We start from the raw sequence: 114,521 nt of genomic DNA, 5'->3' as shown, positions 1-114,521 counted from the left end.
CTGGCAGCGCGGTATCGATATATTTTCACCCCTGCGATACCCGGCGCCGTATCCCGACCTATCGCTAAAACCTCATAACGCCTGTCAATCGCCGCCAGCACCACATGACGGAACTGGCCCGGAAAGTTTTGGTGAATTACAAGAAGCTTCATAGCGGCATCGTCCTTTTATTCGCCGCTGTTGAACTGAGTATTGCTCACCTCGATCGGCAGGAACAAACGCTAACAAATACAAGGAAATGAAACTGTAGGAAGCGTCTGGGAATGCCCTAGGAGATGGCTAACGGGACGACTTTTCGACGGTTGCGTAGTAACGCGGGGCGGCATCCGTTGGCGGATTTGACGGGTTACTGAGCCAGACGCAGGGTCGGACCGGACGCAAATCTACATCCTGTCCGACCGCCAACACGGCGTTTAACTGGACACAAGAACTCGCACTTGATTTATGGAATGTGTTCACCGCGTGTTTTTACACTCGTGAACGCTGGAAGCGCCTAACCGCGCTTTCCCAAGGACGACTCTTTGACTATGGACAGTCTCATGACGGGCAACACCCTAGAACGCACACCTTCGCTGACACAACCGCTCCCCCCCGATGAACCTGAAGGCATCGAAGCGCTGCCGGCTGTCACTGACAGCACGATTGAGCCCCCCTTAGGCAATTGGGGTGGGGCGTTGTCCTGGCCGATTCCACTGAATCCAGACGAACAACGGCGCTTGCGCCTGATTACGATGAATCATGCGCACCACTTGGGCGACCAGCCGTTGGTGATGCAGACCCAGGGTGGTGCGCTGGAGTTTCTGCGTTATCGCTGCCCACTCCCGGATAACATCGCGAACGATCCTGCCCGGATACTCGAAATCCTGATCGGCTCCGCGCAAGGGCAACTGATGGGCAATGCGCTGCAACGAAGAATGCAGGGTATCGACAGCGAAAGCAGTGCGATGGATTACCTGCTGGCAGGCATCACACTGCAACTGGACCCCGAATCGATCACTGCCCCTGATCGGCGCAAAACAGCCGATTTTGATCTGGCCAGTGATCAGCATTGGGGCCGGCGCGCCTCTGAAGTCGCAGATAACCTGGCTGATCACTTGAGCCGGGAAGGTAGAACCAGCGCTGCCCTGGCGAAAGCCGGTGCGTACCTTTTGCTGGGCAGGTCGGCACCGCAATTTCTGATTGAGGACATACCCGGGAATGTAAAAGTTGGCAGTCTGGCATGGGCGAACCTGACCATTGCGGCAATGACCATCGAGGCTCAAACACCGGGCAAAGTCCCCGGCATGTCGTTTGCCCAGATCATGAGTCAGTCTGAAAGTGCTCGCCTGGTTGACCCTGCATCCAGCCAACGCATTCAGGCAGCCGTATTACTCGATTGGGCTGTCGCCAACCAAATCATTCTGAAACGGCACGCTGATAACTACCCCGCCGGACAACTTGAAACGATAAGGGCGGCATTTAACCAGGAGCTTGATGAGCGGCTTGTTGCCGCCAGAATACTGGACAAAGAATTACCGACACGAAAAGACATTGCCCTGGCCGTATTGATAGAGCGATTTGGCGATCTGGGCACGCTTTTCGAGGTCAAGGCACTCCACACGGATACGTATCGCGGCGAGAGTGGGCAGTCGGGTTTCAGTGGCATTCATTCGCTACAGGATTACGCGATGATGGATTTGCCCAATCCGCGGCCGCTGGCATCCATTGATGCCCGCATCCCGTTGGAGGCATTGAATAACAACCCGGCGTTTGGAGTGCGGGAAGCTTTCGAGCAGCAGTTCACGCGCGCCATCGAGGATAAAAAAGCCGCCGTCAATACAACGGTCAGGCACATGATCTGCCTGCTCCCACTGGAGGACAAAAAGAACTTCGAGTTTGGAAAAATCAGTTTCTTCCAACAAGGTTCATATGTGTCAGATGGTTTCTTTAATCATACTCCTTGCCCGAACGAGCCCGGACTGCTCATCAGAACGGAGCTGAGCGGCAACCTTCGGGCGTATGAAATCAATATCAATAAAGACACGATTGAACGAACAGCCCTGCACAGGGCAAAGCACCGGGAATCAAGGGAAGCCAACAAATATTTTACGACCAGAGAGCTTATCCCCCGTGAGGCGGCAAGTGAGCTGGGGCGTGAGCGCGCGTTGAGCGAATCACTTTTTAACAGTTTCAGCAGCGCTCGGTCCCGTGCGATTGCCGACGCCTTTGTGCAACATCTCGATCTGGATGATCCCGCAATCAGAGCGCTGGCCCGCGGGCAGACACCCATGGACGAGTACTACCAGCCCAAACCGCTGGGTGAGTTTTTGTTGAACCTGATCCCCTTCCGATCAGCCATTGTCAATTTTCAGCAGGGCAACTATGGCGCGGCGGTGTTTGATCTCACCGTGGATATATTCGGTTTTCTCACGGCGGGCGCCGCCACTGCAGGAAAACTGATCAGGATCGGCAGCACTGCGCTCTCCACTGGAGCCAAGGCCTTGAAGACCGTCCATGTCATCGGCGTCGCCACAATCGATGTGCTCAACCCGGTGGGCGGCTTGGGTGATCTGGCCAGACTGGTGGGGACCGGTGGCCTTTATCTACTGTCCAAAGGCGCCAAAACCGTCAACCGGCTCAGGGGCGCTGCCGACAGTTACGAAGTATCGAAAGCTGTCAGCAAACAGTATGACGCAGCGGCAACGGGCACCGTAAAAGTCGCCGGCCAGACTGTGGAAGGCGCAGCTGTATTGAAGAACGGTCAATGGTATTCATTTGATGCCGACACGATGCGACCTTACGGCAGTCCGATCGAGGAGTTTGCAGTCACCACCCAGGCGGTCGCCGGTAAAGTGGTCACTTCATACCTCGATGAGTTGCACGAGCTGAGCCATGCTCTGTTCAGTCACTTCAGTGTGCCCGAATCCAGCATTGCCGGGCTCTCGCGCAACGGCCAAGGGATATATGTTGCCGCCGACGGGCATCTCTCCCACATACGCCATACCGATAGCAGCGGTAAAACAGCGGTGTACGAGGTCAGGCAAGTCACTCGCAGTGAAGATGGCGTCGTGCAGGCGCGGGTCTATCACCGCAACCGGCAAACCGAATTGCTGATCCAGCATCTCCGCGGTGACCAGTGGCAACGACTGGGCGCGCAAGGGGGGGGACGGGAGATTAGTGCATTGCATTTACGGATGTGGGAAGCATTGTCCCCGGCGCAACAGCATCAAGTTACCCGCGGCGGCTTTGCCCGACAGTATCTACTGCCGCGAAATACATTTGAGTACTACGTCAAGCCTGGCGGTGAATTGAGCGCTGCCGGCCTGCTGGTGCGTGACCGACCCGCAGATACAGCCTTCAATCTGCCGAACGTAGCGCATGTCCGTGAATGGCAGAACATGACGCAGAAAGCCCGTGACGAAATGACCATGGGGGGATTTGCCGGTCTGCATCACTTCAACCCGGCAACCTTCAGAAGTTACGCAAGAGCCGACGGTCGCTTGGGGCCGGCCGGCGAAGCGCTGCTGCACAGCGCGGCCGGTGGTGCCTATAACAAATTCGGTTATGACCATTTACACCAGTGGAATGTGCTCTTCAGGCAACCGGGCAACACGGTGACAGAAGCGCAGTTCATGCATCAACATCAGCTCAACCCCAACATATGGCGAAAACATGTCAGGCAGGATGGGTCGCTGACAGAGGAGGCGATCAAACGTCTGGACAAGGTGAAAAAAAACACCGATCAACCTGTCCCGGATCAGCAACCTGATACGCAGAGAGTTCCGGAAATCGACTGGCCCGGCCGGGTTCCGAAGGGCAAGACTCGAAGGGTCACTGCCGAGCACCTGCGGCAATGGGAGGCGCTGCCTCAAGCAGAGCAGCAGAAGCTGACGCGTGACGGCTTTGCGCTGCAGAACAATCTGCCGCGAAAAACATTTGAGTACTACGTGAAGCCTGACGGCCAATTGAGTGAAACCGGCGTACTCGTGCGTGACCGTCCGACAGACAAAGCCTTCAACAGGACCAGCGAAACGCATGTCCGTGCCTGGCAAAACTTGACCCAGCAAGAACGTGACACCATCACAACTCAAGGATTTTCCGGTCTTCATTTTCTTCACCCGGAGACTTTTGCGGGCTATGTACATGCCGATGGAAGCCTGAAACCAACCGGACAATCCTTGATGCACCGAGCGGCCGGTGGCACCTACAAGACTTTGACCGATGAACATTTACGTCAGTGGTGGGTGCTTTCCGGGCAGCGCGATAACACCCTCACGGCAGAGGAATTCATCCGTCAACACGCATTCAATCCTGCTACATGGCAGGCGAACGTCAAAGTCGATGGATCCCTCAGAACCGCAGCCTTGCACCGTATCAAAAATGCCTTGCCTCCTGAAATGTCCACCCAACTGACAGGCCGGACTTCGAGAGTGCGTAAGCAAAGGGTCATTGCCGAACATTTGCGGGACTGGGAGGCATTACCGCAAGCGGAGCGACAGAGGCTCACACGCAAGGGGTTTGCCCGAGAGAACAACCTGCCTCGGAAAACATTCGAGTACTACGTGAAGCCCGACGGCGAGTTGAGCGCGACTGGCGTATTAGTGCGTGACCGTCCTGACGACTTACCGTTTAACCAGCCGGAAGAAACACATGTTCTTGCGTGGCAAAACATGTCTCAGCAAGAGCGAGACACAATGACCATCGAAGGATTTGCCGGTCATCATCATCTTTATCCGAACACTTTTTACAATTATGTCCGGGTCGATGGCAGTCTTGGGCCAAGGGGGCAGTCCATGATTCGCAAGGTTGCAGGCCATTCGGGGCAAAGCTCCATGCCACGCCTTGAAGGCCAACAAGCTGAAACGAGTACGCCACAAAAGCGTCCGGCGCCGGCCTCACTGGAGTCACCGCCGCCGAAAAGACCCGCCGACACGCCAGACCGTGTCGCAGAAGTTCCGGGTCCCTCTTCGGACATCTTGCCTGTCGCTATCAAAGTTGAACCAGGGATCTCCTCGTCGTTGCCTCATCAGGTCGACAACAACCTGCCGATTCTGCAGGACCCGCGAAACCCGACAATCAGCCGGACTTTATCCCTCGAAGGGCCGATAGATGACATCCGTATCGCCCACTGGAATGGCCTGCTTGACGGTCTCGATAACGCAAGCAAAAAAAACGTTTCAAGCCAGATCAAGGAATCGATCAAAGACTGGTTGCGTACCGAAGGACGGCATCAATCACGGTTTGATCAAACTCTGGAAGTGTTCACGGCACTGGATGACGGTGGGCCCAATCGCGGCGCGTCAGTGTGGGCACGACGCGATATTGCCAAATTTGAAGTGCTAGGACCGTACGCAGGCAAATTCCATGAATCAGAAGCGTCGTTGTTTCAGGAAATACGCAAACAAGGTTCAAGGGCTGTACTGACCTACTTGTTCGGCACACGGTCGGGCAATCGCTCGGTGAGTGCGCTGCACACGGGCAACAACCTGAGCCTGATCAATACCTCGCAATTGGGCGGTGGGCCGGCGTGGCGCTCGAATAACGTCATTTCCATCGCAGTGGGGAAAAACCTGACGTTTTACGTGGCGCTGAATGACATCAGGAAGGGTGAAGAATTGCTGGTTGATTACGGCCTTTCCTATAAGCCAGTGCCTGATATAGCGATTAAACCGGACCCTAGTCGATGAGTATTCAGTTCCGGCGCCGAGCCTGCTATGGCCATTAATCCTGCGTTTACCGTTGCGGCTGCATCCTGACGATATTCCGGGCACAAAAAAGCGGCGCTTTATGCGCCGCTTTTTGTTGGCGGGTGATTACCATCGGTTGCCACGCCCGTTATGGTCACCACGCCCGCTGTGTCGGTCATAGTTACCGCGACCGCGGTGATCGTTATCCCAACCGCCGCGACGATGGCCATCCCAACGCCCGCGATCGTTGTCGTGCCAGCGACGGCTTTCGTAATAACGTGGAGCCGGCTGGTAGTAACGCGGCGCCGATTGGTAATAGCGCGGTTGCTGGTAATACCGCGGGGCCGGCTGGTAGTAGCGAGGCTGCGCGTAATACGTGCTGCCACCGTTGTAATACGTGCCGCCCGTGTTGTAGTAGGCCGGTGCGGGTGATGTGTAGACCTCTGAGCTGTAATACGAGTCCGCGTAGGAGTACGGGACGCAACCGGCAACGGAAAACATCATCGCAGCAAGTAGAAGAATTCGTCTATACATGGCGGCCTCCTGGACCGCGGGTTGGCCACACCAGCGACGCTGGCAGGCGACAGTCATTTAATCGGTGACTGTCGAAAAATCAGACAGCGTTTTCGGCATCTGGTGCGTTCCTGCAACAAGTTGAAACAAGTGATTGATGAAATCCTGTTCATTTGGAAAACGCTGTCATTCAGCCGCTGATTAATGGTGGCCACCGTGATATCCGCCGCCGTGATAACCCCGTCCGTAACCGCCTCGATAGCCGTAGCCACCGTGGTAATAACGCGCGCCGCCGTAGTAGCGCGGAGCGTAATAACCACCGTAGGAATAAGGTGAGTAATAGCCGGGATAGTAGTAGGTAGACGGATAAGCATCGTAGGGCCCGGCGTAGTAGTAACAACCGGACAGACCCAAACCGAGCACCGCTCCCAGCAGCACCCTTCGCAATGTTTTTTGAATAAGCATGGCGGCCTCCTGAAAGACCCGCGACAGCAGTCGGCACAGACCGGCTGACATCTGTTTTGACTGGCAAACCCAGACCGAGTGCCAACAGCGCAAAATCATCGGATCAGCGGCAAACACGCTGCATCACGGTGCAGCCGCGCACCAACTCAAAGCGCCTCAGCAGCCTCGCCACCAACACTAGGTAAGCCGCGCGCCCGTGCCAGAGCGCCTGACGCGACTTGGCACGCGTCTCGCTTTAGCAAACCCGTGCAGGAGTCATCACAGGTTCGCGGCACCACAATTTGCAATGGCTGACTAGGGTTCCGGCTCGCAATCGCGAGTGACTGGTCCGAGAGTTGGCGACCTCCAGTTGAGGTTACACGGCGGGACAAAAGCCCGGGAGACAAGCCACCGTTCGCGGTGCCGCGTTGCCTTCCTGTCCGCCCTTGATCAACTGGAGAATCCACCATGTCACGACTACGCCTACCCGCCCTGCTCGCCGCCGTCTTCGCCGCGCTTGTCAGCACCCAATCCCCCGCCGCCCAGAAAGACCATTTCAGCGTCTGTTGGACAATCTATGCCGGCTGGATGCCATGGGAGTACGCCGGCAGCCAGGGCATTGTCGACAAGTGGGCGAAGAAATACGGGATCAAGATCGACGTCGTGCAACTCAACGACTATGTCGAATCGATCAACCAGTACACCGCCGGTCAGTTCGACGGCTGCACCATGACCAACATGGACGCACTGACCATTCCCGCCGCTGGCGGCGTCGACAGCACCGCACTGATCGTCAGCGACTTCTCCAACGGCAACGACGGTATCGTGCTCAAGGGTGAAGGCAGGAAAGTCGCCGACCTCAAGGGCATGGACGTCAATCTGGTTGAACTGTCGGTGTCGCACTACCTGCTGGCGCGGGCGCTGGACTCGGTGGACCTGACCGAGAAAGACCTGAAAGTGGTCAACACTTCCGACGCCGATATCTCCGCCGCTTTCAACACCGAACAGGTCAACGCCGTCACTACCTGGAACCCGATGCTCTCGGACATCAAGGCCAAACCGGGGGTGACCGAAGTGTTCAATTCCAGCCAGATTCCCGGCGAGATCATGGACATGATGGTGGTCAACAGCGCCACCCTCAAAGACAACCCGGCGCTGGGCAAAGCGCTGACTGGCGCGTGGTTCGAAGTGGTCGAGTTGATGAACGCCAAAAACGCCGCGAGCAAGACTGCGCTGGAGCACATGGCCAAGGCCTCGGGCACGGATCTGGCCGGATTCCAGGCGCAACTCGACACCACCAAACTGTTCGCCACCCCGAGCGAAGCACTGAGTTTCGCCACCAGCAAACAACTGCCGGCAACCATGCGCAAAGTCGCCGAGTTTTCGTTCGAGCACGGTTTGCTCGGTGAAGGCGCCAAAGACACCAGCGCCGTCGGCATGTCGTTCGCCAACGGTGTGACCAGCGGCGACACCAGCAACCTCAAGCTGCGTTTCGATCCGACCTACGTGCAGATGGCCGCCGACGCCAAGCTGTAAGCCACGGAGGATTTGGCCATGCGCCTGATCAATCGCCACCCGGATCGTCCGAGCCGCTTGTTGCTGGTGATCCTGCCGTTCGCGTTGCTGCTGTTCGCCTACTTCATGGGTTCGGCCGAGCGACTGGCAGACAACCCCAACGACAAACTGCTGCCCAGCGCAGTGCAAATGAGCGACGCGGTAACACGCCTGGCCTTCAATGCCGACAAACGTACCGGTGACTACCTGTTGTGGCAGGACACCGCTTCGAGCCTGCGGCGCCTGGCCATCGGCCTCGGTATCGCTGCGCTGGCCGGGCTGTGTCTGGGCATCGCTGCCGGGACTTTACCGTTATTCGGTGCGCCGTTGTCACCGCTGCTGACGGTGCTGTCGATGGTGCCGCCGCTCGCGATCCTGCCGATTCTGTTCATCGTCTTCGGCTTGGGCGAATTGTCCAAAGTGATGCTGATCGTGATCGGCATCACACCGGCACTCGCTCGGGATCTGGAACAGCGCGCCCGGGAAATCCCCGTCGAGTTGCTGATCAAGGCGCAGACCCTCGGCGCCTCGACCTGGACGCTGATGCTGCGCGTGGTGCTGCCGCAACTACTGCCACGTTTGCTGATATCGCTGCGGCTGATGCTCGGTTCAGCGTGGTTGTTCCTGATTGCCGCCGAGGCGATCGCCTCCACCGACGGGCTCGGCTACCGGATTTTTCTGGTGCGCCGCTATCTGGCGATGGACGTCATCCTGCCTTACGTCGTGTGGATCACCCTCCTCGCCTGGCTGATGGATTGGGGTTTGAAACACCTGACGCGGCGCGCATTTCCCTGGTACGAAGGGGCCGCCAAATGAGCTTCATCCGTGTGAAAAACGTCTGGCAGCAATACGCCGATCAGGTCGTGCTCGAAGGCCTGAACCTGAACGTCAACGAGGGCGAGTTCTGCACGCTGGTCGGTGCGTCCGGTTGCGGTAAATCGACCTTCCTGCGTTTGCTGCTCGGCCAGGAAACCGCCAGTCGCGGCGAGATTCTGCTCGACGGTCAAGCGCTGGCCAGCGAGCCCGATGCCAGCCGTGGCGTGGTGTTCCAGCGCTACTCGGTGTTCCCGCACCTGAGCGTGCTGGACAACGTCGTCATCGGCCTTGAGCTACCGCACTCGCCGTTGCTGGGGCGTCTGTTCGGCAGCGCCAGGCGCCAGGCACGCGAACACGCTTCGGCGCTGTTGCACAAAGTTGGCCTCGGTCATGCGCTGGACAAATATCCGGCGCAACTGTCCGGTGGCATGCAGCAACGGCTGGCGATTGCTCAGGCGCTGATCATGAAACCGCGAGTATTGCTGCTCGACGAACCGTTCGGCGCACTCGATCCAGGCATCCGCAAAGACATGCATGCCCTGCTGCTGGACCTGTGGCGCGAGACGCCGTTGACGGTGTTCATGGTCACCCATGACCTGTCCGAAGGTTTCAGCCTGGGCACTCGTTTGCTGGTGTTCGACAAGGTTCGACTCGACCCGCATGCCCCCGGCGCCTATGGCGCACGCATCACCTATGACATCCCTTTGAACAGCGACCGCCGCGCCCAACGCGCCGCCGTCGAAGCCTTGCCGGCGTCACTGGCGGGCGCACTTCGAACTGCTTGAGAGGCACTTTCCAATGACTGATTCGACCCAACTGTTCCCACCGTTCGCAGAAGAAATGCTGCCCGGTGGCGGTCACCGTTCCTTCGTGTTGAAGCGTGGCCAATTGCTGCGCCTGACCGATCTGCGCGGTGGCGCCAACGTCAGCCTGACCCTGCTCAACGCCAACGAAAAAACCGAGCGGCTGAACCTGCCCGACAGCCTCAAATGCCAACACACCGCCAAGCTCACCACCGGCCACTGCCTGTATTCGGACATGGGCCGCGTGCTGGCAGCCATCACCGCCGATACCGGCGGCTGGAGCGACAGCCTCGGCGGTGTGCTTTGCGCAGAAGAAGTCGCGCACAAGTACGGCCAGGGCCGCTACCAGGAACTGCGCAATGGCTTCTTTCGCAATGGCACCGACAACCTGTTGGTGGAGCTGGGCAAGTGGGGGCTGGGCCTGTCCGACCTGCTGATGACCCTCAACCTGTTCAGCCGCGTGAACGTCGATCAAGCGGGACATTTGCATTTCGTCGAAGACCACTCCAAGGCTGGCGACTACATCGAGTTATACGCACCGATGGACACACTGGTGGTGCTCACCGCCCTGCAACACCCGATGGACCCGGCGCCGGACTACGCGCCAAAACCATTGAAGCTGAGCTGGATGAACGCCGACGCCAGCGTCGCCGAACACTGCCGCACCTCGCGCCCCGAGAACGAGCGCGGATTTATCAACACTGACCGTTTGTTCGCCTGAGGATCGCCGCCATGTCATTTGCCATCGCTACTGCTGACGTTTGCGAAAACAGACAACCCGACACCGCGGTCTACCGCGCGACCATCCCTGCCGGCGAACCCTGGCTGATGGAGGTCAAGGCCGGCCAGACCCTGCGCATTCTTGATCTGGAAGGCAACCAGGCGATCGACACCTTGTTCTACAGCCTCGCCAACCCCAAAGAACGCTACGACGTGCAACGCACCTTGCGTCGGCAGAACAGCGTCTACCTGAGCACCGGCAGCGTGCTCTATTCCAATCTGGGCAAACCGATGCTGACCCTCGTCGCCGACACCTGCGGACGCCACGACACCCTCGGCGGCGCGTGTGCGCAAGAGAGCAACACCGTGCGCTACGCCCTGGAAAAACGCTACATGCACAGCTGCCGCGACAACTACCTGCGCGCCTGCGTGCACGATGGGCGACTGGGCAAAAGCGACATCGGGCCGAACATCAATTTCTTCATGAACGTCCCCGTCACTGCCGACGGTGGACTGACCTTCGAAGACGGGATTTCCGCGCCGGGCAAATACGTCGACCTGCGCGCCGAGATGGACGTGATCGTGCTGATCTCCAACTGCCCGCAACTGAACAACCCGTGCAACGCCTACAACCCGACCCCTGCGGAGCTGCTGGTATGGAACTGAAATTGCGCCGCTTGCGCCGCTGGTTGTTTGCCTTATGCCAGGCCCGATCCGGGCAGTGCCTGAAACCGTCCGCACGCCCCGCTCCCACAAGGGTTTTGTACTGATTGGGAGAACGTGTGTTTCATCCGGGACGACCCGGATGCCAGTCGAAAAACGGCGGGACGGCCCGCTTCCCCTTCAGGGGTTATGCCATGTTCGAAAAAGTCCTTATCGCCAACCGTGGCGCCATCGCCTGCCGCATTCTGCGCACCCTCGCGCCGTTGCAGGTCAAAAGCGTCGCCGTTTACGCCCAAGCCGATGCCGCCAGCCTGCACATCCTGCAAGCCGATGAAGCCCACAGCCTTGGCGAAGGTGCAGCGGCCAGCACTTATCTGGCGGTCGATAAAATCCTCGCCATTGCCAAAGAAAGCGGCGCCACGGCGATTCATCCCGGCTACGGTTTTCTCTCGGAAAACGCCGCTTTCGCTGAAGCGTGCCAAGCCCAAGGCATCGCCTTCATCGGCCCGACGCCGGAGCAACTGCGGGTGTTCGGCCTCAAGCACACCGCGCGCGCTTTGGCGAAACAGCACGGCGTCCCCATGCTCGAAGGCACCGAACTGCTCGACAGCCTCGACGCGGCGCTGATCGCTGGCGAGCACGTCGGCTACCCGGTCATGCTCAAAAGCACCGCTGGCGGCGGTGGCATCGGCATGCGCGTGTGCCGCAGCGCCAGCGAATTGAGCGACTCATTCGAAGCGGTCAAGCGTCTGGGCCAGAACAACTTCAGCGACGCCGGGGTGTTCATCGAGAAATACATTCAGCGCGCCCGGCATCTGGAAGTGCAGGTATTCGGCGATGGTCGCGGCGAAGTCATCGCCCTCGGTGTACGCGACTGTTCAGTGCAGCGGCGCAACCAGAAAGTCCTCGAAGAAACCCCGGCGCCCAACCTGCCAGTCGGCATGGCCGATGAGCTGTGTGCGGCGGCGATCAAACTGGCCAAAGCGGTCAATTACCGGAGCGCCGGTACCGTTGAATTCGTCTTCGACAGCGTGGCGCAGCGCTTCTATTTTCTTGAAGTGAACACACGTTTGCAGGTCGAGCACGGCGTCACGGAACAGGTCTGGGGCGTGGATCTGGTGCGTTGGATGGTCGAACTGGCCGCGGGTGAGCTGGCGCCGCTCGCCGAGTTGTACCGCGACCTGAAACCCGGCGGCCATGCCATTCAGGCGCGCTTGTATGCCGAAGATCCGGGGCGTGATTTTCAGCCAAGCCCGGGCCTGCTGACGGCTGTTGAATTCCCACCGGCCAACGGCATTCAGTTGCGCATCGACACGTGGGTCGAGGCTGGCTGCGAGATCCCGCCATACTTCGACCCGATGATCGCCAAAGTCATCGCCTGGGCGCCGAACCGTGAACAAGCGCGCACAGAACTGCATCAGGCGCTCAGTGACAGCCAGTTGTACGGCGTGGAAACCAACCGCGATTACCTGCGCCAGATTCTGCTCGACACCCCGTTCGCCAGCGGTGAGCCGTGGACCCGTTGCCTGGAGAGCCTGGTTTATCGCGCCAATACCTTTGAGGTGCTCAGCGCCGGCACACAAACCAGCGTGCAGGATTATCCCGGTCGCCTCGGTTACTGGGCCGTCGGTGTGCCGCCCTCGGGGCCCATGGACAGCCGGGCGCTGCGTCTGGGCAATCGCCTGCTTGGCAATGCCGACGGCGCAGCGGCACTGGAAATCACCATGAGCGGGCCGATGTTGCGCTTCAACTGCGAGGCAGTGGTGGCGGTGACCGGGGCGCCGATTGCCTTGGCGTGCGAGGGTCAAACCGTGCCGATGAACACCGCGCTGCTGATCCCGGCGGGCGCGACGTTGAACCTTGGCAGCATCAACGGCGCCGGGGCGCGCAGTTATCTGTGCCTGCGCGGCGGCTTGCAGGTGCCGGACTATCTGGGCAGCAAAAGCACGTTCACCCTCGGCCAGTTCGGCGGCCATGGCGGTCGTGCGCTGCGCACTGGCGACGTGTTGCACATACCGGCGCTGGCCGATCGCAGCGCCGGTCAACAACTTGCGGCGCAGCACATCAGCGTGTTGCCGGCCGTGCGGCAGATTCGCGTGATGTACGGCCCTCACGGCGCACCGGAATACTTTACCGAACACGCCATCGACACCTTCTTCGCGAGCCCGTGGGAAGTGCACTTCAACTCCAGCCGCACCGGCGTGCGCCTGATCGGCCCGAAACCGGAATGGGTGCGCGCCGACGGTGGTGAGGCCGGGTTGCACCCCTCAAACATTCACGACAATCCCTACGCCATCGGCGCCGTGGACTTCACCGGTGACATGCCGGTGATCCTCGGCCCTGACGGCCCGAGCCTCGGCGGGTTTGTGTGCCCGGTGACGGTGATCGAAGCCGATCTGTGGCAGCTAGGGCAGCTCAAGGCTGGCGATAAAATCCAGTTCATCCCGGTGGACCTCAAAACCGCCCGCGAACTCGCCCTGCAATGGGATTCTCACGGTGGGAGCGGGCTTGCTCGCGAAGAGGCCGTGTCCGTCAACATTGATGTGCCTGACACACCGCTTTCGCGAGCAAGCCCGCTCCCACAGGGTTTGGTGTCGCCCGTGGTGTTGGAGTTGGGTCAGGGGGATCGGCGGCTTGTTGCGCGAGTCTGTGGGGATACTCACCTGTTGCTGGAAATCGGCGAGCCTGAACTCGATCTGGTCCTGCGCTTCCGCGCTCACGCCCTGATGCAAGCTTTGGAAAGCAAATCCCTGCACGGCGTGATCGACCTCACGCCGGGCATTCGCTCGCTGCAAGTTCACTACCAGCCCGAGCAATTGCCACTCGCCGACCTGCTCGGCATCGTCGCCGGGGAGTGGGACGCGGTGTGCGCGGCCAAGGATTTGCAGGTGCCGTCGCGCATCGTGCATTTACCGCTGTCCTGGGACGACCCGGCCTGTCAGTTGGCGATCGAGAAATACATGACCACCGTGCGCAAGGATGCCCCATGGTGCCCGAGCAATCTGGAGTTCATCCGCCGCATCAATGACCTGCCGGACCTCGACGAAGTACAGCGCACGGTGTTCGATGCGAGCTATCTGGTGATGGGCCTTGGCGACGTCTACCTCGGCGCGCCGGTGGCCACTCCGCTCGACCCCCGCCATCGATTGGTCACCACCAAATACAACCCGGCACGCACCTGGACCGCCGAAAACTCGGTGGGTATTGGTGGCGCTTACCTGTGCGTGTACGGCATGGAAGGCCCGGGCGGTTATCAGTTCGTCGGGCGCACGTTACAGATGTGGAATCGCTACCGCGAAGTGGCGGCATTCGATGGCAAACCGTGGCTGCTGCGTTTCTTCGACCAGATTCGTTTTTACCCGGTCAGCGCCGAAGCGTTGCTGCGCATCCGCAGGGATTTCCCCCTCGGGCGTTTTGAACTGGACATCGAGCACAGCCAGCTCAACCTCGCTGAGTATCAGGATTTTCTGAGCCGTGAAGCGCACAGCATCAGTGCGTTTCGCAGCCAACAACAAGGCGCGTTCAACGCCGAGCGCGAACGCTGGATCGCCAGTGGTCAGGCGCACTTCGACAGCGAAGAGGTGGCGCCGCCATCAACCGAGGACGCACCGTTGGCGCACGGCCTGCAGAGCATCGAAAGCCATATCGCCGGCAACCTCTGGCAAGTGCAAGTCGAGGCTGGCAGCCGCGTCGCGACGGGTGATGTGCTGGTGATTCTCGAATCGATGAAGATGGAAATCCCTGTGCTCGCGCCAATGGCTGGCGTCGTACGCGAAATTCGTGTGCAGCCGGGTTCGGCGGTGCGCGCAGGTCAACGGGTCGTGGTGCTGGAGCTCGACTGAACCCATTTGTAAAAGGATCAACTCATGAATCTGCAACTCGATGTTCTGCGCCAGGCCTATATCAAGGGCGAAACAACACCCCGCACATTGCTGCCTGCACTGCGCGAAAAAGCCGCCGCGCTGAATCCCGACTATCACCTGTTCATCCACTTGGTCAGTGTCGATGAACTGGAGCCGTACCTCGCCGCCCTCGACGGCCGCGACATCGACAGCCTGCCGCTGTACGGCGTGCCGTTTGCGATCAAGGACAACATCGATCTGGCGGGTATCCCCACCACCGCCGCGTGCCCGGCGTTCGCTTACACGCCACAGCGCTCGGCGACCATCGTCGAGCAGTTGATTGCGCTGGGAGCGGTGCCGCTGGGCAAGACCAACCTCGATCAGTTTGCGACTGGCCTCAATGGCAGCCGCTCACCCTACGGCGCATGTCCGAACAGCGTGTTGCCGCAATATCCGTCCGGAGGTTCCAGCGCCGGTTCGTCGCTGGCGGTGGCGTTGGGCGTGGCGAGTTTTGCCCTGGGCACCGACACTGCAGGGTCAGGGCGGGTGCCGGCGGCCCTGAACAACCTGATCGGTTTGAAAGCCAGCAAAGGGCTGATCTCCACGGCCGGGGTGCTGCCGGCGTGCCGGACGCTGGATTGCGTCACCACGTTTACCGCGACCGCGCGCGAGGCCAGTCAGTTGTTGGCACTGACCGCAAAACTCGATCCACGGGATGAGTACAGCCGCCCTAATCCGGCGTGGAATGACGGCTCGGCATTCGGTGCGCCACAGCCGTTTCGCTTCGGGGTCCCGCGTGCGCAGGATCTGGAGTTTTTCGGCTGCGTCGAAGGCCCGCTGCTGTTCGGCGATGCCATCGACCGGCTCCAGGCCCTGGGTGGCGAAGCGGTCGAGCTGGATTTGTCGCCGTTCCTGGAAGCCGCACGCTTGCTGTACGAAGGGCCGTGGGTCGCCGAGCGCTACAGCGTGGCGGGCGAATTGATGGAAGAGAATCCCCAAGCGGTCTTGCCGGTGATCCGCGCCGTGCTGGCCAAGGCTGCGGCGGTGACGGGCGTGCAGACCTTCCGCGCCCAATATCGGCTGCAAGCCCTGAAAGCGCGTTGCGATCAGGCCCTCGAAAACCTCGACTGCGTGCTGACCCCGACCCTCGGCCGTCCCGTGACACTGGCGCAATTGGACGCCGAACCGGTGCTGCGCAATTCCGAACTCGGTTACTACACCAACTTCATGAACCTGCTCGATTACGCCGCCGTCGCCGTGCCAAGCGCGTTCATGGCCAATGGTTTGCCGTGGGGCGTGACGCTGTTCGGACGGGCGTTCACCGATCAATACCTGTTGAGCGTGGCGGATGCGCTGCAGCGCCAGCAAGATTGCGCGCAGCCATCACCTGCGAACGTGGCGCGCAATGACCGCGCGCGCGTGGTGGTGTGCGGCGCGCATCTGGATGGTTTGCCGTTGAACGGGCAGCTCACGCAACGGGGTGGGCGCTTGCTGGAAACCACGCTCAGCTCGCCGGACTATCAACTTCACGCCCTGGCGGGTGGCCCAACGAAGCGCCCGGGCATGGTCAGGGTGAAGGATGGCGGCGTGGCCATTGCGGTGGAAGTCTGGGAGTTGCCGAGCAGCGAATTGGGCTCCTTCCTTACCGGTATTCCCGCCCCGCTCGGCCTGGGCAAGGTGCAACTGGCGGATGGGCGCTGGGAGAACGGGTTCATCTGTGAGCCGTATGGCTTGGAGGGCGCCGTGGATATCAGCCATCTGGGCGGATGGCGGGCCTATCTGAAAACCCTGGCCTGAGGCGCTCCTTGGCAGGCGTGAGCCGGCTCGCGATAGCAGTGTTTGAGCCACACCATGGGTGAATGTCACGGCCCCATCGCGAGCAGGCGCACACCGATAAGGGGTGGCGCCACTTCAGGCCAGTACAGGAACGACCATTCGCACCGCACATGGAGCAGATATTTGCCCCGCAGTCCCGTTAGAATGTTTGCCATCGGGCCACTGCCAACGGATCTGCCATGCCGCATCGCTCTGCGCTGTACTCCCAACGTTCACTGGTGTTGACGCTGATCGCCCTGCTGGGCGCCGGTTTCCTCGCCACCTCGTTGCTCAGCTACTACGCCTCGCGCACGTCGATCCGCGACAACATCGTCAACACCGAACTGCCGCTGACGTCCGACACCGTGTATTCGGAAATCCAGAAAGACCTTGTCAGGCCGATCCTGATTTCCTCGATGATGTCCCGCGATACCTTCATGCGCGACTGGGTGGTAAACGGCGAACAGAACCCCGAGCAGATGACCCGTTATCTCGACGAAGTCATGACCCATTACGGCGCCTACACCGCGTTTTTCGTCTCCAACAGCACCCTCACCTACTACCACGCCAAAGGCGTGCTCAAGCAGGTCAAGGTCGAGGAGCCGCGTGACGCCTGGTACTTTCGCGTGCGCGACATGAAAGACCCGTACGAGATCAACGTCGACCCGGATCTGGCCAACAAGGACAACCTGACGTTCTTCATCAACTACAAGGTCTACGACTACCACAACCGCTTCATCGGCGCGGCGGGTGTCGGCCTGACGGTGGACGCGGTGATCAAGCTGATCGACAAATACCAACAGCGCTATCAACGCAGTGTTTACTTCGTCGACACCTTTGGCCGGCTGGTATTGACCGGTGCCCAGGGCGGACCTGAAGGCGCGCACATTGGCCAGAGCCTCGGCGAAATCGACAGCATGAAAAGCCTGGTCAGCCAATTGCCCAAGCCCCACAGCGGCAGCTACGAATACTCCGCCCACGGCCAGGGGCACTTCCTCAACGTGCGGTTTATCCCGGAGTTGAACTGGTACCTGTTCGTTGATAAACGCGAGGACGGTGCACTGAGTGAAATCCGTCAGTCGCTGTACCTCAATCTGCTGATTTGCCTGCTGGTGACCTTGATTGTGTTGGCAGTGCTGAACCGTGTGATCAAACGGTTTCAATCGAAAATCCAGGCCCAGGCCACGCTCGACAGCCTCACCGAACTGCCGAACCGGCGCGGCTTTGATCTGCTGGCCGCGCAAGCCCTGCACGAAGCGCAACGCGAGACCAAGCCGCTGACCGCGTTGCTGCTCGATCTCGATCACTTCAAAGTGCTGAACGACACCTACGGCCACATGGCAGGCGATCAAGTGTTGATCGGTTTCGCCCGGGATCTACAGAGTTGCCTGCGCCATGCCGACATCGTCTGCCGCTGGGGCGGTGAGGAATTTATCGTTTTGCTGAAGGACACCGACGGCGAAACCGGTCAGAACATTGCCGAGAAGATCCGTCAGCACGTCGAACAGCACAAATATGCCTACAACGGCCATACGCTAAATCTGACGGTGAGCATCGGTGCCACCACCCTGCAACGCGATGACACCTTGCACAGCCTGCTGTCCCGGGCCGATCATGCGATGTACCGGGCCAAGCAAACCGGCCGCAACCGCACCTGCGTGGAAATGCCCCACTCGACCTATGCCTGACATCAATGCAAGACCCGACCTCTGCCCGGCCTGCGGTGCCCGCAACGACTGCAGCCTGGCCGACCCACGCACCGCCGACCGCGCCTGCTGGTGCTACGGCGTGAGCATCGACCCGGCCGTGCTCGAAGCATTGCCGCCCGAACGGCGCGACACATCCTGCCTGTGCCCACGGTGCGCGCAGGTCCAGGCGCAACTGCAAGCGGCCAGCCAGACGATCCCGTAAGATACGCGCCCCTTCACCCAGCGAAACCTGAACATGCGCGTTGACCGCTTCCTCAGCAATCTACCCCGCTACAACCGTCAGCAGGTTCGCCTGTTGCTGGTGGAAAAGCGCGTGCGGGTTGACGGAAAAGTCGTCATCGATCCCCACAGCGATGTACTGGAGTTCAGCCGCGTCGAAGTCGATGACCAAGTGCTGCAACTCGGCAAACCGGCGCGCTACTTCATGCTGCACAAACCTGCAGGTTGCGTCAGCGCCACCCGCGACCCACAACACCCGACCGTGCTCGACCTGATCGATGAGCCGGACAAAGACGACCTGCACATCGCCGGACGCCTGGACTTCAACACCACCGGGCTGATGTTGATCACCAACGATGGCACCTGGTCGCGACGCCTGACCCAGCCGCAGACCAAATTGCCGAAGGTCTATTACGTGGAGACCGAACAGGACATTGGCGCGCACTATGCGCTCACGTTTGCCGAGGGGATCTACTTTGCTTTCGAGGATCTGACCACGCAGCCGGCGCATCTGGAGTTGCTCGGCCCAAGGTCGGCGCGCTTGAGCATCGTCGAGGGCCGCTACCATCAGGTGAAGCGCATGTTTGGTCACTTCAACAATAAAGTCCTGCGCCTGCACCGCGATTCCATCGGCCCGTTGCTGCTCGATCACGCGCTAAAACCGGGCGAGTACCGCGCTTTGCGCACCGAAGAGATTCAATGGTTCTAAAGCCGCGACCGCTCAGCAGAAGTCGTCAAAGAATTTACCAACGGCACTTGCGCGATCCCGATCCCCCTGCTTGAATCAGGACGTCGGCCGAAATGTGACCGAAGAGTCACAACATACCTCTAAGAAACTTTTTGCCGGTAGACAGCCCTCAGGGCTGCGCCTCAGCCGGCAGACTGCCCGCCAATAACAATACCCGTCGACCTGCCGTACCGGATCGACATGGGCCAAGCAAATTTCAGGCGTATGCCTACCTGTCACAAAGCTCGTGCAATCTCTATTTGCGCGCATACCCGCTTGCTTGCCAGGAGTCTTATGACATGAGGCCAGAAATCGCTGTGCTGGATATACAGGGTCAGTATCGGGTTTACACGGAGTTCTATCGCGCAGACGCCGCAGAAAAGACCATCATCCTGGTCAACGGCTCGATGGCCACGACTGCGTCGTTTGCACAGACTGTGAAAAACCTGCACCCGCAATTCAACGTGGTCTGCTACGACCAGCCCTACGCGGGCAAGTCAAAAGCCCACAACCTGCACGAGAAACATCTGACGAAAGAAGTCGAAGGGCAGATCCTGCTGGAACTGATCGACCACTTCGGCGCTGAGCATGTGCTGTCGTTTTCCTGGGGCGGCGCCGCCACACTGGTTGCCCTCGCACACCAGCCTCGGCGCATCGAAAAAGCCGTGATCAGCTCGTTCTCTCCGGTGATCAACGCGCACATGCTCGATTACCTGGAGCGCGGCGTCGACTACCTCGGCCAACGCGATGGCGATCGGGTAGGTGAACTAGTCAACAGCACCATCGGCAAGCACCTGCCGTCGCTGTTCAAGCGCTTCAACTACCGCCACGTCAGCAGCCTGGCCGAGCACGAATACGGGCAGATGCACTTCCACATCAGCGACGTGCTGCACAGTGATCGTCTGTGCTATTTGAATGCAGCGCAGAAAATCAACGTGCCGGTGCTGTTTCTCAACGGTGAATGGGACGAGTACACCGCCGCCGACGATGCGCGCCTGTTCGGCAACCATGTGGCGCAGAGCACCTTCACCACGCTGCAGGCCACCGGACACTTTCTCGACATGGAGCACAAGGCTGCCTGCCGAGATAGCCAGAACGCCCTGCTCGGCTTTCTGAAACCGGCACCGCAGGCGAGCCGAACGCGTTACTCGTTTGTTCAGGATCACCATGCACTGGCCATTTGAAAAAGCGTCGTCGCGAGCGAGCCTGCCGGGTTGAGGTTTTCGTTTACTTACCCGCAGCGCTCGCCCGCGATTGACCGTTTTCAGCGATTTAAAGCCATCGCACGCAAAAGAAAACTTCAAATTCGTTGGCGACTCTGGTACAAAGTCAGCCGCTCTGAGCGGGTATAGTTTAATGGTAGAACAGTAGCTTCCCAAGCTTCCGACGAGGGTTCGATTCCCTCTACCCGCTCCAATCGAATAGAGGTCTCACGTCGCACTGTTCGGCGGGGGATGCAGAAACAGAAAAAACCGGCCTTGATGGCCGGTTTTTTTACGCGCTGTAGAAAGCAAGCAGGGACTCGGTGTCGTACGCCGGAATGGCGAGAAACACCGGTTCGGGCTCGTTGGTAGAGCCCATGATTTGGCCTATCAAGTTACCGACCACCCTCCAGGCACACAAGCCGGCGAATTCTGGCGTACCGGCAGGCAACAGCTCAAGGGTTTGCAGGCTTCAGGACGTAACACCGAATACCTTTAAACACGGCCTCCAGAAAGCGTTTACGCACCCACATAAAACGGCGATTCGCCCGACATTACAGATCGACAACACTGCACCGGTTCTCACTTGGCGCGCGACCCGCTAGCATTTCCTCATCAACCACCCCCTCCCCCTGCGCGGCCATCGACGAATACGCGTCATCACTTTCGAGGGAATCCCAATCACGGCCAATTTGCCGCTGACGACTGAACTCAAAAGAGCACTTCACCCATGACTCAAAACATTTACGACGATCCCGAGTTTTTCCAGGGCTACAGCCAGATGAACCGCTCCATCGGCGGCCTCGATGCCGCGCCGGAATGGCCGGCGCTCAAAGCGCTGCTGCCCCCCCTGCATGGTTTGAACGTGGTGGACCTGGGCTGCGGCTATGGCTGGTTCAGCCGCTGGGCCAGCGAACAGGGCGCGGCTAACGTGCTGGGGCTGGATGTCTCGGAAAAAATGCTGGAACGCGCACGCCAAACCACCACAGCAGCGAACATCCGCTACGAACGTGCCGACCTTGAACAACTCGACTTGCCCGCCTGCTGCTATGACCTGGCTTACAGCTCGCTCGCGCTGCACTACATCAAGGATCTGCCGGGGCTGTTTGCCCACCTCTACAGCGCGCTGAAACCGGGTTCGCACTTCGTGTTTTCCATCGAGCACCCGATCTTCATGGCACCGCGCAATCCGGGTTGGCTGATCGACAGTGAAGGTCGCAAGCGCTGGCCGCTGGACAGTTATCAGCTGGAAGGCGAACGCGTAACGAACTGGCTGGCCGAGGGCGTGATCAAACAGCATCGCACGGTCGGCACGTTGCTCAATTCATTGATTGGCGCGGGTTTCAGCATTCGCCATGTCAACGAATGGGGCCCAAGCGATGCGGATATCGCAGCGCAACCGGCGCTGGCTGAAGAACAGGAGCGGCCGATGATGATGTTGGTGGCGGTGCAACGCTGAGCACAAACCCATCGACCGCCGATAGCCGGTTTAGGGTGATAATGCGCGGGCGAATCAATCGCCCGCGCATTATCGGTTAACAAAATATCCGGTGCGCGCCGACGCAGCAAATCATCACTCAAGGAAGCAAGATGCAGATCACCCAAGGACAGCGGCTCCCCCTGTCAAACATTCTTCAGGGGCAATCGCTCACACTCGCGGTACAGATCCAGTCCAGCGACGTCATCGATTTCGTCTGCTTCGGCGTCGACGCGCAAGGCAAGCTTTCAGACGATCGCTACATGGTCTTTTTCAATCAACCGGCGACGCCATGCGCCAGCGTAAAAATCGAAGATCAGGGCCGCTTTCAAATCAACCTCGCGCAGTTACCCGCCTCCATCGACCGCTTGGTGTTCACAGCCTCCATCGACGGCCAGGGGACGATGAGCGCTATCGGCGCCAGTCACTTCTGTGTGTTCAACCCTGCCGGCCAAACCGTCGCTCAATGTGCGTTTTCCGGGGCGACGTTCAGCGCCGAGAAAGCCATCATGGTTGCCGAGTTGTATCGCAAGAACGGCGAATGGCGCCTGCTCTCGAACCTGCAAGGTTACGCACAAGGTCTGGATGCGCTGGTGAATCACTTCGGTGGCGAGGTCGCTGAAAGCCCTGCGCCAGCACCAGCACCAGCACCCGCCAAAATATCCCTCGAGAAAAGAATCGCCGACGCCGCACCGCATCTGGTCAGTCTGGCAAAGAAAGCACAGATCAGCCTGGAAAAAGCCAACCTCACCCAAACCAAGGCCCGGGTTGTTCTGGTGCTTGATGCTTCTGGTTCAATGAACCATCAGTACGTCAAAGGCCGGGTGCAGGAAGTGGTCAACCGGCTATTGCCGCTGGCGGTATCGTTCGATGAGGACGGCGAGCTCGATTGCTGGGCGTTCGGCGCCAAGCCGTTGCGCCTCTCGCCGGTGACGCTGGGCAATCACAAGGCATTCATCGACACCGACAATAGAGGTTGGAGAAACTGGGAACTCGGCAGCCGGATCAACGATGAGCCGAAAGTCATCCAGAAAGTCGTGGAGCAGTTTAAGCAATCCGACGACGGCACGCCGATGTATGTCCTGTTCATCAGCGATGGCGGCGTGTCTGAAAGCCGCAAAATCACTCGCCTGATGGTCGACGCAGCGAACCTGCCGATTTTCTGGCAATTCGTCGGGCTCGGTGGCCACGGCTACGGCATTCTGGAGAAACTGGACACCCTGCCGGGACGCGTGGTCGACAACTGCGGCTTTTTCGCACTGGACGACCTGCACGACATCAGCGAGGAACAGCTCTATGACATGCTGATGGCCGAGTTCCCGATCTGGCTCAAAGAGGCCAAGGCCAAAGGCATTATTCGCTGACGGCATGCGGATGATTGCGCTGCCCGAACGCCGGGCAAGAAAAAGCCCCCTCGCGAGGGGGCCCCTCCCCACCCTTTCGGGTTAGCCGATGCTCACGCCGTGAGCTTCAGCCAGAGGCTTCAAGCCGCCAGCGAAACCCTGGCCGATCGCCTTGAACTTGAACTCTTCGCCGTTGCGATACAGCTCACCGAAGATCATCGCAGTTTCGGTGGAGGCGTCTTCGCTCAGGTCGTAGCGGGCCAGTTCTTTGCCGTCAGCCTTGTTGACCACACGGATGTAGGCGTTGGACACCTGACCGAAGCTTTGCTTGCGAGCTTCGGCGTCATGGATGGTCACCGAGAACACCAGTTTTTTCACAGCGGCAGCCAGGCCGTTGAGTTTGACGGTGGCTTGTTCGTCATCACCTTCGCCAGCGCCCGAGCGGTTGTCGCCCATGTGCTCAACGGAACCGTCGGCAGAGGTTTTGTTGTTGTAGAAAATGAAACCGTTGTCGTCGAGCACTTTGCCGTTTTCACCGACGATGAAAATCGACGCATCCAGGTCGAACTCGGCGCCGTCAGTGACACGCGGATCCCAACCCAGGCCCACGATCACTTCGGACAGGCCCGGAGCTTCTTTGGACAGCGAAACGTTGCCACCTTTGGACAGACTTACAGCCATGTTCAGATTCCTTTTGTTGGGGGTTGCTTAGAAGTTCATACCGTAGGAGTTGGCCAAGGCGCGCAGGCCGCCGGCGTAACCCTGACCCACGGCTCGGAATTTCCACTCGCCGTTGTGGCGATACAGCTCTGCGAACACCATCGCTGTTTCAGTCGAGGCGTCTTCAGCCAGGTCGTAACGAACCACTTCGGCACTGGTCACGTCATTAACGACACGGATGAAGGAACCACCCACCTGACCAAAGCTTTGCTTGCGCGCTTCGGCGTCGTGAATGGTCACGACGAAGACCACCTTGTCTACGTCAGCCGGGACACGGCTCAGGTCGACCTTGATCACTTCGTCGTCGCCGTCGCCAGCACCGGTGCGGTTGTCGCCAGTGTGCTCAACCGAGCCGTCCAGGCTTTTCAGCTGGTTGTAGAAAATGAAGTCAGCTTCGCTGCGGACCTTGCCGTTCGCACCCAGCAGAAGAGCGCTCGCGTCCAGGTCAAACTCGGCGCCGTCAGTTGCACGCGGATCCCAGCCCAGGCCGACCAGAATCTTGCTCAGGCTCGGGTCGGTTTTGGTCAAAGACAGGTTTGCACCCTTTTGAAGAGTCAGTGCCATGGGTATTACTCCTTGTGGTGAAGACGATTACTCATTGGTTTTCAAGCGGTGCATCTTCCTTTGCAGGGAAGATCAGACTCGCAACGACGCCTATCGCCAGAACAACCATCACGATCAGCAAACTGGTGTTCGCATCGATGGTATAGCCGTGATGAAACATGTGATCCGTTGCATTCAAGCCCAACTTGACAGCAATGAAGAACAACAGTGCGATAACCGATTTTTCCAGGTGGACCAGATAGCGTTTCAGGGCTTCGAGAACGAAGTACATGGTGCGCAGGCCCAGAATGGCGAACAGCATGGCCGAGTAGACGATCAGCGGCTCGCGACTCACGGCGATCACCGCCGGCACAGAGTCGAAGGCGAAGAGAATGTCGGACACTTCAGCCACCACCAGGCACAGGAACAGCGGCGTGGCGAACAGCGTGCCCTTGGCCGCGAGCGTCATGCCCTGGTGCTCAGGTTTCTTCAGTTCCACTTCCAGTTGCTTGCGGGACACAAAAAAGTTGTGGCCATACAGCTTTGGCCATACAGGAAAGAGCTTTTGCGCGAAGCGGTAGGCCATGTGCTTGGAATAGTCCTCCTCTTCTTCGTCATCACCGCCGCTGCGCAGCATCATGATGGCGGTCCAGGCGACGATCACGGCGAAAACCACCTCGACCCATGGGCCAAACGCCAACAGACCGGTGCCAATGGCAACGAAGATCCCGCGGAAAACGATCGCGCCGATGATCCCCCAGTACAGCACCCGGTGACGCATGCCATCAGGCACTTTGAACCAGGCAAAAATCGCCATGAACACGAACAGGTTGTCGACGCTCAGGACTTTCTCCAGGGCATAACCGGTGACAAACAGGCTCGCGACCTGCGGCCCGTGCTGGACATAGAGAAAGCCTGCGAATGCCAGCGAGATGGCAATCCAGAAAACCGACCAGATCGAGGCTTTAGCCAGCGAAATGGGCTTGTCGCCACGGTGCGTGACCATGTCGAGCAGCAGTGCGCCCAGCGCAATACCGACGAATACCGCCATGGTCAGTGGGGGGAATCCAATGTGACTGTCCAAGTACCGCTCCTTAAAGTTCGAAATCAGCCGGGTTCAAACCCAGTTCAAGGCAAATCTGACGGCAAGCCGCTTTTTCTTTGTCGTCGAAGTTGCCGTCCGACGCGCCGATAGCGCAGGCAACACGGACCAGCAAGCGGCCAGCACCGGCATCGTTCTTGATCTTGCCGATGGTCTTCAGCGCTTCCGCCTGACCGATCTGAAAGTCGAACTCAAACTTTTCGCAGTGAGCGTTGAAGGACTTGATGACGTCGGCCATGTTGAAAACCTTCAACTCCGACGAGTTGTTGATGAACCCGGCCATTTTGGTTTTCTCGGCGGAGGAGATCTCTCCGTCTGCAGCAGCGACCAATGCGCAGGCTGCGGTCGTGGCATCCATGAATTTCTGATTTTTGAACTTGCTGACCTCAGAGGTCAGTTTGTCGCGTGCCAATGCAGCGTTTTCTTTAAGCCATGCAAGCATTTTGAAGTCCTCTAAAAGGGCGGGGCCCCAAGCCCCGCCAAGGTAACTATTTCGAACCGGCGCGCCAGTTCATGCCCCAGCCGTAGGCTTTGTCCACCGCAGAATGCCCACGGTGGAAATCCACCCGCCGGGAAACCTTGACGGCGCCGTTGTCATTTTCGAGCATCGCAATGGCGCACATACCATCGCGTCCGCCCTCTTCGTTGAGGCGAACCTCGATCTCCGGCTGATTCGGGATGTAGATGGTTACGACGCCATCGGTCTCGCGCCAGTTAGGAGCCCCTTCGTAGATGAAGGCGAAAATCAGGATGCGGCGTACTTCAGCCCACTTAGCGCCATTGATGTGCAGCCACTCGCCACCGGCGACAGAGCCGGTACGGTCGTCACCCATCAGTTGGATGTAAGGCTCTTGGTTCAGGCTGCCGAAGCAGTTGCCAAGCGCTTGTACGACGCCCTTCTCACCGTCCTGCAACTCGTACAGGCAACCCACGTCGAGGTCGATCGAAGAACTGCTTTTGAAAAAGCCGCCAGAGCTGCGCTTGTTCCAGTTCAGGTTGACCTTGATCTCACCGAAACCGGCCGCGGTCTTCTCCAGACTGATAGAGCTGCGCGTCTTGTCGAGGGTCACCTTGCTCAGGCTGATCGACGACTTCGGCGCCGCAGGCGCAGGCGGCACGGGTGTTGGCGCGGGTGCCGGCGCGGCGACATCGACCCCGAAATGCCTGGCCAATGGCTCAAGCCCACCGTTGAAGCCCTGTGCAACACAACGGAATTTCCATTCACCCTGGCGACGATAAAACTCGCCCAGAATCAGCGCGGTTTCCTTCATGCCACTGGTAGGGATCTGCGCTTCGATACCACCGGACACCACGACCGACAGCTGCGAGACGCGCTCGAAACTGGCCTTGTTTTCGTAGATCGTGGCGGTCAGTGCGACCTTTTCCACGGCCGGCTCCAGTCGGCTCAGGTCAACGGTGAACACCGCCCGACCCGCCGAGGAGTCGGACAAGGTGACCGCCCCGCCCAGCACACTCGGCTGACCGTAAAAGCACATATCGCCATCGCCGCGAACCTTTGCCGTGGTTCCCAGAGCGAAGGCCGAGACATCAATATCGGCGCCTGGAATCGGCGAGTAATTGATGTCGACGCGAAGCGGGCCGCTGGCAACGGGTGCGTTGCCGCCCGGAGCAAGAGTGGCCATTAGCGCAGCGCCTGAACGGCCAGGTTCACCAGGTCATCGGCGGTACGGCCGTTGGTGGTCTGGCCGATAGCGGTGAACTTCCAGCCATCGCTATCACGAGACAGGCTAGCCATCACGATGCCGGTGTGGGCGCCACGCTCGGACAGATTGAAGCGGGCCAGCTCATTCTTGTTACTGGCGTTGACGATGCGGCAGTAGGCGTTTTCGACTTTTTCGAAGTTCTGCCCGGTGAAGCTGTTCACCGTAAAAACCAGGTGCTGGACGACCGCCGGCAGACGCTGCAGATCAACGTGGATAGTTTCGTCGTCACCCGCGCCTTCACCGGTACGGTTGTCGCCGGAATGCTGGATCGAACCGTCCTGAGATTTCAGTTGGCGGAACCACACCAGGTCGATCGGTTGAAGGCTGGCGTCGAGCAGGATGCACGAAGCGTCCAGGTCGATTTCACCACCATTGCCCATCAACTTGCCGAGAAAACCGGCCTTTACCGGGTCCCAACCCAGGCCGAGGCTGACGCTGGTCAGCGCAGTACCGGCGGTTTTTTCCAGGGAAATGGACTGTTTTTTACTCAGGGTAAGTGCCATCGTTACGCTCCTTGTTGGTCATCGTTGTTCATGTGGCGATCGGATGTGCGCGCCACATGCAGGTCGGCCTGCGCACCGCGCACGCCCGGATTTATTCCATTGGCGACCCGCAGACGTCCACGACGCCATGCCGGATGAAAATGCCGCCAGTGCGGTTCTTCGGCTGCGGCGAGCAACTCATGATCACCTCGGGTATCGCCCCAGGCTTTGATCCGGAATTGCTGCAAAACGCCGTAGACAGCCTCAAGCCTCTGGACTTTGTTCTCGCATCTGCAGTTGTTGCCGGTGATGTGCCCGGTCAATACGCCGTCCACCACTTCCAGCTCGGTGCCGATCAAACTGACGCCAAGACGCTCGGCGAAAGGCTGCAGTACCAGCGCCGGTGAAGCTGAACAGAGCGTCACCACCGCGCCGGATTTGATCTCGGCCTCAATCGCCAGCAAACCCGAAGGGCGCATCAATCGCGGCCAGACCCGCGTGCAATAACTCGCGGCTTGCTGTTGCAGCCACTCAAGCTTCACACCGGTCAGAAACGTGCGAATCAACTGCGCCTTGAGTTCGTCACGGCTCATGCGCCGCACGACAAATCGCAGGCTGGGTAGCGCCAGACGGAGCAGGCGCCGATTGAACTCCCGCACTCCGAATGCAAACTTCAGAAACGGTACGAAACTGTCGTGCCGGGTCAACGTGCCGTCGAAGTCGAACACCGCAAGGACTGGCCGCTGCAGCGCGGTTGCATTGTCGATCTGCTCTTTCATCCTGCGGCCTCAGCCAGACGAATCGATGTTTCGCCGGCACCGGTTTCCGCATGACGGATACCGTGCCACCGCGCGCGCTCAAGAATCCGGATCGCCCATTTGTAATGGGTCGCGGGCTCACACATGGCGTCGTTATGTCTGAATACCGCCGGTGCTACGTCGCTGACGATCAGTTTGGCGCTGTTGAAATCCTCGAGGCTGACGCGCAAGGTGTCCTGAATGATTTCGATCTGACTGGGATGAATGGCGGTCTTGCCGACCAGACCATGGGCGATATCGAATTCCAGTTCTTCCTTGAGCAACTGCGGCGACGCCAGTTGTTCGAACACCGGTGCCGTCAACGCAAAACCTTGCGACCCCATCACCCCTGCCAACATCGCAATCACGTATCCCATCGGCGTGCTGTAGAGCGTGGTGCTCGGATTGCGACGCAGGCCTAGGCTGCCCATCAAGTCGTTTCCACCGATGCGCAAGGCGATGATTCGCTGGTCGAGGCTGGCCTTGAGCGCCTGCCCCAGTTCAACCATGGCGACAGGATTGAAGACATCCGTGGTTTCCAGCGTCGGCATCAGGAACAGCGCGGGATTAGTCACGGCCTGCTCCCAGGCGCCCAGATTGGCCAGCGTCAGTTTCGGGATGACGAATCCATCGACATGCGACATCAGCGGCCAGTCGTTGAGTACCGCAGCCATCTGCGAGTCACGCGGACGAACAAACAACAACGGGCCGCCCTCGGGACGACCGCCACGCTGATCAATAACCGTCAGCAAGCCATGCAGATTGGCCAGCGCCGTTTCGATATCAATATCTGCAATCGCGTCCTCGAGGCAAACCACCAGGGAGCGAAGTTCCGGCAATTTGCTTCGGAACACCACATCAAGCAGATCCGGCCGGGTGGCGGGCATGTAAAGCGTGGCACCGAGGGCATAGGGCGAGAGGGTCTTCATCAGCCCAGACTCCGAATGATCGTCACTGCCCGGTAAGGCCCCAACTGCGCACCGACTTCCTCGACTGGAACGCCGGCAGCTTCTGTCAGGTGCATCAGCAATTGCACATCGCTGTCGCTACGGTCGCGGATCAACACATGGTGCGGGACACGACGCAACACGGCGCGTGTCGCCTCGGCGATGCCCGGCTTGACCCGATTGAGATTGGTCACCTCAAAACGTGCCGCCAGCGATTCGACGACGTGGGTGGCCGCGCCCTGGAGTTCGAGACGCTGTTCGTCGCTCCACGGCAGGGCTTTGGGAACGATGCCCAAGACTTTGCGCTGGGCTTCGATCTGCTCGATGAATACCTGTGTCACATCGTGCTCCTGCAGGTGGTCATAGACCACGCAGCCGTGCAGCCCGCCGTTTACAGGCCAGATCGAACGTGAAACGAGACCGGAGACTGTGGCTCCCAGAATCCCCGAGGGGATGACCCAATCCTCAGCGGACGCCGCCATCCATGCTCGGCCGCAAGGATCGGCCAGCACGACAAGTCGCGGGGATTTCGGGAAGCGTGCATCAGCGCCCAGGCTGCGCTGAATTTCGCCACTGATCGCGCCCTTACCGGTCCAGCCATCGACGAAGACGATGTTCTCGGCCCCGTGAGTCTGAATGATGGCCTCCAGGGCAACCGTGTCGATGCCGCGATCACGGACGATGCTGATGCCGTAATGGAAGGCTTCGCGCCCCATCTCGATCAACGCACGACGCAAAAGCACACCCAGCGGGAGGCCGGCGCGTACGAACGACACCAGCACGATAGACGTGCCGGTACACGCCTCATTCAAACCTAGCGCCAGTGCTTGAACATCCGTGGCCATGCGCGCACCGTTTTGCGCCAGAACACGCTCGTACAGTGCCTTGTGAGTTTCACTTGGGGCGCTTTCCTGACTGATCATTTCAGAATAGTGCTTCTGCTTCGTTTGAATCAGTCGCTCTTTTTCCTCGACGTCCGTCACGTCCATCTGCACGGCCTGCAACAGGAAATGCACGTCATCCGACGCATAGCTCCCGCTACCCACCGTTACCAGGTCGGTGATGGTTTCATTCATGGATCGAAGCCCCTGCCCGCTTGGCCAATTGGCTGCGCGTCGGAGTCGCCCACAGGTGGCACTCCTCCATGAAGGCCAGATCGGTGATGCTGTCGCCAAAGCCCAGCACAGGGCGTTCACCGTTGATTTCGCGATCACGGCGCAACCACTCCTGAACCGCTGCCTGCTTGGACAAGCCCTGCGGCAGGAACGCCAGGTTGTTGCTATTGGCGTGAATATGCATGCCATCCAGCAATCCCTGAGCCTGAACCTCAGCCAGCACCGCGCTCAGCACCTCGTCACTGGATTCGTTGTGCTTGGTCACCACGTAGTGGCGCAACCCCTGCTCTTCAACTACCCAACCGCGCAAGGAAATGCCCAACTGCCGGCCAATGGCGAGCGTCGCCTCACTAAGCTCCGGCAGGCGGCTTTGGTAGGCCGCTAGGATATCGCTCATGCGGTCCTGCCAGGCCTGATCGAGTGTGCCGTCCGGTCCCAGGATCACACCACCATGGGAGCAGATGGCGCCGTGTTGAAATGGCAGCTTGACCCGCGTGAACGCTTCTACGCTGCGCGCCGTTACCGCTACCACATCGGTCGTTGCCAGCAGCCATTCGGCCATCGACTTCTGCACAGGGCTCATGTAGCCGTTGGGCTGGCCGTGTATATCAAGTGTCGCCGTGTGGCGTGGTGTGCCTTCTTTCATCTTGCGCGCGGTTTGAAACAACGTGTCGTCGAGATCAACCAACGCCAAGGGGCGATTAATTGTCATCGACGATCACCTGCGCGTTCAAAGTCTGCAGCAACTCGGCAGAGACCGCCTGCGCGGGGGTTTCCGAACAGATCAGCACCCGATCGAATTGACCCGGGCGCACGTTGTAGAGGAAGTTGGGAATGCCCAGGCCGTAGTTATCAGCGAACGATAAGGCGTGCTCGATCACATGGCCCAGTGCAATCGGCGAGCGGCTGGTCGAACTGAAATGCACATCCGCGCCCGCGCGCTCCAGACGTTCGGCGAGCAGGAACGGACGCCAGACAAACTCACTGGTGCCCACGACCAGAATCCGCTCGCCGGGTTGTACGTGAAGGTCTGGGGCCAACGAGTCGCCAACAGAGCGCACGCCCAAGCGTCCCCAGTCATTATCCGAATTCACCGGCCAGTCACCGGCGGCAATAGTGCCCACCGCAGGCATATCGGGCAATGGCGCATCGGGATCTTCAATGAATTGGTAAGAGCCCTGCAACAGGGACACTTGATGCACGCAATCACCCAGCGCATCACGCACTGCGCCGCCGGACCAATCCGTCAGCACACAGGTCACGACTTGTTCGACTTTATTCAGACCGGCATAGACCAGAGCACGGTGCAGATTGATGAACGTCTTGCCCGTCGAGGCCTCGTCATCAACCAGCACCAGCGAACGGGCATTGAGCATCTGCTCACGCACTTGCGGATCGACTGGCAAGTGAATCAGATGCGCACTGGCATGGCTGTGTTCTTCTTCAAAGCGGGTAAACAACTCGGTTCCCGTGGGATGACGGGTGCTGACCATATACACCGCATCGGGGCGAGTGGCGCTATATGCCCGATGCACGCCGGCACCGAGGCCGACGGCGGTTTCGGCCATGCCGATGACCAGGACAGGCCCCGGCAAATCCGCCGGTATTTCTGCGGCCAGGCTTTCAAAACTGGCGGCCATCACCGAGGGACGCACCGGAATATGTCGTCCGAGCACTTTAGACACGAACAGGAATGCCCGCTTCGGATTACGACGCTCGGCGAAGCCGAACAATGAGTCGGGGGCAATGACAGCATCATCAACCTTGACGTCAAGACGTCCACGCATCAGTTGTGCGCTCAGCGCTTTCGTTGCTGTACGAGGTTCCATTAACAAATTCCTGCCTTGGCGTAGGATTACGATCCAGCGCCTCTTCCGTGGGTTTCAATTCAAAGATGAATCAGAGATTGGTCGCTTCCACCCGCCACATTGATGTTTGAGCTTCGCGAGCTAACTGCGCAGCGGTGAACGTCTGGCCAGATGCATTTTTTTTGCCATCAACACGACAGGCATCAAGGAAAGAAATCAGCAGCGATGCTTTCACCGCAAAATTCATGTTCTGCGCATCGGGTACCGATGAGGTGACGAGACCGACCACGGCTCCCGAAAAATCAAACAGCGGGCTGCCGCTGGACCCAGGCTGGATGGCAGCAGTGAACTGCAAAAGACTGGCGTCGTTGTGCAAACCGAACAGCGCCGACACCCCACCTTGAGTGACGTGAACGCCGCCACCGGCAAAACCGGCCAGTGGAAAACCCAACGCGACAATGTCTTCACCCAGATCGCAACCGAATCCGGACTTGAAGGCCACAGGCTTCAACGCGGGGGAATCGATCACCCGCAGCAAGGCGATATCGTTACGCCGATCGATGACCACGGGGTCAACACGATAGCGCCCGTCAAACGAGGCGATGTGAATCTCACGCATGCCTTCAATAACGTGGGCACAGGTCATGACATGGGTGGCCGAGACGGCGAATGCTGTACCGGTGGCGCTGCTCGCGGATCGGCCAGCCCCTGGCGCGTTTGGGCGTCCCTTGGGATGCGCTTCGTCGATCTCGAGACCGATGCGACGGCCGAGCGCCGCCAGACCGTAGGCAGAACCCTCGGCCAACGCGCGAAATTTCCATTGCTGATTGCGGCTGTAAAACTCGCCGATGATGATGGCGGACTCGCCGTTTTCACGAACATCCAGGGAATGCTCGATCTGGCCATCCACCTGCAGGTGCAGATTTCTCAGCTCACTGATCGGGCCGATGGCTGAAAACGTGTAAACCACAAGAAGCACGCGATCGCTGCCCGCCGGGAGTTCATCCAGGTTGAGCTTGCAGCCGACTTTTTGCTGATCACCTACCCATTCCATCCACGCGCGTGGCGTTTGAAAAAGGGCGGCATCACCTTTCGGGCGGCGTTTGTCATCAACCGGCAATATGGCAACAGCGGCATACTCCCCAAAAGCCGAAGAGTTTCCGCACTCCAGAGTCCATTCACTCCGGGCGCTTGATACTGCGGTGTTTGCGCCAGGCGCGAGCACCATCATTCCTTGAAAACTCCTTGTTTTGCTTCCTGCGTGGGTCGCTGTCGAACCACACAAACGCGCAAATAGTACCAGACTTCATATGTCTATTTAATATCAGGGGAGTGTTACCGCAGCAACGCTGATACCTTTTACACGCACGTTCGACTGCCAAACACCCGGCGGCTCTGGCAAACCCAGTCGGCGAGTGGCGAATATGCCGGGGAGGTTCAAACCGGCCGCCCGGGTGTAACCGATGCCTCCCGAATAACGAGCGTTTATCTCCAGCAGGTGTGGTTTACCGTCTGAGTTGTCGCGAGTCTGGACATTGACAATGCCATCACATTTGAAGTGCTCGGCGGCCCGGAGGGCGAGCTCTACGGCGGCGCCTTCACGTTCAAAAACCTGGTGCAGCCCTTTTTTGCGACGACCAACGAAAGCAATGGGGCGACCGGCTTCGCACACCATATCAACCGAACATTCGTTTCCGGGCATGTAGGGCATCACGAGCATCGGTGGCGGCGGCGTAACCGCCGAGTGGTAGGCGTGCATATAGAGGTCGAAGTTGACCTCACGCGCATCCGGGTTGGCGAAGCAGCGGAAAGGGTCGGCGCTTGCCTTGAACCGCCAGAAGCCTTGGCCATAAATACCCACAGCCGGTTTGACGCAGACTTCGCCCAAGGCGCCGAGCGCCTGAAAGGCCGCGAGCATTTCTTCGGCATTGGCGGCGGTGATCGCTGGCACGCAGGCCAGGCCCACGCGTTCCGCTTCTGCCGTGAACTGGCTTTTGTCATCGACCAGATCAAATGTATTCAAAGAAAGCGCACCGGTGACCAGTACGAGGCCAGCACGCTCGAAACGCTCCCGATCGTGCTCGAACTCCCGACCCACTCGACCTGCCAGGACGACTTTGATTTCATGAGCCAGCGCGGTGGAAATGACCCAATCGATACGCTCTTGATTGTCCGCAGGCTCGGTGAAACTGACGTCGGCAAGCGAGGTGATTTCAGGACGCTCCTGTCGATGCGAGGCATAAACCTTTACGTCGGCCGGCAGCGCCTCGCGCGCACCGAGAATGATGTCCCGTTGACTGGACTGCCCTTCTAGAAACCAGATCACTATGTTTACCCTTCCTTGTACAGACACCGAAAGCCGCGACATTTCTTGAACACGTCGCTAGACCCGCACCATGGGTGCGGACAGTACCGCCTTCCCACACAAACTCAAGGGTAACATTGCGAATGGATCAGGCGTCCGCCGAACGCTCTGAGCGCCTCCCAGGGTTATTGCCGAGTCGCCACAATAAACAACCGCGGAAACGGCAACAGCACCGAGCCATCCGCCAGCGCAGGGTAAGCCTTCGCGACTTCTGCCAGATACTGCTCCAGATACTGCGTGCGCTGCGCCTCGGTCAGCGGGTCCAGAAACGGAATCAACCCGCTGCCCTTGAACCACTCCACCACCCCCGCTGCCCCGCCTGACAACTGATGGTGATACGTCGTGCGCCACACATCGACCCGGGCACAATGCGGTCGCAACATCGAGAAATAATCACCGGCACTTGCCATATCGGTTCGCTGACCGGCGGCGCCGGCGAGTTTGCTGGCCCATGGGCCGTTGGCGGCGACTTCGCGCATCAGTCGATGGGAAGGCTCATTGAGGTTGTCGGGCATTTGAATCGCCAGACTGCCGCCCGACGAGAGTTTGCTTGCCAGCGCCGGCAGCAAACTGGCGTGATCCGGTACCCACTGCAACACCGCGTTGGCGAAGATCACATCAAACGGACCCGCATCGGCCCATTGATCAATCTCGGTCACGTCGAATTGCAACTGTGGCAAGCGCTTGCGCGCTGCGTCGATCATGTCCGGTGAACTGTCGAGCCCGCTGATTTTTGCCCCTGGAAAACGCTGCACCAAAAGCTCCGTCGAGTTGCCGGGACCGCAACCGATATCCACCACTGACCGGGCCTGCGCCGTGGGAATCGCCGCCAGCAGATCGCGGGCCGGGCGGGTACGTTCATCTTCAAAAGCGACGTATTGTTTGGCGGACCAACTCATTGTGTTTTCCTTTTGGGACTTTCAACAGTTTCGCCACGATACAGGCTGCTATACAGCCGGTTCCAGAGCTACATTGCAAAGGGTGTCAGTTCACCGCCAACTGCTCGATAGAAGATCCCTAACGTGATTGCTAGTACAGCTACGTCATTTATCGCATGACCGTCGCGCGCGACGACAAACTTTCAGAACCGCGCCTAATGCTCATACCAACCGAACCCGACCTTGACCTTTCGGACTTACACGACGGCACTTCGCATCGCCAAATGTAAGTTGAGTTTCATGCTGATCCGTCAGTATCGTGAAGCGATGGGTCACGTCAATAAATCGTAGAAAATTGAAAATCGGCCTTTAAGGCCGATTTATCGATTAGTCGTAGTATCCAACTGTTTTTTTCAAATGATCTGAATACTCATAGATGTCATCGACTGAGCTGATCGGATGACGTGTTTCGTTTTTTTCTTCATCAAAAATACCTATGTACTTCTGCGACCGATTGAAATGCAATCGACAGATGGGTTTGCGATTGTTGTCATCCAGCAAAATCCCAAAGTAACTCTGCGTGTCTCGCTGAACGATTCGCTTGGCATCGACCACCGACCGTACCAGCGCTCGAACGATGTGATATCCCTCTAATTCTTCCAGCGTTGTTAAAATTTTGTCGTCTGATTCGTCACGCGGATCTACTGGATCAGTCCCGACAGAAGCTGAAGGCAAAGACGCTAACGCAGGTTGAATAGCTCCACTCATTGCAGATTTGAGCCGGTCATTGATCTGGTCATTTAAAAACTGCACAACGGCTTTTCTTGTCAGTTCTTGAAATTGCTCACGTACTTTTTGCGTGATCACACCGTCATAAACACGAGAGGCGAAAACCTTCACGAAATCATCATCCGGTTTGCTGACCTGAGCCGCAATAACCTTCTTTATTTGACTGACATACTTCAATTCGCCAGCCGCACTTATGATGGAATCAACATCAAATGCCGATTTTGTCAATTTGATCAGTTCGGGAACTGAATACTCGTCTATATCCAAGAGATCCAGTTCCAAAAATGGCTTTTCATCCATCTTGTTCGGGGCGTCCAAGTCGGTGAAAAACTTGTAGACCTGTCCGTTAGTTAGGATTGATATACGAGCGCTAGTGACGTGAAAATACCGAAAGAGCTGAGATGCATGATTGATATGCAGTGACTCACCAATTTTCTTGCACTCGATGAGTATCTGTACTTCGCCGTCTTTCATGACGGCGTAATCTATTTTCTCGCCCTTCTTCGTACCCACGTCACAGACAAATTCGGGCGTTACCTCCGTCGGGTCAAAGACGTCATATCCCAAGACCGTACTGATGAATGGCATGACGAACGCATTTTTCGTCGCTTCTTCCGTATGGATTGCAGCGCTCTGCAATCGGACTTTAGCGGCTAAGCTGGCTAGCTTTTCGAAGAATTCCATGAGTGGCCTCTTGCGTGATGTCGATCCGTGTAATGAGCTGCTGGCAATTTGACTACCACTTGATACTAGACACAAACCTGCACAATGGAAGTTCGCCCACTAAACGGAGAAGCCATCGTCGATGGATTTCACATACCTTCATTGATGGCAGACAGTTCTAAGTAAAATTTTCGGCAATCCATAAGTGTCAGGATTTCAAACGCCCACCCACCCATAATGACCACAGCTATGAAATTCGCAAAAATCTCGCAAAAATTCGTACTCTAGCCGGAATCCCGAAGATTTTTATGGTGGCGTTGATCTTGATCGGGTTGTGGGGTTTGAGCGGGCCGATTTTTCATTACTGCGACACTTGGCAACTGATCATCAATACCTCGACCACCATCATCACCTTCCTGATGGTTCTCCTGATCCAGAACACGCAGAACCGCGACACCGACATTCTGCATTTGAAGATTGATGGATTACTGTTAGTTAGCAGAAGCCATGTTCGGCTTGGAAGCACCGAATTCGAAGCAACTGGAGGCGTTGTGCGAACACTTCCGCAAGCTGGGCGAGGGAGCAGTGTTCAACCTTGAATGACTGCTGATAATCAAAAACGGCGCCAAAGCGCCGTTTTTATTTGAGGTCTGCCCTTAGCGGCTGGCTTGCAGCGCTCGGGCCATTTGCAGGTGATTTTGCAGTTTGGGCAACGTCTCATCGGCGAAGGCTTTGATCTCCGGCACGTCGGTGGTCTGCGCTTGCTGCTGGATCTGCTCAATGGCTTCTTCGGTGGCTTTCACCTGACTGGCGGCGTAGGCCTGGTCGAAGGTCGCGCCGTCTTTCACTTGCGGTATCAGTTGCTTGGCCTTGTCGGCCATTTCTTCACGGGGCGCGACGGGAAGATCGAGCTTTTTGGCAATCTTCGCCAAGTGCTGGTTGGCCGTGGTGCGGTCGTTGATGACCACGATGGTGTAATCCTTGACCTCTTTGGATTCGGTCTTCTGATGCGCCATACGGCTGGCCTCGATGTCGGCCATGCCCTTGGCGGACGCATCGTTGATGAATTCGGCGGGCGACTGGGCGAAAGCACTGCTGGCAAACAGGCCCAGTGCGGTGACAAAACTGAAAGTGCGTATACGGGTGGCCATCCGGCTCATGGTCGCGCCCTCCTTCTCTGTAAATTCAAGCGGAAGCTCAGGCCCCCGCCGCTCAATCAAAATCACCTTCACCGACGACGTCGATGTCTGAACGGGCTTGACTCCTTTCGGTTTTCGACAGTCGTTGTGGTGATTTCCCCACCCTTGCGACCCGTTTCAGAAGCCTTCGTTCGGTCGTTGGCGAAGTTTGCCCAGTTCGAATGACTTGTATCCGGCAGGTTTCTCTCGCTCTTGATAATGAGCGCGGCGAGCAGATGCCCTGCATTGATTGAGAATTTCCTGGCCGACAAAGGTTTAGAAAAGTTGCAGTTACCACGACGAACGGTGCCCCCCGTTCAGATATCCAGCGCCCGATGATTCAGCCTTTTGGCGGCATACATTGCTTGATCGGCATGGCGGAACAGTTGCTGTTCCTCGCGGCCGTGCTCGGGGTAGCGGGCGACGCCGATACTCGGTTCAATTTGCAAGTTGTGGCCATCCAGGCGCATGGGTTGTACCAGCACTTGTCGCAGCTTTTGCGCCACGCTGTCGGCATCTTCCGTTGCTTGAACGCTGTGCAGCAGCACAACGAATTCGTCACCGCCAATGCGCGCCACCGTGTCAGTCTCGCGCACGCAACCCTTGAGGCGACTGGCCACGGTTTGCAGCAGCATGTCGCCCACGGCATGCCCGAAAGTGTCGTTGACCTGCTTGAAACGATCCAGATCGACATACAGCAACGCCATGTGCCCCTTTTGTTCGCGGGCGCAGGTCAACGCAGCCTTCACGCGATCGCGAAGCAACTCACGATTGGGCAATTGCGTCAGTTGATCGTACTGCGCCATGCGTCGCAGACGGGCGTGTAACTGCTGACGCTCAATGGCCGTGGCCACTTGGGCGCAGACATATTGCAGCAGTTCTTTGTCTTGCTCGGTGTAGCGTTCGCCGCCCGGCAGGCTTTTGACGATCAGCGCACCGATGGTGCCGTTTTTCGAGTTCAACGGAACGCCGAGCCAGCAAGAAGAATTCTGCCCCGCCACCAGCGCGGCGAAATCGGGCGCCGAATCGGGACTTTCCGGCGTCAGAAGAATCGGCTTACCGCTACGGATGACTTGCGCACACAGACGTCCGGTGACGGTGCCGGGTTGTTCAGGCTGCAACTCGTGATCGTTGACGTGATAGGGGAAATTCAGCTGAGCACACTGATCGTCGTAGAGCGCTACGGAGAAATTCAGTGCCGGCAGCCACTCGCCGATGATCAGGTGGATGCGTTTGAACAGCGCTAACAAGTCCTCCGACGCATGCGCCGCCTCGGAAATCGCATACAACGCCGCTTGTCGCGATTCGGCTTGTTTGCGCTCGGTAATGTCACGGGCCACGGCAATGCGCAGTTGATCGACCTCCGACCAGCGCGCCGACCAGAGGATGTGGGCCACGCTGCCATCCTTGCGTATGTAGCGGTTCTCGAAGTTGTGCTTGGGCTCACCGCCCATGATTTGACTGGCGGCCGCCAGGGTGCGCTGACGATCAGCCGGGTGCACCAGTTCGATCATCGGACGGCCGATCAACTCGTCTGGCGTGTAGCCGAAAACCCGCTCGCAGGCCGCGCTGACAAAAACGAAGCGGCCTTGCTTATCGACTGCACAAACGGCGTCCAGCAACAGGTCGATGAAACTCGCCAATGGCGCGGAGTTTGGGCTTTCCATGGTTCAGCGTGGGAGTCCAAGTCATGTAGCGTTTATCAACCATCCCTGACCTTGTGAGTGCTCATCCCTGCAAACAAAATCAAGCCCTGTTCGGCATCAGCCCTGGCAGTGCATGCACCAGCGCATTGATGGCGAACCCCATGAACATCACGCCACACAAACGGGTGATCAGCCGCTCATGCCGTTGATACAGCGCGCGCACCCGCTGCGCGCCGACAACGCCGGTGAGGATAGCGTAAGCCGACAACCCGCCCAGAAAGCTCAAGGCGATCAGCGCCGGCAGCATCGACCAGTTGAGCAATTCGGCGCGGCTGGATAACAGCGCGGTAAATGTCGCCACCGCGACCGGGTAAGCCTTGGGGTTGGTCAGGCCGAACACAATGCCGTGCCAGAACGGCCTGCGCGCCGCGCCTTGCGGTTCGTCATCGTTGCGGCGCTGGGCACGCACCGCCCGCCAACCGAGCCAGAACAGATACACCCCGCTGAGCACGCCGAGCACATCAAATGCGGTGCTGCCGATTTCCCGGGCGCCAACAATCGCGATCAACGCCGTGCTGCACCAAACCACATCCCCGAGCAGATGACCACACAGAAACCCTGCCCCCGCTCTGCGCCCATGCGCCGCGCCGATGCCGAACACCGCCAGCACACCAGGCCCCGGCGTGATGCCATAAATGAAACCCGAGGCCAGTACGGCCATTAACAACGATGGGGTCATGGAACACCTGCACATGACGACGCAAATGACGGCCAGTCTATATCAGCTCAACGCGTCGGGTCAGGACTCGTCGTAGAAACGCATGCCGACATGCAGATTCGGCATATCGCGGTCTGCCCCCTAGCTGCAGCTGGGCTCATTGACGGATTGAGGCCTGTGAGCATCGGTTCAGTAACCTCTGAGGTCTTCAGGCACGACGTATTGTTGGCCGTCGTAGGTCAGGGTGATTCGGGTTTTCTTCAGGTTGGTGTTTTTTGAAACGCACTGTTTTCCCGATTGGGTGTTTTTCATTTTGGTGCCGCTGGTGGTGACGATCAGATCGGCGAAACCGTAGTGACTTGATGAACCGACCTCGATGGTTCTGCGGATCTTCCTGGCGTAACCCTCGCAATCACTCATGAATTCGCCGTTGTTCTTGTAGATCACCAAACCTTCCAGCACCGGGCGCAAGGTATTGCCCTCGCGGACATACAGCGCCAGATCGGTTTTCTCGTAGGGAATGGCGCGGGAACTGTGGACGAACTTCGAACGCAGGCCAAAAGCACGGACATCCGGCGCCAGTCGGTAGCGGCCTGTGTCGACACGCAGATCATCAAACCGCACGGCATCGGAGTTGTACGCGCCCGGTTTACGGTAAGTGGCGACGGGTTTGGCATTGCTGGCGTTGACGATCGCCAGATCCAGATCGAACACCCCTGCATCGTCGCCACCGGCATCAGCAAGGTAGGTGGACTTGACCGCGATCGCCTGACTCGGGAAGGCCGGCCAGACGATGCAGCGTGACAGTGATTGGCCGTCGAAAGCGTTTGTGGTGCAGGCGGCTTGGGCTTGGGCAGTGACAGCCAGAAAACCGAGGGCGATAAGGAGTCTGGTGGGGGTAGACATGGTTCTTCCTTGATAAAAATCGTTGTTGGCAGGCTGGCTACAGACCTTTGAAACCTGGCGGCAGGACGTAAGACTTTCCGTCATAACGCAAGGTTGTCAAAACCGGTTTGTAGACGGTGGTTTTATCTTCACACGCGTCCCCTTCACCTTCGCTTTTCGTGCCTGTTTGCTGGGTTTTGACGATCAAGTCTGCGTAACCGTGGGAGCTCGTTTTAGCGATATCGATAGTTCTTGAGATCTCGAAGCGCTCCCCAGCGCAGTTGTCATCCCACTCGCCGCCGTACTCATAAACCACCAACTGACGCAGGACTGGGCGCAATTTTTCGCCCTCCCTGACGTAAAGCGAGAGCTGGCTTTCATCCATCGGATTGAGGCGAGAACCATTGGTGAGTCGTGCACGTAGACCAAATGCGCGAAGGTCGGGGGCGAGTTTGTAGCGCGCCGTATCCAGTGTCAGCTCGCGCAAGCTGGCGCCATCCATCACGAAAGCAGTGGCCTGGTGGTAAGTCGCAACCGGCTTCGGTTGCGCGTCTTTCAGCACCGACAGGTCCAGATCATGGGTGCTGAGCGCGCCAGCGGCGGCAGGCGTGAACCGGGTTTTGGCGCTGATGGTCAGTCCCGGGTAAGCCGGCCAGTCCTTGCAGACTGACAAATCCTCGTCACCCATTACCGGCGCCGGCGTGCAATCGGCAAACACCTGCCCCGCCATCAGCCACCCACACAGCGCCACACCGCCGATCAATCCAGACTTCATTGTCACATCCCGCTCCTCGATAGCTTTTCAGCCGCGCACTATCCCCTCCTGAACGAACGGTTTCAACCGAGTGAATGCTAAATGGCCAGTCGCTGATTCGGTCCCGACACACCAGTGGAGCTAGCCGGTGCCACGCAATGCACTGTCATCGCGAGACCGCTCATCCCCCCAAGAAACCGTGTTTCAACGCCCTATCAACTGTGGGTCAGCAAGCGGATCAACTGTGCGGATTCGTTCTTTGTTCCCAGCACCACGACCGAAGCGTCTTGCAAGCAGGCATCGCGGGCGATCCAGTCGATCTCGGCCGTGCCCCCGAGATCAAACGACTCGTCCACCGCCCCATCCTTCAGGAAGCCCCCCGTCAGCAGATTGCGATGCCCACCCGAGGTCTGACCCACGGTGACTATGCGCTGATCCGCAGAATCACCCACTGCAAACCCAGCAACCCAGCTCTTGAGTTCCTGCGGTTGCGTCGAAGCGCTAAGAACCGGCGCGCCGCCATTGAACGACGGATCAATTTCGCCGCCGTGGGTGATACCGGTCATGAACGCATGTTGACGTTTCTCCCCGCCTGCCGCCTCGACAGCGGCGCCGATCAAGAGTAAGCGCTGTGCCGACTGCTCTACGATGCCGTTCACCGAGCTTTCCAGCGGCGTGCCTTCATTGCGAATGTTCAACAACAACGTACCGTCATTGCCGAATGACTTCGCAACCTGTCCGGCATTGTCGAACGCCATGATCCACCCCTGATGGGTGACTTCTGTCTTGCCATAAACCAGTATCAGCCCACTGTTCAGTTGCGTGACGCCTTGCAACTGGATGGCGACGCCGGGGTGCGTGATGTAGATCCAGCCGTTGGCATTAAACGCGGTGTCATCGCTGCCATCGAGGAAAAAGCGCGCAAGCAGCGCGCCCCCCTGTTTCGACGTGGCGAAAAGCAACCTGTCGTGCGCCGCCGCTTTTTGGTCCGATTGCGCCAATTCAAGGCTTGCGGCCACCGCACCGAAGAGAGAAGGAACGCGCATGGGAACAATTTTGTAACCGCTCTGACCGTCACCGAACTCAAGATCAGGCGAACCGTCCGGCAGAAAGCGCGCAATGACTTGCTCGTAATCGACAGACGTCCCTTTGATGAGTCCGCACACCCAGATCCCGCCGCTCGCATCGATGCTGAGTGTCCCGCCGTGTGAGGGCACATCACGCCTGTATTGCCCCACGACATAGCCGGCCTGGCCAAAAGTCGGATCAAGATGACCATCGGCGAGCAGACGCGCCAAGCCATAACACACATTGCCCGATGCATCGGTGACGGTCGCACAAACCATGATCTGACCGGTGGGCGTTGTCGCCACACCCTGACCGACGGTCTTGCGTGCAGTGGGGAACTGCAGCGTTTGCAACCCGGCATTTGCAAAGGAACGATCGATTTCACCGGCTGACTGCGCTTCACGTGCGTTGGTTCGTGACATGTTCGTAGGCTCCTTACGAGATCGGGTTTGATCCGTTTCCCGGGCCATTCGATCCGAGTCAACCACAGACCACAACTGATAGAAATGACAGTCTTTTAGAAGAAATCGCAATTATTCATCGAACAAAAAAACCTAAAGAACTGTTACTTCTTACAGGTTCTCCAGCAAAAGAACCGTGCCAACCTCTCGCTTCACTCCACCCGGCAACGAGAGCACATCATGAGCACTTCGCCCCACTCCAACATTGAGTCCGTACCTGCCCCCGTCATCACCGACCCTGCCGCAGACACCAAAACGGGCCCGGCAACACTCTTACTGGGCGTCGGTGTACCTATGGCTTTTGTCGAAGTGTGGGACATCGAAAACACACAGTTGCACGGAAAAGGCCCCGTCAATGCAAATGGCCGATGGGCCTTTAGTTTCAGTGGCGATCTTGCGCAGGGACCACACCGTATTCACGCCCGCCAAACGTTCGACGACGAAACATCCCCATGGACTGACGTTCGTTTGTTTAATGTCCTCCTGCAACCGGATGTCGCTGCACCTGCGATTGGCACGCCGCAGGAAGGAGGACAGACGGATAACGCTGCGGTTCTATCAGGCGATGTACGACAGCCCGGTGGCATCGTGGACATTATTGACCTCGACGCCAACCTGTGGATTGCCTCGGCAACGGTGGAGGGTGACCTGAGTTGGCGAACACAGGCATCGATGTCGGCAGGCCCCCATCGGATTTCGGCCATTCACCGCGTGGCGGGCAAGGTTTCCGATTGGGCGCGTATCCGGACATTTACGGTCGCCAAAGGGTACATAAACCAGGCGAACAATCCATTCAAGGCTGTTCGCCCAATCCGCGCACTTCAAAACGCGTTGCGGAAAATCTCCTCGATCTGGCGCTGATCCGCCGCCCGTGGGTTGGTCAGGCCGCACGCGTCTTTCAGAGCATTGGTGGCCAGGATCGGGATGTCCGTGAGTTTGGCGCCCAGTTCACGCAAACCACCGGGGATCTCGACGTCGCCGGCCAGACAACGGATCGCGTTGATCGCCGCCTGAGCGCCCTCTTCAGGGCTGAAACCGCGAACATCGGCCCCCATGGCCTGCGCCACATCGGTCAAACGTTCAGCACACACCAACGCGTTAAACGTCTGCACATGAGGCAGCAACACGGCGTTGCACACGCCATGGGGCAAGTCGTAGAAACCGCCCAACTGGTGCGCCATCGCATGCACGAAGCCGAGCGAAGCGTTGTTGAACGCCATGCCCGCGAGGAACTGCGCGTAGGCCATGTTCTCCCGCGCGGTGAGGTCGCTGCCATCGCGCACGGCCAGGCGCAGATTGTTGCTGATCAGGGTCATGCCCTTCAGCGCGCAGGCGTCGGTGATCGGGTTGGCGGCGGTCGACACATAGGCTTCGATGGCGTGGGTCAGCGCGTCCATGCCGGTGGCGGCGGTCAGGCTTTTCGGCATGGCCACCATCAGCGCCGGGTCGTTGACCGACAGCAGCGGCGTGACGTTGCGGTCGACGATGGCCATTTTTACGTGGCGCGATTCGTCGGTGATGATGCAGAACCGGGTCATCTCGCTGGCGGTGCCGGCGGTGGTGTTGATGGCGACCAGCGGCAGTTGCGGCTTTGTGGATTGGTCGACCCCTTCGTAGTCGCGGATCTGCCCGCCATTCGTGGCACACAAGGCGATGCCCTTGGCGCAGTCGTGGGGTGAACCACCGCCCAGCGACACCACGAAATCACAGCGGCTTTCCTTGAGCAGCCCCAGCCCGGATTCGACGTTGGCAATGCTGGGGTTCGGTTTGGCGCCGTCGAAGATCACCGAATCGATGTCCTGCATCGCCAGTTTCTCGGCGACCATCGCCGCCACGCCCGCCTTGGCCAGCCCCGCGTCGGTGACGATCAGCGCCTTGCGAAAACCATAGTTGCGGATCGCGACCATGGCTTCATCCAGGCATCCGCTGCCCATTATATTTACGGCTGGAATGAAAAAAGTGCTGCTCATGCGCCTCTCCTGACTGGGGCCGAATCGACTGCTGCGATCCGGCGGACGCACACAGGATCGACTGATCGGTCACGGCGGATGTTGATCTGGCTCAATGCCCGCTCGTGATAAAGTCGCCGCCCATCAGCCCCTTTGTTTTGAGACCTCCCACGCAATGACCGATTTTCTGGATGTCGACGCCACTCTCGAAGACTGGAATGCCTTGCGCACCGCGACCGACTTCAAGGGTTTGCTGGTGGGTAACGGCGCCAGCCGCGCCGTGTGGGACGACTTCGGCTACGACTCGCTGTTCGAAAATGCCCGCACCGTGACAGAGAAACCGCTGAGCCCGTCGGAACTGGCCGTGTTCGACGCGATGCACACGCGCAGCTTCGAGCAGGTACTGGGCGCACTGAAAACCACCAGCCGGGTGAACAAGGCACTGGCCATCAGCTCAGCCGCACCGCGCAATCGCTACTACGCGATCAAGGAAGCGCTGATCAACACCGTGCACGCCGTTCATATCCCGTGGCGACGGGTTCAGGCCTCGACGCTGACCACGCTCAACGAAGAACTGGCGCGCTATCGCACGGTGTTTACCACCAATTACGACTTGCTCAACTATTGGGCGCTGCAGCACAAAAGCGAGGCCATTGACGATCTGTTCAATGGCACGAATGCAAGTTTTGATCTGAGTGAAAGTGCGACTGAAAAACCGCGCTTGCTGTATCTGCACGGTGGTCTGCACCTGGTGCGCAATCAGGACGGCACCGCGCGCAAACTGACCTCCACCGAGGGCACGCTGCTCGGCAGTTTTGCGATCAACAACACGATCAAAACCCTGGATGACGTGCCGCTGTTCGTCGCTGAAGGGCCAAGTGCCGAAAAACTCAAAACCATTCGCAGCTCGGATTATCTGTCGTTCTGTTATGCGCAGTTATTGGGGCATGGCGACAGTTTATGCATCTTCGGCCATGCCTTGAGTGAACAGGACGCTCACATTGTCCGGGCGCTGCGTTTGGCGAAACCGAACGCCGTGGCGATCTCGATTTATCCGCGCAGTGCGGCGTTCATTCAGCATCAGAAGCGGCATTACGCCAAGGTGTTTGAAGGGACTGGGGTTGAGTTGCGGTTTTTTGATGCCAAGACACATGCGTTGGGGAGCCCCAAGCTTTCGGTGCCCGTCGAGGTCTGATGTCCGCGGGCCTGACGCCTTCGCGAGCAAGCCCGCCCACCTATTGACCTTCAGCGTTCCTTAGAGAACCGGCAGGGTCTTGTCCTTGATGGTTGTGGTTGGCCCGTTGGTCTTGACGCTGGCGATGCCTTTGGCGCAAGCGGCGTCTGAGGAGTACGACTCGCTGCTGCCGATGATCTGATGATTGGCGGCCTTGAGGTTGAAGTACGGATGCCCGTCCTTCGTCGTTTTTTTCTCGTAGCGTTCATCCAGCGGGCTGTTGGTCTGCACCGAAGCAATGCCATTGTCGGCTGCCGCGCGGGTGGTGTAGAGCTCGCTGGTGAGAATGGTTTCAGCGTTGGCGGCTTTCAGCACAAACCTGAACTGGCCGTTGCTGCTTTTACTGACTTCGTACCATCCGGACATGCTCGTTTCTCCTTGGCGGTTGAGAGGTTTCGCGCCAATGAGTAAAGACCAGCCTCAGACTTCTGTCGCCTGAACCAGCCTCTTCGCAAGCAAGCGGCTCCCACATCTGGAACGCATTCCCCGTGTGGGCGCAGGCTTGCTCGCGAATGAGGCGACTCGGCCCCGGCTATTTCACCCGCGCCCGCACCACCGACAACGGCGTCTCAGCCACCCGGCGCTGACTCAGATACCGCGTACAACTCACCCGCAAAAACGACGCAAAGTTCACCACCTCTCCGCGATAATCCATCACCTCTTCGTACAGTTTGGCGATCAACTGGTTAGTGGTCATACCGTCGACCTCGGCGATTTCGCGCAGGATGTCCCAGAACTGGTTCTCCAGGCGCAACGTCGTCACCACCCCGCAGATGCGCAATGAACGCGAGCGCGATTCGTAGAGGATCGGGTCGGCCTTGACGTAGAGCTCGCACATGGGCGAATCCTCGTTACAGGGTGATTTGGGTGCCCAGCAGACCGAGGAACCCGGCCAGCCAGTTCGGATGCGCAGGCCAGGCCGGCGCGGTGGCCAGATTGCCTTGAACGTGGCCGTCGGTCACGGGGATGTCGATGTACGTGCCGCCCGCCAGTCGGACTTCCGGCGCGCAAGCCGGATAGGCGCTGCATTCACGTCCTTTTAGCACGCCCGCTGCCGCCAGCAACTGGGCGCCGTGGCAAACAGCGGCAATCGGCTTGCCGGCCTTGTCGAAGGCGCGCACCAGTTCGAGGACTTTTTCGTTCAGACGCAGGTATTCCGGGGCACGACCGCCGGGAATCAGCAGCGCATCGTAATCGGCCTCGCTGACCTTGGCGAAATCGAAATTGAGTGCGAACAGGTGACCGGGTTTTTCGCTGTAGGTCTGATCGCCTTCAAAGTCATGGATGGCGGTGCGCACGGTGTTGCCGGCAGCCTTGTCCGGGCACACGGCGTGGACGGTGTGACCGACCATTTGCAGGGCCTGGAACGGCACCATGACTTCGTAATCTTCGACGTAATCGCCGACCAGCATCAGGATCTTTTTCGCGGCCATGGGGAGGACTCCTCTGGGAAAGGGCTTGCGGGAGTATTCAAGGTAGACCTTATCGGGACGAGCAGGTAATAACCGACTACTACCGAGTTATCGTTCTTCGCGGGCAAGCCAGCACACAGGTTCTGCGTCGATCACAGGTTGTGTGTGGGACGCAAATACTCTGGGGCGAGCTTGCTCGCGAAGGGGCCCTGACAACCGACAGCTTCGTTGACTGTCAGCACGCCTTCGCGAGCAAGTCGAATCGGCGCACCGCCGCTGTCACAGGATCAGAGGTAACCATCCGCGCGCAGCAGGGTTTCCAGGCAGTGCTCGCTGATGTTGTAGAACGCCTTCAATTCCTGAATCTTCACCAGCAACTGAGCCGGGTCCACCGGTTCGGCGCGTTTGACCGCCAGAATCATCTTGTTCTTGTTGGTGTGATCCAGCGAGATGAACTCGAACACCTTGGTTTCGTAACCACAGGCCTCAAGGAACAGCGCACGCAGACTGTCGGTGACCATCTCCGCTTGCTGCCCCAGGTGCAAACCGTATTGCAGCATTGGCTTGAGCAGCGCCGGGCTCTGGATCTGCAAGCGGATCTGTTTGTGGCAGCACGGCGAGCACATGATGATTGAGGCGCCCGAACGGATGCCCGTGTGGATGGCGTAATCGGTGGCGATGTCGCAGGCATGCAGGGCGATCATCACGTCCAGCTCGCTCGGCGCGACACTGCGCACGTCACCGCATTTGAATACCAGCCCAGGGTGATCCAGCTTTGCCGCGGCGCTATTGCACAGGTTGACCATTTCTTCACGCAACTCGACGCCGGTGACTTCGCCCTCGGCCTTCAAGGTGTTGCGCAAGTAGTCGTGAATCGCAAACGTCAGGTAACCCTTGCCCGAACCGAAATCCGCGACCCGCACCGGTTTGTCCAGCGCCAGCGGTGACGAGGTCAGGGCATGGCTGAACACTTCGATGAACTTGTTGATCTGCTTCCACTTGCGCGACATGGCCGGGATCAGCTCATGCTGCGCGTTGGTTACGCCCAGATCCTTGAGGAACGGACGGCTCAGCTCCAGAAAGCGGTTTTTCTCACGGTTGTGCTCAGCGGACGGAGCCTCACGCAATTGCTGAGGTTTGCTCCTGAAGAGCGAAGGCTTGCCCTTTTTGCTGTATTCGAGCTGTGCTTCGTCAGTCAACGCCAGCAAATGCGCATTTTTGAACGAGGCCGGCACCAGCGCGGCGATCATCGCTACGCCTTCCAGCAACGGCAGGTTCTTGGTGATGTCGCGGGTCTTGTAGCGATAAACAAAGGACAGGTTAGGCTGCGCCTTGACCGTCACTGGTTTGATGATGACCCGTTGCAAATCCGCCTCTTCGCCGACGTACTTGGCCAGCACCAGTTTGATGAAGCCGTTCTGTTCGAGGCTGGTTTGCAGCAGTTCGATGAACTGGGCGTGGTGATCCGGCGCAGATGGCGCGGTGGGGGCGGTGACGGACATGAACAAGCGGCCTCGGACGGGGCGAATCGGGAATGGCGGGTATTTTAGGGGGGATGCGGGTTGGGGACACGCTCTTATTTACCGAACGGCATAAACTGCGCCGGCCCCTTCACCACAGGGCACTGCTGCGCCCAGAGATTTAACCCAACACCACCAACCGATTCGGCAATTCATTGCGTACCTGCGTCACCGGCACATGCACTTTGAGCAATTCGCCACACGCCTCGATGCAGGTGACAAACCCTTGCAGCGTGCGCCCCTGCCGCACCTGCTCGGTAAACGCCGCGACAATGGCATCCCAGCTTTTATTGTCCAGTCGCCGGGAAATCCCCTCATCCACCAGAATCTCCACGTACCGCTCAGCCTCGCAGACAAAAATCAGCATCCCGGTGCTGCCCACCGTGTGATGCAGGTTCTGTTCGAGAAACTGCCGACGCGCCAGATTCGAGGCGCGCCAGTGACGCACCCGGCGAGGCACCAGATGAGTGGTGATCTTGGGCAAGCGAAACAACAGGCACAGCACAATGAAAATGCCCCACTGCACCAGCAGCAGACTGCGCATGGTGAGCCAGCCGGTCAGGTAATGCACAACGCCTGGTACCACCAGCGCCAGCAGGCTGGCCCACAGCAACGGGATGTACGCGTAATCGTCGGCGCGGGCGGCCAGCACGGTCACCAGTTCCGCATCGGTGTCGCGCTCGACGCGGGCGATCGCCTCGGCGACTTTGCGTTGTTCGTGTTCAGTCAGTAATGCCATGTCAAAGAGTGCCTGCTCATTATTGTTGTGTGCTCACCAGCCGCCCGACGAACCACCGCCGCCGAAACTGCCCCCGCCGCCGCTAAAGCCCCCGCCTCCACTGCCGCCGCCAAAACCTCCACCGCCAAAGCCTCCGCCACCACCGGAGCCGCCACGGCCGGCGGGAAGGATACCGAGCATCTGGCAGACAAACACCGTCAGGATGAACAACATCACTAAAAACACGAACAACGTCGGGTGCCGCGAGATGAAATCATCGGAAGGATCACCGCCGGGTTCATACACCGTTGACGGTTCGTCCAGCGGATTGCCCCCCAGCACCACCAGCATCGCCGCGACGCCATCGCTGATGCCTTTGCTGAAGTGGCCGGTCTTGAACGCGGGGGTGATGACTTGATGGATGATCACCGACGCCTGCGCATCGGTCAGCCGGTCCTCCAGGCCATAACCGACTTCAATGCGCAATTTGCGCTCGTCCCGGGCGACGATAAGCAATGCGCCGTTGTTTTTGTCTTTCTGGCCGATGCCCCAGTGCCGGCCCAGTTGCACGCCAAAATCTTCGATGGTGGTGCCTTGCAGATCCGGCAGCGTCACCACGACCAATTGCTCGCCGGTCGCCTGTTCGTGCGCCTGCAACTGCTGGCTCAGTTGCGCACGCACTGACGGCTCGATCATCTGCGCGTCATCCACCACCCGCCCGCTCAGCGCCGGGAACGTCAACTCGGCCCGGGCGCTGACGGCGAACAGCCACAGCATCAGCACCAGGCCCATTTTCAACACACGCATGGGCAACCTCGGATCAGAACTTCACTTCGGGCGCCTTTTCTGCACCGGGGGTGGTGGCTTCAAAGGTTTCGCGGATCGGCAGGTCGCTGTACATCACGCTGTGCCAGAGGCGTCCCGGGAAGGTGCGGATTTCAGTGTTGTATTTCTGCACCGCCAGAATGAAATCGCGCCGCGCCACGGCGATACGGTTTTCCGTGCCCTCAAGCTGCGACTGCAGGGCCAGAAAGTTCTGGTTGGCCTTCAGGTCCGGATAACGCTCAGAGACCACCATCAAACGGCTCAACGCGCCGCTCAGTTGATCCTGTGCCTGTTGGAACTGCTTGAGCTTTTGCGGGTTGTCGAGGGTGCTGGCATCCACCTGGATCGACGTCGCCTTGGCCCGCGCCTCGATCACGGCGGTCAGGGTCGCCTCTTCATGCTTGGCGTAGCCTTTCACCGTTTCGACCAGATTGGGGATCAGGTCGGCGCGGCGCTGGTACTGGTTCTGCACTTGGCTCCAGGCCGCTTTGGCCTGCTCGTCGAGGGTCGGGATGTTGTTGATGCCACACGCGGTCAATAGCGTGGCCAGCACCAGCAATGTGGCGACCTGCAGACGCGAGCGGTTGATTGGGCTGACATTCATCAAAGTGATGCTCCTTGGCACATTTCATTAAAAACCGTCGGCGAAAACTTCGGGACCGGCTCTTGGGGCATAATCGGCCTCGTCACTGGAATGCGACGGGCGAATGGGCTAAAAAGTGCCCTGCGCGTTCACGCTACCGAGTGTCGGCTGTGGTTTTTTGGCTCGGTATTTTTGAGCCGGCACCCGAACAACAATAGTCGCTCCCAACATTTTGGCTGGCCGGCATTGCATTGCCGCTTGGGCCCTTGAGAAAAACATTCATGAAGAAGCTGTGTTTGCTGGGTCTGCTCGTCAGCCTGGCCAGTCATCACGTATTGGCCGCCACGACCCCGGCGCCCCTGGAAAACAAGGACGCGTTCATCAGCCATCTGATGAGCCAAATGACCCTCGAAGAGAAGATCGGCCAGTTGCGCCTGATCAGCATCGGCCCGCAAATGCCCCGCGAACTGATCCGCAAGGAAATCGCCGCGGGCAACATCGGCGGCACGTTCAACTCCATCACTCGCCCGGAAAACCGGCCGATGCAGGACGCGGCCATGCGCAGCCGTCTGAAGATTCCGATGTTTTTTGCGTACGACGTGATCCACGGTCACCGTACGATTTTCCCGATTCCGCTGGCCCTGGCGTCGAGCTGGGACATGGACGCCATCGGCCTGTCCGGACGCGTGGCGGCCAAAGAAGCGGCGGCCGACAGCCTCGACATCACCTTCGCGCCGATGGTCGACATCTCCCGCGATCCGCGTTGGGGCCGCAGCTCCGAAGGTTTCGGTGAGGACACCTACCTGACCTCGCGCATCGCCAAAGTCATGGTCAAGGCTTATCAGGGCCAGACCCCGAGCGCCGCCGACAGCATCATGGCCAGCGTCAAGCACTTTGCCCTGTACGGCGCGGTCGAGGGTGGTCGTGACTACAACACCGTGGACATGAGCCCGGTGAAGATGTACCAGGATTACCTGCCACCGTACCGCGCCGCGATTGATGCCGGCGCCGGCGGCGTGATGGTCGCGTTGAATTCGATCAACGGCATTCCGGCCACCGCCAACACCTGGCTGATGAACGATTTGCTACGCAAGGACTGGGGCTTCAAAGGCCTGGCGGTCAGCGACCACGGTGCGATCTTCGAACTGATCAAGCACGGCGTGGCCCGCGACGGTCGTGAAGCGGCGAAGCTGGCGATCAAGGCCGGCATCGACATGAGCATGAACGACACCCTGTACGGCAAAGAGCTGCCGGGCCTGCTCAAGTCCGGCGAGATCGAACAGAAAGACATCGACAATGCCGTGCGCGAAGTGCTCGCGGCCAAGTACGACATGGGCTTGTTCAAGGACCCGTACCTGCGCATCGGCAAGGCTGAAGACGATCCGGCCGACACCTACGCCGAAAGTCGCCTGCACCGTCGCGAGGCCCGTGAAGTGGCGCGTCGCAGCCTGGTGCTGCTGAAAAACCAGAACGAAACCCTGCCGCTGAAGAAAACCGCGAAAATCGCGCTGGTCGGTCCATTGGCCAAGGCGCCGATCGACATGATGGGCAGTTGGGCGGCGGCCGGTAAGCCGGCGCAATCAGTCACGCTGTTCGACGGCATGAGCAACGTGATCGGCGACAAGTCGAACCTGATCTACGCCCGTGGCGCCAACATCACCAGCAACAAGAAAGTCCTCGACTACCTGAACTTCCTCAACTTCGATGCACCGGAAGTGGTCGATGATCCACGCCCGGCCAGTGTGCTGATCGACGAAGCGGTGAAAGCCGCCAAAGACGCTGACGTGGTCGTTGCGGCAGTGGGCGAATCCCGCGGCATGTCACACGAATCCTCCAGCCGCACCGACCTGAACATCCCGCAAACTCAGCGTGAGTTGATCCGAGCCCTGAAAGCGACCGGCAAACCGCTGGTACTGGTGCTGATGAACGGCCGCCCGCTGACCATCCTTGAGGAAAAGGAATCGGCCGACGCCATTCTGGAAACCTGGTTCAGCGGCACCGAGGGCGGCAACGCCATCGCCGATGTGCTGTTCGGTGACTACAACCCGTCGGGCAAACTGCCGGTGACCTTCCCGCGCTCCGTCGGGCAGATTCCCACCTACTACAACCACCTGAGCATTGGCCGGCCGTTCACGCCAGGCAAACCGGGCAACTACACCTCGCAGTATTTCGACGACACGACCGGCCCGCTGTTCCCGTTCGGCTATGGCTTGAGCTACACCGATTTCAGCCTGAACGACATGGCACTGTCGTCGACCACCCTGAACGCCACCGGCAAGCTCGACGCCAGTGTCACGGTGAAAAACACCGGCAAGCGCGACGGCGAAACCGTGGTGCAGTTGTACATTCAGGACGTCACCGGTTCGATGATCCGCCCGGTGAAGGAACTGAAGAACTTCCAGAAAATCATGCTCAAGGCCGGCGAACAGAAAGTCGTGCACTTCACCATCACCGAGGATGACCTGAAGTTCTACAACGCTCAGCTCAAGTACGCGGCAGAGCCCGGCAAATTCAACGTGCAGATCGGTCTTGATTCGCAGGACGTGACGCAGCAGAGCTTCGAATTGCTGTAACTATTGAGGCCACACACGCCTGCGTGAGAGGGGCCTTTGTGGGAGGGGGCTTGCTCCCGAATGCGGTGTATCAGCCAAATAAATGCTGAATGACATGCCGCCTTCGGGAACAAGCCCCCTCCCACATTGGAATCCACTGGTTTCGGAGCTGGCGTTAACCGCGCCTGTCCAGCAGGTTGACCACCAACCGATCCACCCACCCCCACACCCGCTGCTTGACCCTGTGCCACAACGGCCGACGCTGCCACTCCTCCAGACTCACCCGCTGACTCAAGCCGAAGTCCTTCTCGAAACTCGCCCGCACCGCCGCCGTCAACGACGGATCGAGTGCCTCCAGGTTCGCCTCCAGATTGAAACGCAGGTTCCAGTGATCGAAGTTGCACGAGCCGATGCTCACCCACTCGTCCACCAGCACCATTTTCAGGTGCAGGAAACACGGCTGGTATTCGAAGATCTGCACCCCGGCCTTGAGCAGGCGCGGGTAGTAGCGATGCCCGGCGTAGCGCACGGACGGGTGATCGGTGCGTGGGCCGGTCAGCAGTAAACGCACATCGACACCACGGGCGGCGGCCTTGCGCAGGGAGCGGCGGATTTTCCAGGTCGGCAGAAAATACGGCGTGGCCATCCAGATGCGTTTCTGCCCACTGTTCAGGGCGCGGAACAGCGACTGCAGAATGTCGCGATGCTGGCGGGCGTCAGCGTAAGCCACGCGGCCCATGCCCTCGCCTTTATCCGGCACACGGGGTAACCGCGGCAGGCCAAAATGCGCGGCCGGGCGCCAGGCGCGACGATAGCGGTTGGCGATCCATTGCCGGTCGAACAGCAATTGCCAGTCGATGACCAATGGACCGCTGATTTGCACCATCACCTCATGCCATTCGCTGGTGGCATGGCCTGGGGTCCAGAACTCGTCGGTGACGCCGGTGCCGCCGACCACTGCCGAACATCGATCAACCAGCAGCAGCTTGCGATGATCACGATAGAAATTGCCAACCCAGCGCCGCCAGCTCAAACGATTGTAAAAACGCAGTTCGACCCCGGCCTGGATCAGGCGCTGGCGCAGAGAATGGGTAAACGCGAGGCTGCCGTAATCGTCGAACAGACATCGCACACGCACGCCGCGCTCGGCCGCCAGCACCAGCGCTTGAACGATGGTTTCGGCACAGGCGCCCGCCTCGACCAGATACAGCTCAAGTTCGATCTGTTCTTTGGCCTGGGCAATGTTCTGGAGCATGCGCGCAAAGAATTGCGGGCCGTCGATCAACAACTCGAAGTGGTTGCCGTCACGCCACGGAAACACTGCGCCGCGCATGTCAGCGCGCCGTGAAGATCAGCACCGCACCCACCGGCACCGACAGGCTGATGGCCGACAGACCGGCCAGTTTGCGCAAGCTTTCAATCCCCGGAGCGAGATCGAAATCCTCGGCATTGATCACCAGCGGCTCCAGCGTCACCACTTGGAAACGGCGGTCATCCAGACGTGTGGCGAGCAACTCGGCCGGATATTCATGTTGCTTGCCGTGCAGGTTGACGGTCAGCGGCAAACGTAATTCAAGCTGAGCGCCAGGGGCCAGATCGTTGATCGGGCGCAGGTCGATCCGGGTGGTGATGGTCGCCGCGGGAAACTGCTCGACCTGGAACAGCTCCTTGCGCATACGCTCGTCACGCAGGGGGATGCCGCTGTTGATCGAATCCAGCTCGACTTCGACTTCGGCGCGACCATTGGGGTCGACTTTGCCGTGCAACACCAGAAAACGCTGCACTTCGGCAAGGCTGGCGTTTTTCGTGCTGACGAACGACAGCCGCGACGACTCGCCATCCAGGTACCAATTGGCCTGCGCTGGCAGCGCAGCGGCGGCCAAAAACAGGCTGGACAGGGTTGCAAACAGGGAACGGTTGAACATTAAAGACTCGTGGGGCCAATAAACCTGAGCCGAACATTAACCGCCCGTGGCGTTATTGCAAACTTTCAATCCCCACCAGTCCATTGACTGGAAAAGTTCCCGTGGGCGGGCTTGCTCGCGAAAGCGCCGGCACAGGCAACATTTGTGGTGACTGACACACAGCCTTCGCGAGCGAGCCCGCTCCCACCGGGGGACGAGCACATCAAGGATTGAGGCGGCAGCCTTGGCGTTCGCCCAACCACCGGGCACTGTTGCTGCGCCCCATGCCGCTGACGGTGATGGTCTTGCTGGCGGGCTCATCGGTGAAACGGCTGGTCGGCAGCCACTGTTTCACATAGCCCCGGCAGTATTCGGCCTCGTTGCTCATCACGTAGCGACACGAACAATATTCCTTGGCGGTGTAGGCACTGATGATGTCGGGAAAGGCCCACAGGTTTTCGCGTTCATATCCGACCCAGCCCAACAGCATGACCGACAGCACCAGCAAGAAGCGCTTCATGGCTGCACCGCCTCCAGCACGCGTTTGATCAATTCGTTGTGGCGATAGCGGCCGTCGCGATCATCGGCGTAGCGCACGATCACCAGGTTTTCGCTGGGGATGACGTACAAGGCCTGGCCCCAATGGCCGAGGGCGGCAAAGGTGTCGGGCGGTGCGTCGGGCCACGGCGATGGCGCGCCGTCCGCCGGGCGATTAAGCCACCAGTGGCCGCCGGGGACGGCTTCGTCCTGATGGGCCTTGTAGCCGGCGAAGGGTTTGAGGTTGAAGGCGAGCCAATCCCTGGGCAGCAATTGCCGATCAGCCCAGCGCCCGTCGCGGGCCATCAACAGACCGACCCGCGCCAGATCCCGTGCGGTCAGGTAGGCATAAGACGAGGCGACAAACGTACCGCTGGCATCGCGTTCCCACACGGCATGACGGATGCCCAACGGGTCGAACAGGGCCGTCCACGGATAGTCCGGATAACGCGGCGGACCGACAATGGTTTTCAGCGCGGCCGACAACAGATTGCTGTCGCCGCTGGAATAACGGAACGCCTGTCCCGGTGCCGCAAAGCGGTCATGATTCGCCGTGAACGCTGCCATGTCGCGATGACCACGGGTATAAAGCATCGCCACCACCGAGGATTTGAGCGGCGCGTATTCGTAGTCTTCCTGCCAGTCGAGGCCAGAGGCCCAGTGCAGCAGATCGGCCATTGTGATGGCGGGGTGTTTTTCCAGCGCCGGGTAAAACTTCACGGCGGGATCATCAAGCCTGAACAGGCCTTCGCCGTACGCCACACCCAGGACTGTGGCCATCAGACTTTTGCTGATCGACCAGGTCAGGTGCGGGGTGTCGGCAGTGGTCGGGCCGGCGTAGCGTTCGTAGACGATCTGGCCATCGCGGATGATCAGCAAGGCGTCGGTGCGGACACCTTGGCGAGTGGTGTCGTCGCGGGGCGGGAAAGCGTAGGCCTCCAGTTTCTCAACCGCAGGGCCAGTGAGCTGCGGGCCCGTCGGCCATTGCTCGCCGGGCCATTGCCCGGCCTGAACGGTGAAGCTGATCAGCAGCAGGAGCAGGCCTTTGAACATGGTGAGAGCTCTTGAAAATAACCTGCTGAGGGTAGTCGGGGTTTATGACAGATGTGTGGTGTTTTCAGGGCCTCTTCGCGAGCAAGTGTTCGAGTTCCTTCAGTTGAAATGCAATCAAACTGTGGCAGCGGGCGTGCTCGCGAAGAGGCCGGTCAGGCCTGCGCCAAAGCCTTGGCCAACCGCTTGGCCCTGGCCCCCGAAGCCAATTGCATCACGCCTTGATCACGCTGCCACATCGCCGCCCACTCGGAATGTCCCTCGCTCAACGCTAGATCGACTTCAGGCTTGAGCGCGTCAAACTGCGCAAACAACCCACCCAGCAACACATGCCCGGCCCGGGTATTGGGTGGCTGGCGACTCATTTCGGCACACCCGGCCAACAACGCCAGCAAGCGTAATTGCAGCGCTTGTGGCCAATCGCTGTCCTGCCCGACGCCATACAACCACGCGGTCATCGCACTCAACACATAGACATCTTCCAGGGTGCGGAACGGTTTGACGTAAGCATCCCAGCCATCCCCGGCGAGCAATTCGCACAGGGCGCCATCGAGGTGGAGCCGACCATGGCTGATGTCCGGCATCAACGGCAGCGCCGGCAGTTTTTCCACACGCACACCGGGTTCGCCGGGATACACCACCGTCAGGCTCAGGCGCGGCGTCTGGCCGGGTTCTTCACTGCGCGCGGCGATCAGCAGCCAGTCCGCCGCATCGCCAGCGGTGACGAAATCCTTGCGCCCGCTCAGATGCAAATCGGTCAGCCGCGTTTGCATATCCGCCGGGCGCAAACTGCGCTGTTCAGTCGCACACAACGCCCCAAGGCTCAGCGGTGCGCTGGGCCAAAGCATGCGCAACGCCGCTTGATAACCGACCAGAAACGCCAGCCCCGGCGTTGCCATCAACCGCCCTCCCGCCACCGCCAATTCGAACGGCGTGACGTTGCCCAGCGTGTGCAACAACGCCGCAAAACCTTCCGCCAGGTCAGCAACGACGGGCAATCGTTCACGGCTTTCAAGCAGATCGGGCCAAGGCATAAGAGGCTCCTCGTGGGTTGTCATATAAGCATCACCAAACGTTCATGGCGATGACACCGGGGCTACATAGCCTGACTTTGCACAACACGGCTGCATAAAGAAAGTCGATCGGCTGCAACCCACGACGGGTTAAAGGCCCGTACGGAGATTCACATGACTCAGATCGCCCGCATCAGCGACACCGGCAATGAACGCCGCCTGCAAGCCGAACGCCTGATCGGCGCCGAGGCCTTGCAGCAAGCCCAGGCCTTGCGCTTCAACGTCTTCAGCGGCGAGTTCAACGCCAAACTGAAAGGCGCTGAACGAGGTCTGGACATGGATGATTATGATGTTCACTGCAGCCACATCGGTGTGCGAGACCTGAACACCGGCCGCCTGGTGGCGACCACTCGTTTGCTCGACCACACCGCCGCCAGCAGCCTGGGCAAGTTCTACAGCGAAGAAGAATTCAGCCTGCATGGCCTGGCGCATTTGAAAGGCCCGATCCTGGAAATCGGCCGCACCTGCGTCGACCCGGCCTACCGCAACGGCGGCACCATCGCCGTGCTGTGGGGCGAACTGGCCGAAGTGCTCAATCAGGGCGGATACAGCTATTTGATGGGCTGCGCGAGCATCCCGATGCAGGACGGCGGCGTGCAGGCTCACGCGATCATGCAGCGTCTGCGTGAACGTTATCTGTGCACCGAACATTTGCGTGCCGAGCCGAAAAATCCGCTGCCGGCCCTGGATATTCCCTCCAACGTGATTGCTGAAATGCCGCCGCTGCTCAAGGCCTATATGCGCCTGGGCGCGAAAATCTGCGGCGAGCCGTGCTGGGACGAAGACTTCCAGGTCGCCGACGTGTTCATCCTGCTCAAGCGCGATGAACTCTGCCCGCGCTACGCCAAGCACTTCAAGGCAGCGGTGTAATGCGCCGTTTGCGGGTGTACGCGCGAGTCGCGCGAGTGCTGCTGGTGGTGACGCTGGGGTTGACCATGGCCAGTGTTTTCGGGATGTTTGAGCGCATTGGCCTGGCCCATTCGATGGAGCGCCGGCAGCGCTGGTCGCGCTTTTTCATGGCGCGCCTGAGCAACGCCCTGCCCTTTCGCGTGAGCGTTCACGGCGAGCTGCCGAAACAGCCGATGCTGTGGGTCAGCAACCACGTTTCATGGACGGATATTCCGCTGCTCGGCATGCTCACGCCGCTGTCGTTTCTGTCCAAGGCCGAAGTACGCACCTGGCCGGTCGCCGGTTGGCTCGCGGCGAAGGCCGGCAGCCTGTTCATCCGCCGGGGTTCGGGCGATAGCCAGTTGATCCGCAAGCAGATGACCCGTCACCTGCAAACCGACCATCCGCTGCTGATGTTCCCGGAAGGCACCACCACCGACGGCCGTTCGCTGCGCACCTTTCATGGTCGCCTGTTGTCGGCGGCGATTGATTCCGAGGTGATGCTGCAACCGGTAGCGATCCGTTATCTGCGTGACGGTGAAATCGACGCGTTGGCACCGTTCATTGGTGACGATGACCTGCTGTCGCACTTGATGCGTCTGTTCAGCAATGACTGCGGCGATGTCGAAGTGCATCTGCTCAAGCCGATTGCCTGTCAGGGGCGCGAGCGGGCGGCGCTGGCGTTCGAGGCACAGCAGGCGGTGCAGAAGGCGTTGTTTGGGGCGATCCCGGACACCCAACAGACCCCGATGCGCCCGGCAATCGCGGCCTGATACACAGGCTCCCACAGCGGCCGTGCCCCCTGTGGGAGCAAGCTCCCACATCAGGTTTTCAAGGGCTCGGCGTGTCGGGCGAAATCCTGAAGTTGTGGGTAGAACAACGCAAAATCCTCACTCAACGGCTCATACAAACGCCGCAATTCCTGCATCGCACCCGCCAGCTCTTGCGGCCGGGTCAAGCGTCGGGAGATCCCGCGCAACACCTGCTCCAGCACTTCAAACTCCTGATACGACCCCAGCCAGTCATTGGCAACCATGTGCGGCGCGATCTTCGCCAGACGCTCGGGCAGTTGTCGCTCAAGCGATAGCACCCGATAGACGTCCGTCGTGAACTGCTCCAGCGGCTGCTCGGCGTACAAACGCCAGTCTCGCGCCAGACAATGGTCGAAAAACACGTCGAGGACGATCCCGGCATAACGTCTTCGAGTAGCGCAAAACCGCCGCAACGCGACGTCCACCTGCGGATGGCGATCAGTGAAGACATCAATCCGCCGGTGCAACTGGATGGCCGCCTCGACCTCCGGCGCAAACTGCCCCTGCAGCCGGCCTTTGACGAAGTCGCCATACAAACTGCCGAGTAATTGGCCCGGGCGCTGGCCACCGAGGTGCAAATGTGCGAGATAGTTCATGGGCGCAGCTTAGCACTGCGCCTTCATCGTTACACTCAACGTATCGTTATAACCCGATATACCGATTTATACGGTCGTCAGATCAAAAACATATTGGTATATCGCGAAATACCGATTTAAAGTTCGCCTCATCGCGATATAGCGCTACAGACATCACGAGCCCAAGCCATGAACCTCGACCTCGACGAAATAATAAAAGCCCTGGCACACCCAGTACGACGAGACATCCTCATCTGGCTGAAAGACCCCAAAGTCCAGTTTCCGGAACAGATTCACAACCACGAGTACGGCATCTGTGCCGGGCAGATCGACCAGCGCTGCGGACTGTCGCAGTCGACGGTGTCCGCCCACCTCGCCACGCTGCAACGCGCCGGGCTGATCAGCAGCCAGAAGGCCGGTCAGTGGAACTTCTTCAAGCGCAACGAGGACGTGATTCAGGCGTTCCTCGACGCCATCGTCAAAGAGCTCAGCGCTCCCCCAAGGAATTGATGCACATGCCCCTCTCGCTACTTATTCTGGCCTTGAGCGCCTTCGCCATCGGCACCACCGAGTTCGTCATCATGGGCCTGCTGCCCGATGTGGCGGCCGACCTCGGTGTGTCGATCCCGGGCGCCGGCTGGCTGGTGACCGGTTACGCCTTGGGCGTGGCCATCGGTGCGCCGTTCATGGCACTGGCCACCGCCAAACTGCCGCGCAAGGCAGCATTGGTCGCATTGATGGGCATTTTCATTGTCGGCAACCTGCTCTGCGCCATTGCAGGTGATTACAACGTGCTGATGTTTGCCCGTGTCGTCACCGCGCTGTGCCACGGTGCATTCTTCGGTATCGGCTCGGTGGTGGCGGCCGGTCTGGTGGCACCGAACAAACGCGCTTCGGCAGTCGCGTTGATGTTCACCGGCCTGACCCTGGCCAACGTGCTGGGAGTGCCGTTGGGGACTGCGCTGGGTCAGGAAGCCGGCTGGCGTTCGACCTTCTGGGCAGTGACCGTCATCGGTGTGATTGCGCTGATCGGCCTGATCCGCTTCCTGCCGGCCAAGCGTGACGAAGAAAAACTCGACATGCGCGCCGAACTCGCCGCCCTCAAAGGCGCCGGCATCTGGCTGTCGCTGAGCATGACCGCGCTGTTCGCAGCCTCGATGTTCACCCTCTTCACCTACGTCGCCCCGCTGCTTGGCGATGTCACCGGTGTTTCGCCAAAAGGCGTGACCTGGACCCTGCTGTTGATCGGCCTCGGTTTGACGGTCGGCAACATCATCGGCGGCAAACTGGCAGACAAACGCCTGGGCGCCACCCTGATCGGCGTGTTCGTGGCGATGGCAGTGGTTTCCACTGTGCTGAGCTGGACCAGCGTCGCGCTGATCCCGACTGAAATCACCCTGTTCCTCTGGGCGACCGCTTCCTTCGCTGCCGTGCCGGCCCTGCAAATCAACGTGGTGACCTTCGGCAAGGCTGCACCGAATCTGGTGTCGACCCTGAATATCGGCGCCTTCAACGTCGGTAACGCCCTCGGCGCCTGGGTCGGCGGCAGCGTTATCGCCCACGGTTTCGGGCTGACCAGCGTGCCTCTGGCCGCAGCCGCCCTGGCAGTGCTCGCCCTGCTGGTGACCCTGATTACTTTCCGTCAGAACGGCAATGCCGGTCTGGCTCCTGCTACCCACTGATTAACCACTTCACTGACGAGGGTTGTACACATGGCAACTATTTTCGATCCGATCAAACTGGGCGACGTCGAGCTGTCCAATCGCATCATCATGGCCCCGCTGACCCGTTGCCGCGCCGACGAAGGCCGCGTGCCGAACGCGCTGATGGCCGAGTATTACGTGCAGCGCGCCTCTGCCGGCCTGATTCTGAGCGAAGCGACTTCGGTGACACCGATGGGCGTCGGTTACCCGGACACCCCAGGCATCTGGTCGAACGATCAAGTGCGCGGCTGGGCCAACGTGACCAAAGCCATTCACGGCGCTGGCGGCAAGATTTTCCTGCAACTGTGGCACGTCGGCCGGATTTCTCACCCCTCGTACCTCAACGGTGAGGCGCCGGTCGCACCGAGCGCCATCCAGCCCAAAGGTCACGTCAGCCTGGTGCGTCCACTGGCCGACTACCCAACCCCACGCGCACTGGAAACCGCTGAGATCGCCGACATCGTCGACGCCTACCGCACCGGTGCCGAGAACGCCAAAGCCGCCGGTTTCGACGGCGTGGAAATCCATGGTGCCAACGGTTACCTGCTCGACCAGTTCCTGCAAAGCAGCACCAACCAGCGCACCGACAACTACGGTGGTTCCCTGGAAAACCGTGCACGTCTGCTGCTGGAAGTGACTGACGCCGCCATCGAAGTCTGGGGCGCCGGGCGTGTTGGTGTGCACCTGGCACCGCGTGCGGACTCCCACGACATGGGCGACGACAATCTGGCTGAAACCTTCACTTACGTGGCTCGCGAGCTGGGCAAACGTGGCATCGCGTTTATCTGCTCGCGCGAGAAAGAAGGCGCCGACAGCCTCGGCCCGCAACTCAAGGAAGCTTTCGGCGGCCCGTACATCGTCAACGAACGTTTCACCAAGGACAGCGCCAATCAATGGCTGGCGGCCGGCAAGGCTGACGCCGTGGCGTTCGGCGTGCCCTTCATTGCCAACCCGGATCTGCCGGCACGCCTGAAGGCCGATGCGCCGCTGAACGAGCCGCGTCCTGAGCTGTTTTACGGCAAAGGCCCGGTTGGCTACATCGACTATCCGACGCTGTAACTCTTAATGCAGGAACGCAAAAGCCCCGACTCGCAAGAGCCGGGGCTTTTTCTTGGGGCCCGGTATTGGGGCCGCTAACATTCCTTCACACAGGCGACACAAATTCCCTACAAAATGCGTGGCTGGCTACCGATAAACTGCGAACCGCAAACGTATATAAAAACGGGCCAATTGACATAAGCTGTGCCCATTACGCGCTTGTTTTCATCGGCGCAAACTGGGGCTCAGGCGCAGCATGTCCAACCCTGTATCGACCCAGCGCTCGGCTTCGGCATGCAGTTCGAAGCTGTCCGGGGCCAACAGCCAGCCATACAGGAGGCCATCGATATAAGCATGAATGCTGATGGCCGCTCGGGCAGTGTCGAGATCTTCTGGCAACTGGCCGCGATTCACCGCATTACGCAGGGTCAGCCCGATACGCACATTGCAATCGAGACTGGCCGTCCGGCGCTGCTGGCGCAGATCGCACATTTCATCGGTGAATTCGCACTTATGAAACAGAATTTCGTTGATACGCCGGGTCTTCGGGTCCAGAGCAACTTGATGAAACAAATGAATCAGCAGCTTGCGCATGCAGCCCAGCGGGTCGAGTTCATCCTCGCTCTCACTGGCCTTGGCCAGTTCATCCAGCGGCTCGTGCAAGCTATCGAGCATGGCCTGGACCAGGTCGGCCTTGTTGCTGAAATGCCAATAAATGGCGCCGCGCGTGACGCCGGCCATGCTCGCGATATCCGCCAGCGTCGTACGAGCGACGCCCCTTTCATAGAACGCTTTCTCTGCCGCTTCCAGAATCTGGCTGCGGGTTTCTTGAGCTTCCTCTTTGGTACGACGGACCATGACAGTAAAACCTCAAACAGGATGTTTCAGGGATGGCTGAATATCCGCTGAATAACGAGGGGGCGATCTCTCGCGGATCGACTCCCCGGCCTACAATTTCGAACCTTGCGACGTATTTTGTAACAGGGTGGATACGACGCCAAGGTGTTTACAAACAACCATGAACGTAAGTATATTCATTAGCAAGCTACTTATCCACCCGGCAGTTTTTTTTACTTCCACACTTCTTGTGCGCTTTTCGCGCGCCTGACCCGAGGATTTTCATGCAATTCAAGCCAGCTGTTACCGCTCTGGTCACTGCCGTCGCCCTGGCATCGCTGCTCAGCGGATGTAAAAAGGAAGAAGCGGCCCCAGCCGCTCCGCCTCCTCAGGTCGGCGTCGTCACCCTGCAACCACAAGCCTTCACCCTCACGTCCGAACTGCCGGGCCGCACCAGTGCGTTCCGCATCGCTGAAGTTCGCCCTCAGGTCAACGGCATCATTCTCAAGCGACTGTTCAAGGAAGGCGGTGACGTTAAAGCCGGCCAGCAGCTGTACCAGATCGATCCGTCGGTCTATGAAGCCACCCTGAAAAGCGCCGAAGCCAACCTGCGTTCGACCAAGTCGATCTCCGACCGCTACAAGCAACTGGTCGATGAACAGGCCGTCAGCCGCCAGGAATACGACACCGCCGTGGCCAACCGCATGCAATCGGAAGCGTCGCTGCAAAGCGCGCAGATCAACGTGCGTTACACCAAGGTTTATGCGCCGATTTCCGGCCGTATCGGCCGCTCTTCGGTGACCGAAGGTGCGCTGGTCAGCAACGGCCAGACCGACGCCATGGCGACGATCCAGCAGCTCGACCCGATCTACGTCGATGTGACCCAGTCGTCAGTTGAATTGCTGGAACTGCGCCGCGAGCTGGAAAGCGGTCGTCTGCAAAAATCCGGCGACAACGCTGCAGCGGTCAAGCTGACCCTGGAAGACGGCAGCCAGTACAAGCTCGACGGTAAGCTGGAATTCTCCGAAGTATCGGTCGATCCGACTACCGGTTCGGTAACCCTGCGCGCGGTCTTCCCGAACCCCGACCACACCCTGCTGCCTGGCATGTTCGTCCGCGCCCAGTTGCAGGCAGGTGTCAACGCCGCCGCCATTCTGGCGCCGCAACAAGGCGTGACCCGCGACCTCAAAGGCACCCCGACCGCACTGGTCGTCGGCGCCGACAACAAGGTCGAACTGCGTCAGCTCAAGGCCAGCCGCACCGTCGGCAGCAAATGGCTGATCGAAGACGGCCTGAAGGCTGGCGATCGTCTGATCACCGAGGGGCTGCAATACGTGCGCCCTGGTGTTCAGGTCAATCCGACCGAAGCGACCAATGTTGACACCAAGAACCCGGCCCCCGCACAGGCAGCTGATAAAGCCGCCGGCGGCAAAGGGGAGTAACCCATGTCAAAATTCTTCATCGACCGTCCGATTTTCGCCTGGGTAATTGCCCTGGTGATCATGCTGGTCGGGGCACTATCGATCCTCAAGTTGCCGATCAACCAGTACCCGAGCATTGCGCCACCGGCCATTGCGATCTCCGTGACCTACCCGGGCGCTTCGGCGCAAACCGTGCAGGACACCGTGGTTCAGGTGATCGAACAACAACTCAACGGTATCGACAACCTGCGTTATGTGTCGTCGGAAAGTAACTCCGACGGCAGCATGACCATCACCGCGACCTTCGAGCAAGGCACCAACTCCGACACCGCGCAGGTGCAGGTTCAGAACAAACTGAACCTCGCGACTCCGCTGTTGCCGCAGGAAGTGCAGCAACAAGGTATCCGTGTGACCAAGGCAGTGAAAAACTTCCTCATGGTGATCGGCGTGGTGTCGAGCGACGGCAGCATGAACAAGGACGACCTGTCCAACTACATCGTGTCGAACATGCAGGACCCGATCTCGCGCACTGCCGGTGTCGGTGACTTCCAGGTCTTCGGTGCCCAGTACGCGATGCGCATCTGGCTCGACCCGGCCAAGTTGAACAAGTACAGCCTGACCCCGTCTGATGTCAGTGCCGCGATTTCGTCGCAGAACGTTCAGGTTTCCTCCGGTCAGCTCGGTGGTTTGCCGGCGCTGCCTGGCCAGCAACTGAACGCCACGATCATCGGCAAGACCCGTCTGCAAACGGCCGAGCAGTTCAAGGCTATTCTGCTGAAGGTCAATCAGGATGGTTCGCAAGTGCGTGTCGGCGACGTTGCTGACGTGCGCCTGGGCGGAGAGAACTCCAGCATTTCTGCCCAGTTCAACGGCAAACCGGCTTCCGGTCTGGCGGTGAAACTGGCCAACGGTGCCAACGCCCTCGATACAGCCAAAGCGCTGCGCAAAACGATTGACGATCTCAAGCCGTTCTTCCCGCAAGGCATGGAAGTGGTGTTCCCGTATGACACCACCCCGGTGGTGACCGAGTCGATCAAGGGTGTGGTTGAAACCCTGGTTGAAGCGATCGTACTGGTGTTCCTGGTGATGTTCCTGTTCCTGCAGAACTTCCGCGCCACCGTCATCACCACGATGACCGTGCCGGTGGTATTGCTCGGCACGTTCGGCATCCTCGCTGCCGCCGGTTTCAGCATCAACACGCTGACCATGTTCGGTATGGTGCTGGCCATCGGCTTGCTGGTGGACGACGCGATCGTCGTGGTGGAAAACGTCGAGCGCGTGATGGCCGAAGAAGGCTTGTCCCCGAAGGAAGCGACCAAAAAGTCCATGGGCCAGATCCAGGGCGCATTGGTCGGTATCGCCCTGGTTCTGTCGGCGGTACTGCTGCCGATGGCGTTCTTCAGCGGCTCCACGGGTGTGATCTACAAGCAGTTCTCGATCACCATCGTTTCGGCGATGGCCCTGTCGGTACTGGTTGCGCTGATTTTCACCCCGGCGCTGTGCGCCACCATGCTCAAACCGATTGCGAAAGGTGAACACGACACACCGAAAAAAGGTTTCTTCGGCTGGTTCAACCGCAACTTCGACCGTGGTGTCAGAAGTTATGAGCGCGGTGTCGGCAACATGCTGCAGCGCAAAGCCCCGTATCTGTTGGCCTATTTGCTGATTGTTGTCGGCATGATCTGGCTGTTCACTCGCATTCCAACCGCGTTCCTGCCGGAAGAAGACCAAGGCGTATTGTTCGCGCAGGTGCAAACCCCGGCCGGTTCCAGTGCCGAACGCACCCAAGTCGTCGTCGACGAGATGCGTTCCTACCTGCTGGATAAAGAGGCAGGCGCAGTGGCGTCGGTGTTCACCGTGAACGGTTTCAACTTCGCCGGTCGCGGTCAGAGTTCGGGTCTGGCGTTCATCATGCTCAAGCCGTGGCACGAACGTGACGCCAGCAACAGCGTGTTCGCGCTTGCACAGCGTGCCCAACAACACTTCTTCAGTTTCCGCGATGCGATGGTGTTTGCCTTCGCCCCGCCAGCGGTACTGGAATTGGGTAACGCCACCGGTTTCGACGTGTTCCTGCAGGACCGCGCCGGTATCGGTCACGAAAAACTGATGCAAGCACGTAACCAGTTCCTCGGTCTCGCGGCGCAGAGCAAGGTGCTCTACCAAGTACGTCCGAACGGCCTGAACGACGAACCGCAATACCATCTGGAAATCGATGACGAGAAAGCCCGAGCCCTTGGCTTGAGCCTTTCCGACATCAACAGCACGCTGTCGATTTCCTTCGGTAGTAGCTACGTCAACGACTTCATCGACCGTGGTCGGGTCAAGAAGGTTTACGTGCAAGGTCAGGCTGGCGCTCGCATGAGCCCTGAAGACTTGAACAAGTGGTACGTACGCAACAGTGCCGGGACCATGGTGCCGTTCTCCGCCTTCGCCAAAGGCGAGTGGATCTATGGCTCGCCGAAACTGGCCCGTTACAACGGCGTAGAAGCGATGGAAGTGCTCGGCTCTCCGGCGCCGGGTTACTCCACCGGTGAAGCGATGGCCGAAGTCGAAGCGATTGCCAAGAAGCTGCCGGCCGGCGTCGGTATCTCCTGGACCGGTCTGTCCTACGAGGAACGTCTGTCGGGCTCGCAAGCGCCAGCGCTGTACGCCCTGTCGCTGCTGATGGTGTTCCTGTGTCTGGCGGCGCTGTATGAAAGCTGGTCGATTCCGATCGCGGTCATGCTCGTGGTGCCACTGGGGATCATCGGTGCACTGTTGGCCACCAGCCTGCGCGGTCTGTCCAACGACGTGTACTTCCAGGTGGGCCTGTTGACGACTATCGGTCTGGCGGCTAAAAACGCCATTCTGATCGTCGAATTCGCCAAGGAACTGCATGAGCAAGGGCGCAGTCTGCGCGATGCGGCGATTGAAGCGTGCCGCATGCGTCTGCGACCGATCATCATGACCTCGCTGGCCTTCGTACTCGGTGTTGTACCGTTGGCGATCTCCACCGGCGCAGGTTCAGGCAGTCAACATGCGATCGGTACTGGCGTAATCGGCGGTATGCTCACGGCCACGATCCTGGCGATCTTCTGGGTCCCACTGTTCTTCGTCACCGTGTCGTCCATTGGCCAGCGCAAAAACGCCGGCAAGGATGACGCCAAAGAAACTCCTAAAGAGGCTGGCCAATGAGCAAGTCGCTACTCTCCCTCGCAGTCGCCGCCTTCGTGCTGAGCGGTTGCTCGCTGATACCTGATTATCAGCAGCCTGAGGCTCCGGTCGCAGGCCAGTACCCACAGGGCCCGGCGTATTCGCCGGCCCAGGCACCGGCGCAAGCTGCTGCCGAGCAGGGCTGGAAGCAGTTTTTCCATGACCCGGCCCTGCAACAGCTGATCCAGGTCTCGCTGGAAAACAACCGCGACCTGCGTGTTGCGGCACTGAACATCGACGCTTATGCGGCCCAGTACCGCATCCAGCGCGCCGACCTGTTCCCGGCGGTTTCGGCCAATGGCAGCGGCAGTCGTCAGCGTCTGCCGGCGCGTGCGTCGCAGACCGGCGAGTCGATGATCAGCAGCTCCTACTCCGCCACGGTCGGCGTCAGTGCCTACGAACTCGACCTGTTCGGTCGGGTTCGCAGCCTGAGCGAACAAGCGCTGCAACAATACTTCGCCACCGAAGAAGCGCGCCGCAGCACCCAGATCAGCCTGGTTGCCAGCGTCGCCAATGCGTATATGACCTGGCAGGCCGACAAAGAACTGCTCAAGCTGACGCAAGACACCCTCGGTGCCTTCGAAGAAAGCTTTAAGCTGACCAGCCGCAGCAATGAAGTCGGTGTCGCTTCGGCACTGGATCTGGCTCAGTCGCGTACCTCGGTGGAAAACGCCCGTGCCCAATTGGCGCGTTATACCCGTCAGGTCGCGCAGGATGAAAACAGCCTGACCCTGCTGCTCGGCACCGGTATCCCGGCCAATCTGCAAGCGGCCAAACCGCTGGCCGACGACCTGCTCAGCGACGTACCGCCCGGTCTGCCCTCGGATCTGCTGCAACGTCGTCCGGACATCATGCAAGCCGAGTACAACCTGAAGGCCGCCAACGCCAACATCGGCGCAGCGCGGGCAGCGTTCTTCCCGAGCATCAGCCTGACCGCCAACGCGGGCAGCCTGAGCCCGGATCTGTCCGGCCTGTTCAAGGGCGGTTCGGGTACGTGGCTGTTCCAGCCGCAGATCAACCTGCCGATCTTCAACGCCGGCAGCCTGCGCGCCAGCCTCGACTACGCCAAGATCCAGAAGGACATCGGCGTGGCGAACTACGAGAAGGCGATTCAAACCGGCTTCCAGGAAGTCGCCGACGGCCTGGCCGCCCGCCAGACCTACACCGATCAGTTGCAAGCGCAGCGTGACTTTGTACAGGCCAACCAGGATTACTACCGCCTGGCCGAACGTCGTTATCGCATCGGCGTCGACAGCAACCTGACCTTCCTCGATGCCCAGCGTCAGTTGTTCAGCGCGCAACAGTCGCTGATCACCGACCGCCTCGCGCAGCTGACCAGTGCGGTCAACCTGTACAAGGCCCTGGGCGGTGGCTGGAATGCGCAAACCGCGCAGAACGAACCGCTGAAAGAAGAAGCACCGAAGATGAAGCTGTTCTGATCATCCGGTGAATACAAGAGCCCGCCATTTGGCGGGCTTTTTGTTGCCGGCAGGAAAGTCGTGGAGCCGGCACAACCACCACAAAGCCGCAATTAATCTTGCGTTCGATAATCGCCCAAAACCCGCTTTCCCCAATTGAAACCCCACTGCCGCGCCCCGCACCATTCGCTCCACAAAACCAATAACAACAGGTTCGACAACATGCCCCCGCGCCCTGCCCTGTCTGGCTGATTGCCTTCGCTTGATCTCCCCATTGCATTCCATGTCTGCCCCCTGAAAGCGGCGGCAGCGCACCCGCTCGACTATAAAAACCAGAGAGACCCAATCCATGACAGCCTCCCCTGCGCCTTACGTATTCCCCGGTTTGATCGCCCTGGCCCTGGCCGGCGCCGCACTGCCCGCCACGGCTGAAGAAGCCGGATTTGTTGAAGGCGCGAAGGTCAACCTGAACCTGCGCAACTTCTACATCAACCGTAACTTCACCAACCCGACCAAGGCTCAGGGCAAGGCTGAAGAGTGGACACAAAGCTTCATCCTCGACGCCAGGTCCGGCTTCACTCAAGGCACCGTCGGTTTCGGCATGGACGTGCTGGGCCTGTATTCGGTGAAGCTCGATGGCGGTAAAGGCACGGGGGGTACGCAGTTATTGCCGCTGGATCATGACGGCCGCCCGGCGGACAACTTCGGGCGCACCAGCGTGGCGTTCAAAGCGAAGTTTTCCCAGACAGAAGTGAAAGTCGGCGAGTGGATGCCGGTGCTGCCCATCCTGCGTTCGGACGACGGTCGCTCGCTGCCGCAAACCTTTCGAGGTGGCCAGATCACCTCGAAGGAAATCGATGGCCTGACACTCTACGGCGGCCAGTTCCGCGCCAACAGCCCGCGCGACGACAGCAGCATGAACGACATGTCGATGTCCGGCAAAGCGGCGTTCACCTCCGATCGCTTCAACTTTCAGGGCGGCGAATATGTGTTCAATGAAAAACGCACACAGATCGGTGTGTGGAATGCCGAACTCAAGGACATCTACAGCCAGCAATACATCAACCTGATCCACAGCCAGCCGCTGGGCGACTGGACCCTGGGCGCCAACCTCGGTTTTTTCTACGGCAAGGACGACGGCAGCGCCCGCGCTGGCGATCTGGACAACAAGACCTGGTCGGGTCTGTTCTCAGCCAAATACGGCGGCAACACCTTCTATATCGGCCTGCAAAAACTCACCGGCGACAGCGCGTGGATGCGGGTCAACGGCACCAGCGGCGGCACCTTGGCCAACGACAGCTACAACGCCAGTTATGACAATGCCCAGGAACGCTCCTGGCAACTGCGCCACGACTACAATTTCGCGGCCCTCGGCGTGCCGGGCCTGACCCTGATGAACCGCTACATCAGCGGCGACAATGTGCATACCGCATCCACCACCGATGGCAAGGAATGGGGACGCGAATCGGAACTGGGTTACACCGTACAAAGCGGCACGCTCAAGGATTTGAACGTCAAGTGGCGCAACTCGACCATCCGCCGCGACTTCAGCAACAACGAGTTCGACGAGAACCGTTTGATCGTCAGCTATCCGATCAGCTTGCTGTAACCGCACGCCTGCTCCCCCGGTTGATCGTTTTTAAACTGGGGGAGCAGGCTGGATTACTCTCGGGACTCAACGCCCAGTTCATCCCAAACCGATTCGGCCAGATGAAAAGTGGCATTCGCCGCCGGAATCCCGCAATAAATCGCGCTCTGCATGATCACTTCCTTGATCTCGCCACGGCTCACGCCGTTATTGGCTGCGGCCCGAAGGTGCAGTTTGAGCTCACCTTCGCGGTTCATGCCGATCAGCATGGCGATGGTGACCAGGCTGCGGGTATGGCGAGGCAACCCCGGACGCGTCCAGATATCACCCCAGGCGTGGCGAGTGATCATCTCCTGGAACTCCGAGTTGAACTCGGTCAGCGCGGTCAGGCTGCGATCAACGTGAGCATCGCCCAGCACCGCACGGCGCACTTGCATGCCTTCGTCGTAACGTTGTTTCTCGTCCACAAAAACGTCCTCAGTCAGCCTGAAAAAACGCCAACACGCGATCACTGAAATCCGCACCGGCCTGTACGTTGGACAAATGCGCCGCGTAGAACTCGGCGTACTCGGCCCCGTGTACGTGTTCCTGAATGAAACGCCCGCCAGACGGCGGCGTGACCGCATCTTCAGTGCCGGCGATCACCAGCAACGGCACAATGATCGAGGCCAGTTGCTCTCGAAAATCGGCATCACGCACCGCCGCGCAATTGGCCGCATAACCTTCAGGCGACGTCGCCGCGAGCATGTCAGTGATCTTCTTCGCCGCAACCGGATTGGCAGCGGAAAAATCAGGCGTGAACCAACGGGCAATCGACGCATCACGCAGTGCAATCATCGCTGCCGGGCCGTCACGCAGCACGGTCTCGATGCGTGGATTCCACACCGATGGATCGCCGATCTTCGCCGCGGTGTTGCACACAATCAGTTTGTGCAGACGATGACCGGCATTGATCCCCAGCCACTGACCGATCAGCCCGCCCATCGACAGTCCGCAGAAATGCGCGCGCTCAATGTGCAGCGCATCCAGCAGCGCCAGCACGTCGCGGCCCAATTGCTCGATGCTGTACGGCCCCGGCGTCACCAGCGATTGGCCGTGGCCACGGGTGTCGAACCGCAACACACGAAAATGCTCGGTGAACGCCGGCATTTGCGCATCCCACATGTGCAGGTCGGTACCCAGGGAGTTGGACAGCACCAGCACCGGCGCATCGACCGGGCCTTCAATGGTGTAGTGCAGTTCGCCATCGGCGAGTTGAACGAAAGCCACAGCCGTCTCCTTCAGACAGTCAAAGCGTTGTGTTCGGCCACCGCCCGTTCGACCCAGACGTGTGCCTGTCCGAGGTAGTGGGCGGGGTTGAGTAAGTGATCCAGTTCAGCATTGCTCAGTTGGGCGGTGATTTCTGGCTCGTCACCGAGCACGGCACGCAGATGCCGTTGCTCGGCCACCGCACGTTTGCAGCATCGTTCGAGCAAGTGATGCGCGGTGTCGCGACCGACCCGTTGCGCGAGGACGATACTGACCGCTTCGGCCAGCACCAGCCCTTGAGTCAATTCGAGGTTACGGGCCATACGGGCAGCGTCCACTTCCAGGCCGTCAGCGAGCAATCGCGCCTGTTGCAGTGATCCCGAAACGAGGCAGCAAATCTCGGGCAGGGTTTCCCATTCGGCATGCCACAGACCGAGGCTACGCTCGTGTTCCTGAGGCATGGCACTGAACAATGTCGAGACCAGGCCCGGCACCCGCGTCGCCGCGCCGATCAGCACCGCAGCCCCAACCGGGTTGCGCTTGTGCGGCATGGTCGAAGAACCGCCCTTCCCCGGCGCCGAGGGTTCGAAAACTTCCGCCACTTCGGTCTGCATCAACAGGCTGATGTCGCGCCCGAGCTTACCGAGGCTGCCGGCGATCAATCCCAGTGCCGCGCCAAACTCGACCACGCGATCGCGCTGGGTGTGCCACGGTTGTTCCGGCATGGTCAGTTGCAGCTCCTGGGCCAAGGCTTGGGCAATCGGCAAGGCCTGTTCACCGAGCGCCGCGAGTGTCCCCGACGCGCCGCCGAATTGCAGCACCAGCAAACGTGGCTTGAGTTCGCGCAGACGTTGACGACTGCGCGTGACGGCGCCCAGCCATCCAGCGATCTTCATGCCGAGGGTCACCGGTGTCGCGTGCTGCAACCAGGTGCGCCCGGCCAGCGGTGTTGCGGCGTGGCGTTGTGCCTGGTCCGCCAACGAGCTCGCCAGTTGTGCCAGATCACGTTCGATCAACGCCAACGCCTGACGCAATTGCAGTACCAACCCGCAATCCATTACGTCCTGACTGGTGGCGCCCAAATGCACATAACGCTCGGCCTCGGCATCCGTTGCGGCGATCTGCTTGCCCAACGCCTTGACCAATGGAATCGCCGAATTGCCCGCCGTGGCAATCGCCTCGCCCAACGCGGCGAAGTCATAGAGCCCGGCGTTGCAGGCGTTTTCAATGGGTGAAACAGCGCTCGTCGGAATCAACCCCACACGCGCTTCGGCCCGGACCAGCGCCGCTTCGAAGTCGAGCATCGCCTGCACCCGGCCCTGATCGCAGAACACGTCGCGCATATCGCGGGCAGTGAAATAGGCATCGAACAATTGATTGCCCGGTCGCTGAGTCATAGAAGTCCTTGCTGGCGCGGGCCACATTGGCCCGCGCGTTTCGGGTTAGAGGTCGTGGTGCAAATATTTAGCCTGTTTCGGCAAGCGCAGGCTGAACAGGAAGGCCACCGCCATCATCAGCGTAACGTACCAGTAGAAGGCGTTTTCCATGCCGCCGGCTTTCAGGCTCAAAGCGACGAATTCCGCCGAACCGCCGAAGATCGCGTTCGCCACCGCATACGCCAGGCCAACGCCAAGGGCGCGCACCTCGGGCGGGAACATTTCGGCTTTCACCAGACCGCTGATCGAGGTGTAGAAACTCACGACGGCCAGTGCCAGCGTGATCAGCACAAAGGCCAGGAACGGGCTGCTGACGCTTTTGAGCGTCAGCAGAATCGGCACGGTCAACAGCGTGCCGAGCGCGCCGAACCAGAGCATCGAATGACGTCGGCCAATCTTGTCGGCGAGCATGCCGAACAGCGGCTGCATGCACATATACAGGAACAGTGCGCCGGTCATGATGTAGCTGGCGGTCTTGGCGTGCATGCCAGCAGTGTTCACCAGGTACTTCTGCATGTAAGTGGTGAACGTGTAGAAAATCAGCGAACCACCCGCGGTGTAACCCAGCACAGTAATGAACGCCGCTTTGTGGTCACGGAACAACGCGGTGATGCTGCCGGCGTCCTTGTTTTCACGCATTTGCTTGCTGCTGGTTTCTTTCAGCGAACGTCGCAGCAGCAAGGAAATCACCGCCGCCGCCGCGCCGACCACAAACGGAATCCGCCAGCCATAAGCACGCAGGTCTTCTTCCGTCAGGAACTGTTGCAGGATCACCACCAGCGACACCGCCAGCAATTGCCCGCCAATCAACGTCACATACTGGAACGAGGCGAAAAACCCGCGCTGCCCCTTGAGCGCCACTTCGCTCATGTACGTCGCCGTGGTGCCGTACTCGCCGCCCACCGACAGCCCTTGCAGCAACCGCGCGAACAACAGCAGCAACGGCGCCCATACGCCGATGGTGTTATAGGTCGGCAGACAGGCGATGAGCAACGAGCCGAAGCACATCATCAGTACCGAGATCATCATCGAGGCCTTGCGGCCCTTCTTGTCCGCCAGACGACCGAAGATCCAGCCACCAATCGGTCGCATCAGGAACCCGGCGGCGAACACGCCCGCAGTGTTGACCAACTGCACCGTGGGGTTGTCGGAGGGGAAAAACGCCGGGGCGAAATAGATCGCGCAAAAGGCGTAGACGTAGAAGTCGAACCATTCGACAAGGTTGCCGGACGAGGCACCGACGATGGCGAAGATACGCTTGCTGCGCTCTTCGCCAGTGTAATGGGAAGTGATGGTTGTCATTGTTTTTCATTCAATAGGGACAGTGAGAGTCTAGACATACTTTGCAACACTCCCGTTCCACAGAGATATCCGTCCCCCGCAGAGCGCGGGGACGATCAGCGGGGAGGCGTTCTTCAATAATCGAAGAACACCGTTTCGGCGTCAGTGCCTTGCAGAACCACATTCCACTGATAGACACCCGCCGCATCCGGCTTGGCCAGCAATGTCCCACGGCGCTCGGCCGGTACGCATTCGAGCAGTGGATCATTCACGTTCGCCGGGTCGCCCTCGAAGTAAATCCGCGTCAGCAAGTGCTTGACCAACCCGCGAGCAAACACCAACACCACCAGATGCGGCGCCTGGGTCGAGCCCTTCAAACCCTCGACCGTGCCCGGTTTGATCGTGGTGAAACGAAAGCGTCCTTCGGCATCCACCGGTACGCGGCCGAAACCTTCGAAGTGCGGGTCCAGCGGTTTGTCCTGTTCGTCTTCCGGATGGTCGTATTTGCCGGCCGCATTGGCTTGCCAGACTTCGAGCATGGCGTCGTTGACGATGTCGCCGTTGCCATCGACGACTTGCCCGGTGATCGCCACGCGCTCGCCGAGGGTTTGTTCGACGGCCAGGTTCTCGCGGTTCAGCCAGGTCAGGCCGATGTGGTAATACGGCCCGACGGTGTGGGACGTGGTTGCAGTCAGGGTCATCTTATTTCTCCATCGGCGTGGCTTCACGGCCGCGCAGCACGATGTCCCAGCGGTAACCGAGAGCATAGGAAGGAATGGTTTTTTCCAGATCGAAAGCAGCGATCAGACGCTCCTTGGCCGACGTGTCCGGTACACAGTTGTAGATCGGGTCGTAGGCCAGCAGCGGATCGCCGGGGAAATACATCTGCGTCACCAGCCGGGTGAGGATGCTCGGCCCGAACAGCGAAAAGTGGATGTGCGCCGGGCGCCAGGCATTGTGGTGGTTGCCCCACGGATAGGCGCCGGGCTTGATGGTCTGGAACTGGTACCAGCCGTCGGCGTCGGTCACGGTGCGGCCGGTGCCGGTGAAATTCGGGTCCAGCGGTGCGTCGTGCAGGTCGCGCGGGTGGTTGTAGCGACCGGCGGCGTTGGCCTGCCAGATCTCCACCAGAATCCCCGGCACCGGCAGACCGTTTTCGTCCAGGACCCGGCCGTGGATGATGATGCGCTCGCCCTGCGGTTCGCCGCTGTGCTGAGCCGTCAGATCGTTGTCGGTTTCAGCCACACGCTCGGCACCGATGGTCGGCCCGGTGATCTCCGACAACGAATGTGGCAGATACACCAAAGGCTTCGACGGCGAGCGCAAATTGGTGGATTGGTAGGTCGGGTGCAGGTACTCAGGCTGGGTGCCTTCCTGCGGGCGACGGTAACCAGGCTTGTCAGTCATTTCGCTTTCCTCAGTTCTTTTTCTTGCCGCTGCGCGTCAGACGCGCTCGATGGCCAGGGCCAGGCCTTGGCCGACACCGACGCACATGGTCGCCAGACCTTTCTTGCCACCGGTCTTTTCCAAGTGATGCAACGCAGTCAGCACCAGCCGCGCACCGCTCATGCCCAACGGGTGCCCCAGGGCAATCGCGCCACCGTTGGGGTTGACCTTTGCGGCGTCATCCGCCAGCCCCAGTTCACGCAGCACCGCCAAGCCTTGGCTGGCGAACGCTTCGTTGAGCTCAATCACGTCGAAATCGCTGACCGCCACGCCGAGCCGTTCGATCAGTTTACGAACCGCTGGCACCGGGCCGATGCCCATCACCCGAGGGGCAACGCCGGCACTGGCCATGCCCAGCACTTTGGCGCGGGCAGTCAGGCCATGTTTTTTCACGGCGTGAGCCGAGGCCAGAATCAACGCCGCGGCGCCGTCGTTAACGCCCGAGGCATTGCCGGCGGTGACGGTTTTGTCCACGCCGTTGACCGGTTTGAGTTTGGCCAACGCTTCAAGTGTCGTGTCCGCACGCGGGTGTTCATCCTGACTGACCACGGTTTCGCCCTTCTTGTGGGCGATCCGCACTTCGACGATCTCTTCAGCGAAGTAGCCGGCGGCCTGCGCGGCGGCAGTCCGTTGCTGGCTGCGCAGGGCGAAAGCGTCCTGATCCGCACGCGACACTTTATAGTCGTCGGCAACGTTATCAGCGGTCTGCGGCATCGCATCGACGCCGTACTGAGCTTTCATCAAAGGGTTGATGAAACGCCAGCCAATCGTGGTGTCTTCCAGTTTCATGTTGCGTGAGAACGCCGCGTCAGCCTTGCCCATCACGAACGGCGCGCGGGACATCGACTCGACGCCGCCGGCAATCGCCAACTCCATCTCACCGCTGGCGATGGCGCGGAACGCCGTACCAATCGCATCCATGCCCGAAGCGCAGAGACGATTGAGCGTTACGCCCGGAACGGTTTCCGGCAAGCCAGCCAGCAGCAGCGCCATACGTGCGACGTTACGGTTGTCTTCGCCGGCCTGGTTGGCGCAGCCGAGGAATACCTCGTCGATCGCGCTCCAGTCCACAGACGGATTGCGCTCCATCAGAGCCTTGATCGGCACGGCGGCGAGATCATCGGCACGCACGGCAGACAAACCACCGCCGAAACGGCCGATGGGCGTACGAATCGCATCGCAGATATACACATCACGCATCATGCTTCTCCCGGTGCCTGGCCATGGGCGGCGGCGGTGCGCGCTTCGAGATCACGCAGCGCGGTCAGTTCGACGTCAGTCGGTGCCGCAGTCGTTTCAACGTCGTCGGCAAACCGGATCGCCCAACCGGTGGCGGCAACCACTTGCTCGCGGGTGACGCCCGGATGCAGCGCGGTGACCACGAACTCGTGAGTCCCCGCTTCCGGCTCCATGATGCACAGGTCGGTAATGATGCCCACCGGCCCGGCCCCCGGCAGGCCCAGACGCTTGCGTGAATCGCCACCCTCGCCATGACCGACTGAGGTGATGAAGTCGAGCTTGTCGACAAACGAACGCGCCGACTGTTTAAGGATGATCAACACACTCTTCGCCGAACCGGCAATTTCCGGCGCGCCACCGGCACCCGGCAAGCGCACTTTCGGCGCGTGATAATCGCCAACCACGGTGGTGTTGATGTTGCCGAAACGGTCCACTTGCGCCGCGCCGAGAAAACCGACGTCGATGCGCCCGCCCTGCAACCAATAGCGAAAAATCTCACCGGTCGGTACGACGGTGTCAGCGGTTTCCGCCAACTCACCGTCACCGATGGACAGCGGCAACACACTGGGCTTGGCGCCAATCGGGCCCGATTCGTAAATCAGCACCACGTCCGGCGATGACGTCAGGCGCGCCAGGTTTGCCGCTTTCGACGGCAGGCCGATGCCGACGAAGCACACCGAACCGTTCTTCAAGCGACGGGCCGCCGCGACGGTCATCATTTCGTTGGTGGAGTACGTCATTATTTGGCCTCCGAAGCAGCGGCCAACTTGGCCTGGAACTCGCTGAAGTCAGCGCAGCCATGGATGTATTCGTTGATCCATGCGGTAAACGTCCCACGGTCACGGGCGATCGGATCCCACGCCTGATAGAAACGATTGTCGCGTTCGGTGTAACCGTGGGCGTAGGACGGATGCGCACCGCCCGGTACGTGGCAAACCGCGCTCAGGGCCCAGGTCGGCAGGACACAGGCGTTCATCGGAGCCTTGAGGTCGTCGACGATTTCTTCCACGGTGACGATGCAGCGTTTGGCTGCCAGTGCCGCTTCTTTCTGCACACCGAGAATGCCCCACAACAGAACGTTGCCTTGGCGATCGGCTTTCTGCGCGTGGATCACGGTCACGTCCGGCCGTACCGAAGGCACGGCTGCCAGCACCTCACCGGTAAACGGGCAAGTGACGGACTTGATCAGTGGATTGACCTTCGGCAGGTCGGAACCGGCGTAAGCCCGCAGCACCGCGAACGGCAGGCCAGAGGCGCCAGCCACGTAAGCATTGGCCAGGTCGGCATGGCTGTGTTCTTCGATTTCCAGTGGGTGCGGCCACTGTTTCTCGACCGCGTCACGCAGACGGTGCAGCGAACCCACACCGGGATTACCGCCCCAGGAGAAAATCAGCTTGCGTGCACAACCGGCGCCGATCAGTTGGTCGTAGATCAGGTCAGGCGTCATCCGCACCAGCGTCAGATCTTTCTTGCCCTGACGAATGATTTCATGACCCGCTGCCGTAGGGATCAAGTGGGTGAAGCCTTCGAGCGCGACCGTGTCGCCGTCGTTGACGAATTGCTTCACCGCGTCGTGCAGCGAAAGGATCTCAGCCATGGAGCGGGCTCCCGTTTTTGTAATGAATCGCCAGTGATAAAAAGGCGCGAGGTTCAGCGCCGGAGTCACTGCAGATTAAGCCTGGGAAAATCGCCAAACAATCCGATAATCGACTGAGTGTTCGTTTATCGAACAGATTGTTATCACCCTAACAATCGGCCGCAAAAGCTTCGCCGAAACGCCGCTCGGAGCAAGCCCGCTCCCACAGGTTGAAATGCATTCCAATGTGGGAACGGGCTTGCTCGCGAAGAGGCCAGAACATCCAACAAATATTCTTACCCTTTAAACTCACGTCGCATCCGCGTGACTGACCATCCCTTTGATCAGCACTGCCGCCGTCGCCAACGCCGCCGGAATCACCAACGCCGTCAAAACCTGCTCAAAGTTCCAGCCCAGGCCCAACAGCGTCGCGCCCATCCAGGCCCCGAGAATCGCGCCAAAACGACCAATCCCCAGCATCCACGACACCCCGGTCGCCCGCCCTTGCGTCGGATAAAACCGCGCCGCCAGCGAAGGCATCGCCGATTGCGCACCGTTCACGCACATCCCCGCCACCAGCACCAGCGTCGCCAGCAATGTGATGTTGCCCAGGCTCTGCCCTACCGCGTAGGCAAACACGCCGGCCAACAGGTAGAACGTGCCGATGACCTTGTGCGGATTGAACCGATCCATCGCCCATCCCACAGCGACCGCGCTCAACACGCCGCCGAACTGGAACAACGCGCCAATGAACGCTGCCTGCTCCATGCTCGCGCCACTGTCACGCATTAGCGTCGGCAACCAACTGGTCAGCAGGTAAACGATGACCAGGCCCATGAAGTAGGTCAGCCACAGCAGCAGCGTGCCTGCGCTGTAGGTGCCAGAGAAAATCACCGCGAACACGTTGCGGGCCTTGACGGTTTTCTGTTCCGGCACGCTGAAGCTTGAGGCCTGGGCGACGACGACAGGATCAATCGGTGCCAAGGTCTTGCGCACCTTGTCGGTGCCACGGTTACGCACCACCAGATAGCGCGCCGACTCCGGCAGCCAGAACAGCAATACGACAGCGAGGATCAGCGGCAGAATCCCGCCGATCAGCAACAGGCTGTGCCAGCCGAACGCTGGAATCAGTTTTGCCGAAATGAATCCACCGCCAGCCATACCCAGGTTGAAGCCGCAGAACATGCTGGTCACCAGCAGCGACTTCTTGCGCTCCGGGGTGTATTCCGAGAGCAGCGTGGTGGCGTTGGGCATCCCGGCGCCAAGACCCAGACCGGTCAAGAAGCGCAGCACCAGCAGTTGATCGAGATTACTGCTGTACGCCGACGCGAGGCTGAATGCACCGAACAGCAGGACCGCGCCCACCAGTACGACTTTTCGCCCAAAACGGTCAGCCAGCGGGCCGGAACCGAGGGCGCCAAACACCATGCCGATCAACGCAGCGCTCATCACCGGGCCGAGGCTGGCGCGATCGATGCCCCAGTCCTGGGACAACGCCGGGGCAATGAAGCCCATCGCGGCGGTGTCGAGACCATCGAGGAACACAATCAGAAAACACAGGATCACCACCCGCCATTGATAGCGCGAGATCGGTTGGGCATTGATGAAGGTCTGCACGTCGAGGCATTGACCTACAGCGGACTGAGGCTGGTTCATTATTTTTATTCCACGCAAAAAACGCAGTCGAACGGCGGCCGGCCACAGAGCGGCACGGTCACAAGAATAGAAGGTGTGAATCAGGCGTTGCGGTGAACCCGGCAATACGGGCTGAAGCTGTGACAGTCGGGGAACGTGCACATGGAGAGTTGCCTCTTGTCATTATTATGGGAGTCGGCAGTCCGGCGAGGCCATTGACGTCAGCGCCGGATGACGCTGCCGCGACATTAATGATCCGAGGGTTTTAGCGTCAATTCGATAAACGCAACACTGTGCGTTTATCGAACAGCTTCATCAGGCGAACAACTGCGCACTGAGGTCGCGACTGGCACTGAGCAGGCCTGGCAGGAAGCGCTGTTCCAGCTCGCTGCGGCTGACGCGGCCGGCGTGGGTACTGACGTTGAGCGCCGCCACCACTTGGCCTGATGCGTCGTAGACCGGCACCGCAATCGAACGCAGCCCTTGCTCCAGTTCCTGGTCGACGATGCACCAGCCCTGCTGCCGCACTTCTTGCAGGCATTCGAGCAACGCCTGGGGCGTGTGAATCGTGCGGCTGGTCTTGGCCACCAGTTCGGCGTGGTCCAGGTATTCACCCAAGGTCGTGTCGTCCAGCGCGGCCAGCAGAATGCGGCCCATTGAAGTGCAATAGGCCGGCAGGCGCCCGCCCACTGACAAATCCACCGAAATCAGCCGTTGAGTCGTCGCCGAACGGGCGATGTAGAGAATGTCGTCGCCCTCCAGCGTGGCCATGTTGCAGGCTTCGTGCAGTTGCTCGCTCATACGGTCGAGGTAGGGCTGAGCCGAGACGGCGAGCGGCGTCGAGGACAGATAAGCGTGGCCCAGGGTCAGCACTTTCGGCAGCAACGAGTAGGTACGGCCATCGGTGGTGGCGTAGCCAAGCTTGATCAAGGTGTGCAGGCAACGGCGCACGGCAGCGCGGGGAATTTCCGTGCGGTGGCTGATCTGGGCGATGGTCAGGTGCCGCTTGCGCTCTTGAAACGCCTGCACCACGGCCAGGCCACGGGCTAGCGAGGTCATGAAATCCGGATCGCCCGTCAACGCCTGGATCCGCTTGGCCGGCGAGGCGACGATCGGCGGCGCCACGGAGGTGAAGGAGTTGCGCATTTGATCGTTCATTTCAGGTCCTTTATCCGGCTCGGATCAGTGGTTATACAAACGGCTCGCGGGCCAATACACAAGCAACGCCCCTCAAGATCGGGCGATTATCGAACCGCCGACCGATAATCGCAACAAACCCGCAGGCCCGCATCACCGCTTGATCCGCTCGCCCAACTTCGCTGACACACTCAATCGCCCCCTTAGTTGATCGAGTAAATGGCGCCAAAAACAGAACGCGTGGCAAATAACGATTTACCTGCACTTCAACTAGCGACAAAAGTTGCGAGTAACAAAACAATCACACATCCAGAACCGTTTTTAACTTGGCAAAGATAGTCATTCCTGAATCGGCCGCTATAATGCACCCCAGTGAGGCCGCGTTTTTTTAATCAGCAAGGTCGCCACTGGCTTTCGCGATATCCATCGTCGTCAGCCCCAGCCAGCGCTTGACGCTCATTATTCATGCAACGCCAGCGCTCGCTGAAACAGGAAACTGATGCTGCGTCAGTTTTAATCTGGTGCCGTAGCCGCCTGTAACACGGAAGTCTTGATCGCCCTGCCGATGCCACCAATGCCTGTTCAGGCGTGGCGCGCTCGACGGGTCTGTTCAATTGATTCGTTGCAGTGCGTTTCACCAGATATTTATCTCAACTCAAACAGGTAGCACTGTGACGAAAGACGAACTGCGCGCGGAACTTGAGCGCCAGGAACAACGTTACAAGGAAGTTTATGGCGGGGAAGTCACCACCTACGCCGCTCAGCCCGAACCGGAGCGCAAGCCTTGGCGTAAGCGCGCCACCGTTCAGGATCAGGTCTTCAAACAAGAGATTGAAAAGATCGAAAAGGAACTCAAAGCCGAAGAGCCATGAGCCACGGGTTTTGATTATTTCGAAGGTCGCGTGCGCACCGGCTACAAGCGCGGTGTATCGACGATGCCTTGCCCGCCCGCTATCCGCGGGCAGCGGCGGCTATGCACCGCCCTACAGACCAATGGCATGCTTCAGACAGGTTTCAGAGATATTTCAGACAAGCGTTTGAGCCTGCGACACTGCCTGAAAAATGCTCACCATCAGCAATATTCACCAATAAAATCAATGACTTGAAAAACCCTCCATAACACTGGGTTTTAACGCCCTGCAACAAATTAAATAGAAGAAGAATGTTACCAATGAGCAGGTAGGGCATCGATTTCGAGACTTTTCTGGCATAATCGCGCCCCCTTACGACCGGGTCAGAAAACCTTCATGATCGATTTATTCAGCGGACTGGATGCTTGGGTGCTTGTGAGCCTCTTGCTCGCCCTGACGTTTGTCCTCGCCTTCGAGTTCATCAATGGATTTCATGACACCGCTAACGCGGTAGCCACTGTTATCTACACCAAAGCCATGCCGCCTCATCTGGCGGTGTTCTTTTCCGGTGTGTTCAATTTCCTCGGCGTGCTGCTGGGCGGCGTTGGCGTGGCGTATGCCATTGTTCACTTGCTGCCGGTTGAACTGCTGATCAACGTGAACACGGGCCATGGCCTGGCAATGGTGTTCTCGTTGCTCGCCGCGGCTATCGCCTGGAACCTTGGCACCTGGTACTTCGGTATCCCCGCCTCCAGTTCCCACACCTTGATCGGTTCGATTCTCGGTGTCGGTCTGGCCAATGCCCTGATCAACGATATTCCGTTGGCCGACGGGGTTAACTGGCAGAAAGCGATCGATATCGGCGCCTCGCTGGTGTTCTCGCCAATGGCCGGTTTCCTGGTTGCAGGCCTGGTGCTGGTTGGCCTGAAATGGTGGCGCCCGCTGTCGAAGATGCACAAGACACCGGAACAACGCCGCAAGATCGACGACAAGAAGCACCCGCCATTCTGGAATCGCCTGGTGCTGGTGATGTCAGCCATGGCCATGAGCTTCGTGCACGGCTCCAACGATGGTCAGAAAGGCATCGGCCTGATCATGCTGGTCCTGATCGGTATCGTGCCTGCTCAGTTCGTACTCGACCTGAACAGCACCACTTACCAGATCGAACGTACCCGCGACGCCACCCTGCACCTGAGCCAGTTTTACCAGCGCAACGCCGAAACCCTCGGCGAGTTCCTGGCCCTGGGTAAAAGCGTCGAAGGCGACCTGCCGGAGAAATTCCGCTGCAACCCGCAGCAGACCGAACCGACCATCTCCGCCCTGCTCCACACCCTCAAGGGTGTAGCGGACTACCATTCGCTGCCGGCCGACAGCCGCATCGAAGTGCGTCGCTACCTGCTCTGCCTGGACGACACCGCGAAGAAAGTCGCCAAGCTGCCGGGCCTTCAGGCTCGCGAAAAAGCTGATCTGGACAAACTGCGTAAAGACCTGACCACCACCACCGAATACGCCCCGTTCTGGGTCATTCTGGCGGTCGCCATGGCCTTGGGTCTGGGCACCATGGTCGGCTGGAAGCGCGTAGTAAAGACCATCGGCGAGAAGATCGGCAAGCAAGGCATGACCTATGCACAGGGCATGTCAGCCCAGATCACCGCCGCATGCATGATTGGCCTGGCCAACATCTTCAGCCTGCCGGTGTCCACCACCCACGTTCTGTCCTCGGGCGTGGCCGGTACCATGGTCGCCAACAAAAGCGGCCTGCAAGGCGGGACGGTGAAAACCATCCTGCTGGCATGGGTGCTGACCCTGCCGGCAACCGTGGCACTGTCGGCCGGATTGTTCTGGCTGGCGTCCATGGTGCTGGGTAGCTGATAGGCAGCGAAAAATGAAAAAGGCGCGATTCGAAAGGATCGCGCCTTTTTTGTTCATCTCGGGAAAAAGGTCACACGGGCAGAGATTGTGCGATTGGACGGGCCTCTTCGCGAGCGAGCCAGCCCGCACACATTTCAAACCGCATACACCAGGGTGGGTCCACAGGCCGCCAGGCACACAAAAAAAAGGGCAACCGAAGTTGCCCAAAATGCCTTGCGTGCTCGTCAATCCAGAAGAACCTACTTCTTGCGCTTGTTCGCATCCTTCCAGATAAAAAATCCAAACCCTGCAAAAAACAGAACCATGAGGCCCACTGTGAGGACTCCGGCAAACACCACGTTATCGAAAAACATGACTGGCCTCCTGGCCCCTGCTCTGCTGCGATGGAGCTAAGTTAACCAATCAGGCAGGCGCAGAAATTGACCGGGGTCAATGCCAATGAAGAAGGGGAGTAAAGGCGGGAAAATAACTGACCTGCATCAAAGGATGCAGGGGGAGATCAACGCTTTTTCGGTTTGTTTTTCGACTTTTTCCTGGCTTTTCCCAACGGCATGGCCTGTTCGAAGGCATTGCGCACTTCATTCAGACGCTTCTCGTTGAGGTCATGCACGCGTTTGGCGCGTTCGGTACTGAGGTCGATCAGTTTGTCGTCTTGGCTCATGGCGTTCGATGCATCGCTTGAAGAAAACACAACTGCCAGATCACCGGCAGGACTGCGTCAATAATGCCGCCTGACGTCAGCGCTGACCAGCCATCAGATCTCGATATCAACCCACATGCCCTGACGCGGTTGATCTTCCATCAGCGGCACCACCGGCACGGTGTTGTCGGCATTGAGTTCTGTGCCTGGCACGGCGAGATGTTCTTCGGGGTCTTCATCCGCTTCGCGGCGGCGACGCTCGCGCTCCTGCTGACGGCGCTGTTCCTCGCGCAATTGCAGCGCGGCCTCTTCCGGGTCGCGCTTTTGCAGGTCGATCGTGCTTTCGCTGGAGCTTTCCTGCACCGGCACCACCGGTGGAATGTCCGGGCGCTGGCGGATCGGGTCCTGCTGGGAAGTGATCGGCACAGCGCTCAGGGGGAGCATCGGTGGCAGCATATAGAGGGTCTCCTGTCAGCAGGCTATCGGCTTGAGCGATCACGGCTTGAGCCGTCGGTCGCAAACTTGTGACCGGATTGGCATTCACAGGTGCCCTGCCACTTCCTGAAACCGACGCATGGCCTAATCTTCCCTGAACATATAAAAGCTGGGCGCGGCTCCTTATCCTTTGGCCTCGGGGCCTCATTCCGTTAAGATAGCCCGCTTTTTCAAGGTGGGAGTCAGGCAGCATGGCGCAGCAGTATCAACCGGGGCAACGCTGGATCAGTGACAGCGAAGCAGAGCTTGGTTTAGGCACCGTTCTGGCACAGGACGGCCGCTTGTTGACCGTGCTTTACCCGGCCACTGGCGAAACCCGCCAGTACGCGCTACGGAATGCGCCCCTTACCCGTGTGCGGTTCTCGCCGGGTGACAGCATTACCCACTTCGAAGGCTGGAAGATGACCGTGCAGCAAGTCGACGATGTCGATGGGCTGATGGTCTATCACGGCCTCAACGCGCAGAACGAAGCGGTAACGCTGCCGGAAACCCAGTTGTCGAACTTCATTCAGTTCCGTCTGGCCAGCGACCGTCTGTTTGCCGGGCAGATCGACCCGCTGGCCTGGTTCTCCCTGCGCTACAACACCCTCGAACACACCAGCCGCCAGTTGCAATCTTCGCTCTGGGGCCTGGGCGGCGTGCGTGCGCAGCCGATCGCGCACCAGTTGCACATTGCCCGTGAAGTCGCCGACCGTATCGCGCCGCGGGTTTTGCTGGCGGACGAAGTGGGTCTGGGTAAAACCATCGAAGCCGGTCTGGTGATCCACCGCCAACTGCTCTCGGGCCGTGCCAACCGCGTGCTGATCCTGGTGCCCGAAAACCTCCAGCACCAGTGGCTGGTGGAGATGCGCCGCCGCTTCAACCTGCAGGTTGCACTGTTCGACGAAGAACGTTTCATCGAAAGCGATGCGACCAACCCGTTCGAAGACACCCAACTGGCGCTGGTCGCGCTGGAATGGCTGGTCGACGACGAAAAGGCGCAGGACGCCTTGTTCGCCGCCGGTTGGGACTTGCTGGTGGTCGACGAAGCGCACCACCTGGTCTGGCACGAAGAAAAAGCCAGCCCCGAGTATTCGCTGGTCGAGCAACTGGCCGAAGTGATCCCGGGCGTGCTGTTGCTTACCGCCACCCCGGAGCAACTCGGTCAGGACAGCCACTTCGCCCGTCTGCGCCTGCTCGATCCGAACCGTTTCCATGACCTGGCCGCATTCCGCGCCGAGAGTGAGAACTATCGCCCGGTGGCCGAAGCCGTGCAGGAACTGCTCGACAAAGGGCGCCTGTCGCCTGAAGCACACAAGACCATTCATGGTTTCCTCGGCAACGAAGGCGAAGCCCTGTTGACCGCGGTCAACGATGGCGACACCGAAGCCAGTGCTCGCCTCGTGCGTGAGCTGCTTGACCGCCACGGCACCGGCCGCGTGCTGTTCCGTAACACCCGCGCCGCCGTGCAGGGTTTCCCGGAGCGCAAACTGCACCCGTACCCGCTACCGTGCCCGGACGAATATCTGGAACTGCCGTTGGGCGATCACGCCGAGTTGTACCCGGAAGTCAGCTTCCAGGCCCAGCCGGATGCCAGCGAAGAAGAACGCTGGTGGAAATTCGACCCACGCGTCGAATGGCTGATCGATCAGTTGAAAATGCTCAAGCGCACCAAAGTGCTGGTGATCTGCGCCCACGCCGAAACCGCGATGGATCTGGAAGACGCCTTGCGCGTGCGCTCCGGCATCCCGGCCACGGTGTTCCACGAAGGCATGAACATCCTTGAGCGTGACCGCGCTGCCGCCTACTTCGCTGACGAAGAATTCGGCGCGCAAGTGCTGATCTGCTCGGAAATCGGCAGTGAAGGTCGCAACTTCCAGTTCGCTCACCACCTGGTGCTGTTCGACCTGCCGTCGCACCCGGATCTTCTGGAGCAGCGTATCGGTCGTCTCGACCGAATCGGCCAGAAGCACATCATCGAACTGCATGTGCCGTACCTGGAAACCAGCCCGCAAGAGCGCCTGTTCCAGTGGTACAACGAAGCGCTGAACGCCTTCCTCAACACCTGCCCGACCGGCAATGCCTTGCAGCATCAGTTCGGCTCGCGTCTGCTGCCGCTGCTCGAAGAAGCCGACGACAGCGAGTGGCAAGCGCTGATCGACGAAGCCCGCACCGAGCGCGAGCGTCTGGAAGAAGAGCTGCACACCGGTCGCGACCGTCTGCTGGAGCTCAACTCCGGCGGTTCGGGCGAAGGCGATCAGTTGGTCGAGGACATCCTTGAGCAAGACGATCAGTTCGCCCTGCCGATCTACATGGAAACCCTGTTCGACGCGTTCGGCATCGACAGCGAAGACCATTCGGAAAACGCCCTGATCCTCAAGCCGAGCGAGAAGATGCTCGACGCCAGTTTCCCGCTGGGCGACGACGAAGGCGTGACCATCACTTACGACCGCAACCAGGCGCTGTCGCGTGAAGACATGCAGTTCATCACCTGGGAACACCCGATGGTGCAGGGCGGTATGGATCTGGTGTTGTCCGGTTCGATGGGCAACACCGCCGTCGCACTGATCAAGAACAAGGCGCTGAAACCGGGCACCGTGCTGCTGGAACTGCTCTACGTCAGCGAAGTGGTTGCCCCGCGCTCGCTGCAACTGGGCCGTTACCTGCCGCCGGCCGCATTGCGCTGCCTGCTCGACGCCAACGGCAACGACCTGTCGGCACGCGTGTCGTTCGAAACCCTGAACGATCAACTGGAGAGCGTGCCGCGTGCCAGCGCCAACAAATTCATCCAGGCCCAGCGCGATCAACTGACGCCACGGATCAACGCCGGTGAAGACAAGATCACCCCGCGTCACGCCGAGCGCGTGGCCGAGGCTCGCCGCCGTCTGGCGGCCGACACCGACGAAGAACTGGCGCGCCTGACCGCGTTGCAAGCGGTCAACCCGACCGTGCGTGACAGCGAACTGGTTGCCTTGCGTGAACAGCGAGAGCAAGGTCTGGCGATGCTGGATAAGGCTGCTTTGCGTCTGGAAGCGATTCGGGTGCTGGTGGCGGGTTAAACCGCCCTGCTCCACCGCGTCAAGCAAGAAGGCCCGCAGCGATGCGGGCCTTTTTGTTTGCCTGGCAATTAACAGGGTGATGCTGTCGGCCTCTTCGCGAGCAAGCCCGCTTTGGCATGCATTTCAAATGGTGGGAGCGGGCGTGTTCGCGAAAGTGATCATGCCGTCGCCACTGCTCCATCAGGCTCGACGACAGCCACCAGCCCCTCTTTCATCCGCTTGGCATCGCGGACAAAACATCGCGAGGCCAAAAACAGAAACACCATCGTCAAAAACAGCGCCACCGGAATCAGGTACATGGCGTCATGCAAGCCAACGGCTTTATAAGCCTCGGTCATTTGCTCAGCGCCCTCGGCCAGCATCGCCGTGTGCGCAAAATGATCCGACAACCCGCCAACCACCACCGGCCCCAAACCACCGCCCAGCAGGTACAACCCGGCAAAGAACAACGCCATCGCCGTCGCTCGCAGACGCGGTTCGACCACGTCCTGTATTGCTGTGTACACGCAGGTGTAGAAGTTATAGGCAAACAGCCAGCCGACGCTGAACACCGCGACAAACACCCCTATTTCGATTCGCCCGGCATGCAGTGCCCACGCCGTGCACAGGGTCGAGATGATCAGACTGAACCCCGCGAACAACAGTCGGCCACTGGCCACCCGCTGATGAATCTTGTCAGCGATCCAGCCGCCCAGCGTCAGGCCGATCAACCCGGTGACGCCGACGATCAATCCCGTCGCCACCGCCGCATCCTGCAATGGCATGAGGAAATAGCGCTGCAGCATCGGCACCAGGAACGAGTTACAGGCGTAAGTGGCGAAGTTGAAGCACAACCCGGCCATCACCAGCCACAGAAAAGTCGGAACCGCCAGAACGCGACGGATCGGCTTGTCGACTTTCGCTTGGGAAACCTGCACGGCTTCCGCTGCGCCGCGCGCGGGCTCCTTGATGAAAAACATGAAAATCGCGAGAATCAGCCCCGGTACGGCGGCGATGAAGAACGGCGCCCGCCAGCTATCGAACGCCTTGACCATCGCGCCAATGGTGAAGAATGCCAACAGCAGCCCCAATGGCAGACCCAGCATGAAGATGCCCATGGCCCGCGCCCGACGATGGGCGGGGAACAGATCGCCAATCAGCGAGTTGGCCGCCGGCGCGTAACTCGCCTCGCCGATGCCGATGCCCATGCGCACGATCAGAAAGCTCCAGAAACTGCCGACCAATCCGTTGACGGCGGTCAATGCGCTCCACGTCGCCAGGCCCCAGCCCATCAGTTTGCTACGCGAACCCGTGTCGGCCATGCGCCCTAAAGGCAGGCCGGCGACGGCATAAACGATGGTGAAGGCTGTGCCGATGATCCCCAACTGAAAATCACTGAGGTGCCATTCCATACGGATCGGCTCAATGATGATCGCCGGGATGGTGCGGTCGAAGAAGTTGAACAGGTTGGCAAGGAACAACAGGAACAGAATGCGCCAGGCATTCGCCGCTTGGGTCGAGTTCTGCATGGGTCCGTCTCTTTATTGTTATGGGGCTTCACTGCCGACGCAACCGAGCCCGGAACCTGCAATCTAGTCAGCCGTGCAGGGGCTGTCTGTGATCATTCGTGTGCCTGATATCGAGCCATGGCACTGTAACGAAACGTAAGCTCTTGATAACGCTGCAATCCCCCGAAAACAGGGGCTTTTGGCGAAAAAACCTGCCACAAAAAAATAGTTCCGCGCCCCCCTTCCCAAGTCCGTGGCGAAGCATAGAATGGCCGCCGGATCCGTCCGGATCTTCCGATCAATCCCTTTGATACCCCCGCCCATGTCCGAAGTCAGTCCGTGTCTGAATTGCGGTGCCTGCTGTTCCCATTTTCGCGTGTCTTTCTTTTGGGGTGAGTGCTCATCCTCTGGCGGTACAGTCCCAGATGAACTGGTTACACAAATCACCCCAAGCCGGGTGGCAATGATCGGCACTGACCGCAAATCACCGCGTTGCATCTCGTTGGCTGGCGAAATCGGCAACGCGGTGCAATGCACGATCTACGACAAACGTTCGAGCCCCTGCCGCGAGTTCGAGGCATCTTGGGAAAACGGTGAACAGAATACCGATTGCGACGCCGCCCGCGCCCGCTTCGGCCTGCCGCCCTTGCAACAGGGCTGGAGCGAAATCCCATTGGAAAAGATCGCCTGACACTTAGCGCCAATCGCTATTGCGGTAATTCCGAAATCATTACAGCCAATGTGCCACTACGGCTTCTACAGCAAAAACCGCCTCTATACTCCAGACATTCGCCTGCGTTAACCGCGCGGTAGTGACGACTTCAGAGACGGGGCATGCTATGGAGTGGCTTGGTTTGCAGTTTGTTACCGAGCTGCCGGAGAGCGGGCAGGTCATACTCAATGGCACACACAACCCCTTGCTGATGCTGGCGGCCTATCTGGTCGCTTGCGCCGCGAGTTTTGCCACCCTGGACATGGCCGAACGAGTCGGTCATGCCGAAGACCCGGGCTCGCAGCGGGTGTGGCGCTGGATCGGTGCGACCTGTCTGGCCGGCGGCATCTGGGCCATGCACTTTATCGGCATGCTTGCCTTCCAGGCCCCGATCGACATCCACTACGACCTGCCGATCACCCTGTTTTCACTGCTGATCGCCTTGCTCGCCTCCTGGCTGGCGATGCACACGTTGGGCGAGGCGCAACCGAGCCTGGTGCACTGCCTCAAAAACGCCCTGCTGATCGGGCTCGGCATCGCCGGTATGCATTACGTTGGCATGGCAGCCATGAAATCGAATGCCACCCTCTACTACCAGCCGTTCCTGTTCGTGCTGTCGATCGTGATCGCCATGGGGGCCAGCTTCGCTACGCTGTGGGTGGCGCGCTATCTGCGCGACGGCAGTGGCCTGTTTCATCAGATGCTCAAGTACGGCGCCGCGCTGATCCTCGGCGCAGGCATTTTCGGTACGCACTTCACGGCAATGGCCGCGCTGAAACAGGTCTTGGCGCCGGGCAGCGTTCCGTTCCTGCCAGCGCAAACCAACCACCTGCAATTGGGCCTGACCGTGGCGCTGATCATCTTGCTGATCCTGGGCAGTGCAATCAGCGCCGCGCTGGCCGACAGGAAACTGCAGAACAAGGAACACGACCTGCGCCGGGTCAACGCCCTGCTCAGCCAACTTGATCAAGCGCGTATGTCGCTGCAACAAGCGGCCAACTACGACGCCCTGACCAACCTGATCAACCGTCGCGGCTTCAACCAGATCTTCGCCGAGAAACTCAGCCAGAAAACCACCGAGGGCGGCATGCTTGCGGTGATGTTTCTCGACATCGACCACTTCAAACGCATCAACGACAGCCTCGGTCACGACGCCGGCGATGCACTGCTCAAAGTGATTGCCAATCACATCAAAGGCTCAGTGCGCAGCCATGAAGATGTCGTCGCGCGTTTTGGCGGAGATGAGTTTTGCATCCTGATCGGGCTGAACGACCGTGAAGAAGCCCGCAACATGGCTCAACGCATCATGCTGAGAATGAAAGAGCCGATCGAGCTGGCCGGACGGCGCATGGTAATGACCACCAGCATCGGCATCAGCCTGTATCCCGACGACGGTTCCACCTGCGAGGAACTGCTCAAGCACGCGGATCTGGCGCTGTATCAATCCAAGGGCGCGGGGCGCAATGGCCTGCATTTTTTCAATTCCAACCTGAAAAGCCGAGCCAGCATGGAGCTGCAACTGGAGGAAGAACTGCGCCAGGCGTTGGGTGAAGAAAACGGTCTGATGCTGTATTACCAACCGATTTTCGAACTGAAAACCGGTCGGGTCACCAAGCTCGAAGCGCTGATCCGCTGGCAGCATCCGTTACAGGGTCTGCTGACGCCGGACCGTTTTATCAGCATCGCCGAAAACAACGGTCTGATCGCCGAACTGGACAATTGGGTGCTGCGCCGGGCCTGCAAGGACCTGGGCGAGTTGTCGCGCCATGGCTGCGAAGCGTTGAAAATCGCCTGGAACTGCTCGCCGCTCAACCTCACACGCGAAGCGTTGGCTGACGAAATCGAAAGCGCGTTGCGCGCGGCAGGTGTCGCGCCGGAGCGCCTGGAACTGGAAGTCACCGAAAACGCCCTGATGGGCAACATCGCCAACACCCTCGTGCTACTGCGGCAGATCCGTGCCCTGGGCGTGTCGTTGTCGATCGACGATTTCGGCACCGGTTATTCATCGCTGGCCTACCTCAAGCGCCTGCCGCTCAACACCCTGAAGATCGACCGCTCCTTCATTCTCGACATCCCCAAAGCCACGGCGGACATGGAGATCGTCCAGGCGATCATCGCCATGGCGCACACCCTGCATTTGCAGGTGGTCACCGAAGGCGTGGAAAGCCTGGCGCAGTACGAATTCCTCGAGCGTTCGGGCTGCGATTTCATTCAGGGCTACCTGCTCAGTCGTCCGGTACCAATGGACGAACTGCGCCCGGTACTGGAAGAAATCAATCAGCGCAAACATTCGCCTGGGGTCAATCCGTTGATTCTGGCGCGCGGTACATTTGCACCAGCGTCGCAGGATCTTTCTCCAGAAAGCCTTGCGCCCCATGCAGGCGCATCAGTTGTGCGGCCAATCCGCTGATCGGCGTCGCCGAACCCTGCTCGCGAGAGAATTTCACCGCCGTGTCGAGATCCTTGAGCAGCGTGCGCACATGCCATTTGATCGGTTCGAAACGGCTTGCAGCCATTTGCGGGGCGAGGATCTGCAACGGTTTGGAGTCGGCAAAACCACCGGCCAGCGCTTCGGCAATCAGGCTTGCATCGACCCCGGCCTGTTCGGCCAGCGCCACCACTTCGGCGATCACCAGTGCATTGCAGGCGACGATCATCTGGTTGCAGGCTTTGGTCACCTGTCCCGCACCGATGCTGCCCATGTGCGTAACGCGTTGACCGAGATTGAGCAGCACCGAGCGCACACGCGCAAGGTCCGCCGCATCGCCACCGACCATGATCGCCAGACTGCCCGCCTCGGCGCCGACCACACCGCCGGACACCGGTGAGTCCATCCAGCGCATACCGGTTTTGTCTGCCAGTTCAGCCGCCATCTCACGCGTCGCCGTCGGTTCAAGGCTGGAAAAGTCCACCAGCAACTGACCGTGCTTCGCGCCCTCGACAACGCCGGCCGGGCCGAACACCACCTCACGCACCACCGCCGTATCCGCCAGGCACAGCATCACCACCTCGGCGTGTTCGCACAGCTCGGCCGGGCTGGCGACTTGTAGGGCACCGGCGTCGACCAGCGCCGCGCACTTGGTCGGATTGCGATTCCACACCGTCAGCGGATAACCCGCCGCCAACAGGCGCCGACACATCGGCAGGCCCATCAGACCGATTCCGGCGAATCCCAACGAAGGTAGCGTTGACATCATTTAGCCTCCTTTTGATTAAAGATCGCCGAATAATGGCCGATTCATCATCGATCAGGAAAGGATTCCCCCCAGCGACAGTCAGGCCAAATCCCTGGCGCTCGGGCTCAATTCGCGCAAAAAAGACGCGAGATCTTATTCCGTGAGGTTCGCTGACATTGGTTATCGAGCCGACCCAGTCCAGGTATATGGCGCACAATGACTTCTAAAAACAATCCCGCCACAGCGGTATCCGATCTGACCGCGAGCCCCGCTGCGAACAGCCCGTCATCGTCCAAGCCATTGGTTCCCTCGCGCCCGCTGTCGACCCAGCAATACCTGTACTTCACCGAAACCAATACCGACCGTATCCTGGACAACCTCGACGGCCTGCGTGATCTGGTGTTCCCGCGTCCGCCACACCTTGAAGGCGACAACGAGCAGCACAACGATCAGGAATTTCCGTCGGTGTGCCTGATCGGCCTCGGTCGCTGCGGCTCCAACATCGCCCTCGATGTCGCTGAGCTGGTGTACAACGCGCGCAAGTTCTATCTCAACGAATTCAACAACGAAGATCGCCTGTCGCCGGACAAGCGCTACGCCGAAAAGGGCTACAGCCCGGCTCAGTGGATCAAAAACAACCTGCGGATCGGCCCGAACAAGGCGAGCAAACCGGTGTTCCTGGTTGAGCCGCTGGTGATGCTCGGCGACCTCGACAAAGACATCGCCGGGCGCATCCGCTTCTCGCGCAAGGGCGAGAAAAGCGGCTTCCTGCGCGACTACAGCAAAATGAAGATCATGGACTTGTCTGAAGTCCACGCCGGTGGCGCCGGTAACGCGCCGATCCTCGGCCAGTACCTGGCCAAGATCATCCTCAACAAGGACACCCAGCGTTTCTCCAGCCCTGACTGGAAAATGATCCACTCGTACCTGATCGACAGCTGCGGCATCAAGGCCAACCAGTCGCGTCTGTACTTTTCGATCTTCAGTGCCGGCGGCGGTACCGGTTCGGGCATGGCTTCGGAATTCGGCCTGGCCCAACAGCACTCGTACATGAACAAGACGTTCGACACCAAGCCGATGGACGAGCATGACGGCAAGAGCGGGCATTCGTTCGTGTTCGAGCCGATCTTCACCAGCGGCATCTGCGTGCTGCCGAACATCTCCGACCACCGCAGCGAAATGTCCGAGGCGCTGCACATCAACGCCGGTCGCTTGCTGTGCAAATACCTGTCGGAAGAATGGGATTTCTCCTACAACTTCGCCAATGAAGACAGCAGCGAAGCCAGCGTCATGGGCCGTATCCGCCCATGGAACGCAATGATGCTGATCTCCAACGACATCATGCGTTACGCCGAAGAAAGCGATGACGGCAACATCCAGAACATTGATGTCAATGCGATGGAGAAGCACGCCAACCAGTACATCTCGCAGCAGATCTTCAACATTCTGACGGCGCAGGCGGTCACGACTGACTACGACCAGAACTATTTCCGCCGCGCCGGCATCGACATCGGCGAAACCATTCGCCTCGACGCCAACGACCTGTTCATGAGTCTGGCCGGCCCGGTGGCGATTGCCTATGCCGAATCGGTGGTGCCGGAAACGCCGCCGCCGAGCAGCGACAAGTTCAAGGTGTTCGACAAAGAACCACAGCGCCTGAACATCGACGATCTGTTCTTCCGCTCGATCGACCTGCCGCACTTCAACAAAGTGACCCAGGCGATCGAGGGCATCAGCTTGCTGCCGATCGAATCCAAGCGTTATCGCGCCTCGCTGGAGCAGTACAAGAACTCCGGCTACGACGCCGCCGCGCTGCACGACCTGCACTTCTTCAAGAACTGCTCGTCGGTGGTCTCGATCGTTTCGCTGCCAAAAGACTACAAGCTGTCGTACATGGACCTGAACCGGTTGAAGACCCACCTCAACAGCCTGTTCCCCAACACCACGCTCAAGCGCTACGCACTGGTGATCGGTGCCTCGGCCAACTTGTCGCTGACCACCCTCATCGCCAAGAGCCCGTGCCTGTCGGATGACTTCCTGACGCTGATCGTGGCGTTCATCAAGCGCTGCTTTGCGAAAAACCCGTACCGTTTCGACGAGACGCTGGACAATTCGATCCTCGACTTCATCATCCATGAGGACTTCGACGAAGACCGCATCGATGAACTGCTCAACGAGTTCGAGAACCCGGCGAAGATCCTCGACACCAACTGGTACGCGATCAAACCGATGTATGAGAAGAAGTATCGCGAGTTGATCAACGACAAAGAGAAGTTTGTCTCGATCAACGATATTCGCCTGTCACGCGATTGCGTGAAGAAGGCGATCAAGTACCTGCGTGAGATTTATCGTCACCGGATTGGCAAGACCAAGGTTATTTCCCTCAATAACCACACGGGCAAGACTTACTCGGTCTGATCCAGAACCGAGTCGCCCCTTTCGCGAGCAAGCCCGCTCCCACAGGGGAATGCATTCCAAATGTGGGAGCGGGCTTGCTCGCGAAGAGGCCCTCAAGTTCACTGAAGATCTCAACCTTTCCAACATCCAGAAACAATTAAGCAGCCGTTAGGCTGCTTACTAAACTGTTCCCGTTACGTTTACGTCACCGTGATGCCACCCTCGCTTGTGGCCTTTCTTCACGGCAACGTGCCATCACGCTACTCGGCTACACACTTTTCGCTGACGACCGTCCGCACCATCAAGGTGCGACGTCAGTGGAAAGCGCCCTTTCCTGGATCAGAATCCACGGTGAAACCACCACCGCCCAGAGCGCCGGGTCACGCTCGAAAATATCCAGTGCCCGCGTTTCAGACAGCTTGGCGACCTTGTCTTCGGCCAGCCAGGCAGCCACTTTGGCACCATCGTCCGAGGCCACGGCCTCGGCAGCGGCGATCAAATCAAGGCTTGGGTCGACCCACAATAGGGCACCCTTGGCAAAGAACGGCTCCAACTCTTTCCAGGTGATAGATGCGGTTTCACCAAGCAGCTTGGCATAGAGGGTGCTAGGTTCTTGATTCATGGGAACTGTCCGGAAAAGAAATCGACGCGAATGATAACGTCGGTGGTCCGCCAGCAAAACCCGGTAGCAAATCGCTTCACCGAACGAAAAGAGCAGGAACGCCAAGGAATGCTGCTGATTGGGATATATGCCCACGAACGCCCCGCCGCAATTCTGTCTTTTTCATTCAAAAATGCGACACCCTCAGGTTTTGTCCCTCGGCGCCCGCTTCCCAGGCTTACAACTGGCGCTCTACACTGTACCGGTACAGTTGCCGGGGGCATTTTCCGGAGGGTATCGCAAAGATATCTGACCCGGTTCTGCTGCTACGGCGCCAGAACTCAAAAAAATTACAACAGTAAGAGTGGAGCACTATGACAAAGGCTACTAAGCAGATTTCCAAACTGTTTGCCGCTATGGTTCTGGCCGGTGTTGCCAGCCATTCGTTCGCAGCTGACACCATCAAAATCGGTATCGCCGGTCCTAAAACCGGTCCAGTAGCCCAATACGGCGACATGCAGTTCAGTGGCGCGAAAATGGCCATCGAACAGATCAACGCCAAGGGCGGCGTCGACGGCAAGAAGCTCGAAGCCGTTGAATACGACGATGCCTGCGATCCGAAACAAGCGGTCGCGGTCGCGAACAAGGTCGTCAACGACGGCGTGAAGTTCGTGGTCGGTCACCTGTGCTCCAGCTCCACTCAGCCTGCTTCGGACATCTACGAAGACGAAGGCGTGATCATGATCACCCCGGCTGCCACCAGCCCGGAAATCACCGCCCGTGGTTACAAAATGGTCTTCCGCACCATCGGCCTGGACAGCGCCCAGGGCCCTGCCGCCGGTAACTACATCGCCAAGTTCGTCAAACCGAAAGTCGTCGCTGTTCTGCACGACAAGCAGCAATACGGTGAAGGCATTGCCACCGCCGTGAAAACCACGCTGGAGAAGGATGGCGTGAAAGTCGCCGTGTTCGAAGGCATCAACGCCGGCGACAAGGATTTCTCCTCGATCATCGCCAAACTCAAGCAAGCCAACGTCGACTTCGTTTACTACGGCGGCTACCACCCAGAGCTGGGTCTGATCCTGCGTCAGTCCGCTGAAAAAGGCCTGAAAGCCAGGTTCATGGGTCCAGAAGGCGTGGGTAACGACTCCATTTCGCAGATCGCCAAAGACGCTTCCGAAGGTCTGCTGGTAACCCTGCCGAAATCCTTCGACCAGGATCCGGCCAACGTCGCCCTGGCTGATGCCTTCAAGGCGAAGAAAGAAGACCCGAGCGGCCCGTTCGTATTCCCGTCCTACTCGGCTGTTGAAGTGATTGCCGGCGGTATCGCTGCCGCCAAGAGCGAAGACACTGCCAAAGTGGCTGAAGCCATCCACGCTGGCACCTTCAAAACCCCGACCGGCGATCTGAGCTTTGACGCCAAGGGCGACCTGAAGGACTTCAAATTTGTGGTTTACGAGTGGCACTTCGGCAAACCAAAAACTGAAGCTTCGCCTCAGTAAGGCCCTGCCTGACTGACTGCCAATAAAGCCCACGGCGTGCCGTGGGCTTTGTTTTACGAATGTATGGGCCGCGCTGGCGTGATCCGCCAGTCTCCCCACCTGAAAATCTCAAAACCGTCATCAGCGGTTCGCTGGCAAAACCCGGATTCGAAGTGGATAAAGATCCACGGGGCCGGGCGGGAAAATGACTCCACCAGTGAAATGCGTATCAGGTTTTTAGGAGCGTTGTAATGCCTGACCTCTATCACTTCTTCCAGCAGCTGGTTAATGGTCTGACCATTGGCAGCACGTATGCCCTGATTGCCATCGGCTATACGATGGTCTACGGCATCATTGGAATGATCAACTTCGCCCATGGCGAGGTGTACATGATCGGTTCCTACGTGGCGTTCATCGCCATCGCCGGGCTGGCCATGATGGGAATCGACAACGTCCCGCTGTTGATGACCGCCGCTTTCATCGCGAGCATCGTCGTGACAAGTTCCTTCGGTTACAGCATCGAACGGATCGCCTACCGCCCCCTGCGCGGCAGCAACCGTTTGATTCCGCTGATTTCCGCCATCGGTATGTCGATCTTCCTGCAGAACACGGTTCTGCTGGCGCAAGACTCCAAGGACAAATCCATCCCCAACCTGATTCCGGGCAACATTACTTTCGGGCCAGGTGGCGCACATGAAGTGCTGATTTCCTACATGCAAATCGTGGTGTTCGTGGTGACCCTCATCGCCATGCTCGGCCTGACGCTGTTCATCTCCCGCTCTCGCCTGGGTCGCGCCTGCCGCGCCTGCGCCGAAGACATCAAGATGGCCAACCTGCTCGGCATCAACACCAACAACATCATCGCCCTGACCTTCGTCATTGGTGCTGCGCTGGCGGCCATCGCGGCCGTGCTGCTGAGCATGCAATACGGCGTGATCAACCCGAACGCCGGTTTCCTGGTCGGCCTCAAAGCCTTCACCGCTGCGGTACTGGGCGGCATCGGCAGCATTCCCGGCGCCATGCTCGGCGGGCTGGTGCTTGGGGTGGCGGAAGCCTTTGGTGCCGATATCTTCGGCGACCAGTACAAGGACGTCGTGGCTTTCGGCTTGTTGGTTCTGGTGCTGTTGTTCCGTCCGACCGGCATTCTGGGCCGTCCGGAGGTTGAGAAAGTATGACTAGGAATCTTAAACAGGCGCTGTTCAGCGCTTTGCTGGTGTGGGCTGTGGCCTACCCGGTACTGGGTCTGAAACTGACCATCGTCGGCATCAACCTTGAAGTGCATAACACCAGCCCGGCCATTCTGGCGACCATCGCCATTTGCTCGGTGCTGATGTTCCTGCGTGTGCTGTTCAACCAGCAGATCAGCAAGGCGTGGAAGTCCTCGCCCGGCATGCCGCTGATCCCGGCCAAGGCCAGTAACTTCCTGACCCTGCCGACCACCCAACGCTACATCATCATCGCGCTGATCCTTGGCGCGCTGGTCTGGCCGTTCTTCGGCTCCCGTGGCGCGGTGGACATCGCAACGCTGATCCTGATCTACGTGATGCTCGGCCTTGGCCTGAACATCGTGGTCGGTCTGGCCGGTCTGCTCGACCTGGGTTACGTCGGCTTCTACGCCGTCGGTGCCTACAGCTACGCGCTGCTGTCGCACTACTATGGCCTGAGCTTCTGGATCTGCCTGCCGATTGCCGGCCTGATGGCGGCGACGTTCGGCTTCCTGCTGGGCTTCCCGGTATTGCGTCTGCGCGGTGACTATCTGGCGATCGTGACCCTCGGCTTCGGCGAGATCATCCGTCTGTTCCTGCGTAACCTGACCGACATCACCGGTGGCCCGAACGGCATCAGCAACATCGAGAAGCCAACGTTCTTCGGCCTGACCTTCGAACGCAAGGCGGCAGAAGGTATGCAGACCTTCCACGAGTATTTCGGCCTGCAGTACAACTCGATCAACAAGGTGATTTTCCTGTACCTGGTGGCGTTGCTGCTGGCACTGGCCGCGCTGTTCGTCATCAACCGCTTGCTGCGCATGCCGATCGGTCGTGCATGGGAAGCGCTGCGTGAAGACGAAATTGCCTGCCGCGCGCTGGGTCTGAACCCGACCGTGATCAAGCTTTCGGCGTTTACGCTGGGGGCCGCGTTCGCCGGTTTCGCCGGCAGCTTCTTCGCCGCCCGTCAGGGCTTGGTAACGCCGGAATCGTTCACCTTCATCGAGTCGGCGATCATCCTCGCCATCGTGGTGCTCGGTGGCATGGGCTCGCAACTGGGCGTGATCCTCGCGGCCGTGGTGATGATCCTGTTGCCGGAAATGATGCGTGAGTTCAGCGAGTACCGCATGTTGATGTTCGGTGCCCTGATGGTGTTGATGATGATCTGGCGTCCACAAGGTCTGCTGCCGATGCAACGCCCCCACATGGAGCTGAGCAAATGAGCCGCGAGATCCTTAAAGTCGAAAATCTGAGCATGCGCTTCGGTGGCTTGCTGGCGGTCAACGGCGTGGCGCTGACGGTGAAGGAAAAACAGGTGGTTGCACTGATCGGGCCGAACGGCGCGGGCAAGACCACCGTGTTCAACTGCCTGACCGGTTTCTATCAGCCCACCGGCGGCAGCATCCTGCTTGACGGCGAGCCGATTCAGGGCCTGCCGGGTCACAAGATCGCCCTCAAAGGCGTGGTTCGTACCTTCCAGAACGTGCGACTGTTCAAAGACATGACGGCGATCGAGAACCTGTTGATCGCTCAGCACCGTCACCTGAACACCAACTTCCTGTCCGGCCTGTTCAAGACCCCGGCGTTCCGCAAAAGCGAACGCGAGGCGATGGAGTTTGCCGAGTACTGGCTGGAAAAGGTCAACCTCAAAGAGTTCGCCAACCGGAGCGCCGGCACCCTGGCCTACGGTCAGCAACGTCGTCTGGAAATCGCCCGCTGCATGATGACCCGCCCGCGGATCCTCATGCTCGACGAACCGGCCGCCGGCCTGAACCCAAAGGAAACCGAAGACCTCAAGGCGCTGATCAGCGTGCTGCGCGAAGAGCACAACGTGACCGTGCTGCTGATCGAACACGACATGAAACTGGTCATGAGCATTTCCGACCATATCGTCGTGATCAACCAGGGCACACCTCTGGCTGACGGCACGCCGGAACAGATCCGCGACAATCCTGAAGTGATCAAAGCCTACCTGGGGGAAGCGTAAATGCTGCAGTTCGAAAACGTTTCCACCTTCTACGGCAAGATCCAGGCCCTGCACAGCGTCAACGTCGAAGTCCGTCAGGGCGAGATCGTGACCCTGATCGGCGCCAACGGTGCCGGCAAGTCCACGCTGCTGATGACGCTGTGCGGCTCGCCGCAAGCCCACAGCGGCAGCATCCGCTACATGGGTGAGGAACTGGTCGGCCAGGACTCGTCGCAGATCATGCGCAAGAGCATCGCGGTGGTGCCGGAAGGTCGTCGGGTGTTCGCCCGTCTGACCGTTGAAGAAAACCTGTCCATGGGCGGCTTCTTCACCGACAAGGGCGACTATCAGGAACAGATGGACAAGGTTCTCGGCCTTTTCCCACGCCTGAAAGAACGCTTCAACCAGCGTGGCGGCACCATGTCCGGCGGCGAACAGCAAATGCTCGCCATCGGCCGTGCGCTGATGAGCAAGCCCAAACTGCTGCTGCTCGACGAGCCGTCGCTGGGCCTGGCACCGATCATCATCCAGCAGATTTTCGACATCATCGAAATGCTGCGCAAGGACGGTGTGACGGTGTTCCTGGTCGAGCAGAATGCCAACCAGGCTTTGAAAATCGCTGATCGTGCGTACGTTCTGGAGAACGGCCGCGTAGTGATGCAAGGCACCGGTGAAGCGCTGCTGACCGACCCGAAAGTACGCGAGGCGTATCTGGGCGGTTGAGGCCTTTCGCGAAACAGGAAAACGGCCTTCGGGCCGTTTTTTTGTGCGCGCTACAAACCTTCAACCCACCGCCCTCACAAAATCAAAAGCCGTTAATAAGGGTTGCAGTGTTGGGCCACGGCAGTGGCCTGATCGACGTAAGGACGCGCCGGCTCAAGGTTCCACTCGGGTTTGTTGCGCACAGGCTTGCCCTCATAGGTTGCCGCGAGGTGGCAAACCATCTGCCGCCGCAACGACCCGCCGTTGACGCTGTACTGCCGCCATTGCTGATCGTCTTTGTGTTTGTTGTACAACTCGGCAAACATCCGGTCAGTCTGATCATCCTTGATCGCTCGACCGCACGCGGTCGGCACGACTTGCAGTGACCAGGTGTTCGGTCCCAGTTTCGGGTCGGGACGTTGCACCCAAGTGCTCGACTCGATGTATTTTTCGCAGAACTTCGGCGCCGCTGGCGTGGCGGCCTGGATGCACGAGAAGCTGGCCTTGCCGACCGGGGTTCTCGGGAAATCGATCTTGATGATGTTGCGATCCTTGCCGGTCTTGGCCTTGTAGTCGCGCTGGTTGGCCATGGCATCGTTCAAGCCGCGCTGGTCACTGTAGAAAAACGCCAGAATCGGCAATTCGTCAGTTTTCGGGTTGCCCAGGCGCAACTCCGTCTGCGTCTGAAACTCACGGCTGTTGATGACTTTGCGTGCGCCCATGAAGTTGCGAAAGGCGTCGACCCGCTCCTTGCTGCTCATGGGATTGCGCATATTGAAACCGCACTGCAACTGGTCCTGCTGACGGTTGTTGTTGTACTGGGTAAAGTGCGCCACCCAGGCATTCGGCGTCGCAATCGGCGGCTTCATGGCCTGGCAGACCGCCTCGGTCGGGGCGGTGTTTTTGTTGTCGCCACAGCCACGGTCGTTGCGAAAATCAGTCCAGGCGTCGTTGGGAAACGCGCAATAGACATGCACCGGCGTTTCAGGGTCGCGTACCAGATCCCTCGGCGTAATCAGGTAGCCGTTCTGCGTGCTCATGCCGGGGTCTTCATAACTGATGCCGTCGGCACGCATATAAGAGGCGGCGAATGTGCCCAGTTCCAGCGCTTTCGGGCTGGGATTCCACACATCCCACTTCTGCCCCTTGGCCGGATCGGCACGGTGCGTGCCGCGCACCAACAATCCCGAACAGTCCGAGGCGGGATCCTGACCGCAGCTGTCGACGGTTTTGTTGTACAACGTTTCGACCTTTTTCAGGGTCTCGTCGCATGACTCGGCATTGGCCCATGTCGCCTGCACCAGCAGCGGTAACAAGAGCAATGGCGCGATTGTGTTCAAACGTTTTTGCATGGCTTGCATCTCCTTGATTAGCCAACACACACCTTCAACGCGGGACAGGATTACAACCCGCTGCCCGGGTTTCGCTGTCCGATAACGCCGGCCGGAACGGCTCGAGATTCCACGGCGTCTTGTTGCGGTAATTGACCAGCACGCAGTTCAATTGCTGACGCATGCTGCCGACGGACGTTTCGTTATCGCGCCAGCGACTGTCCGAGCCCCTGAGGGCGAACAACTGGTCGTACAAAGCGCCGACCTGCTCGCTGGGCATTGCGCGCCCCACCGCCGTCGGCACGATGCTCAGGCTCCACTCATCCTGACGGGTGCCAGGGTCGTAGCGTTTGATCCAGTCGGCAGAAGCGATGTATTGCGCCGCGGTGGGCGCCAGCGGATTGCAGCCGGCTTTCGCTGAGTCCTGCGGGCTCACATTGGGACGGAACGGTTCAAGGTTCCATTGGGTTTTGGCCGGATAGTTCTGGATCAGGCAACTGAGTTGACCACGCATGCTGCCCGCCGATTTTTCGTAATCGCGCCACTGGCTGTCGGCGCCACGCAGCGCAAACAGCTCCTTGTACAAAGCCTCTTGATCACTGGCCTGAATCGCCTGGCCTTGAGCGGTGGGCGTGACCTTGAGCGACCATTCGTTTTTCTTTCTGCCGGGGTCGTAACGCTCGATCCACGTCGCTGCGGCGATGTACTTGGGCGCAGGAACACCCGCCACCACCATTTCGTCGATCGCCTGATCCGCCGCCACGTAGCTGAAGCGCTCCGCTGCCGGCTTAGTGAAGTCCAGTCGCAGGATCGGCACGCTGTAGCCTTGGGTCTGAAGTTTCTTTTGAAAATTGCGCGCACTGTTCAGGCCATTCTCGGGTTTCGGCGGCGCCTGATCACCGCGAGTGGCGAAGTTTTGCGTGCTGTTGACGTTGTAGATGAAGGCATCGATGTACTTCATGTTTTCGCTGCCGTCGCGGGTCGCCGTGGCATTTTTCAACATGAACTCGTTGACCTGGCCACTGAAGGAAAAAGGATCCTTGTTGGTGGTACTGGGCCGGGATTCGTGCACCCGGATCATCGCGTGCCAGTCGCTGGTTTTCTCCGCGTTCCAGGAACATTGGCCGTACTGGATCGGCCCTTTCATCAGCCCGGTGTATTTCTGTGTCCATTGCTCGGCAGTGGTGACGCCCGCTTCTGCACAGGTACCGTAGGCCAACGCGGCATTGCGGTTGTTCATCACGCCTTGCGCGGCACGCGGTGGTTCGCGGCTGTCGAAGAAACCGCAGCCGTACCATTTGCGCTCAGGCCCGGTACCGCCATCGAAGGCGTAGATACAGGTGAAACCCTGCTCCTTGACCGGCAAGTTCAAAGCCGCAGCATCGGTTGGCGTGCGCAGGACCAACCCGGCGGGGTGAATGAGGATTCGCGTGCTCAGGTCCTTGCGGATCCACGAGTAGGACGTCGCGCCGATCTTGATCGCGTAAGGGCTGTAATCCCAAGGGTTGAACGGCCCGTCATTGACCATGCGCAAGGTCACGCCACTGCAATAATAGAGACCGCGTGCGGCGCCGGTATCGGGTTCCTGGCAGGCATCCTTGAGGGTGTTGTAGTTGTGGTTGATGCGCCTGAGCGTGTCCAGCGGATCGGAGACGGTTTGGGCTGCGACCGTCGAGAACATCAAGGGCAACGTGCAGGCCAAAGCCAGGGATGCAGTCCTGCGCCATAGAACAACTGAAGGCGAGCGATCCTTTGTCATGAGATACCGTCCTGGTAAATAGGCCCGCCTCGATGGGCCTCTAAAATCACTATAGAACACATCTCGATACGCGCCCCCTGCAGGGGCTACCGCTGCGACAACGCCTAAAAAGATTTGCGGTGGGCTGTAACGCATTGCCATGAGCTTTCTCTAGAGGGGTAAGCAAGCGGAAAAAACGCTTGTAAAAACCTGAACAAGACTGGAGAAACATCATGACTGCTACCACTCGCACCCTGTCCGCCACTGCCCTGGTTCTGGCCCTCGGTTCTGCCCTGAACATCGCCGCCGTTTCCACCGCCCACGCTGCCGATGACATGGAAAAATGCTTCGGCGTAGCCATGAAAGGTCAAAACGATTGTGCCGCAGGTGCAGGCACCACTTGCGCCGGCACATCCAAAATGGACTACCAGGCCAATGCCTGGAAACTCGTTCCGAAAGGCACCTGCGCCACCACCGAAAGCAAAACCTCGCCGACCGGATTCGGTCAGATGGAAGCCTTCAAAGCCAAGTCCTGATAACCGGTCTGCCTGAGTGACAATCATGTTCACATCCCCCGAGCCTGCCCTCCCCTGCACTCAGGCAGCCCACACCGGGCTCCCTGCCCGTGCCGGGCTGGGGCTCAAGACCGGGCACTTTCGTGAAGTGCTCGGTTCCTTGCCGGACATCGGTTTCTTCGAAGTCCACGCCGAAAACTACATGGTGGCCGGCGGTCCGTTTCATCATTTTCTCGGTTTGATTCGCCAGCAGTATCCGCTGTCACTGCATGGTGTCGGGTTGTCCATTGGCGCCGAAGGCGCACTGGACGACCAACATCTGCAACGACTGGCCGTGCTGATCGAGCGTTATCAACCCCAATCCTTTTCCGAACATCTGGCCTGGTCGAGCCACGGCCCGGTGTTCCTCAATGACCTGTTGCCGCTGGCGTATGACATGCCGACGCTGAACCGCGTCTGCGACCATATCGATCAGGTACAGAACACCCTCAAACGCCCCATGTTGCTGGAGAATCCGGCGACCTATCTGGCGTTTCAGCGCTCAAGCATCGACGAACCCGACTTCATCGCTGAAGTCATCCGCCGTAGCGGCTGCGGTCTGTTGCTGGACGTCAACAACATCCATGTGTCGTGTGTGAACCATCAGCGTGATCCGCTGACCTATCTCGATGCCCTGCCGCTGCAGGCGGTTGGCGAGATTCATCTGGCCGGTTTCGCCGAAGATAGCGACAGCCTCGGCGAGCGTTTGCTGATCGATGATCACGGCGCACCGATCGATCAAGCCGTCTGGGGTTTGTACCGGCAAGTGCTGGAGCGTATCGGCCCAGTGGCAACGTTGATCGAACGTGACAATCAGGTGCCGGCGTTCGATGTTTTGCTGGCCGAGGCGCAGCAGGCCGATGACCTTTTGACGCACGTCGGGAGTCAGCCATGAGCACTCAAGCGGCGTTAAGCGCTGCGCTACTTGACCCACAGTTACCTTGCCCAGAGGGCCTGTGCAGCGCCAACGGCGCCGATCCAGCGAGTCGTTTTTCGGTGTATCGCAACAATGTGCAAAGTTCATTGATCAACGCACTGGCTGACAGCTACCCGGTGGTTGCGCAATTGGTCGGTGAGGCGTTTTTCCGTGCCATGGCGGCCATTTTCATACAGCGCCAGCCGCCTGACAGTCCGCTGATGAGCCGCTACGGTGCAGGTCTGGCGGACTTCATCGCCACGTTTGAACCGGCCTCCAGCGTGCCGTATCTGGCCGACGTCGCACGGCTTGAACGCTTGCGCACCCTCGCCTATCACGCCGCCGACGCAGCCCCGGTGCAACATGAGCAGATCAGCGCAGCCCTCGCCAACCCGCAAGGTCTGGGCGAGCTGTGTTTCCAACTGCATCCGTCAGTGCACCTGCTCGATTCAGCCTATGCCGTGGTCGCGATCTGGGCTGCGCATCAACACGACGGGACGCTCGAAGGCATCCACATCAGCCAGGGACAACACGCCTTGGTGCTGCGCAACGGTCTCGACGTTGAAGTCTTTGTCCTTGAACACGGCGCCAGGGCGTTTATCGGCAATCTGATCGACGGCCATCCCCTACTGGCAGCCGTGGAAAACAGCCCTGCGTTCGACCTCAGCCAAACTCTGGCGCTGCTGATCGCCCACAACGCCATCAGCCATTTGCACAACAACAAGGAGTGCCCATGAACAACCTCATCACTGCCGCCATCACGCTGCTGGAAAAAATCCCGCACAGCCTGATTGCCTTCATTGCTCGCTTTTCGATTGCCGCGGTGTTCTGGAAATCAGGGCAGACCAAGGTCCAGGGGCTGGCCATCGACTTGATCGATGGCACCTTTGAACTTGGCTGGCCACGGTTGGCCGACTCGACGATCCCCTTGTTCAAGAGCGAATACCACGTACCGCTGCTGTCGCCGGAAATCGCCGCGCACATGGCCGCGTTCGCCGAGCACTTCTTTCCAATCCTGATTCTGATCGGCTTCGCCACACGGTTTTCGGCGCTGGCGCTGCTGGGCATGACCCTGACCATTCAGCTCTTTGTGTACCCGGATGCCTACCCGACTCACGGTACCTGGGCGGCGGTGTTGCTGTATCTGATGGCGACCGGGCCGGGGAAAATCTCGATTGATCACCTGATTGCCAAGCGTTATCGCTGAAGCCGATCCAGCGCCTCGCCGCTGCGTTTGAACCAGTCGATCAGATAATCGGCGAGCACTTGTGTGCGCTTTGGCAGCCCCCCCTGATACGGATGCACCAGGTACATCGGCATACGGCGGGTCTGATAGTCGCGCAGAAGCCAGCGCAATCGCCCGTCAGCCAATTCCGTTTGCAGCAGGTACGAAGGCAACCGGGCGATCCCCGCCCCCGTGAGCGCGGCTTTCTTGAGCAAATTGTAATGATTGCTGGCGAACGGCCCCGACACCCGTACCCGCAGCAACTCGTGATGCTGATGATAGAGCCACTCCTCGCGACCGCTGTAGTGGCTGTTGAGCAAACACCGATGTTCAGCGAGTGCCAACGGCGTCGTCGGCTCGCCGAAACGTTCGAGGTAGGCGGGGCTGGCACAGGTCATTTCCTGCCAGGCCAGCAACGGCTTGGCCACCAGTCGTTCGTCATTGGTCACGTCGCTACGGATTGCCAGATCGAAACCGTCCCGGGACAAATCGCGATAGCTGTTGTTTAGCTCAAGCTCAATCTGCACTTCGGGATATTTGTGCGAGAACTCCAACACAAGCCCCTCAAAGAAGGTTTCTCCCAGCGACACCGGAACGGTCATGCGCACCGGGCCGGCCATGTCATCCTTCAAGCGCGCCAATGCCTGACGCGCTCTTTCGACCTGGATGACTAACGCTTGGGCTTGCGGCAACAACGCCGCACCCGCCGCCGTCAGGCTCAAACGCCGAGTCGTGCGTTGCAGCAGCACCACGCAAAACTGCGCTTCCAACTGACTGATGCGCTTGGACAACTGCCCCTTGCTGCAGCCCAGTTGCTGCGCTGCGAGAGTGAAACTACCGGCCTCGATCAACACGGCAAACGCGGCCAGATCATCCATTTCGCTCATGGATTGTTTCCATTTGAAAACCAAAGGTTGCCCATTAGCACGCTTATCCGCAGAAAAAACCACTCTAGACTGAAACCTCGTTCAATTACTTGAGGCACAGTTCGATGAAAATTCTGTTGATAGGCGCGGGCGGCACCATCGGCTCAGCCGTAGACAACGAACTCTCGCAGCGCCACGAAGTCATTCGTATCGGTCGCAACAGCGGTGATTTGCAAGTGGATATCAGCGACAGCGCGTCGATCCGCAACCTGTTCGAACAGACCGGAAAGTTCGATGCGCTGGTCTGTGCTGCGGGCAATGTGACCTTTGCCCCGTTGGATGAGATGACCGAAGACAGCTTCGCGCTTGGCCTCAAGGACAAACTGATGGGCCAGGTCAACCTGTTACTGATCGGCCGTGAATTTGCCAATGACGGCGCTTCGTTTACCTTCACCACCGGCGTGCTCAGCCACGATCCGATCCCCAATGGCGCCTCGGCCGCACTGGTCAACGGCGCACTGGACAGCTTCGTGCGCGCGGCGGCTATCGAATTGCCACGCGGTCTGCGCGTGAACTCGATCAGCCCGACCGTGTTGCTCGAAGCCATGGGCAGCTACGCCCCGTATTTCCGAGGCTACAAACCGGTTCCTGCGGCGGATGTGGCGTTGGCCTACGCAAAAAGTGTCGAAGGCCTGCAAACCGGTCAGACGTTTCGCGTGGGCTAAACCCTTGTGATCAACGGTCAGCCTGCGTAACGTGGCCGCACTTGTCTGGAGAGCCGAAGATGCGTGTTGCCCGTTCGTTAGTCCTTGTTGCCCTGCTGCCGTTGTTCGCCGCCTGCCAGTTGCTTGATGGCCCGCGACAAAGTGCCTTCCATGTCGGCCAGACGCGGATGCAGGGGCAACTGACTGCTGCCGACGGCAAACTGGTGTTCCAGCCGTGCCAGGATCAGCGCCGGTTCGTGGTCAACGACATTGGCGGCACCAGCATCCTGCAAGAGGCAGCGACCCTCGCCGACGAGCAAGGCAAACTGTTCGCCGACGTACGCGGGAAAACTGTCGGCGAGCGCCTCGACCTGACTCAACTCTATCGCGTCGAGCGTTCCGGCACGGCTTGTGATGATCCCAATTTCAAATTGCTGATCCTGCGCGCCGCCGGCCACGGCCCGGAATGGAACGCCAAGGTCAGCGGTCGAGGCATGGTCATCGAACGCGAAGGTCAACCACCGCTCGCCGTGCCTTATGTTGAGGAGCAATTGGGCGACGGCCGCTTCAATCTCAGCAGCGAAGCCAACAATCAACGCATCGAATTGTGGGTTGCGCCACAACGCTGTGTCGACAGCCATACCGGCAGCGTGCAACACATGAGTGCCGAGTTGCGTATCGATGGCAAAGTGCAGCGAGGCTGCGGGTATTTCGGCGGATCGCGCAACGACTGAGCGTTTTTGCCTCACCGGATCCGGCCTTTGCGGCTTATAATCGCGGCCTTCAAACGCCCTGGCGCAGTTGTGCGCCCCGCGAACCCGGATCCTCGCCATGTTACGAATCACTGAACTCAAGCTGCCAATCGATCATCCCGAAGAAGACCTGCGCGTCGCCATCGTGCAACGCCTGGGCATCGCCAGCGATGACTTGCTCGATTTCACCTTGTTCAAGCGCAGCTACGATGCGCGCAAAAAGTCCTCCGAACTGTGCTTCATCTACACCATCGACCTCAACGTACGCGACGAGGCCAAGGTGCTGGGCAAGTTCGCCGATGACCGTAACGTCAACGTGGCGCCGGATGTCAGCTACAAGTTCGTCGGCCAGGCGCCGAGCGATCTGAGTCAACGCCCGATCGTGGTCGGCTTCGGCCCGTGCGGCATATTCGCCGGCTTGCTGCTGGCGCAAATGGGCTTCAAGCCGATCATCCTCGAGCGCGGCACCGAAGTGCGCCAGCGCACCAAGGACACCTGGGGCCTGTGGCGTAAAAGCGTGCTCAACCCCGAATCCAACGTGCAGTTCGGCGAAGGCGGCGCGGGCACGTTCTCCGACGGCAAACTGTACAGCCAGATCAAGGATCCGAAGTTCCTTGGCCGCAAAGTGCTGCACGAGTTCGTCAAGGCCGGCGCACCGGAAGAAATCCTCTACGTCAGCAAACCGCACATCGGTACGTTCCGCCTGACCGGTATGGTCGAGACCATGCGTGAAGAGATCCGCGCCCTGGGTGGTGAAGTGCGCTTCCAGGAGCGCGTCACCGATGTCCTGATCGAAGACGGCCAAGTGGTCGGCGTCGAGTTGGGCAGCGGCGAAACCTTGCATTCCAGGCACGTGGTTCTGGCTCTGGGCCACAGCGCCCGTGACACCTTCCGCATGCTCCACGGGCGCGGCGTATTCATGGAAGCCAAGCCGTTCTCGGTGGGTTTCCGTATCGAACACCCGCAATCGCTGATCGACCGTGCGCGACTGGGCAAATACGCCGGCCATCCAAAACTCGGCGCCGCCGATTACAAACTGGTGCACCACGCCAAGAACGGTCGTTCGGTCTACAGCTTCTGCATGTGCCCGGGCGGCACGGTGGTAGCGGCAACTTCCGAGCCGAACCGGGTGGTCACCAACGGCATGAGCCAATACTCGCGTAACGAGCGCAACGCCAACTCCGGCATCGTCGTCGGCATCACCCCGGAAGTCGATTATCCGGGCGGACCGCTGGCCGGGATCGAGTTGCAGGAACGCCTGGAGTCCCACGCGTTCATTCTCGGCGGCAGCGACTACAAGGCCCCGGCGCAATTGGTGGGTGACTTCATCAATGGCACACCTTCGACCGAACTGGGTGAAGTTGAACCGTCCTATAAACCGGGCGTAGCGCTCGGCGATCTGGCGCTGGCTTTGCCGGACTTCGCCATTGAAGCCATTCGTGAAGCGTTGCCGGCGTTCGAGAAACAGATTCGCGGTTATTCGCTGCACGATGCGGTGCTGACCGGGATTGAAACCCGTACATCGTCGCCGTTGCGCATTACCCGCAACGAGTCGTTGCAGAGCATGAACGTCAAAGGCCTGTTCCCGGCCGGTGAAGGCGCGGGTTACGCGGGCGGGATTCTGTCGGCGGGTGTGGATGGCATTCGCATCGCCGAAGCTGTGGCTCGCGACATTCTCGGCCTGCAAGCTTGATCACTTAAACCTGTGGGAGATTCTATGGTTCATGCCTAGCCCCTAAACCGCTTTAGGTGAGTATTCGCTCTGGTTTTTCAACAGAGCAAATACCACCCGGGCAAGCTTGCGGGCTAGTGCGACCAGTGCTTGGGTA

The 114,521-nt window shown here is 59.4% G+C and carries 104 protein-coding genes, 1 tRNA gene, 1 pseudogene and 1 riboswitch (1 of these 107 running past the window's edge); of the genes and pseudogenes, 46 read left to right on the top strand and 60 right to left on the bottom strand.

The genetic code is table 11. From position 1 onward, the window contains the following. Window positions 1–152 carry the 5' end (the start) of a glycosyltransferase family 4 protein gene (locus AACY50_RS16345; protein WP_339430730.1) on the bottom strand. The gene continues 1,093 nt to the left of window position 1, outside the view, so only the first 152 of its 1,245 coding nucleotides appear in the window; it begins with the start codon at window positions 150–152; its stop codon lies off the left edge, out of view. 387 nt (window positions 153–539) lie between these two features. On the opposite strand from AACY50_RS16345, the gene AACY50_RS16340 reads away from it, so the two are divergent. Further along, entirely contained in the window at window positions 540–5,666 is a 5,127-nt protein-coding gene (locus AACY50_RS16340; protein ID WP_339538845.1) for an SET domain-containing protein-lysine N-methyltransferase, read from the top strand. Between the two features lie 126 nt (window positions 5,667–5,792). On the opposite strand, the gene AACY50_RS16335 is transcribed toward AACY50_RS16340, so the two are convergent. Together AACY50_RS16335 and AACY50_RS16330 are read right to left on the bottom strand one after the other, a co-directional pair. Beyond that, a complete protein-coding gene (locus tag AACY50_RS16335; RefSeq protein ID WP_194933739.1) occupies window positions 5,793–6,200 on the bottom strand; it encodes a hypothetical protein in 408 nt (135 codons plus the stop codon). 180 nt (window positions 6,201–6,380) lie between these two features. Beyond that, a complete protein-coding gene (locus AACY50_RS16330) occupies window positions 6,381–6,644 on the bottom strand; it encodes a hypothetical protein (RefSeq protein ID WP_093438415.1) in 264 nt (87 codons plus the stop codon). A gap of 283 nt (window positions 6,645–6,927) precedes the next feature. After that, window positions 6,928–7,028, top strand: a riboswitch (guanidine-I (ykkC/yxkD leader). Between the two features lie 63 nt (window positions 7,029–7,091). Between AACY50_RS16330 and AACY50_RS16325 the strand changes: the two genes are divergently transcribed. The 14 genes from AACY50_RS16325 (at window position 7,092) to AACY50_RS16260 (ending at window position 23,534) form a co-directional block, all read left to right on the top strand. Next, window positions 7,092–8,159 (top strand): putative urea ABC transporter substrate-binding protein, encoded by a 1,068-nt coding sequence (locus tag AACY50_RS16325; protein WP_339430728.1) that lies wholly within the window; start codon window positions 7,092–7,094, stop codon window positions 8,157–8,159. A gap of 18 nt (window positions 8,160–8,177) precedes the next feature. After that, window positions 8,178–8,993 (top strand): ABC transporter permease, encoded by an 816-nt coding sequence (locus tag AACY50_RS16320; protein ID WP_339430727.1) that lies wholly within the window; start codon window positions 8,178–8,180, stop codon window positions 8,991–8,993. After that, window positions 8,990–9,778, top strand: a complete 789-nt coding sequence (locus AACY50_RS16315) for an ABC transporter ATP-binding protein (RefSeq protein WP_339430726.1) — start codon at window positions 8,990–8,992, stop codon at window positions 9,776–9,778. Before AACY50_RS16320 ends, AACY50_RS16315 begins: the two co-directional genes overlap by 4 nt. A 13-nt stretch (window positions 9,779–9,791) precedes the next feature. Further along, window positions 9,792–10,517 (top strand): urea amidolyase associated protein UAAP1, encoded by a 726-nt coding sequence (locus AACY50_RS16310; protein WP_339493656.1) that lies wholly within the window; start codon window positions 9,792–9,794, stop codon window positions 10,515–10,517. Between the two features lie 11 nt (window positions 10,518–10,528). Next, window positions 10,529–11,182, top strand: a complete 654-nt coding sequence (locus AACY50_RS16305) for an urea amidolyase associated protein UAAP2 (RefSeq protein WP_339430724.1) — start codon at window positions 10,529–10,531, stop codon at window positions 11,180–11,182. 191 nt (window positions 11,183–11,373) lie between these two features. After that, window positions 11,374–15,021, top strand: a complete 3,648-nt coding sequence (uca, locus tag AACY50_RS16300; protein ID WP_339538844.1) for an urea carboxylase — start codon at window positions 11,374–11,376, stop codon at window positions 15,019–15,021. Between the two features lie 24 nt (window positions 15,022–15,045). Next, window positions 15,046–16,818 carry an allophanate hydrolase gene (atzF, locus tag AACY50_RS16295; RefSeq protein ID WP_339464851.1) on the top strand — a complete coding sequence of 591 codons (1,773 nt, stop codon included), beginning with the start codon at window positions 15,046–15,048 and terminating at the stop codon, window positions 16,816–16,818. Between the two features lie 218 nt (window positions 16,819–17,036). Continuing rightward, a complete protein-coding gene (locus AACY50_RS16290; RefSeq protein ID WP_339464850.1) occupies window positions 17,037–18,524 on the top strand; it encodes a sensor domain-containing diguanylate cyclase in 1,488 nt (495 codons plus the stop codon). Continuing rightward, window positions 18,517–18,747: a cysteine-rich CWC family protein gene (locus AACY50_RS16285; protein ID WP_339430720.1), complete on the top strand. Its 231-nt coding sequence runs from the start codon at window positions 18,517–18,519 to the stop codon at window positions 18,745–18,747. The genes AACY50_RS16290 and AACY50_RS16285 overlap by 8 nt, the downstream gene beginning before the upstream one ends. 33 nt (window positions 18,748–18,780) lie before the next feature. After that, window positions 18,781–19,473, top strand: coding sequence for a pseudouridine synthase (locus AACY50_RS16280; RefSeq protein ID WP_339538843.1), 693 nt, complete (start codon window positions 18,781–18,783; stop codon window positions 19,471–19,473). Between the two features lie 317 nt (window positions 19,474–19,790). Then, complete coding sequence (locus tag AACY50_RS16275) at window positions 19,791–20,675, top strand: alpha/beta fold hydrolase (RefSeq protein WP_339430718.1); 885 nt, start codon at window positions 19,791–19,793, stop codon at window positions 20,673–20,675. A gap of 158 nt (window positions 20,676–20,833) precedes the next feature. Continuing rightward, a tRNA-Gly gene (locus tag AACY50_RS16270) sits at window positions 20,834–20,907 on the top strand. Window positions 20,908–21,423: 516 nt separating this feature from the next. Beyond that, window positions 21,424–22,152 (top strand): class I SAM-dependent methyltransferase, encoded by a 729-nt coding sequence (locus AACY50_RS16265; protein ID WP_339430717.1) that lies wholly within the window; start codon window positions 21,424–21,426, stop codon window positions 22,150–22,152. 131 nt (window positions 22,153–22,283) lie between these two features. After that, window positions 22,284–23,534, top strand: coding sequence for a VWA domain-containing protein (locus AACY50_RS16260; protein ID WP_339538842.1), 1,251 nt, complete (start codon window positions 22,284–22,286; stop codon window positions 23,532–23,534). An 81-nt stretch (window positions 23,535–23,615) separates the two neighbouring features. Here the strand turns inward: AACY50_RS16260 and AACY50_RS16255 are convergent, their stop codons facing one another. The 15 genes from AACY50_RS16255 to AACY50_RS16185 form a co-directional block, all read right to left on the bottom strand. Further along, window positions 23,616–24,194, bottom strand: a complete 579-nt coding sequence (locus AACY50_RS16255) for a TerD family protein (protein ID WP_221731360.1) — start codon at window positions 24,192–24,194, stop codon at window positions 23,616–23,618. Window positions 24,195–24,221: 27 nt separating this feature from the next. Continuing rightward, on the bottom strand, window positions 24,222–24,797 hold the full coding sequence (locus AACY50_RS16250; protein ID WP_339430715.1) for a TerD family protein: 576 nt from the start codon (window positions 24,795–24,797) through the stop codon (window positions 24,222–24,224). Window positions 24,798–24,828: 31 nt separating this feature from the next. Further along, on the bottom strand, window positions 24,829–25,827 hold the full coding sequence (locus AACY50_RS16245; RefSeq protein WP_221731472.1) for a TerC/Alx family metal homeostasis membrane protein: 999 nt from the start codon (window positions 25,825–25,827) through the stop codon (window positions 24,829–24,831). A gap of 43 nt (window positions 25,828–25,870) precedes the next feature. Beyond that, window positions 25,871–26,320, bottom strand: a complete 450-nt coding sequence (locus AACY50_RS16240; protein WP_221731362.1) for a tellurite resistance TerB family protein — start codon at window positions 26,318–26,320, stop codon at window positions 25,871–25,873. 46 nt (window positions 26,321–26,366) lie between these two features. Continuing rightward, window positions 26,367–27,521 carry a TerD family protein gene (locus AACY50_RS16235; protein WP_339493664.1) on the bottom strand — a complete coding sequence of 385 codons (1,155 nt, stop codon included), beginning with the start codon at window positions 27,519–27,521 and terminating at the stop codon, window positions 26,367–26,369. After that, the gene (locus AACY50_RS16230; protein WP_221731364.1) at window positions 27,521–28,105 is read right to left on the bottom strand and encodes a TerD family protein; all 585 of its coding nucleotides are present in this window, start codon (window positions 28,103–28,105) and stop codon (window positions 27,521–27,523) included. Before AACY50_RS16230 ends, AACY50_RS16235 begins: the two co-directional genes overlap by 1 nt. Window positions 28,106–28,107: 2 nt before the next feature. Then, entirely contained in the window at window positions 28,108–28,863 is a 756-nt protein-coding gene (locus tag AACY50_RS16225; protein ID WP_339465998.1) for an HAD family hydrolase, read from the bottom strand. Then, entirely contained in the window at window positions 28,860–29,810 is a 951-nt protein-coding gene (locus AACY50_RS16220) for an HpcH/HpaI aldolase/citrate lyase family protein (protein ID WP_339465996.1), read from the bottom strand. The genes AACY50_RS16225 and AACY50_RS16220 overlap by 4 nt, the downstream gene beginning before the upstream one ends. Further along, window positions 29,810–30,904: a cysteine protease StiP family protein gene (locus AACY50_RS16215; RefSeq protein ID WP_339465995.1), complete on the bottom strand. Its 1,095-nt coding sequence runs from the start codon at window positions 30,902–30,904 to the stop codon at window positions 29,810–29,812. The genes AACY50_RS16220 and AACY50_RS16215 overlap by 1 nt, the downstream gene beginning before the upstream one ends. Beyond that, complete coding sequence (locus AACY50_RS16210; RefSeq protein ID WP_339430710.1) at window positions 30,897–31,655, bottom strand: trehalose phosphatase; 759 nt, start codon at window positions 31,653–31,655, stop codon at window positions 30,897–30,899. The genes AACY50_RS16215 and AACY50_RS16210 overlap by 8 nt, the downstream gene beginning before the upstream one ends. After that, window positions 31,645–32,772, bottom strand: coding sequence for a phosphoribosyltransferase domain-containing protein (locus AACY50_RS16205; protein ID WP_339538841.1), 1,128 nt, complete (start codon window positions 32,770–32,772; stop codon window positions 31,645–31,647). Before AACY50_RS16205 ends, AACY50_RS16210 begins: the two co-directional genes overlap by 11 nt. Before the next feature lie 70 nt (window positions 32,773–32,842). Continuing rightward, window positions 32,843–33,982, bottom strand: coding sequence for a trypsin-like peptidase domain-containing protein (locus AACY50_RS16200; RefSeq protein WP_339430708.1), 1,140 nt, complete (start codon window positions 33,980–33,982; stop codon window positions 32,843–32,845). 93 nt (window positions 33,983–34,075) lie between these two features. Then, a complete protein-coding gene (locus AACY50_RS16195) occupies window positions 34,076–35,077 on the bottom strand; it encodes an ATP-grasp domain-containing protein (protein ID WP_339430768.1) in 1,002 nt (333 codons plus the stop codon). Window positions 35,078–35,241: 164 nt separating this feature from the next. After that, entirely contained in the window at window positions 35,242–36,015 is a 774-nt protein-coding gene (gene tam / locus AACY50_RS16190) for a trans-aconitate 2-methyltransferase (RefSeq protein ID WP_339430707.1), read from the bottom strand. 366 nt (window positions 36,016–36,381) lie between these two features. Beyond that, window positions 36,382–37,467, bottom strand: coding sequence for a type I restriction endonuclease (locus tag AACY50_RS16185; protein ID WP_339430706.1), 1,086 nt, complete (start codon window positions 37,465–37,467; stop codon window positions 36,382–36,384). Between the two features lie 228 nt (window positions 37,468–37,695). On the opposite strand from AACY50_RS16185, the pseudogene AACY50_RS16180 reads away from it, so the two are divergent. Continuing rightward, a pseudogene (locus tag AACY50_RS16180) lies at window positions 37,696–38,049 on the top strand (low affinity iron permease family protein). Between the two features lie 53 nt (window positions 38,050–38,102). Here the strand turns inward: AACY50_RS16180 and AACY50_RS16175 are convergent. The 6 genes from AACY50_RS16175 to AACY50_RS16150 all read right to left on the bottom strand — a co-directional run bounded on the left by AACY50_RS16175 (window position 38,103) and on the right by AACY50_RS16150 (window position 44,117). Next, window positions 38,103–38,606 carry a DUF4142 domain-containing protein gene (locus AACY50_RS16175; RefSeq protein WP_339465991.1) on the bottom strand — a complete coding sequence of 168 codons (504 nt, stop codon included), beginning with the start codon at window positions 38,604–38,606 and terminating at the stop codon, window positions 38,103–38,105. Between the two features lie 335 nt (window positions 38,607–38,941). Continuing rightward, on the bottom strand, window positions 38,942–40,291 hold the full coding sequence (locus AACY50_RS16170) for a sensor domain-containing protein (RefSeq protein WP_339493668.1): 1,350 nt from the start codon (window positions 40,289–40,291) through the stop codon (window positions 38,942–38,944). Window positions 40,292–40,370: 79 nt separating this feature from the next. Then, entirely contained in the window at window positions 40,371–41,009 is a 639-nt protein-coding gene (locus AACY50_RS16165; protein WP_339430703.1) for a LysE family translocator, read from the bottom strand. Between the two features lie 168 nt (window positions 41,010–41,177). Next, window positions 41,178–41,894, bottom strand: a complete 717-nt coding sequence (locus tag AACY50_RS16160) for a hypothetical protein (protein ID WP_339493669.1) — start codon at window positions 41,892–41,894, stop codon at window positions 41,178–41,180. Window positions 41,895–41,931: 37 nt separating this feature from the next. Next, window positions 41,932–42,648: a hypothetical protein gene (locus AACY50_RS16155; protein ID WP_339465989.1), complete on the bottom strand. Its 717-nt coding sequence runs from the start codon at window positions 42,646–42,648 to the stop codon at window positions 41,932–41,934. 194 nt (window positions 42,649–42,842) lie between these two features. Then, window positions 42,843–44,117, bottom strand: a complete 1,275-nt coding sequence (locus AACY50_RS16150) for a hypothetical protein (RefSeq protein ID WP_339430699.1) — start codon at window positions 44,115–44,117, stop codon at window positions 42,843–42,845. A 219-nt stretch (window positions 44,118–44,336) separates the two neighbouring features. Here AACY50_RS16150 and AACY50_RS16145 point away from each other — a divergent pair, with 219 nt between their 5' ends. Beyond that, entirely contained in the window at window positions 44,337–45,017 is a 681-nt protein-coding gene (locus AACY50_RS16145) for a hypothetical protein (RefSeq protein WP_339430698.1), read from the top strand. Here the strand turns inward: AACY50_RS16145 and yiaY are convergent. Next, on the bottom strand, window positions 44,978–46,126 hold the full coding sequence (yiaY, locus tag AACY50_RS16140; protein WP_339538840.1) for an L-threonine dehydrogenase: 1,149 nt from the start codon (window positions 46,124–46,126) through the stop codon (window positions 44,978–44,980). The genes AACY50_RS16145 and yiaY overlap by 40 nt on opposite strands. 154 nt (window positions 46,127–46,280) lie before the next feature. On the opposite strand from yiaY, the gene AACY50_RS16135 reads away from it, so the two are divergent. Then, complete coding sequence (locus AACY50_RS16135; RefSeq protein ID WP_339430696.1) at window positions 46,281–47,300, top strand: DUF4917 family protein; 1,020 nt, start codon at window positions 46,281–46,283, stop codon at window positions 47,298–47,300. A 60-nt stretch (window positions 47,301–47,360) separates the two neighbouring features. Here AACY50_RS16135 and AACY50_RS16130 read toward each other — a convergent pair whose 3' ends face one another. The 7 genes from AACY50_RS16130 to AACY50_RS16100 form a co-directional block, all read right to left on the bottom strand. Next, on the bottom strand, window positions 47,361–47,705 hold the full coding sequence (locus AACY50_RS16130; protein WP_339465987.1) for a YegP family protein: 345 nt from the start codon (window positions 47,703–47,705) through the stop codon (window positions 47,361–47,363). Between the two features lie 166 nt (window positions 47,706–47,871). Beyond that, window positions 47,872–48,177 (bottom strand): ribbon-helix-helix domain-containing protein, encoded by a 306-nt coding sequence (locus AACY50_RS16125; RefSeq protein WP_339430694.1) that lies wholly within the window; start codon window positions 48,175–48,177, stop codon window positions 47,872–47,874. A 13-nt stretch (window positions 48,178–48,190) separates the two neighbouring features. Beyond that, on the bottom strand, window positions 48,191–48,772 hold the full coding sequence (locus AACY50_RS16120) for a DJ-1/PfpI family protein (RefSeq protein WP_339430693.1): 582 nt from the start codon (window positions 48,770–48,772) through the stop codon (window positions 48,191–48,193). A gap of 266 nt (window positions 48,773–49,038) precedes the next feature. Beyond that, entirely contained in the window at window positions 49,039–50,253 is a 1,215-nt protein-coding gene (locus tag AACY50_RS16115) for a class I SAM-dependent methyltransferase (RefSeq protein ID WP_339538839.1), read from the bottom strand. A 139-nt stretch (window positions 50,254–50,392) separates the two neighbouring features. Next, entirely contained in the window at window positions 50,393–51,010 is a 618-nt protein-coding gene (locus AACY50_RS16110; protein WP_339430691.1) for a TPM domain-containing protein, read from the bottom strand. Window positions 51,011–51,043: 33 nt separating this feature from the next. Then, window positions 51,044–51,796 carry a TPM domain-containing protein gene (locus tag AACY50_RS16105; protein ID WP_339430690.1) on the bottom strand — a complete coding sequence of 251 codons (753 nt, stop codon included), beginning with the start codon at window positions 51,794–51,796 and terminating at the stop codon, window positions 51,044–51,046. Between the two features lie 13 nt (window positions 51,797–51,809). Next, entirely contained in the window at window positions 51,810–52,418 is a 609-nt protein-coding gene (locus AACY50_RS16100; protein ID WP_339430689.1) for a LemA family protein, read from the bottom strand. Between the two features lie 260 nt (window positions 52,419–52,678). Here AACY50_RS16100 and bglX point away from each other — a divergent pair, with 260 nt between their 5' ends. Continuing rightward, entirely contained in the window at window positions 52,679–54,970 is a 2,292-nt protein-coding gene (bglX, locus tag AACY50_RS16095) for a beta-glucosidase BglX (RefSeq protein WP_339430688.1), read from the top strand. A gap of 154 nt (window positions 54,971–55,124) precedes the next feature. Here the strand turns inward: bglX and AACY50_RS16090 are convergent, their stop codons facing one another. The 5 genes from AACY50_RS16090 to AACY50_RS16070 form a co-directional block, all read right to left on the bottom strand. Next, window positions 55,125–56,282 carry a phospholipase D-like domain-containing protein gene (locus AACY50_RS16090; protein WP_339430687.1) on the bottom strand — a complete coding sequence of 386 codons (1,158 nt, stop codon included), beginning with the start codon at window positions 56,280–56,282 and terminating at the stop codon, window positions 55,125–55,127. Between the two features lies 1 nt (window position 56,283). After that, window positions 56,284–56,874, bottom strand: coding sequence for a YceI family protein (locus tag AACY50_RS16085; RefSeq protein ID WP_339538838.1), 591 nt, complete (start codon window positions 56,872–56,874; stop codon window positions 56,284–56,286). Window positions 56,875–57,076: 202 nt separating this feature from the next. Next, on the bottom strand, window positions 57,077–57,373 hold the full coding sequence (locus tag AACY50_RS16080) for an amidase (RefSeq protein WP_339430685.1): 297 nt from the start codon (window positions 57,371–57,373) through the stop codon (window positions 57,077–57,079). Further along, window positions 57,370–58,443 carry a serine hydrolase domain-containing protein gene (locus AACY50_RS16075; RefSeq protein WP_339430684.1) on the bottom strand — a complete coding sequence of 358 codons (1,074 nt, stop codon included), beginning with the start codon at window positions 58,441–58,443 and terminating at the stop codon, window positions 57,370–57,372. The genes AACY50_RS16080 and AACY50_RS16075 overlap by 4 nt, the downstream gene beginning before the upstream one ends. A gap of 152 nt (window positions 58,444–58,595) precedes the next feature. Then, window positions 58,596–59,474, bottom strand: coding sequence for an acyl-CoA dehydrogenase family protein (locus AACY50_RS16070; protein WP_339538837.1), 879 nt, complete (start codon window positions 59,472–59,474; stop codon window positions 58,596–58,598). Window positions 59,475–59,627: 153 nt separating this feature from the next. On the opposite strand from AACY50_RS16070, the gene olsB reads away from it, so the two are divergent. Both olsB and AACY50_RS16060 read left to right on the top strand, forming a co-directional pair. Then, complete coding sequence (gene olsB, locus AACY50_RS16065) at window positions 59,628–60,383, top strand: L-ornithine N(alpha)-acyltransferase (RefSeq protein ID WP_339430682.1); 756 nt, start codon at window positions 59,628–59,630, stop codon at window positions 60,381–60,383. Beyond that, window positions 60,383–61,174, top strand: a complete 792-nt coding sequence (locus tag AACY50_RS16060) for a lysophospholipid acyltransferase family protein (RefSeq protein WP_339430681.1) — start codon at window positions 60,383–60,385, stop codon at window positions 61,172–61,174. The genes olsB and AACY50_RS16060 overlap by 1 nt, the downstream gene beginning before the upstream one ends. Window positions 61,175–61,224: 50 nt before the next feature. Here AACY50_RS16060 and AACY50_RS16055 read toward each other — a convergent pair whose 3' ends face one another. Next, entirely contained in the window at window positions 61,225–61,809 is a 585-nt protein-coding gene (locus tag AACY50_RS16055) for an acyl carrier protein phosphodiesterase (protein WP_339430680.1), read from the bottom strand. Window positions 61,810–61,977: 168 nt separating this feature from the next. On the opposite strand from AACY50_RS16055, the gene AACY50_RS16050 reads away from it, so the two are divergent. Genes AACY50_RS16050 through AACY50_RS16040 form a run of 3 tightly spaced genes read left to right on the top strand, consistent with a single transcriptional unit; the run spans window position 61,978 to window position 64,550 of the window. Further along, a complete protein-coding gene (locus AACY50_RS16050) occupies window positions 61,978–62,298 on the top strand; it encodes an ArsR/SmtB family transcription factor (RefSeq protein ID WP_221731397.1) in 321 nt (106 codons plus the stop codon). Window positions 62,299–62,303: 5 nt separating this feature from the next. Next, a complete protein-coding gene (locus tag AACY50_RS16045) occupies window positions 62,304–63,470 on the top strand; it encodes an MFS transporter (RefSeq protein ID WP_339430679.1) in 1,167 nt (388 codons plus the stop codon). A 30-nt stretch (window positions 63,471–63,500) separates the two neighbouring features. Continuing rightward, entirely contained in the window at window positions 63,501–64,550 is a 1,050-nt protein-coding gene (locus AACY50_RS16040; protein WP_339465977.1) for an alkene reductase, read from the top strand. Between the two features lie 204 nt (window positions 64,551–64,754). On the opposite strand, the gene emhR is transcribed toward AACY50_RS16040, so the two are convergent. Then, the gene (gene emhR, locus AACY50_RS16035; RefSeq protein WP_221731400.1) at window positions 64,755–65,387 is read right to left on the bottom strand and encodes an efflux system transcriptional repressor EmhR; all 633 of its coding nucleotides are present in this window, start codon (window positions 65,385–65,387) and stop codon (window positions 64,755–64,757) included. A gap of 263 nt (window positions 65,388–65,650) precedes the next feature. Between emhR and emhA the strand changes: the two genes are divergently transcribed. From emhA to emhC, 3 genes are read left to right on the top strand one after another with little or no spacing between them, the layout of a single operon-like run. After that, window positions 65,651–66,808, top strand: a complete 1,158-nt coding sequence (gene emhA / locus AACY50_RS16030; protein ID WP_339430677.1) for an efflux RND transporter periplasmic adaptor subunit EmhA — start codon at window positions 65,651–65,653, stop codon at window positions 66,806–66,808. 3 nt (window positions 66,809–66,811) lie between these two features. After that, window positions 66,812–69,961, top strand: coding sequence for an efflux RND transporter permease subunit EmhB (gene emhB / locus AACY50_RS16025; RefSeq protein ID WP_339538836.1), 3,150 nt, complete (start codon window positions 66,812–66,814; stop codon window positions 69,959–69,961). Beyond that, entirely contained in the window at window positions 69,958–71,418 is a 1,461-nt protein-coding gene (gene emhC / locus AACY50_RS16020) for an efflux RND transporter outer membrane subunit EmhC (protein WP_339430675.1), read from the top strand. Before emhB ends, emhC begins: the two co-directional genes overlap by 4 nt. On the opposite strand, the gene AACY50_RS16015 is transcribed toward emhC, so the two are convergent. Continuing rightward, entirely contained in the window at window positions 71,419–71,748 is a 330-nt protein-coding gene (locus AACY50_RS16015; RefSeq protein WP_339538835.1) for a hypothetical protein, read from the bottom strand. On the opposite strand from AACY50_RS16015, the gene AACY50_RS16010 reads away from it, so the two are divergent. Next, on the top strand, window positions 71,747–73,006 hold the full coding sequence (locus AACY50_RS16010; RefSeq protein ID WP_339507530.1) for an OprD family porin: 1,260 nt from the start codon (window positions 71,747–71,749) through the stop codon (window positions 73,004–73,006). The genes AACY50_RS16015 and AACY50_RS16010 overlap by 2 nt on opposite strands. 53 nt (window positions 73,007–73,059) lie before the next feature. Here the strand turns inward: AACY50_RS16010 and pcaC are convergent, their stop codons facing one another. The 11 genes from pcaC to pcaR all read right to left on the bottom strand — a co-directional run bounded on the left by pcaC (window position 73,060) and on the right by pcaR (window position 84,004). After that, window positions 73,060–73,452, bottom strand: a complete 393-nt coding sequence (gene pcaC / locus AACY50_RS16005) for a 4-carboxymuconolactone decarboxylase (RefSeq protein WP_339430673.1) — start codon at window positions 73,450–73,452, stop codon at window positions 73,060–73,062. A gap of 10 nt (window positions 73,453–73,462) precedes the next feature. Beyond that, the gene (gene pcaD, locus AACY50_RS16000; RefSeq protein ID WP_339538834.1) at window positions 73,463–74,254 is read right to left on the bottom strand and encodes a 3-oxoadipate enol-lactonase; all 792 of its coding nucleotides are present in this window, start codon (window positions 74,252–74,254) and stop codon (window positions 73,463–73,465) included. Window positions 74,255–74,265: 11 nt separating this feature from the next. Continuing rightward, window positions 74,266–75,630 (bottom strand): 3-carboxy-cis,cis-muconate cycloisomerase, encoded by a 1,365-nt coding sequence (locus AACY50_RS15995; protein ID WP_339507528.1) that lies wholly within the window; start codon window positions 75,628–75,630, stop codon window positions 74,266–74,268. A gap of 45 nt (window positions 75,631–75,675) precedes the next feature. Further along, complete coding sequence (locus tag AACY50_RS15990; RefSeq protein WP_339430670.1) at window positions 75,676–76,971, bottom strand: MFS family transporter; 1,296 nt, start codon at window positions 76,969–76,971, stop codon at window positions 75,676–75,678. Window positions 76,972–77,084: 113 nt separating this feature from the next. Further along, window positions 77,085–77,651, bottom strand: a complete 567-nt coding sequence (gene pcaG, locus AACY50_RS15985) for a protocatechuate 3,4-dioxygenase subunit alpha (RefSeq protein WP_339430669.1) — start codon at window positions 77,649–77,651, stop codon at window positions 77,085–77,087. Window position 77,652: 1 nt separating this feature from the next. Then, on the bottom strand, window positions 77,653–78,357 hold the full coding sequence (gene pcaH, locus AACY50_RS15980; protein ID WP_339430668.1) for a protocatechuate 3,4-dioxygenase subunit beta: 705 nt from the start codon (window positions 78,355–78,357) through the stop codon (window positions 77,653–77,655). 36 nt (window positions 78,358–78,393) lie between these two features. Further along, the gene (gene pcaF, locus AACY50_RS15975; protein WP_339430667.1) at window positions 78,394–79,599 is read right to left on the bottom strand and encodes a 3-oxoadipyl-CoA thiolase; all 1,206 of its coding nucleotides are present in this window, start codon (window positions 79,597–79,599) and stop codon (window positions 78,394–78,396) included. Beyond that, window positions 79,596–80,378 carry a CoA-transferase subunit beta gene (locus tag AACY50_RS15970; protein WP_221731475.1) on the bottom strand — a complete coding sequence of 261 codons (783 nt, stop codon included), beginning with the start codon at window positions 80,376–80,378 and terminating at the stop codon, window positions 79,596–79,598. The genes pcaF and AACY50_RS15970 overlap by 4 nt, the downstream gene beginning before the upstream one ends. Beyond that, on the bottom strand, window positions 80,375–81,232 hold the full coding sequence (locus AACY50_RS15965; protein ID WP_339430666.1) for a CoA transferase subunit A: 858 nt from the start codon (window positions 81,230–81,232) through the stop codon (window positions 80,375–80,377). Before AACY50_RS15965 ends, AACY50_RS15970 begins: the two co-directional genes overlap by 4 nt. Window positions 81,233–81,520: 288 nt before the next feature. Further along, window positions 81,521–82,867, bottom strand: coding sequence for an MFS transporter (locus AACY50_RS15960; protein ID WP_339465965.1), 1,347 nt, complete (start codon window positions 82,865–82,867; stop codon window positions 81,521–81,523). A 294-nt stretch (window positions 82,868–83,161) separates the two neighbouring features. Beyond that, the gene (gene pcaR / locus AACY50_RS15955; RefSeq protein ID WP_339430664.1) at window positions 83,162–84,004 is read right to left on the bottom strand and encodes a pca regulon transcriptional regulator PcaR; all 843 of its coding nucleotides are present in this window, start codon (window positions 84,002–84,004) and stop codon (window positions 83,162–83,164) included. A 650-nt stretch (window positions 84,005–84,654) separates the two neighbouring features. Here pcaR and AACY50_RS15950 point away from each other — a divergent pair. Both AACY50_RS15950 and AACY50_RS15945 read left to right on the top strand, forming a co-directional pair. Continuing rightward, window positions 84,655–84,855 carry a hypothetical protein gene (locus AACY50_RS15950; RefSeq protein ID WP_221731414.1) on the top strand — a complete coding sequence of 67 codons (201 nt, stop codon included), beginning with the start codon at window positions 84,655–84,657 and terminating at the stop codon, window positions 84,853–84,855. Window positions 84,856–85,230: 375 nt separating this feature from the next. Continuing rightward, window positions 85,231–86,706 (top strand): inorganic phosphate transporter, encoded by a 1,476-nt coding sequence (locus AACY50_RS15945; RefSeq protein WP_339430663.1) that lies wholly within the window; start codon window positions 85,231–85,233, stop codon window positions 86,704–86,706. Window positions 86,707–86,945: 239 nt separating this feature from the next. On the opposite strand, the gene ccoM is transcribed toward AACY50_RS15945, so the two are convergent. The 3 genes from ccoM to AACY50_RS15930 form a co-directional block, all read right to left on the bottom strand. Further along, window positions 86,946–87,059 (bottom strand): cytochrome c oxidase subunit CcoM, encoded by a 114-nt coding sequence (gene ccoM, locus AACY50_RS15940; protein ID WP_003222396.1) that lies wholly within the window; start codon window positions 87,057–87,059, stop codon window positions 86,946–86,948. A 146-nt stretch (window positions 87,060–87,205) separates the two neighbouring features. Next, window positions 87,206–87,367 (bottom strand): hypothetical protein, encoded by a 162-nt coding sequence (locus tag AACY50_RS15935; RefSeq protein ID WP_339430662.1) that lies wholly within the window; start codon window positions 87,365–87,367, stop codon window positions 87,206–87,208. 93 nt (window positions 87,368–87,460) lie between these two features. Continuing rightward, window positions 87,461–87,802: an aspartate-semialdehyde dehydrogenase gene (locus tag AACY50_RS15930; RefSeq protein WP_221731416.1), complete on the bottom strand. Its 342-nt coding sequence runs from the start codon at window positions 87,800–87,802 to the stop codon at window positions 87,461–87,463. A 230-nt stretch (window positions 87,803–88,032) separates the two neighbouring features. On the opposite strand from AACY50_RS15930, the gene rapA reads away from it, so the two are divergent. After that, window positions 88,033–90,879, top strand: coding sequence for an RNA polymerase-associated protein RapA (gene rapA, locus AACY50_RS15925; protein ID WP_339430660.1), 2,847 nt, complete (start codon window positions 88,033–88,035; stop codon window positions 90,877–90,879). A gap of 158 nt (window positions 90,880–91,037) precedes the next feature. Here rapA and AACY50_RS15920 read toward each other — a convergent pair whose 3' ends face one another. Continuing rightward, the gene (locus tag AACY50_RS15920) at window positions 91,038–92,387 is read right to left on the bottom strand and encodes a spinster family MFS transporter (protein ID WP_339430659.1); all 1,350 of its coding nucleotides are present in this window, start codon (window positions 92,385–92,387) and stop codon (window positions 91,038–91,040) included. Window positions 92,388–92,688: 301 nt separating this feature from the next. On the opposite strand from AACY50_RS15920, the gene AACY50_RS15915 reads away from it, so the two are divergent. Together AACY50_RS15915 and AACY50_RS15910 are read left to right on the top strand one after the other, a co-directional pair. Then, window positions 92,689–93,057 (top strand): YkgJ family cysteine cluster protein, encoded by a 369-nt coding sequence (locus tag AACY50_RS15915; protein WP_339430767.1) that lies wholly within the window; start codon window positions 92,689–92,691, stop codon window positions 93,055–93,057. A 148-nt stretch (window positions 93,058–93,205) separates the two neighbouring features. Beyond that, a complete protein-coding gene (locus AACY50_RS15910; RefSeq protein WP_339538833.1) occupies window positions 93,206–95,488 on the top strand; it encodes a putative bifunctional diguanylate cyclase/phosphodiesterase in 2,283 nt (760 codons plus the stop codon). On the opposite strand, the gene AACY50_RS15905 is transcribed toward AACY50_RS15910, so the two are convergent. After that, window positions 95,379–96,275, bottom strand: coding sequence for an NAD(P)-dependent oxidoreductase (locus AACY50_RS15905; protein WP_339538832.1), 897 nt, complete (start codon window positions 96,273–96,275; stop codon window positions 95,379–95,381). The two genes, AACY50_RS15910 and AACY50_RS15905, sit on opposite strands and share 110 nt — an antisense overlap. A 195-nt stretch (window positions 96,276–96,470) precedes the next feature. On the opposite strand from AACY50_RS15905, the gene AACY50_RS15900 reads away from it, so the two are divergent. Then, window positions 96,471–98,672 carry a hypothetical protein gene (locus AACY50_RS15900; RefSeq protein ID WP_339538831.1) on the top strand — a complete coding sequence of 734 codons (2,202 nt, stop codon included), beginning with the start codon at window positions 96,471–96,473 and terminating at the stop codon, window positions 98,670–98,672. A 280-nt stretch (window positions 98,673–98,952) separates the two neighbouring features. Here AACY50_RS15900 and AACY50_RS15895 read toward each other — a convergent pair whose 3' ends face one another. Continuing rightward, window positions 98,953–99,273 carry a DUF2288 domain-containing protein gene (locus AACY50_RS15895; RefSeq protein WP_339538830.1) on the bottom strand — a complete coding sequence of 107 codons (321 nt, stop codon included), beginning with the start codon at window positions 99,271–99,273 and terminating at the stop codon, window positions 98,953–98,955. Window positions 99,274–99,626: 353 nt separating this feature from the next. On the opposite strand from AACY50_RS15895, the gene AACY50_RS15890 reads away from it, so the two are divergent. From AACY50_RS15890 to AACY50_RS15870, 5 genes are all read left to right on the top strand, one after another. Beyond that, window positions 99,627–100,754 (top strand): branched-chain amino acid ABC transporter substrate-binding protein, encoded by a 1,128-nt coding sequence (locus AACY50_RS15890; protein WP_339430654.1) that lies wholly within the window; start codon window positions 99,627–99,629, stop codon window positions 100,752–100,754. Between the two features lie 230 nt (window positions 100,755–100,984). Continuing rightward, on the top strand, window positions 100,985–101,908 hold the full coding sequence (gene livH / locus AACY50_RS15885; RefSeq protein ID WP_339538829.1) for a high-affinity branched-chain amino acid ABC transporter permease LivH: 924 nt from the start codon (window positions 100,985–100,987) through the stop codon (window positions 101,906–101,908). Beyond that, window positions 101,905–103,161 carry a high-affinity branched-chain amino acid ABC transporter permease LivM gene (locus AACY50_RS15880; RefSeq protein ID WP_221731426.1) on the top strand — a complete coding sequence of 419 codons (1,257 nt, stop codon included), beginning with the start codon at window positions 101,905–101,907 and terminating at the stop codon, window positions 103,159–103,161. The genes livH and AACY50_RS15880 overlap by 4 nt, the downstream gene beginning before the upstream one ends. After that, on the top strand, window positions 103,158–103,925 hold the full coding sequence (livG, locus tag AACY50_RS15875) for a high-affinity branched-chain amino acid ABC transporter ATP-binding protein LivG (RefSeq protein ID WP_339430653.1): 768 nt from the start codon (window positions 103,158–103,160) through the stop codon (window positions 103,923–103,925). The genes AACY50_RS15880 and livG overlap by 4 nt, the downstream gene beginning before the upstream one ends. After that, window positions 103,926–104,627 carry an ABC transporter ATP-binding protein gene (locus AACY50_RS15870; RefSeq protein ID WP_008082262.1) on the top strand — a complete coding sequence of 234 codons (702 nt, stop codon included), beginning with the start codon at window positions 103,926–103,928 and terminating at the stop codon, window positions 104,625–104,627. A gap of 92 nt (window positions 104,628–104,719) precedes the next feature. Here AACY50_RS15870 and AACY50_RS15865 read toward each other — a convergent pair whose 3' ends face one another. Together AACY50_RS15865 and AACY50_RS15860 are read right to left on the bottom strand one after the other, a co-directional pair. Beyond that, window positions 104,720–105,958, bottom strand: coding sequence for a DUF2599 domain-containing protein (locus tag AACY50_RS15865; RefSeq protein ID WP_339430652.1), 1,239 nt, complete (start codon window positions 105,956–105,958; stop codon window positions 104,720–104,722). 34 nt (window positions 105,959–105,992) lie between these two features. Then, on the bottom strand, window positions 105,993–107,696 hold the full coding sequence (locus AACY50_RS15860; RefSeq protein ID WP_339538828.1) for a DUF2599 domain-containing protein: 1,704 nt from the start codon (window positions 107,694–107,696) through the stop codon (window positions 105,993–105,995). Window positions 107,697–107,908: 212 nt separating this feature from the next. Here AACY50_RS15860 and AACY50_RS15855 point away from each other — a divergent pair, with 212 nt between their 5' ends. From AACY50_RS15855 to AACY50_RS15840, 4 genes are read left to right on the top strand one after another with little or no spacing between them, the layout of a single operon-like run. After that, entirely contained in the window at window positions 107,909–108,211 is a 303-nt protein-coding gene (locus AACY50_RS15855; protein WP_339493692.1) for a BufA1 family periplasmic bufferin-type metallophore, read from the top strand. A gap of 25 nt (window positions 108,212–108,236) precedes the next feature. Then, on the top strand, window positions 108,237–109,124 hold the full coding sequence (bufB, locus tag AACY50_RS15850; protein ID WP_339538827.1) for an MNIO family bufferin maturase: 888 nt from the start codon (window positions 108,237–108,239) through the stop codon (window positions 109,122–109,124). Further along, entirely contained in the window at window positions 109,121–109,882 is a 762-nt protein-coding gene (locus tag AACY50_RS15845) for an HvfC/BufC N-terminal domain-containing protein (RefSeq protein ID WP_339538826.1), read from the top strand. Before bufB ends, AACY50_RS15845 begins: the two co-directional genes overlap by 4 nt. Continuing rightward, the gene (locus AACY50_RS15840; RefSeq protein ID WP_339538825.1) at window positions 109,879–110,352 is read left to right on the top strand and encodes a DoxX family protein; all 474 of its coding nucleotides are present in this window, start codon (window positions 109,879–109,881) and stop codon (window positions 110,350–110,352) included. Before AACY50_RS15845 ends, AACY50_RS15840 begins: the two co-directional genes overlap by 4 nt. Here AACY50_RS15840 and AACY50_RS15835 read toward each other — a convergent pair. Continuing rightward, a complete protein-coding gene (locus AACY50_RS15835) occupies window positions 110,343–111,257 on the bottom strand; it encodes a LysR family transcriptional regulator (protein WP_339464422.1) in 915 nt (304 codons plus the stop codon). The genes AACY50_RS15840 and AACY50_RS15835 overlap by 10 nt on opposite strands. A 104-nt stretch (window positions 111,258–111,361) precedes the next feature. Between AACY50_RS15835 and AACY50_RS15830 the strand changes: the two genes are divergently transcribed. From AACY50_RS15830 to AACY50_RS15820, 3 genes are all read left to right on the top strand, one after another. Next, entirely contained in the window at window positions 111,362–111,961 is a 600-nt protein-coding gene (locus tag AACY50_RS15830) for a short chain dehydrogenase (protein WP_339538824.1), read from the top strand. A gap of 59 nt (window positions 111,962–112,020) precedes the next feature. After that, complete coding sequence (locus tag AACY50_RS15825) at window positions 112,021–112,674, top strand: COG3650 family protein (RefSeq protein ID WP_339430644.1); 654 nt, start codon at window positions 112,021–112,023, stop codon at window positions 112,672–112,674. A gap of 97 nt (window positions 112,675–112,771) precedes the next feature. After that, the gene (locus AACY50_RS15820; RefSeq protein WP_339430643.1) at window positions 112,772–114,385 is read left to right on the top strand and encodes an NAD(P)/FAD-dependent oxidoreductase; all 1,614 of its coding nucleotides are present in this window, start codon (window positions 112,772–112,774) and stop codon (window positions 114,383–114,385) included. Window positions 114,386–114,521 lie beyond the last annotated feature (136 nt).

The organism is Pseudomonas sp. RA_15y_Pfl2_54, assembly GCF_963971015.1.
In the GTDB taxonomy this organism is placed as follows: Bacteria; Pseudomonadota; Gammaproteobacteria; order Pseudomonadales; family Pseudomonadaceae; genus Aquipseudomonas; species Aquipseudomonas baetica_A.
This window is presented reverse-complemented; position numbering and strand designations above follow the sequence as displayed.

What these genes read in the sequence shown, in the direction of transcription:
- AACY50_RS16285 (WP_339430720.1), top strand. Translation starts at nt 18,517, where the DNA reads ATGCCTGACATCAATGCAAGACCCGACCTCTGCCCGGCCTGCGGTGCC.
- AACY50_RS16325 (WP_339430728.1), top strand. Translation starts at nt 7,092, where the DNA reads ATGTCACGACTACGCCTACCCGCCCTGCTCGCCGCCGTCTTCGCCGCG.
- ccoM (WP_003222396.1), bottom strand. Translation starts at nt 87,059, where the DNA reads ATGTTTTTCGATAACGTGGTGTTTGCCGGAGTCCTCACAGTGGGCCTC.
- AACY50_RS16260 (WP_339538842.1), top strand. Translation starts at nt 22,284, where the DNA reads ATGCAGATCACCCAAGGACAGCGGCTCCCCCTGTCAAACATTCTTCAG.
- AACY50_RS16090 (WP_339430687.1), bottom strand. Translation starts at nt 56,282, where the DNA reads ATGCGCGGCGCAGTGTTTCCGTGGCGTGACGGCAACCACTTCGAGTTG.
- AACY50_RS15905 (WP_339538832.1), bottom strand. Translation starts at nt 96,275, where the DNA reads ATGATGTCAACGCTACCTTCGTTGGGATTCGCCGGAATCGGTCTGATG.
- AACY50_RS15835 (WP_339464422.1), bottom strand. Translation starts at nt 111,257, where the DNA reads ATGAGCGAAATGGATGATCTGGCCGCGTTTGCCGTGTTGATCGAGGCC.
- AACY50_RS16155 (WP_339465989.1), bottom strand. Translation starts at nt 42,648, where the DNA reads ATGAAGTCTGGATTGATCGGCGGTGTGGCGCTGTGTGGGTGGCTGATG.
- AACY50_RS15930 (WP_221731416.1), bottom strand. Translation starts at nt 87,802, where the DNA reads ATGCTGCCACCGATGCTCCCCCTGAGCGCTGTGCCGATCACTTCCCAG.
- AACY50_RS16160 (WP_339493669.1), bottom strand. Translation starts at nt 41,894, where the DNA reads ATGTCTACCCCCACCAGACTCCTTATCGCCCTCGGTTTTCTGGCTGTC.
- AACY50_RS15820 (WP_339430643.1), top strand. Translation starts at nt 112,772, where the DNA reads ATGTTACGAATCACTGAACTCAAGCTGCCAATCGATCATCCCGAAGAA.
- AACY50_RS15855 (WP_339493692.1), top strand. Translation starts at nt 107,909, where the DNA reads ATGACTGCTACCACTCGCACCCTGTCCGCCACTGCCCTGGTTCTGGCC.
- AACY50_RS15935 (WP_339430662.1), bottom strand. Translation starts at nt 87,367, where the DNA reads ATGAGCCAAGACGACAAACTGATCGACCTCAGTACCGAACGCGCCAAA.
- AACY50_RS15965 (WP_339430666.1), bottom strand. Translation starts at nt 81,232, where the DNA reads ATGGCTGAGATCCTTTCGCTGCACGACGCGGTGAAGCAATTCGTCAAC.
- uca (WP_339538844.1), top strand. Translation starts at nt 11,374, where the DNA reads ATGTTCGAAAAAGTCCTTATCGCCAACCGTGGCGCCATCGCCTGCCGC.
- emhB (WP_339538836.1), top strand. Translation starts at nt 66,812, where the DNA reads ATGTCAAAATTCTTCATCGACCGTCCGATTTTCGCCTGGGTAATTGCC.
- AACY50_RS15920 (WP_339430659.1), bottom strand. Translation starts at nt 92,387, where the DNA reads ATGCAGAACTCGACCCAAGCGGCGAATGCCTGGCGCATTCTGTTCCTG.
- livG (WP_339430653.1), top strand. Translation starts at nt 103,158, where the DNA reads ATGAGCCGCGAGATCCTTAAAGTCGAAAATCTGAGCATGCGCTTCGGT.
- AACY50_RS15845 (WP_339538826.1), top strand. Translation starts at nt 109,121, where the DNA reads ATGAGCACTCAAGCGGCGTTAAGCGCTGCGCTACTTGACCCACAGTTA.
- AACY50_RS15860 (WP_339538828.1), bottom strand. Translation starts at nt 107,696, where the DNA reads ATGACAAAGGATCGCTCGCCTTCAGTTGTTCTATGGCGCAGGACTGCA.
- AACY50_RS16130 (WP_339465987.1), bottom strand. Translation starts at nt 47,705, where the DNA reads ATGTCCGGATGGTACGAAGTCAGTAAAAGCAGCAACGGCCAGTTCAGG.
- tam (WP_339430707.1), bottom strand. Translation starts at nt 36,015, where the DNA reads ATGAGTTGGTCCGCCAAACAATACGTCGCTTTTGAAGATGAACGTACC.
- AACY50_RS16275 (WP_339430718.1), top strand. Translation starts at nt 19,791, where the DNA reads ATGAGGCCAGAAATCGCTGTGCTGGATATACAGGGTCAGTATCGGGTT.
- AACY50_RS16075 (WP_339430684.1), bottom strand. Translation starts at nt 58,443, where the DNA reads ATGTTCAAAGGCCTGCTCCTGCTGCTGATCAGCTTCACCGTTCAGGCC.
- AACY50_RS16305 (WP_339430724.1), top strand. Translation starts at nt 10,529, where the DNA reads ATGTCATTTGCCATCGCTACTGCTGACGTTTGCGAAAACAGACAACCC.
- pcaR (WP_339430664.1), bottom strand. Translation starts at nt 84,004, where the DNA reads ATGAACGATCAAATGCGCAACTCCTTCACCTCCGTGGCGCCGCCGATC.
- AACY50_RS16100 (WP_339430689.1), bottom strand. Translation starts at nt 52,418, where the DNA reads ATGAATGTCAGCCCAATCAACCGCTCGCGTCTGCAGGTCGCCACATTG.
- AACY50_RS16310 (WP_339493656.1), top strand. Translation starts at nt 9,792, where the DNA reads ATGACTGATTCGACCCAACTGTTCCCACCGTTCGCAGAAGAAATGCTG.
- AACY50_RS15990 (WP_339430670.1), bottom strand. Translation starts at nt 76,971, where the DNA reads ATGACAACCATCACTTCCCATTACACTGGCGAAGAGCGCAGCAAGCGT.
- pcaG (WP_339430669.1), bottom strand. Translation starts at nt 77,651, where the DNA reads ATGACCCTGACTGCAACCACGTCCCACACCGTCGGGCCGTATTACCAC.
- AACY50_RS15830 (WP_339538824.1), top strand. Translation starts at nt 111,362, where the DNA reads ATGAAAATTCTGTTGATAGGCGCGGGCGGCACCATCGGCTCAGCCGTA.
- AACY50_RS16215 (WP_339465995.1), bottom strand. Translation starts at nt 30,904, where the DNA reads ATGAATGAAACCATCACCGACCTGGTAACGGTGGGTAGCGGGAGCTAT.
- AACY50_RS15870 (WP_008082262.1), top strand. Translation starts at nt 103,926, where the DNA reads ATGCTGCAGTTCGAAAACGTTTCCACCTTCTACGGCAAGATCCAGGCC.
- AACY50_RS16315 (WP_339430726.1), top strand. Translation starts at nt 8,990, where the DNA reads ATGAGCTTCATCCGTGTGAAAAACGTCTGGCAGCAATACGCCGATCAG.
- AACY50_RS16335 (WP_194933739.1), bottom strand. Translation starts at nt 6,200, where the DNA reads ATGTATAGACGAATTCTTCTACTTGCTGCGATGATGTTTTCCGTTGCC.
- AACY50_RS16220 (WP_339465996.1), bottom strand. Translation starts at nt 29,810, where the DNA reads ATGAAGACCCTCTCGCCCTATGCCCTCGGTGCCACGCTTTACATGCCC.
- AACY50_RS15890 (WP_339430654.1), top strand. Translation starts at nt 99,627, where the DNA reads ATGACAAAGGCTACTAAGCAGATTTCCAAACTGTTTGCCGCTATGGTT.
- AACY50_RS16245 (WP_221731472.1), bottom strand. Translation starts at nt 25,827, where the DNA reads ATGGCGGTATTCGTCGGTATTGCGCTGGGCGCACTGCTGCTCGACATG.
- pcaH (WP_339430668.1), bottom strand. Translation starts at nt 78,357, where the DNA reads ATGACTGACAAGCCTGGTTACCGTCGCCCGCAGGAAGGCACCCAGCCT.
- AACY50_RS16255 (WP_221731360.1), bottom strand. Translation starts at nt 24,194, where the DNA reads ATGGCTGTAAGTCTGTCCAAAGGTGGCAACGTTTCGCTGTCCAAAGAA.
- AACY50_RS16085 (WP_339538838.1), bottom strand. Translation starts at nt 56,874, where the DNA reads ATGTTCAACCGTTCCCTGTTTGCAACCCTGTCCAGCCTGTTTTTGGCC.
- AACY50_RS16125 (WP_339430694.1), bottom strand. Translation starts at nt 48,177, where the DNA reads ATGTGCGAGCTCTACGTCAAGGCCGACCCGATCCTCTACGAATCGCGC.
- AACY50_RS16015 (WP_339538835.1), bottom strand. Translation starts at nt 71,748, where the DNA reads ATGGATTGGGTCTCTCTGGTTTTTATAGTCGAGCGGGTGCGCTGCCGC.
- AACY50_RS16230 (WP_221731364.1), bottom strand. Translation starts at nt 28,105, where the DNA reads ATGGCACTTACCCTGAGTAAAAAACAGTCCATTTCCCTGGAAAAAACC.
- AACY50_RS16080 (WP_339430685.1), bottom strand. Translation starts at nt 57,373, where the DNA reads ATGAAGCGCTTCTTGCTGGTGCTGTCGGTCATGCTGTTGGGCTGGGTC.
- AACY50_RS16235 (WP_339493664.1), bottom strand. Translation starts at nt 27,521, where the DNA reads ATGGCCACTCTTGCTCCGGGCGGCAACGCACCCGTTGCCAGCGGCCCG.
- AACY50_RS16175 (WP_339465991.1), bottom strand. Translation starts at nt 38,606, where the DNA reads ATGAGCCGGATGGCCACCCGTATACGCACTTTCAGTTTTGTCACCGCA.
- rapA (WP_339430660.1), top strand. Translation starts at nt 88,033, where the DNA reads ATGGCGCAGCAGTATCAACCGGGGCAACGCTGGATCAGTGACAGCGAA.
- AACY50_RS15895 (WP_339538830.1), bottom strand. Translation starts at nt 99,273, where the DNA reads ATGAATCAAGAACCTAGCACCCTCTATGCCAAGCTGCTTGGTGAAACC.
- AACY50_RS16165 (WP_339430703.1), bottom strand. Translation starts at nt 41,009, where the DNA reads ATGACCCCATCGTTGTTAATGGCCGTACTGGCCTCGGGTTTCATTTAT.
- AACY50_RS16060 (WP_339430681.1), top strand. Translation starts at nt 60,383, where the DNA reads ATGCGCCGTTTGCGGGTGTACGCGCGAGTCGCGCGAGTGCTGCTGGTG.
- AACY50_RS16135 (WP_339430696.1), top strand. Translation starts at nt 46,281, where the DNA reads ATGACCGATTTTCTGGATGTCGACGCCACTCTCGAAGACTGGAATGCC.
- olsB (WP_339430682.1), top strand. Translation starts at nt 59,628, where the DNA reads ATGACTCAGATCGCCCGCATCAGCGACACCGGCAATGAACGCCGCCTG.
- emhC (WP_339430675.1), top strand. Translation starts at nt 69,958, where the DNA reads ATGAGCAAGTCGCTACTCTCCCTCGCAGTCGCCGCCTTCGTGCTGAGC.
- AACY50_RS16290 (WP_339464850.1), top strand. Translation starts at nt 17,037, where the DNA reads ATGCCGCATCGCTCTGCGCTGTACTCCCAACGTTCACTGGTGTTGACG.
- AACY50_RS15865 (WP_339430652.1), bottom strand. Translation starts at nt 105,958, where the DNA reads ATGCAAAAACGTTTGAACACAATCGCGCCATTGCTCTTGTTACCGCTG.
- AACY50_RS16330 (WP_093438415.1), bottom strand. Translation starts at nt 6,644, where the DNA reads ATGCTTATTCAAAAAACATTGCGAAGGGTGCTGCTGGGAGCGGTGCTC.
- AACY50_RS16070 (WP_339538837.1), bottom strand. Translation starts at nt 59,474, where the DNA reads ATGCCTTGGCCCGATCTGCTTGAAAGCCGTGAACGATTGCCCGTCGTT.
- AACY50_RS15840 (WP_339538825.1), top strand. Translation starts at nt 109,879, where the DNA reads ATGAACAACCTCATCACTGCCGCCATCACGCTGCTGGAAAAAATCCCG.
- emhR (WP_221731400.1), bottom strand. Translation starts at nt 65,387, where the DNA reads ATGGTCCGTCGTACCAAAGAGGAAGCTCAAGAAACCCGCAGCCAGATT.
- AACY50_RS16115 (WP_339538839.1), bottom strand. Translation starts at nt 50,253, where the DNA reads ATGTCCGTCACCGCCCCCACCGCGCCATCTGCGCCGGATCACCACGCC.
- AACY50_RS16110 (WP_339430691.1), bottom strand. Translation starts at nt 51,010, where the DNA reads ATGGCATTACTGACTGAACACGAACAACGCAAAGTCGCCGAGGCGATC.
- AACY50_RS15995 (WP_339507528.1), bottom strand. Translation starts at nt 75,630, where the DNA reads ATGACTCAGCGACCGGGCAATCAATTGTTCGATGCCTATTTCACTGCC.
- AACY50_RS15915 (WP_339430767.1), top strand. Translation starts at nt 92,689, where the DNA reads ATGTCCGAAGTCAGTCCGTGTCTGAATTGCGGTGCCTGCTGTTCCCAT.
- AACY50_RS15900 (WP_339538831.1), top strand. Translation starts at nt 96,471, where the DNA reads ATGACTTCTAAAAACAATCCCGCCACAGCGGTATCCGATCTGACCGCG.
- AACY50_RS16280 (WP_339538843.1), top strand. Translation starts at nt 18,781, where the DNA reads ATGCGCGTTGACCGCTTCCTCAGCAATCTACCCCGCTACAACCGTCAG.
- AACY50_RS16320 (WP_339430727.1), top strand. Translation starts at nt 8,178, where the DNA reads ATGCGCCTGATCAATCGCCACCCGGATCGTCCGAGCCGCTTGTTGCTG.
- AACY50_RS16240 (WP_221731362.1), bottom strand. Translation starts at nt 26,320, where the DNA reads ATGCTTGCATGGCTTAAAGAAAACGCTGCATTGGCACGCGACAAACTG.
- livH (WP_339538829.1), top strand. Translation starts at nt 100,985, where the DNA reads ATGCCTGACCTCTATCACTTCTTCCAGCAGCTGGTTAATGGTCTGACC.
- AACY50_RS16040 (WP_339465977.1), top strand. Translation starts at nt 63,501, where the DNA reads ATGGCAACTATTTTCGATCCGATCAAACTGGGCGACGTCGAGCTGTCC.
- AACY50_RS16200 (WP_339430708.1), bottom strand. Translation starts at nt 33,982, where the DNA reads ATGATGGTGCTCGCGCCTGGCGCAAACACCGCAGTATCAAGCGCCCGG.
- AACY50_RS16250 (WP_339430715.1), bottom strand. Translation starts at nt 24,797, where the DNA reads ATGGCACTGACTCTTCAAAAGGGTGCAAACCTGTCTTTGACCAAAACC.
- AACY50_RS16050 (WP_221731397.1), top strand. Translation starts at nt 61,978, where the DNA reads ATGAACCTCGACCTCGACGAAATAATAAAAGCCCTGGCACACCCAGTA.
- pcaF (WP_339430667.1), bottom strand. Translation starts at nt 79,599, where the DNA reads ATGATGCGTGATGTGTATATCTGCGATGCGATTCGTACGCCCATCGGC.
- bglX (WP_339430688.1), top strand. Translation starts at nt 52,679, where the DNA reads ATGAAGAAGCTGTGTTTGCTGGGTCTGCTCGTCAGCCTGGCCAGTCAT.
- AACY50_RS16170 (WP_339493668.1), bottom strand. Translation starts at nt 40,291, where the DNA reads ATGGAAAGCCCAAACTCCGCGCCATTGGCGAGTTTCATCGACCTGTTG.
- emhA (WP_339430677.1), top strand. Translation starts at nt 65,651, where the DNA reads ATGCAATTCAAGCCAGCTGTTACCGCTCTGGTCACTGCCGTCGCCCTG.
- AACY50_RS15880 (WP_221731426.1), top strand. Translation starts at nt 101,905, where the DNA reads ATGACTAGGAATCTTAAACAGGCGCTGTTCAGCGCTTTGCTGGTGTGG.
- AACY50_RS15910 (WP_339538833.1), top strand. Translation starts at nt 93,206, where the DNA reads ATGGAGTGGCTTGGTTTGCAGTTTGTTACCGAGCTGCCGGAGAGCGGG.
- bufB (WP_339538827.1), top strand. Translation starts at nt 108,237, where the DNA reads ATGTTCACATCCCCCGAGCCTGCCCTCCCCTGCACTCAGGCAGCCCAC.
- AACY50_RS16225 (WP_339465998.1), bottom strand. Translation starts at nt 28,863, where the DNA reads ATGAAAGAGCAGATCGACAATGCAACCGCGCTGCAGCGGCCAGTCCTT.
- atzF (WP_339464851.1), top strand. Translation starts at nt 15,046, where the DNA reads ATGAATCTGCAACTCGATGTTCTGCGCCAGGCCTATATCAAGGGCGAA.
- yiaY (WP_339538840.1), bottom strand. Translation starts at nt 46,126, where the DNA reads ATGAGCAGCACTTTTTTCATTCCAGCCGTAAATATAATGGGCAGCGGA.
- AACY50_RS16150 (WP_339430699.1), bottom strand. Translation starts at nt 44,117, where the DNA reads ATGTCACGAACCAACGCACGTGAAGCGCAGTCAGCCGGTGAAATCGAT.
- AACY50_RS16340 (WP_339538845.1), top strand. Translation starts at nt 540, where the DNA reads ATGACGGGCAACACCCTAGAACGCACACCTTCGCTGACACAACCGCTC.
- AACY50_RS15945 (WP_339430663.1), top strand. Translation starts at nt 85,231, where the DNA reads ATGATCGATTTATTCAGCGGACTGGATGCTTGGGTGCTTGTGAGCCTC.
- AACY50_RS15825 (WP_339430644.1), top strand. Translation starts at nt 112,021, where the DNA reads ATGCGTGTTGCCCGTTCGTTAGTCCTTGTTGCCCTGCTGCCGTTGTTC.
- AACY50_RS16145 (WP_339430698.1), top strand. Translation starts at nt 44,337, where the DNA reads ATGAGCACTTCGCCCCACTCCAACATTGAGTCCGTACCTGCCCCCGTC.
- AACY50_RS16120 (WP_339430693.1), bottom strand. Translation starts at nt 48,772, where the DNA reads ATGGCCGCGAAAAAGATCCTGATGCTGGTCGGCGATTACGTCGAAGAT.
- AACY50_RS16045 (WP_339430679.1), top strand. Translation starts at nt 62,304, where the DNA reads ATGCCCCTCTCGCTACTTATTCTGGCCTTGAGCGCCTTCGCCATCGGC.
- AACY50_RS16105 (WP_339430690.1), bottom strand. Translation starts at nt 51,796, where the DNA reads ATGCGTGTGTTGAAAATGGGCCTGGTGCTGATGCTGTGGCTGTTCGCC.
- AACY50_RS16010 (WP_339507530.1), top strand. Translation starts at nt 71,747, where the DNA reads ATGACAGCCTCCCCTGCGCCTTACGTATTCCCCGGTTTGATCGCCCTG.
- AACY50_RS16205 (WP_339538841.1), bottom strand. Translation starts at nt 32,772, where the DNA reads ATGGAACCTCGTACAGCAACGAAAGCGCTGAGCGCACAACTGATGCGT.
- AACY50_RS16185 (WP_339430706.1), bottom strand. Translation starts at nt 37,467, where the DNA reads ATGGAATTCTTCGAAAAGCTAGCCAGCTTAGCCGCTAAAGTCCGATTG.
- AACY50_RS16265 (WP_339430717.1), top strand. Translation starts at nt 21,424, where the DNA reads ATGACTCAAAACATTTACGACGATCCCGAGTTTTTCCAGGGCTACAGC.
- AACY50_RS15960 (WP_339465965.1), bottom strand. Translation starts at nt 82,867, where the DNA reads ATGAACCAGCCTCAGTCCGCTGTAGGTCAATGCCTCGACGTGCAGACC.
- AACY50_RS16210 (WP_339430710.1), bottom strand. Translation starts at nt 31,655, where the DNA reads ATGACAATTAATCGCCCCTTGGCGTTGGTTGATCTCGACGACACGTTG.
- AACY50_RS16055 (WP_339430680.1), bottom strand. Translation starts at nt 61,809, where the DNA reads ATGAACTATCTCGCACATTTGCACCTCGGTGGCCAGCGCCCGGGCCAA.